Here is a 104338-nt window from a genome sequence, read left to right as displayed (position 1 = left end):
GACCAGAGTTAGCGCTTCAGCGCTTACTCTGGTCCGATCCCCGCAGGGGATGCGTGCCAAGCACCAGACGGTGTTAGCAGGACGCACAGGTTGAGTGATCAGTGTTGTGCCAGAAACAACACAACCCCCGAATCTCCCTCTGGTGAGCATCACCAGAAACTACTTCTTCCCGATTGGTTGTGCTGTCCCCACAGACAGCACGACAACAAGTCATGCCTGATGACCATAGCGTGTCGGTACCACCCCTTCCCATCCCGAACAGGACCGTGAAACGACTCCACGCCGATGATAGTGCGGATTGCCCGTGTGAAAGTAGGTAATCGTCAGGCTCCCCAGCAGCAACAGAAACCCCACCCCACAAAGGTGGGGTTTCTGCGTTTACCGCCCTCGAAACTACTGGTCCGTTGTCAGTCTCACGCCCTGGATCCGCGGGCGTGCACCCACACCAACCGCCTACACTTTCAGTCCGATTCGTGCCGTAGTTAGAAACGGCATCTGCCTCCCGGATCCGCGGCCAGCAACAGGCGTCGACATATCATTCGCGTCACACGGTCCGGGGCATGTTAAAGACGCAGCGGCCGAGTGCACCCGCATGCGGCCGCGCGTACCTCACCGAGACAGATATCGCAGCGCCAGTCGCACCCAGTACGTCGCGCCTACCGGCAGCAGATCGTCGTTAAAATCGTAGCTCGCGTTGTGCAGCATGCACGGACCAGCCCCGTGGCCCGCTTCGCGATGGCCTCCGTCGCCATTGCCCAAAAATGCGTAGCATCCTGGCTTCGTCAGTAACATGAACGAAAAGTCTTCGGCACCCATAGTGGGTTCGACAGAGTCGTCCACGTTTTCCGTGCCAACGACCTCTCTCATCACATCGGCTGCGAATCGCGTTTCCTCGGCGCTGTTGATCGTTGGGGGGTAGTTTCGGTGGAACGTGATGTCGACCGTGCAGTCGTAAGCCTCTGCCGTACTCCCTGCTATTTTGCGCAGTCGCGCCTCGATCAGGTCGAGTGTCCCGGCCGTAAAGGTGCGAACCGTACCGCCAATCCAGGCGACGTCGGGTACCACGTTGACCGCATCGCCAGCATGGATCTGCGTGATCGATAGCACTGCCGTGTCGAGCGGCTTTTTGTTCCGCGTGATGATGCCCTGCAGTCCATTGGCAATCTGGACGGCAGTGAACACCGGATCACGTCCATTGTGCGGGAGCGCCGCGTGTGATCCTACGCCCTTGATTTCAATGCGGAATTCATTGCTCGACGCCATGATCGGGCCTTCGGTCACGCCGAAGTGTCCAGCCGGCATCCCCGGCCAGTTATGGATACCGAACACGGCATCGACGGGAAACCGGGTGAACAACCCGTCGTCGATCATTGCCTGCGCGCCGGCGCCGCCTTCCTCGGCGGGCTGAAAAATGAACACGATCGTGCCGTCGAACTCACCGTGCTTCGCCAGGTGCCGGGCCGCGCCCAGCAACATGGCGGTGTGGCCATCGTGACCACACGCGTGCATCTTCCCGTCGTTGCGCGACCGGTGCTCAAACGTATTGAGTTCATGCACTGGAAGTGCATCCATATCGGCACGCAGACCGATCGATCGCGAGCCGTTACCGCGTTTTAACACGCCCACTACACCCGTCTTGCCCAACCCCCGATGCACTTCGATGCCCCAATCGGTGAGACTCTTCGCCACGAGATCGGCCGTCTGGGTTTCCTCGTAGCGCAACTCAGGGTTGGCGTGGATCGTTCGTCGGAGCGTTTGAATTTCGCCGCTAGCGGCCTGGATTTCCGGGATGAGTTTCATGGTCGTTTGTGCGTCATTGGCTGCGTGTCGCTCGAGGCTCTTCGCTCGAGCCCGGGACAGATCATTCTACGCCGAACAGCCTTTTTGGCGGAACGGCACGGCCGGCGCGCGCCGGACGTAATAAAATTACGTGTTGCCCGCATTGCACCTCTCTTCCACGGATCCTCCATGAACGCTCCCGCCGCATTTGCCCGTGCAGTTTGCCCGCACGACTGCCCGGATACCTGCGCGATGCGCGTGACCGTCGAGAATGGCAGGGCGGTCAAGGTGACGGGCGATCCTGACCATCCGCCGACGCAGGGCGTGCTGTGTACGAAGGTGAGTCGTTACGCGGAACGCGTGCATCATCCGAAGCGGCTGACGACGCCGATGAAACGCGCCGGAAAGAAGGGGGAAGGGCGGTTCGAGCCGATCAGCTGGGACGAAGCCTTCCAGCTGGCGGCTACGCGCCTGTCGGAAATCGCGCAACGGGCACCCGAGGCGATCGTTCCGTACAGCTACGCTGGCACGATGGGACTTGTGCAGGGCGACAGCATTGCGCAGCGATTTTTCTACAAACTGGGTGCGTCGCAACTCGACCGTACGATCTGCGCGGCGGCCGGTGCAGCGGGACTCAAATATACGTACGGCGCGAGCGTCGGCATGCTCACGGAATTCTTCGAAGAGAGCGAGCTGATTCTGATCTGGGGCTCGAATCCGATCGCGTCGAATCTTCATTTCTGGACTCGCGCGCAGGAAGCGAAGCGCCGCGGCGCTCGCCTCGTCGCGATCGACCCTTACCGGTCGCTCACCGCGGAAAAGTGTCATCAGCACATTGCGCTGAAGCCCGGCACCGACGCGGCTTTGGCTCTCGGCATGATCCACGTGCTGATCAGCGAAAACCTGCTGGACCGCGATTATATCGACGCTCATACACTCGGTTTCGATGAGTTGGCGGAACGCGCCATGACGTATCCGCCGGCGCGCGCCGCACAGATCTGCGGTATCGATGAGCAGGTCGTTGTCGAGTTGGCGCGTCTTTACGGGCGCACAAAAAAGACGGCGATCCGTCTCAACTACGGTATGCAGCGGGTGCGCGGCGGCGGCAACGCGGTGCGCGCGATCGCCTGTCTGCCGTCGCTGACCGGCGCGTGGCGTGATCGCGCGGGTGGATTGCTGCTGTCGTCGTCGGGCTGGACGCCCGTCGATTCGCACGCGCTCGAGCGGCCGGATCTGATGCCCGGCTCGCCTGCAAAGCAGCCGCGTGTGATCAATATGAATGCGATCGGCGACGCGCTCACGCATCCGGGCGACGCTGTGTTCGGCCCGAAAGTCGAGGCGATCGTCGTCTATAACTCGAATCCGGTCGCGGTCGCGCCGGATTCCGAGCAGGTTGCTGCGGGTTTCGCGCGCGAGGATCTGTTCACGATCGTGCTCGAGCATTTTCAGACCGATACGGCCGATTACGCCGACCTGCTTCTGCCGGCCACGACCCAGCTCGAGCATCTCGACGTCCACAAGTCATACGGGCACACGCACGTGATGGTCAACCTGCCTGCAATCGCGCCCGTCGGCGATGCGCGTCCGAACACGGACATCTTTCGCGGCATTGCACGCGCAATGGCGCTCGACGAACCGGCGCTTTACGAAAGCGACGAAGCGGTCGCGGCTGGGGCGTTCCGCTGGAACGACGCTGCGCTCAAAGGTTTCGACTGGGAGTCGCTCAAGAAGGTCGGCTGGGCGAAGCTGAATCTGCCGGATGCTCCGCTCGCCGATGGTGCGTTTCGTACCCCGTCTGGCAAGTGCGAGTTCTTTAGTGCGCGGCTCGCGCAGCAGGGGCTCGATCCGTTGCCCGATTATTTGCCGCCGTACGAATCGGCTGACGGCGCGCCCGAACTCGCGGCGCGCTTTCCGCTGGCGATGATCTCGCCGCCGTCACGCAATTTCCTGAACAGCACGTTTGTGAACGTGGAAAGCCTTCGTGCAACCGAGGGTGAGCCGCATCTCGACATTCACCCGTCCGATGCACTTGGTCGCGGCGTCAACGATGGCGATCTGGTGCGCATCTTCAACGACCGCGGCTCGATGCAGGCTCGTGCCCGCGTGACGGAGCGGGCACGGGAGGGCCTCGTCGTCGGCCTGTCGATCTGGTGGAAAAAGCTCGCTCCAGACGGGCACAACGCCAATCAGGTCACGAGCCAGGCGCTGACGGATCTCGGTGGCTCGGCCACCTTCTACGACTGTCTCGTCGAAGTCGAGCGCGTTTGAGCACGGCGCCCTGAAGCGCCGAAAACGTCACCGGCACGTCGATCTGCGGTTCGAGGGTCACGTCTAACCCGGGTTTCTTTCGAGAAGAACGCCGGGGCACGCATGCTACGATGCGTGTTTTAGCACGACCATTCGAAAATATAAGGAGGAGACGCCGCATGGACAAAATCTGGCTGAAATCATATCCGCCCGGCGTTCCAGCTGAGATCGATCCGACGCAGTACGCATCCGTTGCCGACCTGCTCGAAGAAAGCTTCCGCGAGCATCGGGCAAAACCTGCCTTCGTCTGCATGGGCAAGGCCATCAGCTACGGCGAACTCGACGCACTGTCGCGCAAACTCGGCGCGTGGTTTCAGTCGAAGGGCATTGTGCGCGGCGCACGCATCGCGATCATGATGCCGAACGTGCTGCAATATCCGGTCGCCATCGCGGCGATCCTGCGTGCGGGCTATGTCGTCGTGAACGTGAACCCGTTGTACACGCCACGCGAACTCGAGCATCAACTCAAGGACAGCGGCGCCGAAGCCATCATCATTCTCGAAAACTTCGCGAACACCTTGCAGGCGGTCGTCGGCAATACGTCGGTGAAGCATGTGATTGTGGCTGCGATGGGCGATCTGATGGGCGCGAAGGGCATGATCGTCAACTTCGTCGTGCGTCGTGTGAAGAAGATGGTGCCGCCTTGGAGTCTACCTGGGCATGTCCGTTTCAACGATGCAATCGCTGAAGGCGGCCGGCAGACGTTCAAGGCTGTGCAGCAAGGCCCGAACGATATCGCTTTTTTGCAGTACACCGGTGGCACGACCGGCGTCGCGAAAGGCGCGACGCTGACGCACCGGAATCTGGTCGCGAATGTCCTGCAATCGCACGAGTGGATGGACCCGGTGCGTCACGGCCGGGGTGAAATCGAACAGTTCGTGACGGTCGTTGCGCTGCCGCTGTATCACGTGTTCGCGCTGACGGTCTGCGGGCTGCTGACGATCCGTACCGGCGGCCTCGGCGTGCTCATTCCAAATCCGCGCGATATCGGCGGCATGATCAAGGCGCTGCGCGGTTACGCGATCACGACGATCCCGGCCGTGAACACGCTGTATAACGCGTTGCTGAATCATCCGGATTTCTCGCAGCTCGATTTCTCGAAACTGATCACCGCGAACGGCGGCGGCATGGCTGTTCAGGAGGCGGTCGCGAAACGCTGGTACGAGAAGACGAACACGCCGATCGTCGAAGGTTATGGCCTCTCGGAAACTTCCCCGTGTGTCACGTGCAATCCCGTGACCGTGACCGAATACAGCGGCACGATCGGGTTGCCGTTGCCGTCGACGGAAGTGTCCATCCGCGACGACGAAGGCAACGAAGTGCCGCTCGGCCAGCCCGGTGAAATCTGCATTCGTGGGCCGCAGGTGATGGCCGGCTACTGGAACCGGCCGGACGAAACGGCCAAGGTGATGACCGATGACGGTTTCTTCAAATCCGGCGACGTGGGCGTCATGAGCGAGAAGGGGTTCGTGAAGATTGTCGACCGCAAGAAGGACATGATTCTGGTGTCGGGCTTCAATGTGTATCCGAATGAGATCGAAGATGTCGTTGCAAAGCATCCGGGCGTGTTTGAGGTCGCCGCGGTTGGCATGCCGGACGAGCGCTCGGGCGAGGCGGTCAAGCTGTTCATCGTGAAGAAAGATCCGGCGCTCACTGACGAAGACCTGTTCTCGTTCTGCAAGACACAGCTGACTGGATATAAGCGCCCGAAGATCATCGAGTTCCGCACGGAGTTGCCAAAAAGCAATGTCGGCAAGATTCTGCGACGTGAACTGCGCGATGGGCGGGCTTGAAACGGAGAGGTAAAGGTGTCGGTCGCGGCGTGTCAGTGTGTGCGATGGCTCGTCTCGATAGGTCGCTCCACGATTGCTCCAAAACGACGCGCCAAAGCAGAACTTGACGGCTTAACAGGCTCACGCCCGTTGAGCCGTTTTTTGTTGCGGTGAGATCAGCGGATGTCCGCGGACGGGGCGTTGCAGAAGTCGGCACTTTTCAGCACACAGCAAAAACAGCGGGCGTAAAAAAAGGCGCCCGAAGGCGCCTTTGAGGCAAACAGCTTTGTTTACGACTTATTAGAACTTGTGACGGATACCGACGCGGGCCGTTACCTGGGTGTTGCTCTTCGACGGGGTCAGGTTGTTGATCGCGGCGACTGCTGCACCACCGTTCGAGTCCGTACCCGAAGCCTTCTGATACACGCCGACGATGTAGACGTCGGTACGCTTCGACAGGAAGTAGTCCGAGCCCAGCGCGTACTGGAAGTACTTCGCGCCACCGGTGTTCGTACCGTTGTTGCGGTCGACGCTGCTGGCGTCCGTATAATCGAATGCCGCGCCAACCAGCAGAGCCGGCGTCAACTGATACTTGAAGTTGATTTCGCCGTTGTTGAACTTGGCGGAATTCTTGAAGCCACCCGGGTTCGGGCCCGACGACGCGTTGCCCAGACCCAGGAACTGCACGTTCGAGTACGTTGCACCGATCGTTGCTGCGCCGAACGTGTAAGCACCGCCCGCGCCGATGACCTGATACGTGTTAGCCGAAGCGTAGCCCGAGTAGACCGGCGACGAGATGAAGTTCGTCGTCGTTGCTGGCGTGCTCTGGCCGTTGTCGCCGAAGAAGCCATTGTTCGGATTACGTGCATTCAGGTAAGCCACGCCCAACACCAGCGGACCGTTGTTGTAGCCTGCGCCAACCGAGAAGAGCTGGTTGCGCGAGTAGGCGCCAGCGATGCCGCCGAGGCTATACACGCCGCCGAACGTGAAGCCGGCGTAGTTCGCGCTCGTGAACTTGATTGCATTGTTCACGCGGTATGCGTTGTTGAAGTTGTCCAGGTCGCCCGGGTGAGCAACGATGTAGCCGCCCCACTGGTCACCTGCTTCGAGCGGACCGACGTAGTCGACCACTGAGTCATACTGGCGACCGAGCGTCACGGTACCGAACTGGCTCGACAGGCCAACATATGCCTGACGGCCGAACATCAGACCTTGCGACGAACCCTTGTTTGCCTGGCCCAGTGCACCGTTGCTCAGGTTGAAGCCGTTTTCCAGAACGAAGATAGCCTTCAGACCGCCACCCAGATCTTCCGTACCACGCAGACCGAAACGGCTACCTTGCAGAACGCCGCTCGTCAGGTTGTACAGATGGCTGCCGCCCGAGTTTTGCGTCCAGTTGAAGCCTTCGTCAATAATGCCGTACAGGGTCACGCTGCTCTGTGCATGAGCGACGCCCGCAAACGTGCCCAATGCTGCCAGAGCGAGAAGCGACTTTTTCATCGAAATGATCTCCAAGGAATTACGAATCTTTTCTACAAGGCGAATATTTGTCATGCGTTGCTGCCTTGAATGTAACTTCGCGAGAAGTTGCACGTAATGTAACAAAACGACCTACCCGCACAAAGGAAAAGCCGACCACCCGGTAACCTCCTGTTTCGTTTACGCAACATGGGCTAAAATCATGGGTTATTCCCGCTCGCGGGGATTCTGCAAAAGCATGTTTTGTCGTGCAAAGACAAAGCCTTACGGAGCCTGACGCACATCGGGCAGCGCCGAAAATCGAGGGAGGCCTGGATGACGCTTGATGAACTGATTACCGAGCTGGATCGGGGTTTGCGTTCGATGACAGGGGTGTCACGGATGTCGCGCCCTGTTCCACTTCCACCGGTTGCAACCGACGCGTCGCAAGCGGTCGAAATGTCGCCAGCGGAACGTGCGCACGCCGCGGGTCTGATGCGCGTCAATCACGTTGGTGAGGTGTGCGCCCAGGCCTTGTACCAGGCGCAGAAGCTGGCCACCCGATCGCCCGCGTTAAAGGAAGCGTTCGAGCACGCCGCCCGCGAAGAGGAAGATCACCTCGCGTGGACGTCGCGTCGTCTCGAGGCGCTCGACTCGCGTCCGAGTCTGCTCAATCCCCTCTGGTATGCAGGCGCGCTCGCACTCGGTCTCGTAGCGGGCCGTTTTGGCGATCGCGTGAGCCTTGGCTTCATGGCCGAAACCGAAAAGCAGGTCGAGCATCATCTCGACGGCCATCTGGAAAAGCTGCCGGAAGCCGATCGTGAATCGCGCGCGATCGTCGAGCAGATGCGCATTGATGAAGCGGCGCATGGCAAGGCAGCGAAGGACGCCGGTGGTATCGATCTGCCGTTTCCAGTACGTGCGCTGATGCGTGCTGCGTCAAAGGTCATGACACGGACGGCGTATTACGTATAGTTGTACCGGTGGGACGGCGCGCAAGGCGCCGTCCTGCATCAGCATGGATTATCTGCCGCGTTTCTCCCTCTCTGTTCGCTTACGCGCTGCGCCTTTCCCCCGCACTTTTCACGTATCACCTTCACAAGTCGCAGTAGCTCATTCATTTATAACGATTTTCCGTTTTACATGCGACGTGAAGGAGTCGCGCTAAGTCCTTGTTCTAGCAAACAAAATTCCTCGAAAAAGCGTGTTTCTCCCTTGACCCGTGTTTAGCGTTCCTCTAAAGTGGGAGACAGTGTGAGAAAGTGTACATTTGTGTGATTTACCGGGTCATTTCAGGTAAATTTTCGAGATCGCGCGGGCGTCGTTCAACGTCCGGCAGCAATCATCTTGCGTGGGAGAGCAGAAGTGTTCCAAGGGGCGTCGGCGCTCACACTTGATGCGAAAGGACGGATGTCGGTTCCGTCCCGCTATCGGGATGCGCTGCAAGGACAGGCAGAAGGCCGGGTGACGATCACCAAGCACCCGGACGGCTGCCTGTTGCTCTTTCCGCGCCCGGAATGGGAGGTCTTCCGCGCGAAGATCGCCGCGCTGCCGATGGACGCCCACTGGTGGCGCCGGATTTTCCTCGGCAACGCGTCGGACGTCGATCTCGATGGCGCGGGCCGCGTGCTGGTTTCACCTGAGTTGCGGATGGCAGCGATGCTGGAAAAAGAAGTGATGCTGCTCGGTATGGGCAGCCACTTCGAGTTATGGGATGCGCAAACCTACGCCGCCAAGGAACAGGCGGCGATGGCGCAGGGCATGCCCGATGCGTTGAAGAATTTCACGTTCTGATCGCGGTTTACATATATGGCACCTGCGATGGGAAACGAACTGCAGCATCGCACGGTGCTGCTGGAAGAAGCGGTCGATGCGCTCGTCACGCGCACGGACGGCGTCTATGTGGACGGCACGTTCGGGCGCGGCGGTCATAGCCGTCTGGTGTTGAGCAGGCTGGGGGAAAGCGGGCGCCTGATCGCGTTCGACAAAGACCCGCTTGCGATCGCCACAGCACAGCAGATCGCCGATCCGCGCTTCGAAATCGTGCATGAGAGTTTTGCTTCACTGCGTGACGCGATCGCGGAGCGCGGGGTAGGGCGGGTATCGGGCGTGTTGCTGGATCTGGGTGTGTCGTCGCCGCAAATCGACGATCCGGAGCGGGGTTTCAGTTTCCGCGCCGAAGGCCCGCTCGATATGCGGATGGACCCGACGCGCGGCGAGTCTGCTGCTGACTGGCTCGCGCGGGCCACGGTGCAGGAACTGACGGAGGTGATACGAGATTATGGGGAAGAACGGTTTGCTTTTCAGATTGCAAAGGCGCTTGTTGCTCGCCGGGCAGAGTCCGACCGTCTTGGGCCTCTCGTCAGCACGGGCGAGCTTGCCCAAATCGTGGCTAACGTCGTCAAAACCCGTGAGAAGGGCAAGGATCCGGCAACCCGCACCTTTCAGGCTATACGGATTCACGTCAATCAAGAGCTTGCGGAGCTGCAAGTCGTTTTAGACGCAGCGCTGTCGTTGCTGGAGCAAGGGGGGCGGCTGGTGGTCATCAGCTTTCATTCGCTCGAGGACCGGATCGTCAAACGATTCATGCAGGCGCACGCGAGCGCGCCTGCGGTCGACCGCCGCCTGCCGATTCGTGCCGTCGATCTGCCCAGCCCGCCGCTCAGGATCATCGGCCGTGTGTTCGCCAGTGACGCCGAAGTCGCCGCGAACCCGCGTGCCCGTTCGGCTGTGATGCGCGTTGCGGAGCGTATCGCGCCATGAATCGCCTCAATATCTTCCTTCTGATCGTCGTGATGGGCTGCGCGCTTTCCGTTGTCAACGCGACCAATCAGCAACGCCAGATCTTCATCCAGCTGCAGCGGGCGCAGTCGCAGGAGCGACAGCTGCAGCAGGACTACTCGCAGCTTCAATACCAGCAGAGCGCGATGTCCAAGACGTCGCGCATCGAGCAGATCGCTACTACGTCCCTGAAGATGCAGTCGGCGACAACCGGCCGCACGCAATATCTGACGCTCGACCCGGGCGCAGTGAAAGCCGAGGACGCGCCGATGCCGGCGTCTGATGCTTTGGCATCGACCGCTTCCGCAGCCCGCCTGCGAGGTGTGCGATGAAAAAATCGACCAGCCGGAACGGCGGCAAGAGCGTCGCGTTCTCGTCGAACCCGATCCTCTCGGTGCGCCTGCCGATGTGGCGCTCGAAGCTCGTCGTGTTCCTGCTCTTCATGGCGTTCGTCGCGCTAACCGCTCGCGCATTCTGGATTCAGGGTCCGGGTAACGCGTTCTATCAGAAGCAGGGTGAAAGCCGCTATCAGCGCACGCTTGAACTGCCGGCCACGCGCGGCAAGATTCTCGATCGCAACGGCCTCGTGCTCGCGACCAGCCTGCCCGTGCGCGCAATCTGGGCGATTCCGGAATCCGTGCCCGACAATCTCGGCGCCGACAAGCTCGCCGCGCTCAGCAAACTGCTCGACATGACGCAGAAGGAACTGCGCGCGAAGCTCTCGGAAGACAAAACGTTCGTCTACGTGAAGCGTCAGGTGCCGGTCGACGTCGCGCAGAAAGTCGCCGACCTCGACATTCCCGGTATCTATCAGCGCGGTGAATACAAGCGCTTCTATCCGGAAGGCGAGATCACCGCTCACCTGATCGGTTTCACGAACGTCGAAGACGAAGGCCAGGAAGGCGTCGAACTCGGCGACCAGAAGCTGCTCGCCGGCATTTCGGGCAGCCGTCGCGTGATCAAGGACCGGATGGGCCGCGTGATCGAGGACGTCGACGAGCAGGTTGTGCCGCACAACGGCGCCGACGTCGATCTGTCGATCGACAGCAAGATCCAGTACATCGCGTACACGAACCTGAAAGCGGCCGTCGAGAAGTTCAAGGCGAAGGCCGGCACGGCGATGGTGATCGATGTACGCACGGGCGAAGTGCTGGCGCTCGTCAACTATCCGACGTACAACCCGAATGACCGCTCGCACCTGACCGGCGAACAGCTGCGCAATCGCATGCTGACGGACGTGTTCGAGCCGGGCTCGATCATGAAGCCGTTCACCGTATCGCTGGCGCTCGATCTGCATCGCGTCACGCCGACTACACTGGTAGATACGGGTCCGGGCCGTTTCATGCTGGACGGCGCGCAGATCACCGACGACAGCGCGTTTGGCGTGCTGACGGTCGGCGGGGTGATCCAGAAGTCGAGCAACATTGGCGCAACCAAAATCGCCATGACGCTCAAGCCGGAAGAGATGTGGAATATGTATACCAGCATCGGTCTCGGCCAGGCGCCGAAGGTCGGGTTCCCCGGCGCGGCGGTGGGACGTCTGCGCCCGTGGCACAGCTGGCGGCGCATCGAGCAGGCGACGATGTCGTACGGCTATGGCCTGTCGGCGTCGCTGTTCCAGCTGGCGCGCGCGTACACCGCGATTGCGCACGATGGCCAGATCGTGCCGGTGACGATTTTCCGCACCCCCGGCGACCAGCCGGCGCCCGGCACGCAGGTCTTCTCGCCGACTACCGCGCGTGAAGTCCGCGCGATGCTCGAAACCGTGACGGCGCCTGGCGGCACGTCGCCGGATGCGGCGGTGCCGGGCTATCGCGTCGGCGGCAAGAGCGGCACGGCGTACAAGCACGGCGGCCACGGCTACGACAAATCGAAGTACCGCGCGTCGTTCGTCGGCATGGCGCCGATGCCGAATCCGCGCATCGTCGTCGCCGTTTCGGTCGATGAACCGACCGCGGGCAGCCACTTTGGCGGTCAGGTGTCGGGCCCGGTGTTCTCGTCGATTGTCGGCGATACGCTGCGCACGCTGAATGTGCCGCCGGATATGCCGGTCAAGCAGATGGTCGTGTCCGACGATACGGCGCCGCCTGCCACACCGGCTGCGCCGCCCGCCGCGGCGGCTGCCGCGAAAAAACTGGCCACGGGCGCTGGCGGTGCGAAGAAACTCACCATCGCGGATAACGCGAAGACCCGTCCCGGAGTCGTTCGATGAGCGCGCTGCGTTCTGCGCATCCGGCGCACCGGCAGATCGCCGACGCGCTCACCTGGCTGCACGCCCGCGTGCAGCCAGCGGCGCATCTGCACGCCGATACGCGCTCGATCGCGGCCGGCGACGTGTTTCTCGCGTACGCCGTCGACGGCGCGGACAACCGCCCGTTCATCGACAACGCGATCGAACGCGGCGCGACGGCCGTGCTGGTCCAGCCCGAAAACTTCACCGCCGCGATCGATCCTGCGACGACGCTCGCCGTCCCCGCGCTGAACGAGCTCGCCGGCTCCATTGCCAGCGCCTGGTACAGCGATCCGAGCGACGCGATGCTCGTCGTCGGCGTGACGGGCACGAATGGCAAGACGTCGTGCAGCCAGTGGATTTCGTCGGCGCTGACGGCGGTTGGCACGCGCTGCGCGATCATCGGCACGCTCGGCAGTGGCATGCCGGGTCAACTTGTCCACACCGGTTTCACCACGCCGGATGCGCCGCAACTCCAGCGCAGTCTCGCGCAGTTGCGCGACGCGGGCGCGCAGGCGGTCGCGATGGAAGTGTCGTCGCACGCGCTGCATCAGGGGCGCGTGAACGGCACGTCGTTCGACATCGCCGTGTTCACGAATCTCACACAGGATCACCTCGATTATCACGGCACGTTTGCCGCGTACGAAGCTGCGAAGGTGCGTCTGTTCGACTGGCCCGGCCTGCGCTGCGCGGTGATCAATCGCGACGATGAAGCCGGTCGCCGTCTGCTGGCCAACGCGAAAGGCAAAATCCGCACGATTGGGTATGGCATCGAAAAAACGCATGAAAACGCGCTAGCCGATGCGTCGCTCGTCGCCTCGAACGTCCGCGCGACCGCAACCGGCACGGCCTTTCATCTGACGACTTCCGAATGGGGCGATGCCGACATCGAAGTCGCGACGCTCGGCGCGTTCAACGTAAGCAATCTGCTCGGCGTGCTGGGCGCGCTGCTCGCCGCCGACGTGCGGTTCGACGCCGCGCTGAAGGAACTGGAAAAGCTGGAGCCGGTGAACGGCCGCATGCAGCGCCTCGGCGGCCGCTTGCAGAATGACGAGCCACTCGTCGTGATCGACTACGCGCACACACCCGACGCGCTCGAAAAGACGCTCGACGCACTGCGCCCGATCGCGGTCGCGCGCGGTGGCGAACTCGTCTGCATGTTCGGCTGCGGCGGCGATCGCGATGCGACGAAGCGTCCGTTGATGGGCGCAATCGCCGAAAAGTTCGCAGACGCGGTCGTTGTGACGAGCGATAACCCGCGCAGCGAAGATCCGGCGTCGATTATCGACCAGATTGTCGCCGGCATGAAGGACGCGTCGAAAGCACGCCGCATCGACGACCGCGCGAGCGCGATCCTGCATGCGATCCGCCACGCCGCGCGTGAGGACGTGATCGTGCTGGCCGGCAAAGGGCACGAAGCCACACAGGAAATCATGGGCAGGAAACGCGCTTTCTCCGATCAGGACCACGCACGCCTCGCGCTCGCCGCGCGTGCGACGCAGGCTCGCGGAGGTGGCGAATGACGATGTATTCGCTACGCGAAGCCGCGGCGCTGATTCCGGGCGCGACCGTTCTCGGCGACGAATCGGTCACGTTCGATCGCGTGTCGACCGACAGCCGCACCGCTGGCCCCGGCGATCTGTTTGTCGCGCTTAAAGGCGACCGTTTCGACGCACACGACTTTCTGTCCGAAGTCGCTGAGCGTCACGTGAGCGCCGCACTCGTTACCCGCAGTCCGGGCGACTGGCGCGTGCCGGCGTTGCGCGTCGCAGATACGCGGGTCGCGCTCGGTGCGCTCGCGCGCGGCTGGCGTCGCAGGTTTTCGATGCCGCTCGTCGCCGTCACCGGCAGCAACGGCAAGACAACGGTCAAGGAAATGATCGCGTCGATTTTCGCTGCAGCTGTCGGCGAACAGGCACGGCTCGCTACGGCTGGCAATTTCAACAATGAAATCGGTCTGCCGCTCACGTTGTTCCGTCTCACTGAAGCGCATCAGCTTGCAGTCGTCGAACTCGGGATGAATCATCCGGGTGAGACCGACCTGCTCGCGAAGATCGCCGAGCCGACCGTCGCGGTGGTCAACAACGCGCAGCGCGAGCATCAGGAATTCATGGCGACTGTCGAAGCCGTCGCGCTCGAACATGCGAGCGTGATCCATGCGCTGAAGCCGGAAGGTGTGGCCGTGTTCCCCGCCGACGACACGTACGCGAGCATCTGGCGCGTTGCGGCCACGGGCAGCCAGATCATCGACTTCGCGCTCAATACAGCGGAGCGCACCACCGAAGCGGCGGTAACCGGCACGTTCGACGGCAACCGTCTGAGCGTCGATACGCCGAAGGGCCACATCGAAGTCGCGTTGCAGGTGCTTGGCGATCACAACGCGCGCAATGCGCTCGCGTCGACGGCCGCGGCGCTCGCGTCGAACGTATCGCTCGATGCGATCAAGCGCGGTCTCGAAGCATTCGGCGCCGTGAAGGGCCGCCTGCAGGTGAAGCGCGCTGCGTCCGGTTCGTTCGCCGGCGCAACGGTGATCGACGACACCTACAACGCCAATCCCGATTCGATGCGCGCCGCGATCGATGTGCTCGCATCGCGGCCGTCGCCGCGCGTGCTGGTGATGGGCGACATGGGTGAAGTCGGTGATAGCGGCCCGGCGTTTCATCGCGAAGTTGGCGCGTATGCAAAGGAACGCGGTATCGAAACGCTGCTCACCACCGGCGACGCCACGCGTGACGCATGCAGCGCGTACGGCGCACAGGCGCGTCATTTCGATGACGCCGCCGCGCTGGTCGCGCATCTGCAACAGGCTGGCTTCGGGCCGGCAACAACGATTCTCGTAAAAGGCTCGCGCTTCATGAAAATGGAACGCGTGGTGGACGCCGTGACGAGTCCACAACCCTCCGCACCGGGCACGACGCCCGGCGCACACTGAAATAGAAGGACCGAGGCATGCTTCTGGCGCTGGCGCAATGGCTGCAGAATGACGCAAGCTTTTTGCGCGTGTTCAGTTATCTGACTTTTCGTGCCGTCGCGGCGACTATCACCGCGCTGGTGATCGGGCTCGTCTGTGGCCCGGCCGTGATCCGCAAGCTGACGGCGATGAAGGTCGGCCAGGCTGTCCGCATGGACGGCCCGCAGACTCACCTCGTCAAATCCGGTACGCCGACGATGGGCGGCGTGCTGATCCTGCTCGGCATCGCAGTCGCGACGTTGCTGTGGGCCGACCTGACCAACCGCTTTATCTGGATCGTGATCCTCGTCACGTTCGGCTTCGGCGTGATTGGCTGGGTCGACGATTACCGCAAGGTCGTCTATAAGGATCCGCGCGGCATGTCGTCGCGTGAAAAGTATTTCTGGCAGTCGGTGATTGGTCTGTTTGCGGCTGTGTATCTCGCGTTCAGCGTGTCGGAAGCGAGCAACGTGCGGGTGTTCGACCTGTTCATGGCGTGGGTGAGGAGCGGTCTGTCGATGGGCCTGCCCGCGCGCGCCGACCTGTTGCTGCCGTTCGTGAAGTCGATCAGCTATCCGCTTGGCGTGTGGGGTTTCATCGTGCTGACGTATCTCGTGATCGTCGGCGCGAGCAATGCCGTGAATCTCACCGATGGCCTCGACGGTCTCGTGATCATGCCAGTCGTGCTGGTCGGTGCGTCGCTTGGCGTGTTCGCTTACGTGATGGGCAGCTCCGTCTACTCGAAATACCTGCTGTTCCCGCATATTCCCGGTGCGGGCGAACTGCTGATCTTCTGCTCTGCAATGGGCGGCGCCGGGCTCGCATTTCTCTGGTACAACACGCACCCCGCGCAGATGTTCATGGGCGACGTCGGCGCACTTGCGCTCGGCGGCGCGCTCGGCACGGTTGCCGTGATCGTGCGCCAGGAAATCGTGCTCTTCATCATGGGCGGCATCTTCGTCGCCGAAACGCTGTCGGTGATGTTGCAGGTCACGTGGTTCAAATACACCAAGCGCCGTTTTGGCGAAGGGCGACGCCTCTTCAAGATGGCGCCGCTGCATCACCACTTCGAATTGTCAGGCTGGAAGGAGACGCAGGTTGTCGTGCGTTTCTGGATCATCACGCTGATGCTGTGCCTGTTCGGTTTGTCCACGCTGAAGCTGCGTTGATCTGATCGACGCTGTTCGGCCATTGCAGTGAAATAAAGGGAAGCAAGCGATGTTTGGCGAGAAGTTTCGGGATCGGCAAAAGCCGATGGTGCTCGTGCTGGGACTCGGCGAATCGGGTCTCGCGATGGCGCGCTGGTGCGCGCGCCACGGGTGCCGGCTGCGCGTTGCCGATACGCGCGAAGTGCCGCCGAACCTGTCCGGGCTCGAAGCGCACGGCGTCGATGCCGACTTTGTCGGCGGCCCGTTTTCGCCTGTGCTCCTTGAAGGCGTGGAACTGGTTGCGATCAGTCCGGGCCTGTCGCCGCTGGCTGCTGATCTGCTGCCGCTGATCGCCGAAGCGCGCAAAAAAGACATCCCCGTGTGGGGCGAACTCGAATTCTTCGCACAGGCGCTGAAGACGCTCGACGAAAACGGCTACGCGCCGAAGGTGATCGCGATCACCGGCACGAACGGCAAGACCACGACGACGAGTCTCACCGGCCTGCTGTGCGAACGCGCGGGCAAGAAGGTCGCGGTGGCGGGCAACATCAGCCCGGCCGCGCTCGACAAACTGACCGAAGCAATCGACAACACGGCGCTGCCGGACGTCTGGGTGCTTGAACTGTCGAGCTTCCAGCTGGAAACCGCGCATACGTTTGCTCCCGATGCGGCGGTCGTGCTGAACATCACGCAGGATCACCTCGACTGGCACGGCGGGCTGGACGCGTATGCCGCTGCGAAGGGCCGCATCTTCGGACCGGAAACCGTCCGCGTGCTGAATCGCGACGACGCACGTGTCATGGCGCTTGCGCCCGCAGGGGGCGCCGCGAAGGAAGTTTCCCTGGGGGACGCGGCCGCGCCGATGGTCACGTTCGGCCTGGACGAACCTACGCGCGCCGGCGACTACGGTTTGCTACGCGACAACGCGATGAACTGGCTCGTCGAAGCGCACGACCGCGACGCCAGCGACGAACCGCAACCGACGCGCCGTCGCAAGCACGAAACCACGACGCCGCCGAACATCGCCTTGAAGCGCCTGATGCCCGCCGACGCGCTGCGCATCCGCGGTCTGCACAACGCAGCGAATGCACTGGCGGCGTTTGCACTCGCCCGCGCGATCGGCCTGCCCGGCGCGCCGCTGTTGCACGGCCTGCGCGAGTACCGTGGCGAGCCGCATCGCGTGGAACTGATCGCATCGATTGAAGGCGTCGATTACGTCGACGACAGCAAGGGCACGAACGTCGGCGCGACGGTCGCCGCGCTCGACGGTCTCGCGCAACGTGCAGTGCTGATCGCCGGTGGCGACGGCAAGGGCCAGGATTTCGAGCCGCTCGCCGCGCCCGTGATGCGCTGGTGTCGCGGCGTGATGCTGATTGGCCGCGACGCGCCGCTGATCCGCGCGGCGCTCGGGGAAACCGGCATCGCACTCACCGATCACGCCACACTGGAAGACGCCACACGCGCCGCGAGCGCGCTTGCGCAACCGGGCGATGCGGTACTGCTTTCGCCGGCCTGCGCAAGCTTCGACATGTTCAAGGGTTATGCGCATCGTGCCGCGGTGTTCCGCAGCACGGTCGAAGAAATCGCTGCTGAACGGGGGACGATGATATGAGCTGGTCCGAACGTTTCGGCTCACGCCTCGAAAAACAGCGCGGCTCCGCGGGTGGCGAGAGCGTGTCCGCGCGCTCGACGGTCAGCGGCCTCGCCAGCGCCGTCAACGGCGTGCGGCCGCTGCGCTCGCGCATGCTCGACTACGATCACTCGCTGTTGTGGGTGGTGATCGCGCTGCTCGGCCTCGGCGTGGTGATGGTGTATTCGGCGTCGATCGCGATGCCCGATTCGCCGAAGTACGCGGCGTATCGCGACTACGCGTTCCTCGTGCGCCATCTGGTGTCGCTCGGTGTAGCGGTGGTCGCGGCGGTCATTACGTTCCGGATTCCGATCTCCGTGTGGGACAAATACGCGCCGAAGTTCTTCCTGATCGCGCTGCTCACGCTCGTGGTCGTGCTGATTCCGCACATCGGCAAGGGCGTGAACGGCGCGCGCCGCTGGATTCCGCTTGGCATCACGAACATGCAGCCGTCGGAAATCATGAAGCTCGCCGTGACGATCTACGCGGCGAACTACACGGTGCGCAAACAGGAATACATGCACAGCTTCGCGAAGGGCTTCCTGCCGATGGCGGTTGCCGTCGGTCTGGTCGGCGCGCTGCTGCTGCTCGAGCCGGACATGGGTGCGTTCATGGTGATCGCGGCGATCGCGATGGGCGTGCTGTTCCTCGGCGGTGTGAACGGCAAGCTGTTCGGCGGGCTGGTCGCCACTGCAGTGGGCACGTTCAGTCTGCTGGTGTGGGCGTCGCCGTGGCGTCGTGAACGGATTTTCGCGTACCTCGATCCGTGGGACGACCGCTATGCGCAGGGCAAGGCGTATCAGCTGACGCACTCGCTGATCGCGTTCGGACGCGGCGAGTGGTTCGGCGTCGGCCTCGGTGGCAGTGTCGAGAAGCTCAACTATCTGCCGGAAGCGCATACCGACTTCATCCTCGCGGTGATCGGTGAAGAACTCGGTTTCGTCGGCGTGCTCGTCGTGATCCTGATGTTCTACTGGATCGTGCGTCGCTCGTTCGAGATCGGCCGTCAGGCGCTCGCGCTCGACCGCACGTTTGCGGGGCTCGTTGCGAAAGGCGTCGGCATCTGGTTTGGCGCGCAGACCTTCATCAACATGGGCGTGAACCTCGGTCTTTTGCCGACCAAAGGTTTGACGTTGCCGCTCGTGAGCTACGGCGGCTCGGGCATTTTGCTGAACTGCGTCGCGCTGGCGGTGCTGATGCGCGTCGATTACGAGAATCGTGTGCTGATGCGTGGGGGAAAGGTATGACCACGACGCAACAGCACACGCTGATGGTGATGGCCGGCGGCACCGGGGGACACGTGTTCCCGGGGCTCGCGGTCGCGCACCGGATGCAGGCGTGGGGCTGGCGCGTCGTCTGGCTCGGCAATCCGGCGGGCATGGAAGCGACGCTCGTCCCGAAGCACGGCATTCCGATGGAATTCGTGCGCTTCGGCGGCCTGCGCGGCAAGGGGCTCAAGACGAAACTGATGCTGCCGCTGAACCTGCTGCGCGCGTGTGTGCAAAGTTTGAGCGTGCTGCGTCGTGTGAAGCCGGACGTCGTGCTCGGCATGGGCGGATACATCACGTTCCCCGCCGGTTTGATGACTGCATTGAGCGGCCGTCCGCTCGTTCTGCATGAACAGAATTCGATCGCGGGCCTGACGAACAAGGTGCTCGCGAAAGTCGCAAAACGCGTGCTGGTCGCGTTTCCGGATGCGTTGCCGCATGCCGAATGGACAGGTAATCCGATTCGCGAGGAACTTGCGCTCACATTGGCACCCAAAGCACGCTACGCACAACGTAGTGGCCCGCTGAATCTGCTGGTCGTTGGCGGCAGTCTTGGGGCGGCGGCGCTGAACGAAGTCGTGCCGCGCGCGCTTGCGCTGCTCGCGCCGGAGCAACGTCCGCGCATCGTGCATCAGGCGGGCGCGAAGCATATCGACGCATTGAAAGCGAACTACGCGGAAGCCGGTTTGCAGACCGGAGAAGACCTGCAACTCGCGCCGTTTATCGACGATATGGCTTCCGCCTATGCGAAAGCCGATCTCGTGATCTGCCGTTCAGGCGCGATGACGGTCGCCGAAATTGCAGCAGTGGGCGTGGCGGCGTTTTTCGTGCCGTTCCCGCACGCAGTAGATGATCACCAGACAACCAATGCAGCGTTTCTCGCCGACCACGGTGCGGCGCTGCTCGTGCAGCAACGCGACCTGTCGGCGGACAACCTCGCCGACTGGTTGCGCAGCCAGACGCGGGAAACCCTCGCGGACATGGCGGAGCGTTCGCGCTCGCTCGCGAAACCCGATGCCACCGAGCAGGTCGCGCAGATCTGCGCAGCCGTGGCGGGTGTAATCCCGAGCTTGAGCCCGGAAGGAAGGCAACAATGAAACACATCGTTAAACATATTCACTTTGTCGGTATCGGCGGCGCCGGGATGAGCGGCATCGCCGAGGTGCTCGTCAATCTCGGCTACCAGGTGAGCGGCTCCGACCTGTCGCGTAACGCGGTCACCGACCGTCTTGCTGCTCTCGGCGCCCGCATTGCAATCGGCCACGACGAGGCGAACATCGAAGGCGCGAACGCAGTCGTCGTGTCGACGGCTGTGCGCAGCGACAACCCGGAAGTGCTCGCTGCACGTCACCGGCGCATTCCGATCGTGCCGCGCGCGGTGATGCTCGCGGAACTGATGCGCCTGAAGCAGGGCATTGCGATTGCCGGCACGCACGGCAAGACGACGACCACGTCGCTCGTCGCGAGCGTGCTGGCTGCGGGCGGTCTCGATCCGACGTTCGTGATCGGCGGACGCCTGATCAGCGCGGGCGCGAATGCGCGGCTCGGCACGGGCGATTTCATCGTCGCTGAAGCAGACGAATCGGATGCGTCGTTCCTGAATCTGTTTCCGGTGATCGAAGTCATCACGAACATCGACGCCGATCACATGGACACCTACGGCCACGACTTCGCGCGGCTCAAGCAGGCGTTCATCGAGTTCACGCATCGGCTGCCGTTCTATGGCATCGCGGTGCTGTGCGTCGACGATCCGAACGTGAAGGAGATCCTGCCGTTCGTCTCGAAGCCGATCATCCGTTACGGTTTTGCACCCGACGCGCAGGTGCGCGCGGTCAACGCCGTAGCGAAAGATGGCCGCATGCATTTCACCGCGATGCGTGAAGACGCAGCGCCGATCGACATCGTTTTGAACCTGCCAGGCACGCACAACGTGCAGAACGCACTGGCCGCAATCGCAATTGCGACTGAACTTGAAGTAAAAGATGCCGATATCCAGCGAGCACTCGCGGATTTCAACGGCGTCGGCCGACGCTTCCAGCGTTACGGCGAAGTGCCGGCATCGGATGGCGGCACGTACACGCTCGTCGACGACTACGGGCATCACCCGGTTGAAATGGCCGCGACGGTCGCGGCGGCGCGCGGTGCATTCCCCGATCGCAGGCTGGTGCTGGCGTTTCAGCCGCACCGCTTCACGCGCACGCGCGACTGCTTCGAAGATTTTGTGAAGGTGCTCTCGACGGTCGACGCCTTGGTGTTGACCGAAGTCTACGCGGCCGGTGAAGCGCCGATCATCGCCGCCGACGGCCGGGCGCTCGCGCGTGCGCTGCGCGTGACGGGCAAGGTCGAGCCGGTATTTGTCGAGACGGTGGATGAAGTGCCGGATGCGCTCGCAGCATTGGTGCGCAGCGGCGACGTAGTGATCACGATGGGCGCGGGTTCGATCGGCGGTGTGCCAGGTCGGATCGCCCAGGAACAGAAGGCTTGAGATGAGCAGCAATATCGATCCGAAAACATTCGGTAAGGTGGCCGTGCTCCTCGGCGGAAATTCCGCTGAGCGCGAGGTGTCGCTGAAATCCGGCCGCCTCGTGCTGCAAGGTCTGCGCGATGCCGGCGTGGACGCGCATCCGTTCGATCCGGCCGAGCGTCCGCTCGCCGCGTTGAAGGACGAAGGTTTTGTGCGCGCGTTCAATGCGCTGCACGGCGGCTATGGTGAGAACGGCCAGATTCAGGGCGCGCTCGATTTCTACGGCATTCGTTACACGGGCAGCGGCGTGCTCGGCTCGGCGCTCGGTCTCGACAAGTTCCGCACGAAGCTCGTGTGGCAGCAGCTCGGCGTCCCGACGCCGCCGTTCGAAGCCGTGCTGCGCGGCGACGACTACGCAGCGCGCGCCAATGACATCGTCGCGAAGCTCGGCTTGCCGCTCTTCGTGAAGCCGGCGAGCGAAGGTTCGAGCGTCGCGGTCATCAAGGTGAAGCGCGCCGGCGCATTGCCCGCCGCGCTCGCCGAAGCCGCGAAGTTCGACAGGATCGTCGTGGTGGAGAAGAGCATCGAAGGCGGCGGCGAATACACCGCGTGTATCGCAGGCGATCTCGATCTGCCGGTGATCCGCATCATTCCGGCGGGCGAGTTTTACGACTATCACGCGAAGTACGTCGCCGACGACACGCAGTATCTGATTCCGTGCGGTCTGACGCCCGACGAAGAAACGCGTCTGAAAGTGCTCGCGCGCCGCGCGTTCGACGTGCTCGGCTGCACCGACTGGGGCCGCGCCGATTTCATGCTCGACGCGAGCGGCAACCCGTACTTCCTCGAAGTGAACACGGCGCCTGGCATGACCGATCACTCGCTGCCGCCGAAGGCGGCGCGCGCGGTCGGCATCAGCTACCAGGAACTGGTGGTGAAAGTGCTGTCGCTGACACTGAAGGACTGACGGTTAGACATGTGGAACAACGTTCGCCAGCTCAATTTCGCCTCCAACGCGTTGCATGCGTTGCTGGTGCTCGTGCTGCTGGCGGCAGGCGGTTACTGGATGATCCAGCGCCCGAGCTTCGCGCTGCGCGAGATCCGTATCGACGGCGACACCGAGCACATCAATTCGCCGACGGTGCGTGCCGGTGTGGTCGGGCGGTTGAAGGGCAATTACTTCACCGTCGACCTGGATCTGGCGCGTCAGGCGTTCGAGCAGATGCCGTGGGTGCGTCACGCGAGCGTGCGCCGCGTGTGGCCGAATGCACTGGCTGTCACGCTGGAGGAGTACAAACCGCTCGGAACGTGGGGCAGCGATCAGCTGGTCAGCGTCGACGGCGACCTGTTTACCGCGAACCAGGGCGAACTGGAGCAGGAGCTGCCCGCCTTCGATGGACCGGAAGGTACGGCGAAGGAAGTCGTCGCGCGCTATCGCGACTTCACGAAGTGGTTTGCGCCGCTCGGAGCGACGCCGGAAGAAGTGACGCTGTCGCCGCGTTACGCATGGACGGTGAAGCTGTCGAACGGCATGCAGGTGGAGCTGGGCCGCGAACGCAATCAGGACACGCTCCTCGATCGTTCGCACCGGTTGACCGCGGCGTGGGGCGCGGTGACGCAACGTTGGGGGACAGATATTGAGTATGCGGACTTGCGCTATCCGAACGGTTTCGCGATTCGCGCGGCAGGCATGCGCTTTATCAGCGAACCCGACAAGGGCAAGAAGTAAACGGACATCACACGCAATGAGCACGCTATGAGTAAAGACTATAAAGATCTGCTGGTCTCCCTCGACATCGGGACAGCGAAGGTCGTGGCCATCGTCGCCGAGCTGAAAGGCGAAGGTCACTACGAGGTGATCGGCCTCGGCCAGAGCGAATCGAAGGGGCTCAAGAAGGGCGTCGTGGTGAACATCGAGGCCACGGTGCAATCGATTCAGCGCGCGCTCGAAGAAGCTGAACTGATGGCCGATTGCAAGATCACAAACGTATTCACCGGAATCGCCGGCAGCCATATCCGCAGCTTCAATTCGAGCGGCATGGTGGCGATCAAGGAAAAGGAAGTCACGCAGACGGACGTCGCGCGCGTGATCGAGACGGCGAAGGCGATCAACATCCCGACCGATCAGCAGGTGCTGCACATCCTGACGCAGGAATTCATCATCGACGGCCAGGAAGATGTGCGCGAGCCGATCGGCATGAGCGGCATCCGGCTCGAGGTGAAGGTGCACATCGTGACGGGCGCAGTGAGCGCGGCGCAGAACATCGTGAAGTGCGTGCGCCGCTGCGGCCTCGAAGTGAACGATCTGATCCTGCAGCCGCTTGCTTCGTCGCTGGCGGTGCTGACGGAAGACGAAAAAGAGCTGGGTGTGGTGCTCGTCGATATCGGCGGCGGCACGACGGATATCGCGATTTTCAGCGAAGGCGCGATCCGTCATACCGCGGTGATTCCGATCGCCGGCGACCAGATCACGAGCGACATCGCGATGGCGCTGCGCACGCCGACGCCGGATGCGGAAGACATCAAGGTCGGCTACGGCATCGCGAAGCAGGCACTGGCCGATCCGGACGAGATGATCGAAGTGCCGGGGCTGGGCGAGCGCGGTCCGCGCACGCTGTCGCGCCAGGCGCTGGCGGCCGTGGTCGAGCCGCGCGTCGAGGAACTGTTTTCGCTCGTGCAGCAGGTGGTGCGCGAGTCGGGTTACGAAGAGTTGCTGAGTTCCGGCGTGGTGCTGACGGGCGGCGCGGCGATGATGCCGGGCATGGTCGAACTCGGCGAAGACATTTTCCTGAAGCCGGTGCGCATCGGTGCGCCGGAATACGCGGGCGGTCTTGCAGACGTGGTGCGCAATCCGCGCTATTCGACGGCGATGGGTCTGCTCGTCGAAGGCCGGGCGCAACGGATGCGCGGTCGCAAGGTCGCGGTGCAGTCAGGTTCGATGGGCCAGGTCCTGGGACGCATGAAAGACTGGTTCCTCGGCAATTTTTGAGGCTTTACAGCAGTTCCAGAAGCACAGCTTGAGTTGCAGGTTTCAGAAGCAGGTTTCAGAAGCAGGTTTCAGAAATACGCGCCGGTGCCGGCGGCTGGCGCGCGACAGGAGGTTGCCCGATCTCCTGCCGGATAACGGCCGAGTAGCTGCTTAGCGGCAGTACATTTTTTCTTGACGGAGGCAACATGGAATTCCAGATGCTGGAAACCGAAACCAACGGCACCATCATCAAGGTGGTTGGGGTAGGTGGCGCTGGCGGCAATGCCGTTCAGCACATGATCAACCGCGGCGTGCAAGGCGTCGACTTCATCGTGATGAACACGGATGCGCAGGCCCTGTCGCGTTCGCGCGCCACAGCTGTGATCCAGCTCGGCAACACCGGTCTCGGCGCTGGCGCCAAGCCGGAAATGGGCCGTTCGGCAGCAGAAGAAGCCCGTGAGCGCATCGCCGACGCACTGCGCGGCGCGCACATGGTGTTCATCACCGCAGGCATGGGCGGCGGCACCGGCACGGGCGCAGCACCGGTCGTGGCGCAGATCGCCAAAGAGATGGGCATTTTGACTGTTGGCGTCGTCAGCAAGCCGTTCGAATTCGAAGGCGGCAAGCGGATGCGTGTGGCAGAAGCTGGTTCGCAGCAACTGGAGGATCACGTCGACTCGCTGATCGTCGTCCTGAACGACAAGCTGTTCGAGGTGATGGGCGATGACGCCGAGATGGATAAATGCTTCCAGTGCGCAGACGACGTTCTGAACAACGCAGTCGCCGGTATCGCGGAAATAATCAATGTTGACGGTCTGGTGAACGTCGACTTTGAAGACGTGAAAACGGTGATGGGCGAGCAGGGCAAGGCGATGATGGGCACGGCGACGGTTGCCGGCGTCGATCGCGCGCGTCTCGCGGCTGAGCAGGCTGTTGCCAGCCCGCTGCTGGAAGGGGTGGACCTGTCGGGTGCGCGTGGCGTGCTCGTGAACATCACGTCGAGCCGTTCGCTGCGTCTGTCGGAAACGCGCGAAGTGATGAACACGATCAAGAGTTATGCTGCGGAAGACGCGACCGTGATTTTTGGCGCGGTCTACGATGATGCAATGGGCGACGCGCTGCGCGTGACGGTCGTGGCAACGGGTCTGGGCCGTGCGGCGAAGAAGCAGCAGTCGGCACCGATGACGCTTCTGCGCACCGGCACCGACAACCAGCCGATCGGCGGCCATCAGCACGCATACGCGCCGCAGCAGCATCACACGAGCGCAGCGGACTACGGTTCGCTGGATACGCCCGCTGTATGGCGTACGTCGCGTGATACGGCGGCTTCGCATGTGCAGGCGCTGCAGGAAAAGGGCGTCGACACGTACGATATCCCGGCGTTCCTGCGCAAGCAGGCGGACTAACCGCGGGCAGGCCTTCGCTGCGGCACGGTTGATGCGTGCCAGCAGTCGGATGCACGGGCGTGGCGAGTGAACTGCCAGCAAGGCCGCGTTTCGTCGGATGCGCGGCGGGGACAGATGCCCTCTTCGTATTCGCGAAGCGGATCGGGCGGCTGTCGGCGAAAGATGGGTTCACTGCGACACGAAAACGTGCGGGTGTACGCTGCATCGATGTAAAGGACTGAGCATGATTCAGGTGGGTGAAAAGCTGCCGGAAGCAGTCGTCTACGAATTGATCGAAGACGGGCGCGAAGGCTGCACGATCGGGCCCAACAGCTTCGACGTGCGCGAACAGACCGCGGGAAAGCGCGTGGTGATCTTCGGATTGCCGGGCGCATTCACGCCGACCTGTTCGGCGAAACATGTGCCGGGCTATGTCGAACAGGCCGCCGCGTTGCGCGCGGCCGGTGTCGACGAGATCTGGTGCGTGTCCGTCAACGACGCGTTCGTCATGGGCGCGTGGGCACGTGATCAGCACACCTCGGGCAAGGTGCGCATGATGGCGGACGGTAGTGCGGCTTTCACGCGGGCGCTTGGTCTGGAGCAGGATCTGTCGGCGCGCGGCATGGGAATCCGTTCCCAGCGCTACGCGATGGTGGTCGACAACGGCGTGGTCAAGACGCTGAACGTCGAAGCACCCGGCAAATTCGAAGTCAGCGATGCTGCGAGTATTCTCGCCACGTTGAGCTAGCTGCGAGGCGCTGTTTTGCCGCCTGGTTCCTGCGAGTGTGGCAGGCAGGCAACGGTGAAATGACGCTTTTGTGACTGGCCGTTACGCGGGCCGATGTCCGGAAACGCCTCCGTTCCGGGCGTCGGCCCGTCACGCTTTCCGCAAAGTTTCCGTGAAGTAATGATGGGAAACAGATTGATACGTTCGGTGAAAACCCGATGTGAGGTTGATGGAGTATAATTCGCGCTATGGAATAAAAAGTCCCGATTGGGATTTTCAATCGAATAGAAGACCATCATGTTGAAGCAGCGCACTATCAAATCGATCGTCAAGACGGTCGGCATCGGCTTGCATTCGGGCCGGAAGGTCGACCTGACGCTCCGTCCGGCCGGACCGGACACGGGCATCGTGTTCACGCGTGTGGATCTGGCCACGCCAGTGGAGATTCCTGCGCAGGCCATGGCGATCGGCGATACGCGGCTGGCTTCGGTGCTGCAGAAAGACGGTGCCCGGGTGTCGACGATCGAGCATCTGATGTCCGCCTGTGCGGGCCTCGGCATCGACAATCTGTACGTCGACGTCACCGCTGAAGAGATCCCGATCATGGACGGCAGCGCGGCTTCGTTCGTGTTTCTGATCCAGTCGGCCGGCGTCGAAGAGCAGAATGCCGCGAAGAAATTCATCAAGGTTACGAAGCCGGTTGAAATTCGCGACGGCGACAAATTTGCGCGTCTCGAGCCGTTTTTCGGCTTCAAACTGAAGTTCACGATCGATTTTCGCCATCCTGCTGTCGACAAGACGGGGCAGGCGCTGGAAGTCGATTTCGCGAATACGTCGTACGTGCGGGAAATCGCGCGGGCGCGTACGTTCGGCTTTGCGCACGAAGTGGAAATGATGCGCGAGCTGGGTCTGGCGCGCGGCGGCAGCATGGATAACGCGATCGTGCTCGACGAGTACCGCATCCTGAACAACGACGGCCTGCGTTATGACGACGAATTCGTGAAGCACAAGATGCTCGACGCGATCGGCGACCTTTACGTGGTCGGTCATCCGTTGCTGGCTTCGTACAACGCGTACAAGTCGGGACACGGCCTGAACAACCAGCTGTTGCGCGAACTGTTGGCGCACGAGGATGCGTATGAAATTGTCACGTTCGACGATCCGCAAAAGGCGCCGCGCGGCTTTGCCTACGATACGCAGACGGCGTTTGCCTGATTGCTACCGGGCGGCTTGATCCGCGATCTGTGGAAAACGAGTTGCACAAGACGAGTTGTACAAAAAATAAGCGGCCTTCCGGGCCGCTTATTTTTTTGGCTCGCGACTGATGCGATGGCGGGCAGCCATTCTGGCCAGTGCTTCACGTAACGGCGAAGGCGCGAGCGTCTCGCTCAGTTCGTACAGCGCTTCGGCGCCACGCGCTGTCATACGTGCCTGTTTGGGCTGCGGCGGCTCCTTTACCGCCTGCGGACGCACGCGGATTCTCAGCGAGTTGACTGCCCACCCGCGCTGCTGAAGATCTGACACCAGACGGGGTTCAAGATGTCGCAGGCGCGCCGCGAGCGCGTTATGTGCGGCGAAAAGTGCCAGTACGCCATCCTTGATGAAACCGGGCTCGACGCTCGTCGCCAGATAGTCGGGCAGCAGCTGCTTCAGATCGCGTTCCAGCGCGGCAATCTGCTCGACGCCGGCACGCAGCGCCGCGAACGCGTCGGTGCGATTCAGCACTTCGGCGACCGGCTGCGGGCGGCGCGCAGCGTTCTGGTTTGAAAACGGCCTTGAAAACGACGAGAAACGGCTCATATTTTCTGCAGGCTTTCGGGATGAGGACGGGCCAGCTGGCGGCAGCGCGGGCATCATCGCGCGCCACGTACTGTGATGCCTGGATTGTACCCCGTGGCTCGCGCGCCAGGCCGCCGTCAAGGCCAGCCGGGGCGCGGCTGGAGCAGACCTCAGCCATTCCGCCATGGACACAGGCGCAGCCGGGGCTGCGTGCTAAAATCCCCGATTCGAATTCACTCTTGGACCTAAGCCGCCGAGGCCCCCCGATTCCGGGCTCACACGCCGTGTGACCGGGCCGAAGCCGCGACGCAGACACCGATCCGATGACCACCGGTTTTCTACAAAAGATTTTTGGCAGTCGCAACCAGCGGCTCGTCAAGCAATATCAAAAGACCGTCGCGTCGATCAATGCGCTCGAGCCGCAGATCGAGCAGTTGACGGATGACCAACTGCGCGCCAAAACCGGTGAATTCCGACAGCGTGTCGCGAGCGGCGAATCGCTCGACAAGCTGCTGCCCGAAGCCTTCGCCGTCTGCCGCGAGGCGAGCAGGCGCATGCTGCACATGCGCCACTTCGACGTGCAGCTGGTCGGCGGCATGGTCCTGCATTACGGCAAGATCGCGGAAATGCGCACTGGCGAAGGCAAGACGCTCGTCGCTACGCTGCCGGTCTACCTGAACGCGCTGTCCGGCCGCGGCGTGCACGTCGTGACCGTCAACGATTACCTCGCGCAGCGCGACGCCGAATGGATGGCGCGTCTGTACAACTTCCTCGGTCTGACGGTGGGTATCAACCTGTCGCAGATGGATCACGCCGCCAAGCAGGAAGCCTACGCCGCGGACATCACGTACGGCACGAACAACGAATTCGGCTTCGACTACCTGCGCGACAACATGGTCTACGAGACCGACGCGCGCGTGCAGCGAGCCCTGAATTTCGCGGTCGTCGACGAAGTGGACTCGATCCTGATCGACGAAGCGCGTACGCCGCTGATCATCTCCGGCCAGGCCGAAGATCACACCGAACTCTACGTGCGCATGAACGCGCTGCCGCCGCTGCTCGAACGCCAGATCGGCGAAGAGAAAGCCGACGGCACGGGCGTCGAAAAGCCGGGCGACTACACGCTGGATGAAAAAGCACGTCAGGTGTTTCTCACCGAATCGGGCCACGAAAAGGCTGAGCGTCTGCTTGCCGAGTGGGGCCTGATCGGCGACGGCGAAAGCCTGTACGCGCCGCAGAACATCACGCTGATGCACCATGTGTACGCCGCGTTGCGCGCTCACACGCTGTTCTTCAAGGATCAGCACTACGTCGTGCAGAACAACGAAGTCGTAATCGTCGACGAATTCACCGGTCGTCTGATGTCGGGTCGCCGCTGGTCGGACGGGTTGCACCAGGCGGTCGAGGCGAAGGAACACGTCAAGATCCAGAGCGAAAACCAGACGCTCGCTTCGATCACGTTCCAGAACTACTTCCGCATGTACTCGAAGCTGTCCGGCATGACCGGCACGGCCGATACCGAAGCGTACGAATTCAACGAAATTTACGGGCTGGAAACGGTCGTCATTCCGACGAACCGTCCGCCGAAGCGGAGCGACAGGCAGGATCAGATTTACAAGACGGCGAAGGAGCGTTACGACGCCGTCATCCGCGATATCCAGGATTGCTACGAGCGCGGTCAGCCGGTGCTGGTCGGCACGACGTCGATCGAGAACTCCGAACTGCTGTCGGGCCTCCTGACCAAAGCCGGTCTGCCGCACGAGGTGCTGAACGCGAAGCAGCACGCGCGCGAAGCGGCGATCGTCGCGGAAGCTGGCCGTCCGAAGCGTGTGACGATCGCGACCAACATGGCCGGTCGCGGTACCGACATCGTGCTCGGCGGCAACGCCGAAAAGCAGGCAACGTTCCTCGAACTCGACGAATCGATTCCCGCCGACGAAAAGGCGCGCCGTATCAAGCAACTGCACGACGAATGGCAGACGCTACACGACGAGGTGAAGGCCGCGGGCGGTTTGCACATCGTCGGCACCGAGCGTCACGAATCGCGCCGGATCGATAACCAGTTGCGTGGCCGCGCGGGCCGTCAGGGCGATCCGGGCTCGTCGCGTTTCTATCTGTCGCTGGACGATCCGCTTCTGCGCATTTTCGCGGGCGACCGCGTGCGCTCGATCATGGATCGCCTGAAGATGCCGGAAGGCGAGGCGATCGAAGCGGGCATCGTCACGCGTTCGATCGAATCGGCGCAGCGCAAGGTCGAAGCGCGCAACTTCGATATCCGCAAGCAGCTGCTCGAATACGACGACGTGTCGAACGATCAGCGCAAGGTGATCTATCAGCAGCGCAATGAACTGCTGGAAGCGCACGACATCACCGAAACCATCGGCGCGATGCGCCATGGCGTGATCGCCGATATCGTCCATCAGTTCGTGCCGGCGGGCAGCATCGAAGAACAATGGGACGTGCCCGAGCTGGAAGAAGTGCTGCGCAACGAATGGCAGCTCGATCTCGCCATTCAGGAAATGATCAACGAGTCGAAGTCGATCGACGCCGATGAAATTCTCGAAGCCGTCACCGCGGCTGCCGACGAAGCGTACGAAGGCAAGGTCGAACTGGTCGGTCGCGAATCGTTCAGCGCGTTCGAGCGCTCGATCATGCTGCAGACGCTCGACCGTAGCTGGCGCGAACATCTGGCTGCGCTCGATCACCTGCGTCAGGGTATCCATCTGCGCGGCTATGCGCAGAAGAACCCGAAGCAGGAATACAAGCGCGAAGCGTTCGAACTGTTCGCCGCAATGCTCGATGCCGTGAAGCTCGAAGTGACGCGCGTTGTGATGAACGTGCAGATCCAGTCGCCGGAACAGCTGGAGCAGGCCGCTGAGCAGTATGAAGAGCAGGGCAGCCATCTCGAGAACGTCGAGTTCCGCCACGCCGAATTCGCGGAAGCTGCAGCGGCAGCGCCGGTTGCGGCCGACGCGGCAGCGGCCATGATCGGTGACGCGATGAGTCACGCGCAGCATGCTGCCGGATCGCAGCACCTGGCGGCGGATGGTGTGCCGAAGGTCGGGCGCAACGATCCGTGCCCATGCGGCAGCGGCAAGAAGTACAAGCAGTGCCACGGCAAGATTGCCTGAGTTAGACGGCGCGCGCATCGTGACTGGGGCGCGCGCCGGGTTGTGTTTGCCAGGCCGTTTTTACAGCGCCTGCTGATTCTCTGGTGGTCCGGCATCCGTCTGGTCCGCTCATGTTGATCCCCGATGCCGGTTCTGCACCGGCACGCTCATCTCCGACAGGTCGCCAACATGGCTGTCAATTTCCCCTCGATCGATCCCGCTCAACTTCATCCTGTCGCCGGCGTCACGCTGGGTTGGGCCGAAGCGAACATCCGCAAGCCGAACCGCAAGGACGTGCTCGTCATTTCCGTCGACGAAGGCGCGACTGTCGCAGGCGTGTTCACGCAGAACCGTTTTTGCGCCGCGCCGGTCACCGTGTGTCGTGAGCATCTGGAGCGCGTGCGTGCGGGCGGGAAGGGCATTCGTGCGCTGGTTGTGAATACGGGCAATGCGAACGCCGGCACGGGCGAACCGGGTCTCGCGCATGCGCGCGAAACCTGCGTCGAACTCGCGCGCCTCGCCGACATTGCACCCGGGCAGGTGTTGCCGTTTTCGACGGGCGTGATTCTGGAGCCGCTGCCGATCGATCGTCTGAAGGCCGGTTTGCCTGCAGCGCTGGCTAACCGCAAAGCCGGACACTGGTACGACGCCGCGCAGGCGATCATGACGACCGATACCCTGGCGAAGGCGACGTCGCGTCAGGTGGCGATCGATGGTCATACGGTCACGTTCACCGGCATCAGCAAGGGCGCGGGCATGATCAAGCCGAACATGGCGACGATGCTTGGCTTCCTCGCGTTCGACGCCAACGTTGCGCAGCCGGTACTCGACGCGCTCGTGAAGCATGTCGCGGATCGCTCGTTCAACTGCATCACGATCGACGGTGATACGTCGACGAACGACTCGTTCATTCTCATTGCTTCGGGCAAGTCGAGCCTGCCGGCGATCACGTCGACGGACTCGGCCGCCTACGGCGCGCTTCGCGATGCCGTGACTGAAGTCGCACAGACGCTCGCGCAACTTATCGTGCGTGATGGCGAAGGCGCGACGAAGTTCATGACGGTCAATGTCGAGGGTGGCAGGGATACCGCCGAATGCCGCCAGATCGCATACGCAATCGGCCATTCGCCGCTCGTGAAGACAGCGTTCTATGCGTCGGACCCGAACCTTGGCCGCATTCTGGCCGCGATCGGCTATGCGGGCGTGAACGACCTCGATGTCGACAAAATCGACCTGTACCTCGACGACGTGCTGGTCGCGAAAGCGGGTGGACGCAACCCGGCCTATCGCGAAGAAGACGGCCAGCGCGTGATGAAAAAAAGCGAGATCGCGATTCGCGTGGTGCTCGGGCGTGGCGACGCGCAGGCCACCATCTGGACCTGCGATCTCTCGCACGACTACGTCAGCATCAACGCCGACTACCGTTCCTGACACCGGGGCCGCTTAGAAGATGGACAAACTCGAAAAGTTTCTGACCCGCGCCGAAGCCGTGCTCGGCCGACTGGAAGCGATGCTTCCGCCCGCCGCAGCCGACGCGGACTGGTCCGCCGCCGTTGCGTTTCGCTGGCGCAAGCGGCAAGGGCGCGGCTATCTGCAACCGGTGCCGTCGATTTCGACGATCTCACTCGACGACCTCCAGCACATCGACCGGCAGAAGTCCCTGATTGAGCAGAACACGCGTCAGTTCGTGCGCCAGCAGCCGGCCAACAATGTGTTGCTGACGGGCGCGCGCGGCACGGGCAAATCGTCGCTGATCAAGGCCTGCCTGAACGCGCACGCAAAAGACGGTCTGCGTCTGATCGAAGTCGACAAGGACGACCTGCATGATCTCGGCGACATCGTCGATCTGATCGCGCAGCGTCCGGAGCGCTTCATCGTGTTCTGCGACGATCTCTCATTCGAGGAAGGCGAGTCGGGCTACAAGGCGCTGAAGGTGGCGCTCGATGGCTCGGTGGCCGCGCAGTCCGACAACGTGCTGATCTACGCGACATCGAACCGTCGCCATCTGTTGCCTGAATACATGAGCGACAACGAGACGTACAAACACACGTCCGATGGCGAGATTCATCCGGGCGAAGTGGTCGAAGAAAAGATTTCGCTGTCCGAGCGCTTCGGGCTGTGGGTGAGTTTCTATCCGTTCAAGCAGGACGATTACCTGGCGATTGTCGGCCACTGGCTGCGTCATTTTGGTTGCGCCGACGCGGAAGTCGAGGCGGCGCGTGGCGACGCACTCGTCTGGGCACTGGAACGCGGTTCGCGTTCGGGACGGGTAGCGTGGCAGTTTGCGCGTGACTGGTCGGGGCGTAAGTCCCAGGCGCCGCAGTCGTCTGCAGAGGGCGCATGACCGGCGCCACGGAAGTCGCCGATAACACTGCCCGCGCGCGGCCGGTCACAGACGTAGCTGTCGGCGTGCTGGTGCAGCCGGACGGGCGATATCTGCTGGCGCAACGGCCCGCAGGCAAGCCGTACGAAGGCTACTGGGAGTTTCCGGGCGGAAAGCTGGAGCCGGGCGAATCAGTTGAGGCGGCGCTCGCCCGCGAACTGCACGAGGAACTCGGGATCGACGTGAAGGCGAGCCATCGCTGGCACACGCTTGAGCATGACTATCCGCACGCGTATGTCAGGCTCTATTTCTGCAAGGTGACGGAGTGGAGCGGCGAGCCCCACGGACGCGAAGGTCAGGCCTTCGTCTGGCAGGCGCTGCCCGCCGAGGTATCGCCCTTGCTGCCGGCCACCATTCCGGTGCTGGAATGGCTGGCGGCGGAGAAGTAGCGCTGGCCTGATTGTTCAGGTTGTAGCGTCAAACAGCGTTTCAGTGCGGGTTGTAACCGCCGGAAGGCGTCTCGTCTGAAGGCGGTTCCTCGTCGGTGCCGCCGATCTTGTACTTTTCGGCGGCCCATGCTCCGAGATCGATCTGCTTGCAGCGGTCGGAACAGAAGGGGCGGAAGCGGTTTTCAGGTGTCCAGCGGACGTCCTTTCCGCAAGTTGGGCATTTGACGACAGTGGGCATACGGTCAGGCGATCAATCGCAAACGGGAACAGGAAGCTTCAAACATGGGGTGGATCGGGCCGGTTTCAAAGGCCGGTTTCTGACTGACCTCTCCTAAACGAGCCTTTCCGGGCTTGTACCACACCAGTAACGATATTACAGACTGCACAGCGTGAGCTGAAACGGAACGTCGACGTCGACGGATCTGGGTCTCAGGTCACCATCCTGCACTGTGAAACGCACCCACAGCATGTACTTGTTGGCGCTGGCCTCAGGGATCACCCGCAATTCCGGTGCCACCCTTACCTGCATCAACTGATACGAGCGCCCGGATAGCATCTGTTGATAGCTCCCCTGCGTTGCCATGACCTTCGACGCCTGCCCTGATTCACGCGCGAGCCGCAACACGATGGTAGCGGCGTCGCGAAGCGGCAGTAGCGGCGTGACCCATTTAGCGATGTCCTGACGGCGCTGGTCGGGGTGCGTCTGCTGCCACGCGTAGTAAGACGGCAGATCGAATTTGCAGGTGCCACCGGGAATGATCGCGCGACTGCGGATGCTTGCGAGCCATTCGTTGTCTGCAAGATGCTGGCCCGTTTTGCCCTGCATCTGCGTGAGGCCGGCGAGGGTCTGCTCGATCTCACCCAAAACCGCTTCGAGCGCGTTCTGCTCGATGCCGGGGTTGCCGCGAAACGGCGCCAGTGTCTGACGCTGCCGTTCGAGTTCTTTCATCAGGTCCGACTTCAGATCCGCGCGGCCCGCGACCTCGGCGATTTCGAAGAGGGTCGTCAGCGCAACGTGGTGTTCCCTGGCGTCTTCCTGGGTCAGAAAGAACGTGAAGCGCTCGAACAGATCTTCGAGGCGCAACAGCGTACGGATTCGCTCGTTGAAGGGATACTCGTAAAGGATCAAGCGCGCTCGCCTCTGGCGTGGTCGGTGACGGGATTGCAGGACATTCTAATGCCGTGAGACTACCCTAGCAATCACGCACTTTTTCTGCGCGTTCCAGCGCATTTTCTGCGCCTGAATCATGATGGCTGTGTGACTGGGTGGATGGGTGACCTTGTTGCTGTGTTGCTGACCGATCGTGAAGCTGGATGTGCAGTGCGGACTGCGTGGAACACGAGGGCGTGTGCGGGTTATACGAAGATTGCGCCTCGATCGTCCGAGACTAGCTGCATGACGCTCCAGCCAGCAAAACGTATTGACGATGTAACAGGTCCACGTCTTTGGCAAGCGCCTCGACAGCGGCGGCATCATTGAGGATGACGTCGTCCGCTGCGGCGCGTCGCGCGTCGCGGGTGGCCTGGCGGGCGATGATCGCGAGCACCTGTTCGCGTGTGAACGCGTTGCGACGCATAACCCGCGCGATCTGCGTCTCGACCGTGCAGTCGACGACGAGTACGCGGTCCACCCGTGTCTTCCAGCTACCCGATTCGACGAGCAGCGGTACGACAATTATCAGGTAAGGGCCGCTCGCTTCGGCTCGCTCGCGCTCGGTCTCCGCACGGATCAAGGGATGGGTGATCGCTTCGAGCCGTGAGCGTGCGGTGTCGTCGCTAAAGACGAGTGCGCGCATCTGTGCGCGGTCGAGTGAACCATCCGGTGCAACGAACGATGGACCGAATTCCCTCGCGATTGAGGACATCGCGATTCCGCCAGGCGCGGTGATGCGATGGGCGATCACGTCGGTGTCGATGATCGGCACGCCGTGCGTGGTAAAGAGATCGGCGACGGTCGACTTGCCGCTGCCGATTCCTCCCGTTAACCCGACAGAAAACATGTGTCAGCCCCCCAACGCCCGATACAGCGGCGTGCCGAGAAACAGCGTGATGGCGCCTCCGGCGGCGAGAAACGGACCGAACGGCAATGGCTCTTCGAAGCGCATCCGGCCGAACCACGTCGCGAGCAATCCAGTCACCGCGCCGGCCACTGCCGAGATCACGACGATCTGCGGCAACGCGGCCCAGCCAAGCCATGCGCCGAGTGCGGCAAGCAGCTTGAAGTCGCCGTAGCCCATTCCCTCGATGCCACGCACCAGCTTGAAAAGCCAGTGCACGCACCACAGCGTGAGGTATCCCGCGATCGCGCCGAGTACGGCGTCGTGCAGCGTCGCGAACGTGCCTTCGAAATTGATGATCAGGCCAGCCCACAACAGCGGCAGCGTCATCGAGTCCGGCAGCAGATGCGTGTCGATGTCGATGGCGCTCATCGTGAGCAGCGTCGCGCACAGGCCGAAAGCGGCGAGTGCGGTGCCTGTCGCGCCGAACGTCACGAGCGATCCGGCGGCCAGCGCTGCGCTCGCGAGTTCGATCACAGGATAGCGCAGGCTCACTCGCGCGTGGCAATGCGAGCAACGTCCGCGCAGTAGCAGATAGCTCAGCACCGGAATGTTTTCCCACGCCTTCAGCGTATGCCCGCAATGCGGACATGCGCTGCGGGGCAACAAAAGGTCATAGCGTGCGGGGAGGCTGTCGCCTTCGAACGGCTGGCCGGTCGTTTCGCTGACCTCGCTGCGCCAGGCGCGTTCGAGCATGATCGGTAGCCGGTGCGCCACCACGTTCACAAAGCTGCCGATGACGAGGCCGAGCACGACCGCGAACGCAATCTGGGCACTTACGGGCAGAGCGCCGAACGCTGCGGTGAGGCTGGCTGTGTAATAGCCGAGCGGGCCGCTGAAAGGGGAGTCGGTCAGGGACTGTATCGCGCGCATGGTTGAATGATTGGATTCGGCTGCGATGCTACACCACGTTGCCGAGTTGAATAATGGGAAGATACATCGCGATCACAAGACCACCGACGAGCACGCCCAGCACCATGATGACGAGCGGCTCGCAAAGGCTGGCAAGCGTGCCGATTTTTTCGTCGACCTGACGGTCACAGAGCGACGCGACGTCGATCAGCATCGCGTCCAGCGCGCCGGATTCTTCAGCGACGGCGACCGGTTGAACGATCTCCGGCGGAAAGCAGCGCACCGTATGCATTGCTGCGGCAAGCCGTTCTCCGCGACGCAGACGCGCGGCGATGTCGACAGTCGCACGGTCGAAGTACGCGTTGCCGGTGGCGTGCGTCAATGAATCGAAGGCGTCTGATAACGGGGTGCCTGCGGAGAGTAACGTGCCGAGCGCGCGACTCCAGCGGGCGGAGCAGAGCGTCGTGAGCAGCCCGCCGGCGATCGGCAATCCTAGCGAGAAGCGTGCGAATGCGACGCGCGCCTTGTCCGAGCGGCGCAGCACGCGCCCGATGGCGACGCCTGCAACGACGACGCATGCGAACGCAGGCACGCTCCATCGCGCGGCTGCGGATGACAGCGCGATCACGATCTGCGTTGGCACGGGTAGCTTTGCGCCGAAGCCATCGAAGATCTGCTGGAACGTCGGTACGACCCACACCAGCAGTGCTGCGGTAATGGCGAGCGCGAGCAGCAGGATCGCGACCGGATACGTGAGCGCCGCGCGTACCTTCGCGCGTTGCGCGGCTGCGCGCTCACGATCATCGGCGACGCGCGCGAGTACGGTGGCCAGCGCGCCGGTTGCCTCGCCGACGGCAACGAGCTGGCAATACAGCGCGTTGAACTGCACTGGATGCTGTTCGAGCGCGGCGGAGAAACGCAGGCCGGCAGTGATGTCGCGCGCCAGGGTGCCGATGATGCGCGGCATGCCCTCCCGGCCGCGACGTGCCGGGGATTGCGCGAGCAGGTCGAGTGCGGGCGCGAGTGGCAGACCGGCGCGTAGCAGACTGGCAAGCTGCCGGGTAAAGAGCGTGACCTCGGCGGCGCGCGCCTTCGGCCGTGATGCCGGTCCGCGTGCAGCAAGCTCATACACGTACAGGCTGTCACGCTTGAGCATCGCGCGCGCGACGGCCGCATCGGGTGCAATCACTGTGCCGTGACGCCGGGCGCCATTCGAATCGACCGCGCGCCAGGTAAAGCGCAGATCTCGCGATGACACACTCGAAGGTTGGGTGACGTTCATGCGACCTCGGTGGCGGCCAGCGCCTCGGCAAGACTTGTCGTGCCATCGCGCACGCGGGCGAGTGCGGATTCGCGCAACGTGCCGACGTGTTCCGCCTGTGCCTGTCTGGCAATCGCATGCGTGCCGGCGCGGGTGACGATCAGTTCGCGCGTGGCGTCGGATACCGGCATCACCTGATGCACGCCGATGCGTCCGCGATAACCCACGCCGTGGCACGCAGCGCAGCCTTTTGCCGCGTACGGTTTCCATCCTTCGAGTTGCGCGTCGGAAAAGCCCGCCGCGCGAAGCGCCGCCGGCGATTCCTTCACCGGCGTGCAGCACGCCGGGCACAGGCGTCGCACGAGACGTTGCGCCGTAACCATGCGCAGTGCCGCGGCCAGGTTGTAGGGCGCGACGCCGATGTCGATCAGCCGGGCGACGGCGGCGGGCGCGTCGTTGGTATGCAGTGTCGAGAGCACGAGGTGGCCCGTCTGCGCGGCCTTGACGGCGACGTCGGCCGTTTCCTCGTCGCGGATTTCCCCGACCATGATTACGTCGGGATCCTGCCGCAGGAACGCACGCAGGGCGACCGCAAACGTGAGGCCGGCCTTCTCGCGAACACTGACCTGGTTGATTCCGGCCATCTGGATTTCCGCGGGGTCTTCGACCGAGCATACATTGCGTGATTCGGCATTGAGCATCTGCAGGAAGCAGTACAACGACAGTGTCTTGCCGCTGCCGGTCGGCCCGGTGACGAGCATCAGCCCGTGCGGCGCGCGAATCGCCGCTTCGACCGCGTGTCGTTGCACACTGTCGAGCCCGAGCGCATCGAGCGAAAGATCGGCGGGCAGCGCCTCCAGACGGCGCAGTACGAGCTTCTCGCCGTGCAGCGCAGGTAGCGAATTGACGCGGTAGTCCTCGATCCGGCCCGCGGTGGCGGCAAGCCGCAGACGCCCGTCCTGCGGGATACGGCGCTCCGCGATGTCCATCCGGGCGAGCACCTTGACCCGGGTGATGAACGCATCGCGCAGATGCGCAGGCGGCTGTGCGATCTCATGCAGCACGCCGTCGACGCGAAGACGTATTCGCCAGCCGTGTTCCGCAGGTTCGATATGCACGTCGGACGCGTTACGACTGGCGGCTTCATGCAGCGTGCTGGTCAGGAGGCGGACGGCAGGTGTGCTGTCAGCGTCTAAGCTGGACGCGCCAGCATCGTGTCGGGACGGTTCGACGGTTGGTGTTGAAGCAAACGTGCGAGGAGCCGAAGACGTACCGGCGCGCGATGCCCCGGCGCTCTGTGTGGCGGACCGCCCGCGAGCCGGGGCGGCGGCATCGACGGGGTTGGCGTGCGCGGCAAAAGAAGATGCGACGCGGGGATCGGGAGAGTGCATCGGAAACCGGCCAGGGGCCGCCTGTAGAACGCGATAACTTCATCATCGTTCCTGCCGGCTCGACACACCACTCGGCCGGATGGCTAATCGCGCGTGGCTTTCTTGCCCTTCGCACCCCCGCGCGTGGCGGGACGGAAAACCTTGACCGTGCGAATCGCCTGATCGTCGCTGCGCATCACCTCGAGTTTCACTTCGCCGATTCGAACGCACACGTCGCCTTCGGGAATCTCTTCGAGCATTTCGAGGATCAGACCGTTGAGCGTTTTCGGCCCGTCGGTTGGCAGCGTGAGTTGCAGCCAGCGATTCAGCTCGCGCAGCGGCATGCTGCCCGCGACGATGCACTCGCCTTTCTCGTCCCAACCGCCGCGCGAACTGGCGCTGCGTGGAATGGATGTCGTGAACTCACCGATCAGTTCTTCGATGATGTCTTCCGGCGTCACCAGCCCTTCGAGTTCGCCGTACTCATTGACGACGAGCGCGGTGCGCTGGCGGCTCTCCTGAAAATACTGGAGTTGCTGGAACACCGGCGTGCCGGTCGGCACGAAGTACGGCTCGGCGAGTAGTTCACGCAGCGTTTCGCGCTCCAGCTCCTGGTTGTGAAGCGCGGAGAGTGTCTTTCTCACATGCAGCACGCCCAGCACGCGATCGATGTCGCCTTGATAGACGATCAGCTTGTTGTGATAGCACGTCTCAAGCTGATGCAGGATCTGTTCGAACGGCGCGTCGAAGTCGAGCGCCTCGATCCGGCGGCGCGGGATCATCACGTCATCGACGGAAATGTTTTCGAGATCGAACAGGTTGAGCAGGATGCTACGGTGCTTGGTCGGCATGAAGCTGCCTGATTCGAGCACGATGGTGCGCAGTTCCTCGGTAGACAGCCGCTGGTCGCGTCCGCCTTTGGTGTTGATGTGCAGCAGACGCAGGATGCCGTTCGCGAACAGGTTGACGAACCACACCAGCGGTCGCGCGACACGCATCATCGGCGCGATCAGCAGGCTGGCGGGCAGCGCGATTTTTTCCGGGAACGTTGCGCCCACAATTTTCGGCGTTATTTCCGCGAACACGATGATCAGAAACGCGACGATGCCGGTTGCTACCGACAGCACCACGTTGTCATGCCCGAACGTATGCAGCGCGATCGACGTGGTCAAGACAGGGATGATCGTGTTCAGCAGGTTGTTGCCGATCAGGATCACGCTCAGCAGCTGATCCGTGTGCGCGAGAAGCGTCTGCGTGGTCTTCGCGCCGAGCGTGCCCTGAGTCGCGAGATGCTTCAGGCGATGCCGGTTCAGGGCCATCATCGCCGTTTCGGAAATCGAAAAGAAACTGGAGCAGATGAGCAGCACAAAGACGGCGCTGATTTGCGCCCATAAGGGAATTTGGTCCACGCGGCGTGAAATAGAGGAAAAGGGGGATGGAGAGAAATATAGCAGAGGGTGTCACGGATGCCCGCCTGGCCGGACGGCATAGATACCCGGGCATCGCGGGCTGAAAACCTTCAGGCGAAAAAAAACCGCGCAAATTGCACGGTTTTTTCAGATTCTGGTCGGGGTGAGAGGATTCGAACCTCCGGCCTCTACGTCCCGAACGTAGCGCTCTACCAGGCTAAGCTACACCCCGAAATGACTTACTTGGACTACAACCGCATTTCAGTCTTGTTCAAGACTGTCTTGCCGTCGAGTAAGAACATAATTCTAGCAGGCTTTCTTTGTAAATGGAATCCGGGAACGAAGAAATTGCTGCGGCGGCCGCCTGTGCTTCCTGTTTTGCGCATTCGAGCGTGTGGTCCAGCGCGCCCGAGCGGGTGATGGCTTCGAAAATGGTCTCGAACCGGTCCGTGCCGCCCTGTTCGATCGCTTCGCGCGCGAGCGCCGACTGCTCCGGCGTGCCGCGCTCGATCAGGTAGATGAGCGGCAGCGTCGGCTTGCCTTCGCGCAGGTCGTCGCCAGCGTTCTTGCCCATCGATTCGGCGGTACCTGTGTAATCGAGCCAGTCGTCCATGATCTGGAACGCAGTGCCGATGCGACGGCCGAATTCCGCCGCCGCCGATTCGATTGTCGCGTCCGCACCAGCGAGCACCGCCCCGAGTTGCGCGGCAGCCTCGAACAGCTTCGCCGTCTTGTAGCGGATCACCTGCATGTAGCGGGCTTCGTCCACGTCGGCGTCGTGCATGTTCAGAAGCTGGAGCACTTCGCCTTCGGAGATGATGTTGGTCGCCTCCGACAGGATCTCCATCACGCGCATCTTGCCCACGCCGACCATCATCTGGAACGAGCGCGAATACAGGAAGTCGCCGACCAGCACGCTCGCCGCGTTGCCGAACAGCGCGTTCGCAGTCTGGCGGCCGCGCCGCAGATCGGATTCATCAACGACGTCGTCATGCAGCAGCGTGGCCGTGTGGATGAACTCGACGACCGCCGCCAGTTCGTGCCGGTGCCCCGTCGTCTCGCCCAGCGCGCCGGCCACGAGTAGCAGCAGCGCGGGGCGCAGACGCTTGCCACCGGCGCTGATGATGTACTCCGAGATCTGGTTGATCAGCATCACCTCGGACGCCAGACGGTGCCGGATAACGCGATTCACCTGCTGCATGTCTTCGGCAATCGGAGCGAGGAGGCTGGCGGCGTTGGGGGAGGGGGTGGCAGTCGACGACATGATGGCGAAAAGGGGTAGTGCCGCGAATTATAAGGCGAATCGCGGTCATTCCGCGCCGCAGCCTGCGAGATCGCTGCAGGAATTGCCGTCCGGCCAGGGCGGGCGGCCTTCCCCGAGGATGTCAACTGCTTTTGACCGCGCAGCTAACTCTATGTATAATCACGGGTTTCCGCGCGTGGTGCGTGGGGAAAATGAATACAGAGTGAGGTTCTCAATGTACGCGGTCATAAAAACCGGCGGCAAGCAGTATAAGGTTGCTGTTGGCGAAAAACTTAAAGTAGAACAGATACCGGCAGACATTGACGCTGAAATCACGCTCGACCAGGTTCTCGCAGTGGGCGAAGGCGAATCGATTAAGTTCGGTACGCCGCTGGTCAGTGGGGCTTCCGTCAAGGCTACCGTCGTGTCCCAGGGTCGTCACGCAAAAGTGACCATCTTCAAGATGCGTCGCCGGAAGCACTACCAGAAGCATGGCGGCCACCGCCAGAACTACACCGAACTGCGCATCGACGCTATCAACGCGTAAGCGCACCGGTCAAGGAGCTAACAAATGGCACACAAAAAGGCAGGCGGATCGTCCCGGAACGGCCGCGACTCCGAGTCGAAACGACTTGGCGTGAAAGTGTACGGCGGTCAGGCGATCAACGCTGGCGGCATCATCGTGCGTCAACGCGGTACGCGTATGCACCCGGGTGAGAATGTCGGCATCGGCAAGGATCACACCCTGTTCGCGCTGACGGACGGCCACGTCAAGTTCACGACGAAAGGCGCCGACAAGAAGCATCTGGTCAACGTAGTCCCGGCAGCAGCCTGAGTTTAATCAGGCACGGGCTTCAGGACCGGAACAAAGGCCCCGCGAAGTTAGCGGGGCCTTTTTCATTGCCGCTCATCGATGCAAGGGGCGGCGACTGGCCATTCGGATGATTGGTCAACGCGCGACAGTCGCGGCAAAATAGCATTAAACACGGGACGGAGTTACTCATGAAGTTCATTGACGAAGCGAGGATTGAAGTCATCGCCGGCGACGGAGGGGATGGCAGCGCGTCGATGCGCCGCGAGAAGTTCGTCCCATTCGGTGGTCCGGACGGCGGCGATGGCGGCCGTGGCGGCAGCGTGTATGCGGTTGCGGACCGCAACATCAACACGCTGATCGACTACCGCTATGCGAAGAAGCACCAGGCGCGCAACGGCGAAAACGGCCGCGGCGCGGATTGCTACGGCAAGGGCGGTGACGATATCACGCTGCGCATGCCGGTCGGCACGACCATCCTGGATATGGAAACGGGCGAGCTGATCGCCGACCTCACAGAGCACAACCAGTCGATCCAGATCGCAGCGGGCGGTTCGGGTGGGCTTGGCAACCTCCACTTCAAGTCGAGCACGAACCGCGCTCCGCGTCAGAAGACGGACGGCAAGCCGGGCGAGCGTCGTATGGTGCGCCTCGAGCTGAAGGTGCTGGCGGACGTCGGTTTGCTCGGCATGCCGAACGCCGGCAAGTCGACGTTCATCTCGTCGGTGTCGAATGCGAAGCCGAAGATCGCCGACTATCCGTTCACTACGCTGGCGCCGAATCTGGGCGTCGTTCGGGTCGGGCCGAGCCGTAGTTTTGTCATCGCAGATATTCCCGGCCTGATCGAAGGGGCAGCGGAAGGCGCCGGTCTCGGGCACCAGTTCCTGCGACATCTCCAGCGCACGGGGCTGCTCCTGCACATCGTTGACCTCGCGCCGTTCGATGACGCGGTCGATCCCGTTGCTGAAGCCCGAGCGATCGTCAATGAACTGCGCAAATACGATGAGTTGCTCTACGATAAACCGCGCTGGCTCGTGCTGAACAAGCTCGACATGGTGCCGGACGACGAGCGCGCGGAGCGGGTGGCGGATTTCCTGAAGCGGTACGAATGGAATGGCCCGGTCTATGAGATTTCGGCTCTCACGGGCCAAGGCTGCGAAGGTCTGATTTACGCCATCTACGATCACATTGCGGCGCATTCTGACGCACAGCGCGCTGCCGAAGCGGAGGATCTGGCCGCTGACGTCCGCTTCCGCGAAAAGCCCGCAGCGGACGCGGGCGGCGAGGCCGTGCAGCCGCAGGAATAACACCCCTCGCTTGAAGGCCAGCACGCTCGCGCAACCGGGCGTGTCGGCAGGCATCACGTATCCTCTTGGGAGACCGCGCACAATGCGTTCCGTCATCGCCGATTCCAGGCGCCTGGTAGTGAAAGTCGGTTCGAGTCTTGTTACGAATGACGGACGCGGGCTCGATCATGCTGCGATCGGCCGCTGGGCTGCACAGATCGCCGCGCTGCGCGGGCAGGGCAAGGAAGTCGTCCTCGTCAGTTCAGGCGCCATCGCCGAGGGCATGCAGCGGCTCGGCTGGACGAAGCGTCCACGCGAGATCGACGAATTGCAGGCCGCGGCCGCTGTCGGACAAATGGGGCTCGCGCAGGTGTACGAGAGCCGTTTTGCCGAGCACTCGATCCGTACCGCGCAGATTCTCCTCACGCATGCTGACCTGGCCGATCGCGAACGCTATCTGAACGCGCGCTCGACGCTGCTGACGCTCCTGCGGCTCGGCGTGGTGCCGATCATCAACGAGAACGACACCGTCATTACCGACGAAATCAAATTCGGTGATAACGACACCCTTGGCGCGCTGGTTGCGAATCTCATTGAAGGCGATGCACTGATTATTCTCACCGACCAGCAGGGCCTTTACACGGCGGATCCTCGTAAGGATCCGGCTGCGAAGCTCGTTGAGCAGGCCGACGCGGGTGCGCCGGACCTCGAGGCAATGGCAGGTGGAGCGGGTTCGAGCATTGGCCGCGGGGGCATGCTCACCAAGATTCTCGCCGCGAAGCGCGCGGCGCACAGCGGCGCGAATACGGTCATTGCGAGCGGGCGCGAGCCGGACGTCCTCGTGCGGCTGGCTTCCGGCGAGGCAATCGGCACGCAGCTGATCGCGCGCACGGCGCGAATCGCCGCACGCAAGCAGTGGATGGCAGACCATTTGCAGGTCCGCGGTCACGTCGTGATCGATGACGGCGCGGTCGAGAAGTTGACGGCGGGCGGTAAGAGCCTGTTGCCGATTGGTGTCGTCGGCGTGCAGGGCGCTTTCGCGCGAGGTGAAGTGATCGCCTGCCTGAATGCGTCCGGGCTTGAGGTCGCGCGCGGTCTTACGAATTACAGCAGCGCAGAAGCCAGGCTGATCCAGCGGCGCGCAAGCGGTGATATTGAGGCGGTGCTCGGCTACATGCTCGAGCCGGAGTTGATCCATCGCGATAACCTGGTGCTCGTTTAAAACACCGGGCCGGGAAGAGAAAGCTCGCCGCTCCCCACGCCCCGATCGCGATTGGACCCTGGTGTACAGCAGCACACGCTCCGTCAGCCTGTCGGCGGAAAGGCACGCATGCAAAAAAGGCGCTTCAGATCGAAGCGCCTTTTTTTGACCGTACAGCCGTTCCGTCCGGATCCCCGTCAGGCGTTCGAGCAGTCAGCCCGCAGGCCTCACCCACGGTTGCAGCTTTTAGGATCCGGCCCTCCGTTCACAACCGCCGCCCGACGTAGCGCCCAGCAAACCTTACCGAACCAGGACGCTCTGCGTTCGATGAAACTGAACGTTTTCCACGATCGTCTTCGCGTTGGCGATTGGAATCTTGTTGGCGCAGAAGTAATCCTGATAAAGCGCCGCGTGATAGGCGTTTAACGCGCCATTTTCGATACGCGAAAAGTCGTTGGCGACGGTGCGGTCCCAGCCGCTATGATCAGCGTCGAGGCCGGCGTACAGGCGCCATTCGTACGTGTCGCAGCGAATTCCCTCGTAGTTCACGTTACGCGCGCCACTCGGGCTCGTGATCACAACCGTGTACCGCACGACGCCATCGGAACCGACGCTCACCGATTTCGAGTCGAGGAAGAACTGCAGCGGTGTGTTCTGCGAGACGTCGAAAGGCAGAAGGTTGCCCTGCTGAGGCAGCGGCGGCAATTCGTCGACCTTGTTTTCAACCCAGTTGCTCGGCCTGTCCAGCAAATAGGTAAACGCGCTGTCGTCCTTATTGGAGGGATTGGAGGGAGCGCCTGAGCAGCCGGCCAGCAAGGCAGCCGTGGCGACACACGCCACGGTAAGAAAAGATGCTTTCAATATGATTTCCTGGAAACGCCGGCGCAGCAGCTAACATGCCGCACCGGCAGATGCGGCGTGAACAGCCGCACAGGGTTCAATCGCGCACGAGCGTCGACGAATGGGCAACGGAGGTTTCGATGTCCCCGCAATCCGTTTCGATCGTCGTGCGAATCGACGTCTCGACCGTCATCAGCGACCCTGACGATTCTAACGACGCGCTTTCCGCCGCCATCGTGCTCACCACCCGGGGATAGCGCGGCCCATGATGTCCGGCCAGTTTTTCCCCACGCGGCGCCGTACGACGCAGAAAACGCGACAGCTCCGTCAACGCCAACTGATACACATCCCGCTTGAACTCGATCACACAGTCGAGGGGCACCCAGTACTCGTTCCAGCGCCAGGCATCGAACTCCGGATGATCGCAGGCGCGCAGGCAAATATCGCAATCGCGCCCCACCATCCGAAGCAGGAACCAGATCTGCTTCTGGCCGCGGTAATGACCGCGGACTTCACGCTTGATGAACTTGTCCGGCACCTCATAACGCAACCAGTCGCGCGTGCGACCGATAATCTTGACGTGTTCCGGAAGCAGGCCGGTTTCTTCGTGTAACTCCCGATACATCGCTTGCACGGGGGTTTCACCATACTTGATGCCCCCCTGCGGAAACTGCCAGGAATGTTCACGGAGCCGCTTGCCCCAAAACACCTCGTTGTGCGCGTTCAAGAGGATGATGCCGACGTTCGGGCGAAAGCCTTCACGATCCAGCATACAACCACCTTCGAATCCTTTAAAATTGCCTTGATTATAAACAGATAACGGACCTGACGCACCGGATCGCACCAGAATGGAACGATTCGCCGCAAAAGGGCGTCGTCGAGGTAGTCTCCCGGATCAGACACAGCGGAGGCCCGGCCATCCGCGCAAGCCGCCGCCGCGTCGGCTTGAGGTCATGAAAGGTCCGCGAATCCCCCGTTTTATCTTTTGGACGGCTCAGATTGTGCCGCCGCTTTTGGAAAATTCTGAATGAAAGCCTCCCGTTTCTTTATCGGCACCCTGAAGGAAGCTCCCGCTGACGCCGAAATCGTCAGCCACAAGCTGATGGTGCGCGCCGGCATGATCCGTCGCGTCGCTGGCGGCATTTACAACTATCTGCCGATCGGCCTGCGTTCGATCCGCAAGGTAGAAGCGATCGTGCGCGAGGAAATGAACCGGGCAGGCGCCATCGAGCTGCTAATGCCGGCTGTGCAGCCGGCCGAACTCTGGCAGGAATCGGGCCGCTGGGAAAAATACGGTCCGGAACTGCTGCGCTTCAAGGATCGCAGGCAGAGCGATTTCGTGATGGGACCGACGCATGAAGAAGTCGTCACCGACATCGCGCGCAACCAGATCAAGAGCTACCGTCAACTGCCGGTGAATTTCTACCAGGTGCAGACGAAGTTCCGCGACGAGATCCGTCCGCGTTTCGGCGTGATGCGCGGCCGCGAATTCATCATGAAGGACGCGTACTCGTTCGATAAGGACGCAGAAGGCCTGCGCGAGTCCTATCGCAAGATGTACGACGCGTACATGCGCATTTTCACGCGCCTTGGTCTCGATTTCCGTGCGGTCGCGGCGGATAACGGCTCGATCGGCGGCAGCGGCTCGCACGAATTCCATGTGATCGCAGACACCGGCGAAGACGACATCGCCTACTGTCCGACGTCGGACTTTGCCGCGAACGTCGAAGCAGCAGACGCGCTGCCGCTGATCGCGCAACGCGCGGCGCCCGCCGAGGAAATGAAGAAGACCTTGACGCCCGGCAAGGCGAAGTGCGAGTCGGTCGCTGAGTTCCTCGGCATTCCGCTGCAACGTACGATCAAGTCGATCATCCTCGCCACCGAAAACGAAGGCGCTGAACCGACGCTGTGGCTGCTGATGCTGCGCGGCGATCACGAGATGAACGAGATCAAGGTCAACAAGATCCCGGGTCTCGGTGATTTCCGTTTCGCGACGGAAGCCGAAATCGTCGACTGGTTCGGTACGCCGCCGGGCTACCTCGGGCCGATCGGAACAAAGAAGCCGGTCAAGATCATCGCGGACAGCACGGTCGCGAACATGAGCGACTTCGTTGTCGGCTCGAATGAAGTTGACTTCCACACGACGGGCGTGAACTGGGGCCGCGATCTGCCGGAGCCGGTCGTCGCCGACATCCGCAACGTGCAAAAGGGCGATCCGTCGCCGGATGGCAAGGGCGTCATCGACATCTGCCGCGGCATCGAAGTCGGCCACGTGTTCCAGCTCGGCAAGAAATATTCGGAAGCGATGAACGCCACGTTCCTCGACGAAAACGGCAAGCCGCAGCAGATGGAAATGGGCTGCTACGGCATCGGCGTCACGCGTATCCTGGGCGCGGCGATCGAACAGAATTTCGACGACAAGGGCATCATCTGGCCGGAATCGATCGCGCCGTTCGAAGTCGTGTTGTGCCCGATGGGTTACGACCGCAGCGAAGCCGTGCGCGAACACGCCGACCGTCTGTATGCGGAACTGGTCGCGGCGGGCGTCGATGTGATTCTTGACGATCGCGGTGAACGTCCGGGCGTGATGTTCGCTGACTGGGAACTGATTGGCGTGCCGCATCGACTCGTGATCGGCGATCGCGGCCTGAAGGAAGGCAAGGTCGAATATCAGGGCCGACGCGACACGGAAGCGACGCTGTTGCCGGCTGAAAGCGCCGCGCTCACGGTGATGGAGAAGATTCGCACTGCGCTCGCCGGCTAACCGGAGCGGACGGTGGAGTACAACTTCCTGTCCGCGACGGTTCTGCTGATTCTGATCACGGACCCGCTCGGCAATATTCCTCTTTTCATCGGTTGCCTGCGGGGCGTCGCGCCGCATCGGCGGATCGCGGTGATCCTGCGCGAAGTGGCGATCGCATTTGTGATCCTGCTGGTATTCATGGTCGTCGGCGACCGCTTTCTGCGGATGATGAGTCTCACCGACCTGTCATTGCGGATCGGCGGCGGGATCGTACTGTTCCTGATCGCGCTGCGGATGATCTTCCCGCATCCGGACGGCCCGTTCGGCGGCGATGTGCGCGGCGGCGAACCGCTGATTGTGCCGCTCGCGATTCCGGCGCTGGCGGGTCCGTCGGCGCTCGCGACGGTGATGCTGCTGGCGTCTCAAGCGCCGGGCAAGACGGTCGAATGGATCGGCGCGCTGACGGTCACGATGATCGTCTGCGCGATCGTGCTGGTGCTGGCCGAGCGGATTCAGGCGTGGCTCGGCGAGCGCACCGTGATGGCCTTCGAGCGGCTGATGGGGCTCGTGCTGGTGGCGATTTCGGTGGAGATGATTCTCGCGGGCATTCGCGCGTTCGTGCATCAGCTGTGACACAAGCACGCGTTGGCGCGAGCAGGCAATAAAAAAGCGACCCGAGGGTCGCTTTTTTCATCGAGACGCAAGCGAAAATCCGAAGCTCAAGCGCCTTCAGTCAACGCCCGAATGGTGGGCAGATTGCGCCAGTAACCCTTCGCATCCATCCCGCAACCAAACACATAACGGTCAGGCACTTCGAAGCCGCAGAAGTCCGGACGCAGCGGCTTTGCCTTCGGAATGATCTTCTCGCACAGCACCGCGCTCATGAAGCGCTTCGCGCCCATCGCGAGAATACGGTCGCGGATCGCGGCCATCGTCTCGCCTTCATCGAGGATGTCGTCGAGCACGAGCACGACGCGATCCTTCACCGACTCAGCCGGCGCGACGCGCCACTGCATCTCGCTCCCGCCTTTGGTCGTGTTGCGATAGCGGGTGAGGTGGATGTAGTCAAACTCGAGCGGGAAATCGAGGTGCGGCAGCAGCATGCCGGTGAACACCGCGGCGCCGCCCATCACCGACAGCACGAGCGGGAACTCTTCGCTCATCTCGGCACGGATGGCGTCGGCCATGCCGCTGATCGACGCATTGACGTCGCTGGCCGAAACGATTTCTTCGGAGTGGCTGAAAATGTGGAGCGCTTCTTCGCGGTTCATGACGTCTGGCGAGCGGTGACTGTATACATAGTGTGAGAGAGAACGACAGCGGCTGCAATCAGGGCAACCCGAGGCGCAACCCGCGCCATCAGCGCATGCCCGGCATCATGCCTTTCATGCCGCGCATCATCTTCTGCAGGTTGCCGCCCTTCAGCTTCTTCATCATCGTGCGCATCTGGTCGTACTGGTTCAGCATGCGGTTGACTTCCTGCACCTGAACGCCGGCACCGGCTGCGATGCGGCGCTTGCGCGTCGCCTTGATCAGTTCGGGCCGGGCGCGCTCTTTCGGTGTCATCGAGTTGATGATGCCTTCCATGCGACGCATCTGCTTTTCGGCCTGGCCCATGTCGGCTCCGGCTGCGGCCTGCTGAAACTGCGCGGGAAGCTTGTCCATCAGCGTGGAGAGGCCACCCATGTTTTTCATCTGCGAAAGCTGCGCGCGGAAATCGTTGAGATCGAAGTCGCCGCCTTTCTTGACCTTATCGGCGAGCTTCTGTGCGGCTTGTACATCGACGCCGCGTTGCGCTTCCTCGACGAGCGCGAGAATGTCGCCCATGCCGAGAATCCGGTTCGCCATGCGGTCCGGATAGAAGATTTCGAGGCCGTCGAGCTTTTCCGCGACGCCGACGAACTTGATCGGCTTGCCCGTCACGTGACGCACCGACAGCGCCGCGCCACCGCGCGAGTCGCCGTCGAGCTTCGTCAGCACGACGCCGGTGAGCGGCAGCGCGTCGTTGAACGCCTTCGCGGTGTTCACGGCATCCTGACCGAGCATCGCATCGACGACGAACAACGTTTCCGCCGGCTTCAGCGTCGTGTGCAGCGCGGCGATCTCCTGCATCATCAGTTCGTCGATACCAAGACGGCCAGCCGTGTCGACGATCAGCACATCGTGATAGTGACGCTTCGCCCAGTCGACGGCGGCGCGCGAGATGTCGACCGGCTTCTGGTCGGGTTCCGAGGGGAAGAAGTCCGCGCCGACCTGTTCGGTTACCGTCTTCAGCTGCGCGATAGCAGCGGGGCGGTAGACGTCACAGGAAACGGTGAGCACCTTTTTCTTGTACTTCTCGCGAAGCAGCTTGGCGAGTTTGCCGACAGTGGTCGTCTTACCGGCGCCTTGCAGACCGGCCATCAGGATGACGGCGGGCGGCGTGACGGCCAGATTCAGTTCGACGGCCTTGCCTTCGTAGTCGCCGCCGATAATCGCGGTCAGCTCGCGCTGCACCACGCCGACGAGCGCCTGACCCGGCGAGAGGCTGCTGATCACTTCTTCGCCGAGCGCCTTTTCCTTCACCTTCGAGATGAAGTCGCGCACGACGGGCAGCGCCACGTCGGCCTCCAGCAGCGCGAGACGGACTTCGCGCAGCATTTCCTGGGTGTTCGCCTCGGTAAGGCGGGCTTCGCCGCGCAGCGTCTTGACGACGCGCGCCATCCGTTGGGTCAGATTGTCGAGCATGGGGAACGATGGGCAGTGCGGCCGGTGCAGTGCGACGCCGGAGACCGGAGACGTCGTGAGGCAAGGGCCTGGTGTAAACTTCGAATATGGATATTGTACTGTATGCCCTCACTGCGCTCCTGTACGGCGGTCTCGCCGTCGCGGGCTGGCGTTCGCACCGGCACACCGCGCTGCGCCCGGTGCTGGAGAGCGTGCCGTCGATCCCGGTTCCGCCGAATGTATCGGCGGCGTCAGGCATGAGCCCTTCGGGCCGCGCGCTGCTGTTCGTCGCGCTGCTCGCGCACGGCGTGCTGCTGCATACCACCATCTTTCCGCAGAATGCGATGGTGTTCGGTTTCGCGTTCGCGCTGTCGGCGATGTTCTGGCTCGGCGCCGGCATCTACTGGATCGAAAGTTTCTTTTTCCCGCTCGACGGTCTGCGTCTGCTGGTGCTGCCGCTCGCATGCGTCGCGTCGCTCCTGCCGCTCGCGTTCAACGGCGTGCGCGTGCTGCCGTATTCCGCCGCGCCGCTCTTCAAGCTGCACTTCCTGATCGCGAACGTCGCGTATGGGCTGTTCGCGATCGCCGCGCTGCACGCTGTATTGATGCTGCTCGTCGAGCGCCGGTTGCACGCAATGCGTGGCGGCGGCGCGCTGCAGCGGCAGAACCCGGCTGCGGGCAACAGCTGGCTGTCGAGCTGGCTCGATACGCTGCCGCCGCTGCTCACGCTGGAAAAACTCCTGTTCCGTCTGATCGGTGCCGGCTTTGTGCTGCTGACACTGACGCTGATCTCCGGCATTCTCTTTAGCGAACAACTGGTGGACCGGCCGCTCAGGCTCGATCACAAAACAGTGTTCGCCATTCTTTCGTGGCTGATGTTCGGCGCGCTGCTCACCGCGCGCAGGGTTTCCGGCTGGCGCGGCCGTGCCGCATTGCGCTGGGTGCTGGCGTCATTCGCGGCGTTGCTGCTCGCGTATGTCGGCAGCCGTTTTGTTTTCGAGGTGCTGTTGCACCGTCCTGTGGTCTGAGCGTCATCATGCGACAAATTTTTCTGCTGATCCTGCTGTTCATCGTCGGTAACTGGCTCGTCAAGGCCGTGCGCCGCGCCGACGCGAAGGCGTCCGCCGCGCGAACCGGTGCTGCGTCGTCGGGCACGGCGGCGGGCGGCGCGCAGCGCGCGTCCGAAGCGCCGGAACTCGCCGAGCCGATGATCCGTTGCGCCGAGTGCGGCGTCCACGCGCCGAAGAGCGACTCCGTTGTCGTCGCGGGTCAGCCGTTCTGCAGCGCCGATCACGCGCATCGGCACGCCTCGCGCCCGACCGGGCGTGACGCACGATGAGCGTCGACTTCACCGTCGATGCCGACGGTTGGGTCCCCGCTGCACGCAAACTGCCCTCGCCGAATTTCGAAGCGCGCCCCGACGGCGTGCGGCCGACGCTCGTCGTCGTCCACAACATCAGCCTGCCGCCCAATGAGTTCGGCGGCACGGCGATCACCGAACTGTTCCAGAACCGCCTCGACTGCGACGCGCATCCTTATTACGACTCGCATCTGCGTGGTGTGAAGGTGTCGGCGCACTTCGTGATCCCTCGCGACGGCGCGCTCGAGCAATATGTATCGTGCGACGCGCGCGCGTGGCACGCGGGCGCGTCGAACTTCTTCGGCCGCGAGCGCTGCAACGACTTCTCGATCGGCGTTGAACTCGAAGGCAGCGACGCCACTGCATTCGAACCGGCGCAATACCGGACGTTGAGCGCGCTCGTGAAGGCGCTCGTCGCGCACTATCCGGTCGAAGCACTGGCCGGTCACTCGGACATCGCGCCGGGTCGCAAGACCGATCCTGGTCCTCACTTCGAGTGGCAACGCCTTCAACACGATTGCGCGTTGCCCGCTCGGTATTTCCCCTATCTCTCTCTTTCCTCCGCGTCATAAAGCCATCGTCCGATGCTTCCCGCGCGCATCGCAAAACGTTGCGGAGCCTTGCTGTCCGCGCGGTCCCGTCCGGCTTGGAGGCATCAAAAGTCAAGCGCCTGCAGCCAAATAAAATAATTTGAGATGCCGGGAAGTTCCACTATACTTTGTGTAAGGAATCGGTTTCCGAACTAGATGTTGTGGTGGTCTGGCGGCGCCCCGCTTTACAAGCATGGCGCCGCATGCATTCCAGGCGTTGAAAAAAACATTCGACTGGTGTCGGCCGATGAGAGCGGCTGCACCGGCAACCTCGGGGAAAGGGCACAGCCAGTGATCGCGACTCGCATGATGAAGACCGTTGTCCAGTCCGCCGCGTCGCATCCGGTCAGCAGACCTCGCCGGCCCACTCTCCACACCCTTACGCTCGCGCCAGTCTTATGCGCGGCGCAGCGATCGTACTAATCCGCGGTTTCTCCGCACCATTCCAGACCAGGAGCTTTGCACATGCAAACGACCGACAACGTGACGACCCGGTATGAGGGCGCACCAACTGGCCAACCGTTCGGTGGACAGGCACAGGGTGGCCAGGCGCTCGCGCCGCAGGCAACCTTCGCCGACTACAAGGTGATCCGTCGTAACGGCAGCGTCGTGTCGTTCGAGCCTTCGAAGATCGCGATCGCGGTCACGAAGGCGTTCCTCGCCGTCAACGGTGGTCAGGGCGCGGCGTCGGCGCGTGTGCGCGAGCTGGTGGAGCAGCTCACGCAAAGCGTCGTGCGCGCGCTGCTGCGCAGCCGTCCGAACGGCGGCACGTTCCATATTGAAGACATCCAGGATCAGGTCGAACTCGCGCTGATGCGTGGCGGCGAGCATAACGTCGCGCGTGCTTACGTGCTGTATCGCGAGAAGCGCACGCAGGAACGCAGCCACGAGCCGGAAGCGGCTGCAGGCGCGTCGGGTCTGAATGTGGTCGACGGCGGCGTGACGCGCCCGCTGGATATGGCTGCGCTGCGCGGCATCATCGAATCCGCCTGCGCGAACCTGGGCGACGCCGTGAGCGCCGAGCCGATCGTCGCTGAAACGGTGAAGAACCTGTACGACGGCGTACCGATGAGCCAGGTCTACGACTCGGCCATCCTGGCGGCACGCACGATGATCGAAAAGGATCCGGCATACAGCCAGGTCACGGCCCGCATCCTGCTGCACACGATCCGCCGCGAGATCCTCGAAGAGGAAGTCACGCAGAGCGAAATGGCCGACCGTTACGCCGAATACTTCCCGCAGTTCATCAAGCGCGGCGTGCAGGCTGAACTGCTCGACGACAAACTGATGCAGTACGACCTGAAGCGTCTGGGCGCCGCGCTCGACAACAGCCGCGACCTGCAGTTCGGCTACCTCGGCCTGCAAACGCTGTACGACCGCTACTTCCTGCATAGCGACGGCGTGCGTATCGAGATGCCCCAGGCATTCTTTATGCGTGTCGCGATGGGTCTCGCCCTGAACGAAGTCGACCGCGAAGCACGTGCGATCGAGTTCTACAACGTGCTGTCGAGCTTCGACTTCATGTCGTCCACGCCGACGTTGTTCAACTCGGGCACGCGTCGCTCGCAACTGTCGTCGTGCTACCTGACAACGGTCGATGACGACCTCGACGGCATCTACGAAGCGCTGAAGGAAAATGCGCTGCTGTCGAAGTTCGCCGGCGGTCTCGGCAACGACTGGACGCGCGTGCGTGCACTCGGCTCGCACATCAAGGGCACCAATGGCAAGTCGCAAGGCGTCGTGCCGTTCCTGAAGGTGGTGAACGACACGGCTGTGGCCGTGAACCAGGGCGGCAAGCGCAAGGGCGCGGTGTGTGCGTACCTGGAATCGTGGCACCTCGACATCGAAGAATTCCTGGAGCTGCGCAAGAACACCGGTGACGACCGTCGCCGTACGCACGACATGAACACGGCGAACTGGATTCCCGACCTGTTCATGAAGCGCGTGCACGAAGGCGGCGACTGGACGCTGTTCTCGCCGTCCACCTGCCCGGACCTGCACGACAAGTTCGGCGCTGAGTTCGAAGCAGCTTACACAGCTTACGAAGACAAGGTCGCCCGCGGCGAGATCAAGCTGTTCAAGAAGGTCCCGGCGGCGCAACTCTGGCGCAAGATGCTCGGCATGCTGTTCGAAACCGGCCATCCGTGGATCACGTTCAAGGATCCGTGCAACATCCGTTCGCCGCAGCAACATGTGGGCGTCGTGCACTCGTCGAACCTGTGCACGGAAATCACGCTGAACACCAGCGACACCGAAATCGCCGTCTGCAACCTCGGCTCGGTGAACCTCGTCGCCCACCTGAAGGAACAGGCCGACGGCACGCTGGTGCTCGACCACGACAAGCTGAAGCGCACCGTCAGCGTCGCGATGCGCATGCTCGACAACGTGATCGACATCAACTACTACGCGGTCGCCAAGGCACGTAACTCGAACCTGAAGCACCGTCCGGTCGGCATGGGCATCATGGGCTTCCAGGACTGCCTGCACCTGCTGCGCACGCCGTACGCATCGGAAGAAGCGGTCAGGTTCGCCGATACGTCGATGGAAGCGGTCTGCTACTACGCGTACTACGCGTCGACGGAACTGGCCGAAGAGCGTGGCCGTTATTCGAGCTACCGCGGCTCGCTGTGGGATCGCGGCATCCTCCCGCAGGACACGCTGAAGCTGCTCGCCGAAGCGCGTGGCGGGTATGTGGAAGTCGATTCGAGCGAATCGATGGACTGGACCGAACTGCGTTCCCGCATTGCAACGTACGGCATGCGCAACTCGAACTGCGTCGCGATCGCGCCGACGGCGACGATCTCGAACATCATCGGCGTCTCCGCCTGTATCGAGCCGACGTTCCAGAACCTGTATGTGAAGTCGAACCTGTCGGGCGAATTCACGGTGGTCAACGACTACCTGGTTCGCGATCTGAAGGCGCGCGGCCTGTGGGACGAAGTGATGGTCGCCGACCTGAAGTACTTCGACGGCACGCTGTCGCGCATCGACCGCATCCCGGCCGACCTCCGCGCGATCTACGCAACGGCGTTCGAAGTCGATCCGAAGTGGCTGGTCGAGGCGGCATCGCGTCGCCAGAAGTGGATCGACCAGGCGCAGTCGCTGAACATCTATATGGGTGGCGCGTCGGGCAAGAAGCTCGACGAGGTCTACAAGCTCGCATGGCTGCGCGGTCTCAAGACCACGTACTACCTCCGCACGATGGCGGCGACGCACGTCGAGAAGTCGACGGTGGCGCACGGCGCGCTGAACGCGGTGTCGTCGGGCGGCGGCGAAGGTTCGGGCGGTGCTGCAGGTGGCGCGGCTGGCGGCTTCGGCGCGAGCGGCGGCGCTTCGTCGGGTGGTCTGCAGGCGGCGGCCCATGCAGCACCCGCAGCAATCGAACTCGAAGCAGCGCCGGAAGCGGACGGCCCCGTGTGCATGATGCGTCCGGGCGATCCGGGCTTCGAAGAGTGCGAGGCTTGCCAGTAATACAGAGGTGACGGCCGGCGTGAGCCGGTCGTGAAGCAGAAAGTGAGCGGTGGCGGCGAGTGCCGTTGCCGCTCACAAATAGATGCACTCAAGAAAAGTGGCCGCGCAGTAACACACCGCACTTCGCGTCTCGCGCAGGGCGCTACGTGCATCGCAACATCGTCGGCGCGGATCGACGCCTGCGAGGAAACCCTGAACTTTGTACGCAATGCGTAGCCGGACAGAGAAGGCAACGCAGCAAGGCAAGCCAGGCGACACAGATTAGAAGTGCCTCGATGATCAACTCGATGTTCAGTTTGAGATCGACTCGCGGTCTCTTCGAAGTCACTTCGAACGACGTCGAAGCGACGTTGAGGCGACATCAAAACGAGGCACTTTCGATGAAGCAAAGACCTTCAGCATCACATGCTTCGATCGCTTCACATGAAGCGACAGACTCACTCTGTTGAACAAAGTGTTGTATGCAGGTCGCAACGCGAATCGAAAACAGGATTTTTCGTGAGCGAACTCTTTTATCGCTAACGAAAAGATGGTACAAACCGTTCTAAATTGATGGTGACATTTATGCTCAACTGGGATGACGAGATTACTGCCGTAACTCCCGCGAGTGCTTCGCAACAGAATGCGTTGCGCAACGCTTCGGAACCGGCTGTCGGAACGCAGGCTGCAACGCGTGCCGCTCATCAGGCTCCCTCGGCTCAGGACATCTTCGCGAACGACATCGCTGTCGCTCCGTATGCTGCTACTGCTGCTGCTCAGGCAACCTCGCCGGCAACCGCGCCGGCCGCCGCTTCGGAAGCGCGCGTGAATGTCGCCGACAAGCGCATCATCAACGGCCAGACTGACGTCAACCAGCTGGTGCCGTTCAAATACAAGTGGGCGTGGGAAAAGTATCTGGCTGGTTGCGCAAACCACTGGATGCCGCAGGAAATCAACATGTCCCGCGACATCGCGCTCTGGAAAGACCCGAACGGTCTGACTGAAGACGAGCGCCGCGTCGTCAAACGCAACCTCGGTTTCTTCGTGACGGCGGATTCGCTGGCCGCGAACAACATCGTGCTGGGCACCTACCGCCACATCACGGCGCCCGAATGCCGCCAGTTCCTGCTGCGCCAGGCGTTCGAAGAGGCGATCCACACGCACGCTTACCAGTACATCGTCGAATCGCTCGGCCTGGACGAAGGCGAGATCTTCAATGCGTATCACGAAGTCTCCTCGATCCGTGCGAAAGACGAGTTCCTTATTCCGTTCATCCACACGCTGACCGATCCGGCCTTCAAGACCGGGACGCTCGAAGCCGACCAGACGCTGCTCCGGTCGCTGATCGTGTTCGCCTGTGTGATGGAAGGCCTCTTCTTCTATGTCGGCTTCACGCAGATTCTTGCACTAGGCCGCCAGAACAAGATGACCGGCGCAGCGGAACAGTATCAATACATCCTGCGCGATGAATCGATGCACTGCAATTTCGGCATCGACCTCATCAACCAGATCAAACTCGAAAACCCGCATCTGTGGACGGCTGAGTTCCGCGCGGAAATCCGCGAAATCTTCAAGCAGGCTGTCGATCTCGAATATCGCTACGCAGAAGACACGATGCCGCGCGGGGTGCTCGGCCTCAATGCGTCGATGTTCAAGAGCTATCTGCGCTTCATCTGCAACCGCCGTTGCCAGCAGATCGGTCTCGATCCGCTGTTCCCGAACGAGGAAAACCCGTTCCCGTGGATGAGCGAGATGATCGACTTGAAGAAGGAACGCAACTTCTTCGAAACGCGGGTCATTGAATATCAGACAGGCGGCGCTCTCTCCTGGGAATAAGCCGGGAACGCGTCGTAGACGAAATTGATGGGGATGCCGCTGGCCGCTCGATGTGGTCGGTGGCACATAAGGTTAGGAGCAGGAACGCCTGATGCAAAGCACGCCCGGTGCGCCATGTGCCTCGATGGCAATGGCCCACAACGATGACAGGCACTTTGCGAACCCTTCAGTGGGATGGGCAAACTTCCCCCCGGAAAAAGCTGCTGGCCTCGAGGCCTGCGGTTCGATCAAGCAATTGCCGGCGTCGGAATCCGACGCCGACCAGATCTGGCGCGCGGTGCTGTATGGCACCGCGCGCCTTACCGCATTCATTAGCGTAAGCGCGCTGCACCTGCGTACGCCGATGAATAGCCCGCTTCGTAGCGCGCGCCCTGAGAAGCGTCCGCGGGAAGCGGGTTTTGACGAAGGGTGTTGTTTGAACTGACTCTCATCTGAAAACCTGAAGGAGAAAATGATGGCAACTGCAAAAAAAGCCGCCGCCAAGAAGGCCCCGGCAAAGAAAGTCGCTGCAAAGAAAGCTGCACCGGCAAAGAAAGCAGCCGTTAAGAAAGTCGCAGTGAAGAAGGTTGCAGCGAAGAAAGTGGCAGTGAAGAAGGTCGCAGCGAAGAAGGCAGCGCCGGCGAAGAAGGTTGCAGCGAAGAAGGTTGCTGCCAAGAAAGTCGCTGTGAAGAAGGTTGCAGCGAAGAAGGCAGCACCGGCGAAGAAGGCCGCTGCGAAGAAGGCGCCTGCGAAGAAGGTTGCAGCGAAGAAGGTTGCCAAGAAGGCAGCACCGGCCAAGAAGGCTGCAGCGAAGAAGGCTGCGCCTGCGAAAAAGGCTGCTGCTAAAAAGGCGCCTGCTAAAAAGGCTGCTGCCAAGAAGGCTGCCCCTGCCAAGAAGGCTGCCGCCAAGAAGGCTGCCCCTGCCAAGAAGGCTGCCCCTGCGAAGAAGGCTGCCCCTGCGAAGAAGGCTGTCGCGAAGAAGGCTGCGCCTGCTCCCGCTGCGCCTGCTGCATCGAGCGCGCCGGCTGCGACGGTGAAGACCGCGTTGAATCCGGCTGCTGCATGGCCGTTTCCGACTGGCAGCCGTCCGTAAGACGCTGAAGCAGTAATCAGGCACATCACGATGTGTCCGATGATTGGGTAGAACAGGACCCAATCACCGTCCCGTCACCGGTTTACCGGTGGCGGGATTTTTTTCGTCTGTGGGTTCTGGATTGCCGGGTTCGCCGCGCTCAACCGGCGCGATCGATGCGTGTGCGTCCCAAGGGACGAAAAAAAGCGCATGCACAGGGGAGGGCATGCGCGTGAGATCGCCGCATCGACACACGTGCCGACGCGACTCAGGGGACATTGCTCAGAGCAAACGGATCATCGGGATCAGTTAGTGCGTCACTCGCGTCACGCCGCCGCTCGAGAGCAGACGCACGCGTTCGCCCGCGCGGAAGATCTCGCCCGTGGCGCTCTGTGTGATCGCACGCAGGTCGCCATTGTCGAGTCGCACGGTAATTTCGACGCCGTCACGCACCGCCGTGCCGTTTTCTACCGCATTGCCGGCCACCGCGCCGACCAGACCGCCGACGATGCCCGTCAGGATCGAGCCCTTGCCGCCGCCGATCGTGCTGCCTGCCACCGCACCCAGCGCGCCACCGCCAATCGCGCCGAGGCCGCTCGGCTGCCCGTTGTTCGTACTGATCTTCACCGCGCGCACGCTGTCGACGGTGCCCATGCGCACCGTTTCTTCACGTTGCGCCTGCGACGCCGTGTAGACGTCGGCCGAACTGCTGTTGTACGCGCAGCCTGTCATGATCAGCGAACCTGCGATCATCACCGCTACTACCAGGCGACTCGTTTTCATTCCCCACACTCCACTCATTTACGGCAGGTCGTATCCAAACGCCTGCTTGAATCGTTCGTTGATCTCTGAGCGCGACGGCGCATAGTTCTGCGGCCCTTGCTGTTCGATCTTGAGCGCGCCCATCAGGCTCGCGAGGCGGCCGGTCGTAGCCCAGCCGAGGTTGTTCTCGATGCCGTAGAGCAGGCCGCCGCGGAACGCGTCGCCGCAGCCGGTTGGATCGAGCACCTGTTTCGCGGTGACAGCCGGGATGTCTTCGATCTTGCCTGCGTGATGAATCTGCGCACCCTGTTCGCCGCGCGTGACGATCAGTGCGTCGACGCGGCTCGCGATCTCGCCGATCGACCAGCCCGTCTTGTCGCTGACGAGCGCGGCTTCGTAATCATTGACTGCTACGTAAGTGGCAAGTTCAATCATGCGGCGCAGCGACGCGCCGTCGAAAAGCGGCAGTCCCTGGCCCGGATCGAAGATGAACGGCACGCCGGCCGCAGCGAGCTCTTCCGAATGCTGGATCATGCCGTCGAAGCCGTCCGGCGCAACGATACCGAGCGTGATGCCCTTCGCTTCGCCCGCGTGGTTCACGTGCGATTGCATCATCGCGCCCGGGTGGAACGCGGTGATCTGGTTGTTTTCCAGGTCGGTCGTGATCATCGCCTGCGCGGAATACGTGTCGGGCAGCACGCGCACGTGTTCCGTCGACAGACCGAGGCTCGCGAAGCGATCCATGTACAGCTGCGCGTCGACGGCGCCCATCGTCGCCATGATGCGCGCGTCGCCGCCGAGCAGTTTCAGCGAGTACGCGATGTTGCCGGCGCAGCCGCCGAACTCGCGGCGCATCGTCGGGACGAGGAAGCTCACGTTCAGGATGTGGACCTGCTCAGGCAGGATGTGCTCCCGAAAGCGACCTTCGAAGGTCATGATGTTGTCGTAGGCGAGCGAACCGCAAATGAGCGTGGCCAAGGCAAACGTTCCTGTAAATAGCGTGGGTAAAGAGCGCCGCGCGAAAGTCCGTGGTTGCAGCCGGATACGAGCCCGGATGCGAAAGCGCCGCGCAGTTGCGCGGCGCGAACCCACGTGCGGCAAGGTTTTATTTCAGCGCGCCGAGCGCGGCGTCGTAGTTCGGCTCGTTCTTGATCTCGCTGACGAGTTCCGCATGCACGACGTTGTCGTTTTCATCGATCACGACGACTGCGCGTGCCGTCAGGCCCGTCAGCGGGCCGCTCGTCACATCGACGCCGTACGCCTTCGCGAAGTCATGGCCACGGAACGTCGATGCCGTGACGACGTTCTCGATGCCTTCCGTCGTGCAGAAGCGCGATGCGGCGAACGGCAGGTCGCCCGACACGACGATCACGGTCGTGTTCGACAGCTTGCCCGCGGCCTCGTTGAACTTGCGCGTCGACGTGGCGCAGGTCGGCGTGTCGAGGCTCGGGACGATGTTCAGCACCTTGCGCTTGCCGGCGAAATCGGTGAGCGCGACCGGCTTCAGATCCTTGCCGACGAGCGAGAACGCAGGCGCCTTCTGGCCCACGGACGGAAACGTGCCGGCTACTTCGATCGGGTTGCCACCCAGCGTGACTTGACTCATGTTGTGCTCCGGAAATACGTCAGAGTTGACAGTAAACGCGCCCGGTCCGGCTGGGCGCGCGAGGGATGCGTAACTGCTGCCTTCACGGCGTCGAGGACGTCAGCGGCGTCGCGATTGCCGCGAGCGCCGGCGACGTCGGGAACGTCAGGGGTAAAAAATCTGCACGCGGAAATTCGATGCGACGGCATCGCCGGTATCGAGACGCACGACCATCGTCTGTGTCGTACGCGCCGGAAGCCCTGCGGCAATCTGCGTGCCAGCCGGCACGTAGTCCTGCGGCCACAGCACACGACGGATCGCGATGTTGTTCTGTGCGTCGAGCAGCGTGAGCTCGATCGCCGGATAGGCCAGCGCGACGTTGAAACGGTTCCGCAACGGCATCTTCAGTTCGAGCTTATGCGGGCCGTCCACCTGACGCAGATCAGACGGCTCGACCTGCAGGCCGTCGATATCGCGTGGCGGCGCGACCGTGCAGCCGAACTGCTCGCAAGCCTTCGCGAACAGCGGCTGCGTACCCGGCCAGTAGACCATCACCGTCTCGCGTTGCCACCAGGCGAGCTGCGCAATCAGCGCGACAAACAGGATCAGTGCGACGAGCGTGCCGAAAATGAGCCAGCCGAGCCGGCGCGGCTCGGTCTCGCGCGTCTCGCGAACGACGGCGAATGGTTCGGCATCGTGTTCATCGAGCGACGTGGCGAACGGTTCGCGTGCCGCGGGGTTGAAGCGCGGCTCGCTGTCATGCGTCGCCGAATTGAATGCGCCGACAGGAGGGACGGTCGCGAAAGTCGGCTCGGCCTGTTCCTCGATCGCGGGTTCCGTTGCACGCCAGTTCGTCGTCTCGCGTTCTTCCGCTGCGTGATGGCCGTTGACGTACTCATGCACCGGCTCGTGCATCGTCGGGAAATCGTGCGCGGGCGTCGCGGCCGATCCTTCGTGGGCGGCCCGCCCGGCCGCCTCGCGTTCGATGGCGGATTTCAGCTTCGCCATCGCGGATTCGGAAAGCGGACGATACGGAAGATTCTTCGTGCTGTGACGCAGACGGTCGTCGATCAGCGCGTCCGGCGCGGGTGCCCACGGGTTCCAGGCCTCAGTGCGGAAGTTGGGCGCAACGCCGGCCTGGCGGTGTGCGTCTTCGAACGTGGGCGAGGGCGCGTGCGGTTCGGCGGGCGCGGATGTTTCGAACGGCGTGTGGGGTTCGGCGGCCGCAGGTGTTTCGAACGATGCGTGCGGTTCGACAGGCGCGGGCGTTTCAGCAGGTGCGGGCGTTTCGGCGGCTGCGGGTGGTTCGACGGACGCGGGAGATGACAGGTGTACGGGCGTCTCCGCTGGCATCTCGACAGGCGGGAAGGCGTGCGTTTCGTCAGAAGCGGGAGGCGGCGTGAACGAAGCGTGCGCGGGTGTCTCAACCGGCGCCTCAACGGGCTTCTCTGCTGGCGCCTCGACCGGCTTGCCAAACGTCGGCTCCGCGCGTTTCTCGGCAAGCGCCGCTTCGCCGGCCGCCGCGCCATGCCGCTCATCGGGCGTCGGCGTAGCTGCGGGAGCCGGAGCCGCAACCGGGACCGGACCCGTTTCCCGCTTCAGGTCCGCGCCCGCAATCAACGCCGAGGCGACATCTGCACTGACCGGTTTGGCGTTGGAAAAATCACCGTCGCTGGTTTCGTAGAGACTGCTGGATGCGTCGAAGACTTCGTGACAGTGTCCGCAACGCACGAGCCCGCGCCGCAGCGAAAGATGCGCCGGCTGGAGTCGGAAAACTGTTTCGCAGAAGGGACAGCGCGTCGCCAGGAGCATATTGAGCCGGGAACCCTGAGGGCGTTGAAGTGGACGATAGGCCTATTCTAATGGCTTTCGCGTCGCGTTCCCGTGAGGCAGACCCAGCCCTCGTGTTCACGCCAGACGGAGATGTCGATCCAGCGCTCGTAGACGCGTGCAACCTCGTCCGCCTGCCGCGCGAGAATGCCCGACAGCGCGATGCGGCCGCCCGGTTTCACCTTCGACGCAAGCATCGACGCCATCAGCTTCAGCGGATTCGACAGAATGTTCGCGACGACGATATCGAACTCGCCGGCCGGGCACGCGTCGGGCAGGCCGTACGTCACTTCCGCCCGATTGCGCTCACTGTTCTGACGGGCCGATTCGACCGCCTGCGGATCGATATCGATGCCGATTACCGGGTTCGCGCCGCACTTCTTCGCGAGAATGGCAAGAATGCCGGAGCCGCAGCCATAATCGAGCACCGATTGATCTTTCTCAACATTCTGCTCGAGCCATTCCATGCAAAGACGCGTCGTCGGATGGCTGCCGGTGCCGAATGCGAGGCCCGGATCAAGTTCGAGCACGAGCGCGTCGGGATCCGGCGCGTCGTGCCATGACGGCACGACCCAGATCCGCTCGCCGATCGAAATCGGATCGAACTGCGACTGCGTGAGGCGCACCCAGTCCTGATCTTCGACTTCGCGCACGGTGAACGACGGCGTTGCAGCAAGGCCAAGCTGGTTCGACGCGGCGGCCAGCAGCACCGCCGGATCATGTTCCGCGGCAAGCAGCGCGATCACGCGCGAGCGCTGCCACGCGGTGCGTTCGGGCGTGAGACCGGGCTCGCCGAAAAGCGGCTGCTCGTCGGGCGTGTCGGCGTCCGCATCTTCAACCGATACGGACAGCGCGCCCAGGTCGAGCAGCGCATCGGAGAGATCCTCCGCGTGCTCGCGTTCCAGCTCGACGATCAGTTCCCGGTAGCTCATTGCTTACGCTTCTTCCGGTGCGGCCTGCAGCTTCGCGGCCAGCCGGTTTTCGAGGTAATGAATGCTCGTGCCGCCCTCGACGAACTTTGCGTCGAGCATCAGCTCGCGATGCAGCGGGATGTTGGTCTGGATGCCTTCGACCACCATTTCCGACAGCGCGATGCGCATCCGCCGGATCGCCTGCTCGCGCGTCGCGCCGTAAGCGATCAGCTTGCCGATCATCGAATCATAGTTCGGCGGCACGAAATAGCCGTTATACGCATGCGAGTCGACGCGGATGCCGGGGCCGCCCGGCATGTGCCACGACGTCAAACGTCCAGGCGACGGAATGAACTTGAACGGATCTTCAGCGTTGATACGGCATTCGATCGCGTGGCCGCGGAACTGGACGTCGCGCTGACGCAGCGCCAGCTTCTCGCCAGCGGCGATACGGATCTGTTCCTGCACGATGTCGACGCCGGTAATCAGTTCGGTCACCGGATGCTCGACCTGCACGCGCGTGTTCATTTCGATGAAGTAGAACTCGCCGTTTTCGTACAGGAATTCGAACGTGCCCGCGCCGAGGTAGCCCATCTTCTTGCAGGCGTCCGCGCAACGGTCGCCGATGCGCTCGATCAGGCGGCGCGCGATGCCCGGCGCCGGCGCTTCTTCGATCACCTTCTGGTGACGACGCTGCATCGAGCAGTCGCGCTCGCCGAGCCAGATCGCGTTCTTGAACGAGTCGGACAGAATCTGGATTTCGATGTGCCGCGGGTTCTCCAGGAATTTCTCCATGTAGACCTGCGGATTGCCGAACGCACGGCCCGCTTCTTCGCGCGTCATGTTGACCGCGTTCACGAGCGCTGCTTCGGTGTGGACGACGCGCATGCCGCGCCCGCCGCCGCCGCCCGCCGCCTTGATGATCACCGGATAGCCGACCGCGCGTGCAATTTTCACGATCTCCTTCGGATCTTCCGGCAACGCGCCCTCAGAACCGGGGACGCACGGCACGCCGGTCTTGATCATCGTCTGCTTGGCCGACACCTTGTCGCCCATCAGCCGGATTGTTTCCGGACGCGGGCCGATGAACACGAAGCCCGACTGCTCGACGCGTTCCGCGAAATCCGCGTTTTCCGACAGGAAGCCGTAGCCGGGGTGAATCGCTTCGGCGTCGGTGACTTCGGCCGCGCTGATCAGCGCCGGCATGTTCAGATAGCTCAGGTTCGAAGGCGCCGGGCCGATACAGACCGCCTCGTCGGCGAGCTTCACGTACTTGGCTTCCTTGTCGGCTTCCGAATAGACGACGACCGTCTTGACGCCGAGTTCGCGGCACGCGCGCTGGATACGGAGCGCGATTTCGCCGCGATTGGCAATGAGGATTTTTTCAAACATAGCGGATTTTCGACTCATCAATGGGCGCCGCGGCGGGGGTGACCACGACACTGCGGCTGCCTCAGAGGATCGGTTGCGCGCGCCGGTCAGGGCGCACGCCAGCGGCTGATACGGAATGCGCCGGTTTAGCCGACCACGAAGAGCGGCTGGCCGTATTCGACCGCCTGGCCGTTCTCGACGAGGATTTCCTTGATCACGCCCGACTGGTCGGATTCGATTTCATTCAGCAGCTTCATCGCTTCGATGATGCAGATCGTCTGGCCTTCCTTGACCGTGTCGCCCACCTGGACGAACGGATCGGCGCCCGGCGACGGCGCGCGGTAGAACGTGCCGACCATCGGCGACGTCACCACGTGGCCTTGCGGAGCGGCGGGCGCCGGCACAGCCGGTACGCCTGCAGCGGGTGCTTCGAGTGGCGCGCCGTGCATCGGCATCGGGCCGGAGTACTGCGGCGCGTACGAGGCGGACGGCTGCACGTAAACCGGCGGCGCATTCTTGACGATGCGAACCTTGCCTTCGCCCTCGGTGACTTCGAGTTCAGAAATACCGGACTCGGAGACGAGGTCGATCAGAGTCTTGAGCTTACGTAGATCCATTAGGCATCCCCTTTCAATGCGTGAAGTGCCGGCGTTCGATGACGTCCGGCGCTGAATTAGTGTATTGGAGTCAGCCGCGCGCGGCGCCCGCCTGTCCTGCGGACAGCCGGTCGAGTGCGAATTCGAGTGCGTACAGATATCCCTTCCAGCCAAGGCCGCAGATGACGCCTTCGGCCTGGTCGGAGAAATACGAGTGATGCCGGAACGGTTCGCGACGATGCACGTTCGACAGATGAATCTCGACGAACGGAATGTCGACCCCCGCCAGTGCGTCCCGAATCGCCACGCTGGTATGCGTGTACGCGGCGGGATTGATCAGGATGAAATCGGTTTTTTCGGTTCGCGCGGCCTGGATCCGGTCGACGATCGCCCCTTCATGATTGCTCTGGAAGGACGCGATTTCGACGCTGGCGTCGGCGGCACGGTCAGCGAGCGCCTGATCGATCTGCGGCAAGGTCACGCGCCCATAGACCTCGGGTTCCCGTGTGCCGAGAAGGTTGAGGTTGGGGCCGTGCAGAACCAGCAGTCGCGTCATGGTCGCTTCTATTTCCGTGGAATTGCGCGAACTTTAGCGCTGATTAGAGAAACTTGTCTAGTTTCGCAGGGTCTTCGCGCTGTCCTGGATGCGGGGCGCAAGCGGCGTGCGTCCCGAATTTTTGTCAATTTCGCCTAATTTACGCGTAAAAAGAGGCGTTCGGCGAAGAATTCGGCGCGTTCCGGAATAATGGGCTTAAAGCGCGTCGAGCGTGCGTTTCAGCTCGGCCGGCTGGATTTCGCCCAATTTTGTCGAAAGAACGTTGCCTTTGGCGTCAATAACGACCGTATAGGGAAGGGCGCCCGCGTTGTTCCCAAACGCGCGTGCGAGGTCCGCGCCGCCGAAGCCGGTGACGAAAACCGGATAGTCGACCTTCACCTTTTGCAGGAAAGTCTTCACGTTCTTTTCGGAATCGACGCCGAGCCCGATGAACTGGATGCCCTTCTTCGCGTAGTCGCGATGGAGTTGTGAGAGCGCCGGCATTTCCTCGACGCAGGGTCCGCACCAGGACGCCCAGAAATTCACAACGACCGGATGGCCTTTGAACATCGCAAGCGATTGCGGCTTGCCGTCGGCGTTGGTCACATTCTGCAGCCACAACTGGTTCACGGCGTTCTGCGGGTTGGGTGCCGCCCCGCCAGCCTGTACTGTCTGCGCGGCCTGCGTCGAACCGCTGTTGAGAAACCAGTAGCCGGCAGCGGCCCCGCCGCCCGCTGCCAGAATTGCTACCGCCAGTGCTGCCAGAATCCGCTTCATCTTCGTTGGTCTGCTCAGTTGGTGGATGAGGTCGTGGATGAGGTCGTAGAAGAGGCCGTCGAAGCAGCGCTGCTCTCAGCGACCAGCGCCTGCACGACCTGCCGGTTCGCGCGTGCGGTCCGGCCGCGTGCGTCGGCGCGCACGGCGCCACGCAGGTCGTCCGAATCATAGAGCGCGACGTGGATGCCGACCGGCTCCGCGTCGCGGCCCTCGTTCGCCGGACGCCACAGGAAACTCAGCGTCTCGACATAGCCGCGCCCGGCAAAGTGTCGCGTCTCCGACACGTCATACTGGATGTTGGCATTCAGCAGGTAGATGGCGACTTCCTTCGGGTTGTCGCAGAACGCCTGCAGATGCACGTCCGAATGCTCGCCCGCCGTGCCGCCGAGCACGGCGCCCGTCAGATACGGATTGAACGGCGCGAGACGCTGCATCCAGTCGAGCGCGACTTCGCGCAGACGCCGCAACACGGCCGGCTGGCTGTCACCCTGAAAAAGCGACTGGTACTCGCGGATTTCTTCTTCTATCTGGTCGTTATCCGGAAGCCATTCGCCGGCGACACGCGTCTCCCCGACGACCTGCCGCGCAGCCTTGCGTTTGGCCGTCGAGTAGTCCAGCCCGTCTTCGGCGATCATTCTCGCAGCCGCCATGGCGATTTCCTCGCGCACGCGATGCGGATCGAAATGTGATTTGCGAACCATCTCACAATCATACTAGAGAATATATGACGGCCTTTCTGGCCACCCTGAGCGACGACGCGGCGCGGCTGTAACAGGGGCGTCGGTTACAATAGCGTCCCTTGCAGACGATCCTGAAAGACCGGTCCTGCGCACTCCTTTCTCTCGCAAAAGTACGCCCGCGCGGCACGACAGGCTTATGCACATCCACATCCTCGGCATCTGCGGCACGTTCATGGGCGGTCTCGCCGCGCTCGCACGCGGCGCGGGTCACAAGGTGACCGGCTGCGACGCCGGCGTCTACCCACCGATGAGCACGCAGCTCGAAGCGCTGGGCATCGATCTGATCGAAGGCTATGGCGCGGAGCAGGTTGACCTGAAGCCGGACCTTTTTGTCATCGGCAATGTCGTTTCGCGCGGCAATCCGCTAATGGAAGCGATCCTCGATCGCGGCCTGCCGTACACGTCCGGCCCGCAGTGGCTGGGTGAGCACGTGCTGAACGGCAAATGGGTGCTGGCCGTGGCCGGGACCCATGGCAAGACGACAACTTCTTCGATGCTGACGTGGCTGCTCGAAGATGCCGGTATGAACCCCGGCTTCCTGATTGGCGGTGTGCCGCTGAACTTCGGCGTGTCGGCGCGGCTGACCGATTCGAGCTTCTTCGTGATCGAAGCTGACGAATACGACACCGCGTTCTTCGACAAGCGTTCGAAGTTCGTCCACTACCGGCCGAAAACGGCGATCCTGAACAACCTCGAATTCGATCACGCGGACATCTTCCCGGATCTCGCCGCGATCGAAACGCAGTTTCACCATCTCGTTCGCACGGTGCCGGGCATCGGCCGCATTATCACGAACGGTCGTGAAGACGCGCTCGAACGTGTGCTCACGCGCGGTTGCTGGAGCGAAGTGGAGCGGTTTGGCGTCGAGGGTGGCTGGCAGGCGCTGCCCGCGGAAGATGGCGTGCCCGTCGACGAACGCTTTGCCGTGTATCACGACGGTGAGCGCGCGGGCGTCGTCGACTGGATGGTTCAGGGCGATCACAACCGGATGAACGCGATCGCCGCGATTGCCGCCGCGCGCCACGTCGGCGTGCCGCCGGCGCAGGCCGCGCATTCGCTCGCGACGTTCCGCAACGTGAAGCGGCGCATGGAAGTGCGGGGCAGCGTCGATGGCGTGACCGTCTACGACGACTTCGCGCATCATCCCACGGCGATCGAGACCACGCTCGCCGGGCTGCGCACGCGTGTTGGCCGGGAGCGCACGCGGATTCTCGCGGTGCTCGAACCGCGCTCGAACACGATGAAGCTCGGCGTCATGAAGGCGCAACTGCCGGCAAGTCTCGCCAATGCAGATCTTGTTTTCGGGTACGGCGCGCCGTCTGGCCGCGACGCGCTCGGCTGGGATCTCGCCGAAGCGCTGGCGCCGCTTGGCGACAAGGCACAGGCGTTCAACAATATTGACGCGCTGGTCAAAGCGGTTGCCGCGGCGGCGCAGCCGGGCGATCAGGTGCTGGTGATGAGTAATGGCGGCTTTGGCGGTGTGCATCAAAAGCTGCTCGACGCGTTGTCGGCGCGATCTTCGTCGGATGTGGTGGCCGAGGGCCGGCGGGGCGCAGCGTGATTCTCTATCTGCACGGTTTCCGTTCGTCGCCGAATTCGTTCAAGGCGCGCGTGATGGCGGCGCGGCTCGCCGAACTGGGCCGCAGCGACGAATGGTGCTGTCCGATGCTGCCCGTCTCGCCGCTTGAAACCGTGGCGCTGGCTGAATCGGTCGTACGGGGCGCGCAGGACGTCACCGTGATTGGCAGTTCGCTGGGTGGCTATTTCGCGACGTATCTCGCTGAAAAGCACGGCTGGCCGGCGGTGCTGCTGAATCCGGCGGTCGTGCCGCAACGTGATCTGGGCCAGTATCTCGGCGAACAGCCACTGTGGCACGGCGGAGGCAGTATCGTCGTCGAGCCGCGCCATCTGGACGAATTGCGGGCGCTCAGCGTCGCGTCGATCACACGGCCTGAACGCTATTATCTGATTGCCGCGACGGGCGACGAAGTGCTGGATTACCGGGAAATGCTTGCGCACTATCCTGGCGCAAGGACGACACTGATAGAAGGCAGTGACCACGCAATCAGCGAATTTCCCCACTATGTCGACGACGTGCTCGCATTTTGCGATGCACAGCCGCCAGCGCCGCGCGAGGCGGCATGATTTCCTGATCCGCGGGCGCTTCGGCAAAAGGAGCGTCGGCTGCGGACCACCACCACGAACATGAAGCTGGACGCGCGAGCGATTCGCGTCGGCCGGTTGAAGTCTGAACGAGAGTACTGAGTGAACGTTTTCTTTGAGGAATCGGGCAGTTTCAAGGCGGGCAGCGTGCTGTCGCGTCAGGGCGACGCGTTTCAGGTCGAATTGCCGGGCGGGCGGCGCGCGAAGGTGCGCGCGAAGGATGTCCTGATCGAATTCGAAAAGCCCGCCGCCGGCGAACTGATGCAGCAGGCCGACGCCGCCGCACAGGAAATCGACCTCGATTTCCTGTGGGAATGCGCGCCGGAAGACGAGTTCGCCTTCGCGACGCTCGCGAAGGAGTATTACGGCGAGTCGTTCGGCGCGGTCGAACGCGCGGCGCTCGTGTTGCGCATGCACGGCGCGCCGGTGTATTTCCGCCGCAAGGGTCGCGGGCAGTATCAGCGCGCGCCGCAGGAACAGCTGCAGATGGCGCTCGCCGGTCTGGAGCGCAAGCGCCAGCAGGCGCTGGTGCAGGCCGGTCTCGAGGACGAACTGAAGGCGGGGCGTCTGCCGGAATCGCTCGCGGGCAAGGCGCTGGGTCTCTTGACGAAGCCTGACAAGAACACGATCGAATATAAGGCGCTCGAAGCAGCTGCGGCGGCGCGCGGCATTTCGATGGCGCGTCTGATGCTCGACTGCGGCGGCATTCCGTCGGCGCGCGCGCTGCATGAAGCGCGCTTTCTCTCCGAGTTTTTCCCGCATGGCACCGGTTTCCCGCCGGTCACCGTCGGTGCGTTGCCGGACGATCTGCCGGAAGCCGAAGTCGAAGCCTTCTCGATCGACGACATCACCACCACCGAAATCGACGACGCATTTTCCGTCGAGCATCTGTCGGATGGCCGCGTCCGGATCGGTGTGCACATCGCGGCGCCGGCGCTCGGGATCGGGCGCGGCGATGCGGTCGATGCGATCGCTCGCGGGCGTCTGTCGACGGTCTACATGCCGGGCGACAAGATCACGATGCTGCCCGACGACGTTGTCGACGCGTTCACGCTGAAGGAAGGCGGTTTGCGTCCGGCGTTGTCGCTGTATGTGATCGTGAATCGCGAGACGCTGGATATTGTCGCGAGCGAGACGCGCGCCGAGCGCGTGTTCGTGAAGAACAACCTGCGACACAACACGCTCGATGAACTGGTGACCGAAGAATCGCTCGCCGCAGGCACGGGCGAGTATCCACACAAGGACGACATCGCGGTGTTGTGGCCGTTCGCGCAGGCGCTCTTCGAAAAGCGTCAGCAGGCGCGGGCCGGGTATGGTCTGAAGCGTGAAGTGCAGCGCAATACCGACTTCAACTTCTATGTTGAAGGCGAGCACGTGACGATCACGCCGCGCCGTCGCGGTTCACCGCTCGATACGATCGTCGCCGAACTGGCGATTCTCGCGAACTCGTCGTGGGGCGCCTTTTTGCACGACCACGGCGTGCCGGGCATCTATCGCTCGCAGCGCGCCTTTGGTGCGCCGACGGGCCCGAAGCGCACGCGTATGCAGACGTCCGCCGCGCCGCACGAAGGCCTTGGCGTCGCGCAATATGCGTGGAGCACGTCGCCGCTGCGCCGGTATGTCGATCTCGTCAATCAGTGGCAGTTGCTCGCATGCGTGCAGCACGGCGTGACGGCGAAGCTCGCAGCGCCATTCAAGCCGAAGGACGCGGATCTGTTCGCCGTCGTTCAGGGCTTCGACGACACCTATACGGCGTATGCCGATCACCAGCGCCGGATGGAGTACTTCTGGTGTCTGCGCTGGCTGCGTCAGGAAGAGAAGAAGCAGGTGGTGGCTTCGGTGGTGAAGGGCGATCTGGTGCGCCTCGACGAGATCCCGCTGCTGCTGCATGTGCCGGGACTCGGCGTGCATGCACGCGGTACGAAACTGCTGATGGAAGTGATGTCGCTGGATGAACTGACGGTGGAAGCGTCGGTGCGTCTGCTGCACGTGCTGGATGCGCCGCAGGTCACGAGCGGCACCGGCGCCGCCGAAGCGGAAGAGGTTGACGAAGCCGACGAAGGCGAAGAAGAACTGATCGACGCCGCCGACGATTCCGCCGAAAGCGAAGCCGAAGCGCAGGCCGAGGCCGATGGTTCGACTGACGCGGATGGCGAGGACAGCCTCGAAGGTGACGGCCAGGTCGCGGGCGATGCGGCATCGTCGGAACAGCACGTGACGGAACCCGGACGATGAATACCGACGTCAAATCGGGCGAGGGCACACCGCGCGATCGCTACGCGGTGATCGGCAATCCGGTCGCGCACAGCAAGTCGCCGTTCATTCACGCGCGATTCGCCGAGCAGACGGGCGAGCCTGTCGACTACACGCGCCTGCTCGCACCGGTCGATGCGTTCGTGCCGCACGTGCGTGCGTTCATCGAAGCCGGTGGTCGCGGCATGAACGTGACGGTGCCGTTCAAGCTCGAGGCGCACGCGCTTGCGGACACATTGTCGCCGCGCGCGGCTGCGGCGGGCGCGGTGAACACGCTGAGCTTTCGCGAAGACGGCATTCACGGCGACAACACCGATGGCATCGGGCTCGTGCGCGACATCGAGGTGAATCTGGGCGTCGTGCTGAAGGGCGCGCGCATCCTGCTGCTGGGCGCGGGCGGCGCGGCGCGCGGCGTCGTGCTGCCGATGCTCGATCGTTTGCCGCAGACGCTGACGATCGTGAACCGTACGTCGGCGAAGGCTGACGAACTCGTTGCGCAGTTCGCCGCGGCGGCGCGTGAAGCCGGCTGTCGTCTGACGGGTGGCGGCGCGGGGGCAATCGAACCTCATACGTACGACGTGATCGTCAACGCGACGGCAAGCAGCCTCGACGCAGCGCTTCCCGAGTGCGACGCCGCCGCATTCGGCGCGGACACGCTCGCTTACGACATGATGTACGGCGCGCAGCCGACGGTGTTCATGCGCCACGCGCAGGCACTCGGCGCGCGGGCGGCGGACGGGCTCGGCATGCTCGTCGAGCAGGCGGCCGAGTCGTTCTACATCTGGCGCGGCGTGCGACCGGACGGCGCGCCGGTGCTGGCCGCGTTGCGCGCGATGATGAAAACGCCGGCGGCCTGATTCCGGCGGAGTGCGTTTCGGTATCAATCGGACGGGGGACATCGACGATGACAGGAGCGAGGCGCGCGAGCCAGCCGGGGATTATCCGATGGGTGTTCTACGTGCTGGCGGTATTCGTGTGTGCGTGGCTTGCGACCCAGGTTTATTACTTTGCGCAGATCGCGATCTGGAACGTGGTGAATCCGCAGTCAACGGCGTTCATGCGCTCGGATGCGTGGCGTCTTTCGCAGGACCGTCCGGACCTGTCCATTCAACATACGTGGGTGCCGTACGGGCAGATTTCGCGGAATCTGAAGCGGGCGATCATTGCTTCCGAGGATGCGAACTTCGTCAATAACAACGGTTACGAGACGGACGCGATTCTTCAGGCGTGGGAGAAGAACAAGGCGCGCGGGAAGATCGTCGCGGGCGGCTCGACGATTACGCAGCAGCTGGCGCGCAATCTGTTCCTGTCGCGGGAGAAGAGTTATATCCGCAAGGGGCAGGAACTGATCATCACGTGGATGCTTGAGACGTTGATGGACAAGGAACGGATCTTTGAGATTTATCTCAACTCCGTTGAGTGGGGGAATGGGGTTTATGGCGCTGAAGCCGCTGCTCGCTATTACTACAGGACTTCGGCCATGAAGTTGTCGGGTGGGCAGTCGGCGCGGCTGGCGGTGATGCTGCCGCGGCCTAAATATTTCGACGAACATCGCGGGTCGGGGTATCTGGCCCAGCGGGCCGGGGTGATTGCCAGGCGTATGGGAGCGGCTGAACTGCCGCAGTGAGTTTTTTTTGTTGGTCTAGCCTGGTTTTTCGTTGCTCTGGGTTTGTTGGCCTTTCCTTGTTTTCATGTCGGTCTATTGGCGTCGCCCCTGTGCGGGGCGGCACCTACTTTTCTTTGTCCTTGCCAAAGAAAAGTAGGCAAAAGAAAGGCGCCGAAAAGCCTGCGCTTCCGGGCTGTGTGACACACGGGGAATGGCACCCCATGAGGTGTCGCCCCCGCATTTCACCCGGCATCGGCCCGCGCACGATCGGATCCCCCGCGCAGCACACTTCGTGACAAAGGGCTCATCCACCCGGCTCCGCGTTGCGTCGCCGAGCGGCATAACCTTCACGTCACGTCACGTCACGTCACGTCACATCACATCGCCGACGGCATAGCTTCCGCGTGGGCGCTTGCGTACGTGCCTTCCTGACCGATTCCGCCGCCGACGGCTTGCGCCGTCATTGCTGCGCCGTGCTGCGCGCGTGCGGCGCAGTGAGCTAACGCAACCATGCCGCCGTCTGGCGAATCCGTCCGCGACGCACGCAGTGCGGAGTGGGGTGGATGAGCCCTGTGTCACGAGCGGTACTGCGCGGGGGATCAGATCGTGTGCGGACCCATGCCGTGTGAAGCGCGGGGGCGACACTTCATGGGGTGCCATTCCCCGGCAGCGACACACCCCGGAACGGACGAGTTTTCGGCGCCTTTCTTTTGCCTACTTTTCTTTGGCAAGGACAAAGAAAAGTAGGTGCCGCCCCGCACAGGGGCGACGCCAATAGACCGACATGAATACAAGGAAAGGCCAACAAAAGGCTCAAGACGCGCAGGAAGAAGCGCCGGTCGGCAAGGACGCCCCGAAGAAAATCCGCTTGGGGAACAAAGAAAAGCAGGTGCAGCCCAGCACAGGGGCAACGCCAATAGACCGATATGGCTACAAGGAAAGCCCAACGAAAGTCAGAACAAGAAAAAAAACAAAACCGCGCCGCAAGAAGCAAAATCCCATTATATGACCACAACACTCACATATTGGATAACAAGAAAAACCGCCCTACAATCCAGACCAACGAGTCGCGAGAGCGGCCAAAAGCGCCAGCACTGCTGCATCGCAGCAAAAAAGCAGACGCAAAAGACAAACATCGGAGACGAGCAAACCTATGTCCGAGATACACCGGCGAGAAGAGGCGCGCGAGGCCGACGCGCCTAAACCACAGGCGCCACAAACAGCTCAGCCAGCATCCCGTTCCAACGGCGCAGCGAGCGCATCGACCCCATCGACCTCATCGGCCGCCGCGCAGACGGACTCCTTTGCCGTCCCCAGCACGCTGCTCGACGTCACGCCGCAACAGGCCGGCACGCAAACGCTCCTGCGCGGTCTCGCCATCCTCGAAGCCGCCGCCGCTGGCGTGCGCGATCTGCGCACCTTCGGCGCCGCGCTCGGCACGACCCGCAGCACCACCCACCGCCTCGTCAGCAGCCTCGTCCAGGCGCGTTATCTGCGTCAGGTTCAGGGCGGCTACCTGCTCGGTCCGAAGCTGATCGAACTCGGCACCATCGCCCTCGAACAGATGCCGCTCACGGCCGTCGCGCGTCCGCATCTGGAAGCGCTCGCCGAACAGACGCTCGACACCATCCACCTCGGCGTACGCGACGGCGACGACGTCCTCTACATCGACAAGATTCCCGGTACCCGTGGCCTCGAAATGCGTTCGCGCGTGGGTCACCGGATGCCGCTCGCGTCGACCGGTATCGGCAAGGCGATGATGCTCGACCTGCCGCCCGACGCCTGGCGCTCGCTCTTCGAAGCGTCGCGCCGCGCGCTCGCCGGTGTCAGCTTCAAACCGGACAACCGCCCGGATGCGCTGACCTTCATGCAGCGCATGACCAACTACTCGACGGGCGGCTACACGTTCGACCTCGAAGAAAACGAAGCCTCCATCCGCTGTGTCGCGGCGCCCGTACGCGATGCGTCGGGCGCGGTCGTCGCGGCGCTGTCGGTGGCGAGCACGATTCCCTATATGTCGCTTGAACGCATGGATGAACTGATCCCGGTCGTGCAGCGCGAAGCGCGCGCGATCTCGGAAGAACTGGGCTGGCGTGTGCCGCAACCGACCACGCGCAGGATCAAACGATGAGCCAGTCGAGCACCTCGACCGCGGCGCGCACCGCAAATGCGCCCGCATCGGATGCAAGCGCCGGCCATCACACCGATGTCGCCGAAGTCGCGAATCTGAACGCCGCCGCGCTGATCGCCCTCGACTGGGGCACAACGTCGCTGCGCGCCTATCTCCTCGATACAGCCGGCAATGTGCTGGCGACGTGCGCTTCGTCGGCCGGCATCATGAACCTGCCGCGTCCGGCCGTCGATGGCGGCTTCGATGCCGCGTTCGACGCCGCCTGCGGTGCCTGGCTCGACCAGTGTCCAGATCTGCCGGTCGTCGCGGCGGGCATGGTCGGCAGCGCGCAGGGCTGGACCGAAGCGCCGTACGTCGATGCGCCCGCCGACGCGGATTCGCTCGTCGCCGGCATCGTGCGCGTCAAGACCGCCCGCGGTCTCACGATCCATATCGTGCCGGGTGTCCTGCAACGCGGCGAGTTGCCGAACGTCATGCGCGGCGAAGAAACGCAGATTTTCGGCGCGCTCGCCGGAAAGACTGCTGCTTCTGGCGAAGCAGGCAAAGCGAACGGCGCGATCGACGCAGGCGAACTGATCGGCCTGCCCGGCACGCACGCGAAATGGGCCGTCGTGCGCGGCGGTCGTATCGAACGCTTTCACACCTTCATGACGGGTGAAGTATTCGCCGCGCTGCGCGACCACACGATCCTCGGCCGCACGATGACCGCGCCGGAATCGCCCGACACCGAGGCATTTCTGCGCGGCGTCAGCGTCGCGCGCAACAGCGGCACCGCCGGCGTACTCGCGACGATCTTCAGCACGCGCACGCTCGGCCTGACCGGACAACTCGCATCGATCGAACAGCCCGACTATCTGTCGGGTCTCCTGATCGGCCACGAACTCGCCGGTCTCGAAGCGGTACTCATGCAGCAGCAGAATTCGCTCGCCGGCAAGTCGCTACTGCTCATCGGCAACGAGGCGCTGTGCGAACGCTACCGGCTCGCACTCGCGCAATTCGGCTGCACCCAGGCCACACTCGTGCAGCACGCAACGGAACATGGTCTGTGGCGCATCGCGACGCAGGCAGGCCTCGTCGCTGCCGCCGGAACGAAGGCCAGCACCGGCACGACCACCCGCTCTGCCGGCTGACGACCGCCCACGAACGCACAAGGAATCGACATGCAACCTCACATCAACCTGCCCGCACCGTACATGCCGCATGCGAGGCTGATCGCCGCATTCGAGGCGTGTCCGTTGATCGCGATCATGCGCGGCATCACGCCCGTCGATGCCGCCGACCACGGCCGCGCACTGTACGAAGCGGGTTTCCGCATTGTCGAAGTGCCGCTGAATTCGCCACAGCCGTTCGACAGTATCGCTGCGATCCGTCAGGCACTGCCGGCCGACGCCATCGTCGGCGCGGGCACCGTGCTGCATCCGAGCTTCGTCAACGACGTGAAAGCGGCCGGCGGCGAACTGATCGTGATGCCGCATAGCGATTCCGAAGTTGTCATCGCCGCCAAGGCGCTGGGCCTGGCCTGCTCGCCGGGCGTCGCGACGCCGAACGAAGCGTTCCTTGCGCTGAAGAATGGCGCCGACGTACTCAAGATGTTCCCGGCCGAACAGCTCGGTGCGCACGTCGTAAAGGCGTGGCGCGCGGTGATCGCGGCTGAAGTGCCGCTCGTGCCGGTCGGCGGTATCACGCCGGACAACATGGGTCCGTTCCTCACGGCGGGCGCGAACGGCTTCGGTCTGGGTTCCGCGCTGTACAAGCCAGGTCAGAGCGCGGCGGTCACGGCATCGCACGCGAAGGCGTACGTCAACGGCCTGCGCATCGCGAAGGCAGGTGCACAGAAATGAACCGTCTGGCCGACAAGGTCGCATTGATCACCGGCGCCGGTCGTGGCATCGGTGCGGCGATCGCACATGCCTTCGTGCGCGAAGGCGCGGCCGTCGTGCTGGCTGAGCTGGATATCGAAACGGCGCAGCACACTGCCCGCGAAATCGAAGCGCAATACGGCCTGCAGCCCGGCGCGAAAGTGCTGGCGGTGCAAACCGATGTGACGCAACCGGCGTCGGTGCAACACGCCGTGAGCGAAGCGGAAAAGGCATTCGGACCGCTCAACGTGCTCATCAACAATGCGGGTATCAACGTATTCTGCGACCCGCTAACGATGACCGATGATGACTGGCGCCGTTGTTTCGCGGTCGATCTCGACGGCGTGTGGAACGGTTGTCGCGCCGTGTTGCCGGGCATGGTCGAACGTGGCGCCGGCAGCATCGTGAACATTGCGTCGACACATGCATTCAAGATCATTCCGGGTTGCTTTCCGTACCCCGTTGCGAAACACGGCGTGCTGGGTCTGACGCGCGCGCTCGGCATCGAATACGCGCCGCGCAACGTGCGGGTGAACGCGATTGCGCCGGGTTACGTCGAGACGCAGTTGACGCGCGACTGGTGGGACGGTCAGCCGGACCCGGCTGCAGCGCAAAAGGCAACCCTGGATCTGCAGCCGATGAAGCGTATCGGCCGCCCGGAAGAAGTGGCGATGACAGCAGTCTTTCTCGCATCGGATGAAGCGCCGTTCATCAATGCGAGCTGTATCACGGTCGATGGCGGGCGCTCGGCGCTGTATCACGACTAGCACTGGCAAAAAGGCAGGGCAGGAACACGGTTTTCAGTCGGGCGACGCACTGGCCGCGTGTGTCGCGACAACCGGCAAAAGAAGACGCGGCCAACCACCTTCTCGTTACCAATCAGTCAGGAGACACGCATTATGAAACGTAGAATTTTCCTCACGCTGGCAGCTGCAGCGGCGGGTGTGCTCTTCAGCGCGACGGCCGCTCAGGCAGCCGATCCGGTGAAGATCGGTTTTCTGGTGAAGCAGCCGGAAGAACCGTGGTTCCAGGACGAGTGGAAGTTCGCGGAAATCGCCGCTAAGGAGAAAGGTTTCACGCTGGTGAAGATCGGTGCACCGTCGGGCGAAAAGGTGATGAGCGCGATCGACAACCTCTCGGCACAAAAGGCGCAAGGCTTCATCATCTGCACGCCGGACGTGAAGCTCGGACCGGGCATCGTCGCGAAGGCGAAGGCTGACGGCCTGAAGATGATGACGGTCGATGACCGCCTCGTCGACGGCGCAGGCAAGCCGATCGACGCCGTGCCGCACATGGGCATCTCGGCGTACAACATCGGCAAGCAGGTCGGCGACGGTCTGGCTGCGGAAATCAAGAAGCGCGGCTGGAACATGGCTGAAGTCGGCGCCATCGACGTGACCTACGAACAGCTGCCGACCGCACACGACCGCACGACGGGCGCAACCGATGCACTGGTTGCTGCAGGCTTCCCGAAGGCAAACGTGATCGCAGCGCCGCAGGCGAAGACCGACACGGAAAACGCCTTCAACGCAGCAAACATCGCACTCACGAAGAACCCGCAGTTCAAGCACTGGATTGCCTACGCGCTGAACGACGAAGGCGTGCTCGGCGCAGTGCGCGCAGCAGAAGGCCGCGGCTTCAAGGCGGACAGCATGATCGGTATCGGTATCGGCGGCTCGGAATCGGCATTGAACGAGTTCAAGAAGCCGAACCCGACGGGCTTCTTCGGCACCGTGATCATCAGCCCGAAGCGCCACGGCGAAGAAACGTCGACGCTGATGTACACGTGGATCACGCAAGGCAAGGAACCGCCGCTGTTGACGCTGACGAGCGGCATGCTCGCCACGCGTGACAACGTCGGTGAAGTGCGTGAAAAGATGGGTCTCGCATCGAAGTAAGCAATAGCAGGCGGTAAGCGGCCGGGCGCCGGATGCATGACGCATCCAGTTGCCTGGCCGGGCATCAGATGGCGCCCGGCGAACACGACGTGTCGACGGGTGCCCACAAAACAGGGATGACAGGGCTTTTCGCGTGAACGTGACGTCTGATTGCGTGTGCGCGCGAGACGTCCGCAATGTGAGGGGAAGCGAAGTGTCAGCGACGCTGCGTTTTGACAATATCGGCAAGGTGTTTCCAGGCGTGCGCGCGCTCGATGGGGTGTCCTTCGAGGTGAACGTCGGCCAGGTGCACGGCCTGATGGGCGAGAACGGCGCGGGGAAATCGACCCTGCTCAAGATTCTCGGTGGTGAGTATCAACCGGATTCCGGCCACATCCTGATCGACGGCAACGACGTGCACTTTTCGAGCGCGGCCGCATCGATCGGCGCGGGCATCGCGGTGATTCACCAGGAACTGCAATATGTGCCCGATCTGACCGTCGCAGAAAATCTGCTGCTTGGCCAGTTGCCGAATTCGCTCGGCTGGGTGAACAAGCGCGAAGCGAAACGCTTCGTGCGCGAGCGGCTCGCCGCGATGGGCGTCGATCTCGACCCGAACGCGAAGCTGGGCAAGCTGTCGATCGCGCAACGGCAGATGGTCGAAATCTGCAAGGCGCTGATGCGCAATGCGCGCGTCATTGCGCTGGACGAACCGACGAGTTCGCTGTCGCACCGCGAAACCGAAGTGCTGTTCAAACTCGTGCGCGATCTGCGCGCCGACAACCGCGCGCTGATCTACATCTCGCACCGCATGGACGAGATCTATCAGCTGTGCGACGCCTGCACGATTTTCCGTGACGGCCGCAAGGTCGCCTCACATCCGACGCTCGAAGGCGTCAGCCGCGACACGCTCGTGAGCGAGATGGTCGGTCGCGAAATCTCGGACATCTGGAATTACAAGCCGCGCCCGCTCGGCGAAGTGCGCTTTGCGGCGAAGGCAATCGAAAGTCACGCGCTCAAAGAGCCGGCGAACTTCGAGGTGCGCCGCGGCGAGATCGTCGGTTTCTTCGGTCTTGTGGGTGCGGGCCGCAGCGAACTGATGCACCTCGTCTACGGCGCGGATCACAAGAAGGCCGGTGAGATCATGCTCGACGGCAAGACGATCAGGATTCGCAGCGCGGGTGAAGCGATCAGGCATGGCATCGTGCTGTGCCCGGAAGACCGCAAGGAAGAAGGCATCGTCGCGATGGCGACCGTATCGGAGAACATCAACATCAGCTGCCGCCGGCACTATCTGCGCGCGGGGTTGTTCCTCGATCGCAGGAAAGAAGCCGAGACGGCTGACCGCTTCATCAAGCTGCTGAAGATCAAGACGCCGAGCCGTCGGCAGAAGATCCGTTTCCTGTCGGGCGGCAACCAGCAGAAGACGATCCTGTCGCGCTGGCTGGCCGAACCGGACCTGAAAGTGGTGATTCTCGACGAACCGACGCGCGGGATCGACGTCGGCGCGAAGCACGAGATCTATAACGTGATCTATCAGCTTGCCGAGCGCGGCTGCGCGATCGTGATGATTTCGTCGGAACTGCCGGAAGTGCTGGGCGTGTCCGACCGCATCGTCGTGATGCGACAGGGCCGGATCTCCGGCGAGCTGAAGCGCGGCGAAGCAACCGAACAGACCGTCCTGAGCCTTGCACTGCCGCAAAGCTCGACAGAACCCGCCGCGCAGGCGGCCTGAATTTCACCGGACACGATCGCCTGTCACGATCGCTTCATTACCTGTCCGACAACCCGTGGGGAACGGGAGGAGTTATCAAATGCAAGCCAGAGAAAACCTCGCGCAACAGGCCGCGAAGAGCGCCGCCGATGCGTTGATTCCGCAAGCCAGCGACAAGCAGAAGTGGTGGCAACACGTCACCGAATACAGCCTGATCGTGATTTTCGTGGTGATGTTCCTGACGATGTCGCTGACCGTCGACCACTTCTTCTCGATCGACAACATGCTCGGCCTCGCGCTGTCGATTTCGCAGATTGGCATGGTCGCGTGCACGATGATGTTCTGTCTCGCGTCGCGTGACTTCGACCTTTCGGTCGGCTCGATCGTCGCGTTCGCCGGCGTGCTCTGCGCGATGGTGCTGAACGCAACCGGCAACACGTTCATCGCGATCATCGCAGCGGTCGCGGCTGGCGGCGTGATCGGCTTCGTAAACGGCGCGGTCATCGCGTACCTGCGCATCAATGCGCTGATCACGACGCTCGCGACGATGGAAATCGTCCGTGGCCTCGGCTTCATCGTGTCGCACGGTCAGGCGGTGGGTGTCTCGTCGGATTCGTTTATCGCGCTGGGCGGCCTGTCGTTCTTCGGCGTATCGCTGCCGATCTGGGTGACGCTCCTGTGCTTTATCGTGTTCGGCGTGATGCTGAACCAGACCGTCTACGGCCGTAACACGCTGGCTATCGGTGGCAATCCGGAAGCGTCGCGTCTCGCCGGTATCAATGTGGAACGCACGCGCGTCTACATCTTCCTGATCCAGGGCGCAGTGACGGCGCTGGCAGGTGTGATTCTCGCGTCGCGTATTACGTCCGGTCAGCCGAATGCGGCTGAAGGCTTCGAGCTGAACGTGATTTCGGCGTGCGTGCTGGGCGGCGTGTCGCTGCTGGGCGGCCGCGCGACGATCTCGGGTGTCGTGATCGGCGTGCTCATCATGGGCACGGTCGAAAACGTGATGAACCTGCTCAACATCGACGCGTTCTACCAGTACCTCGTGCGTGGCGCGATCCTGCTCGCCGCCGTGCTGCTGGACCAGCTCAAGAACCGCGGTTCGCGTGATTAATGTTTGCTTTTGAGAAGGAATCGAACGATGTCGTCTCCGGCCAATGCGAATGAACGTCAGGCGGATAGCAGGTACGCGCGCTATCCGAGTCTTACCGACCGCACGGTGTTGATCACCGGCGGCGCAACCGGGATCGGCGCATCGTTCGTCGAACACTTCGCGGCGCAGGGTGCGCGCGTCGCGTTCTTCGATATCGATGCGAGCGCCGGTGAAGCACACGCCGACGAACTCGGCGACTCGCGTCACAAGCCGCTGTTTTTGCCATGCGATCTGACGGATATCGATGCGCTGCGCAAGGCCATTGCCGACGTGCGCGCGGAGCTCGGCCCGATCACCGTGCTCGTCAACAACGCGGCGAACGACAAGCGTCACCAGATCGCGGAAGTCACGCCCGGGTTTTTCGACGCGGGCATCGCGGTCAACATCCGTCACCAGTTTTTCGCGGCGCAGGCCGTGGTCGACGACATGAAGGCGGCGGGCGGCGGCTCGATCATCAATCTCGGCTCGATCAGCTGGATGCTGAAAAACGGTGGTTATCCCGTGTACGTAACGTCGAAAGCGGCGGTGCAGGGGCTCACGCGCGGTCTCGCGCGCGACCTCGGGCCGTTCAATATTCGCGTCAATACGCTGGTGCCGGGCTGGGTGATGACTGAAAAGCAGAAGCGCCTGTGGCTCGACGATGCTGGCCGCGAAGCGATCAAGCAAGGCCAGTGCATCGACAGCGAACTGCTGCCTGAAGATCTGGCACGCATGGCGCTCTTCCTCGCCGCCGATGACAGCCGCATGATGACCGCGCAGGACGTGGTCGTCGACGGAGGCTGGGCATGAGCGTGGCGGTGCGCGAACAGCAGGCTGCGCTTCTCGTCGACGCAAAATGCAAGCTCGGCGAAGGCGCGACGTGGTGCGCACGCAGCGGACGCCTTTACTGGACGGACATCGAAGGCGCGCGTCTGTGGCGCTACGACCCGCGCGACGGCCGCAGCACGTTCTGGCCGATGCCCGAGCGGCTCGCCACGTTCGCGCTGTGCGCCGATCCGCATTACCTGCTCCTTGGTCTTGCGTCGCACCTCGCATTCTTCGATCTCGCTACCGGTGAGACTCAGCGGATCGTCGACGTCGAGCCGGGTTTGAATACGCGCGTCAACGACGGCCGATGCGACCGTCAGGGGCGTTTTGTATTCGGAACGAAAGACGAGGCGTCGCCGGTGAAGACGGTCGGCGGCTTCTATCGCCTGAATCATGATCTGACGCTTGAACGTTTGCCATTGCCATCGCCGGCAATTGCGAACAGTATTGCGTTCAGCCCGGACGGCGCGACGATGTATTACTGCGATTCGCCGACCCGCACGATCCGCACCTGTGCATACGGCAGCGACGGCCGCATTTCCGGTGACCGCGTTTTCACGACGCTCACAGATGCGACCGGCGAACCCGACGGCTCGACCGTCGATCGCGACGGCGGCCTGTGGAACGCGCAGTGGGGTGGCTCGCGCGTCGTGCGATATGGCGCTGACGGTGTCGAAACGGCGCGCGTGACGGTGCCGACCGCGCAACCGAGTTGCGTCGCGCTGGGCGGGGCGCAACTGGGCACGCTGTACATCACGAGCGCGCGCGTGGATCTCGACGCAGCGGCGCTTGTCAAAGACACGCGCGCAGGTGGCGTTTTTATCGCGACGCCTGATGCGCGCGGCCTGCCGGAACCGCTTTTTCAGGGTGTGCCGGCGCGGCGATGATGAGGGCTTTGTGTCGATCGTTTCAGGTAATAACGAAGGGCAGTACACATTGATTGATCAGGCAGCATGCAGTACGACGCCATAGAGGCGACCGGCTTGCCGAGTCGCCCGCAGCAGAACTTCCCGTCGATGACGACGGCAATGTTTGACGCCTCTCCAGGAGACTGACATGACTGTCACGAATTCCGTTGGCTCGTCTTCATCGCAGTCGCGCCGCGCGAGACTCGCCACGGCTGCCAACCCCGTGCTGCCCGGACCGAGTACTTCGGCCGTCGCAACTGGCACGACGGTCGCGGGCGATATCGCGTCCGTCACCCTTTCCAACGCACAACTCCGGCTCGACGTCGCGCCGCTGCTCGGCGGCGGCGTTACGCGTTTCGACTATCGCAGCGACGGCGGCCTCGTGCCGATTTTCCGTCGCTGCCGTCACGTCGCCTGCGATACCGATCCGAACGAACTCGCGTGCTATCCGCTGCTGCCGTATTCAAACCGGATCGGCGGCGGACAATTCAGTTTTTCCGGGCGCTCGATCGATGTGCCGCTCAATCGCGACGGCGAATCGCTGCCGATTCACGGCGATGGCTGGCTCGCGCCGTGGCAGGTCGCGGACACCGATCATCAGAGCGTGCGTCTGACGCTCGATCGCAGTCGTGGCAAGCCATACGCCTATCGCGCGATGCAGATGTACACGCTCGACGGCCCGACGCTGATCGTGACGCTTGAGATTGAGAACTCGGGGCGTGAAGCGCTGCCGTTCGGCCTCGGGATTCATCCGTTTCTGCCGCGCGATACAGGCACGGAGCTGTCGGCAGCGGCTGGCGGCCTGTGGCTCGCCGACGACGACTGGCTGCCGATGCGGCACGTGCCGGCACCGCCGGCGTGGCAGTTCGGCGTCGCGTATCCGCTGCCCGAGACGATCGTGAACCATGCGTTCACCGGCTGGAGTGGACGCACGGCGGTTGTGTGGCCGAAGCGGCGTCTGTCGCTCACCATAGCCGCCGATACTGACTACTACGTGCTGTACACGCCGCCGTCGAAAGATTTCTTCTGCTTCGAGCCGGTCGATCATCCGATCAACGCGATGAACCTGCCGGGCGGCGCCGCGGCGAATGGCATGACGGTGCTTGCGCGCGGCGAGCGTCTGACGCGACAGTTTACATTCACGGTCGAGCGGACAGGCATGCGGTCGACGGCCGGTGCGCGGGGGCATGGAAAGCAGTAATTCCGGGTTTGCTGGCGGTGTCGGGGCGACGACCGGCTGGCGATTTACGCCGCGTTACGTGGCGTTACGTAGGGATGTCGTGGTGATCGCCGGGCGATGACGGTGCGCCGGCGGGAACGCGCGACGCCACTTGTGCGACCGTCCGGCCCGGAACATGCGCTGCCGGTTAAAATACGCGCCTCATCCGTCAATGGCTCGTCGCGAGTTTTCACCATGTCCTCATTCATCCAGACACTCAACGACGCGTGGCAGCGCACGAACTCGCTGCTGTGCGTCGGCCTCGACCCCGAGCCCACGAAGTTTCCCGGCGCGCTCGCGAACCGGCCCGATGCCATTTTCGAATTCTGCCGCGCCATCGTCGACGCGACCGCGCCGTACGCGTCATCGTTCAAGCCGCAGATCGCGTACTTCGCCGCCCATCGCGCCGAAGACCAGCTGGAACAACTGATCGCACACATTCACGAGCATCATCCAGCGCTGCCGGTGATTCTCGACGCGAAACGCGGCGATATCGGCAGCACCGCCGGGCAATACGCGCGCGAAGCCTTCGAACGCTATCGCGCGGATGCTGTAACGGTGAATCCGTACATGGGCTTCGATTCGATCGAGCCGTATCTCGAACACAAAGGCAAGGGCGTGATCGTGCTGTGCCGCACGTCGAATGCGGGTGGCTCGGATCTGCAGTTTCTGGAGACGGGCGGGCGTCCGCTGTACCAGGTCGTTGCGAGCCTGGCGGCGGAGAAATGGAACGCGAGCGGCCAGCTCGGCCTTGTGGTCGGCGCGACGTTCCCGAAGGAAATCGAAGTGGTGCGCGGGATCGTCGGCGACATGCCGCTGCTGATTCCCGGCATCGGCGCCCAGGGCGGCGACGTCGAGGCGACGGTGCGCGCGGGTCGCACGGCCGCGAACACCGGGATGCTGATCAACTCGTCACGCGCGATCATCTATGCGGGCAAGGGTGACGATTTCGCTGAAGCTGCGGCTAAGGCGGCGCGGGAGACGCGGGACCGGATTAATCAGTATCGGTGAGAGGGTTAGCTATCCAACGCGAGCGTCGGGTCCGAGCCGTGCGATGACGTCCCGATGCGCCGGATATGCCTCCAGCAGCACGTCCACGCTGGCCAGTTCGAATTCGCTGAATTCGAACCCCGGCGCCACCGTGCAACCGACCAGCGCGTAACCCGCCGGATCGGCGCATTCCGCCGCAAACCACTGCCCAGCCGGCACAACCATCTGAAATACGGCATCCGGATGCGTGAGCGCATTGCCGAGCCGGTGCGACGTCAGGTGCCCGGCTTCGTCGAGCACGTGAACGTACATCGGCTCACCGGCATAAAAATGCCAGACTTCGTCGGACTTGATCCGGTGCCATGCCGAATGGGCACCATCAGCGAGCAGATAGTAGATTGCGGTCGACGCTGATCGCGTCTCGTCCGAACCCTGCCTCGCGACCCCCGCTTTCGAGCGATACGTCTCGCGGAAAAACCCGCCTTCAGGATGAGGCTGAAGCCCGAAACGGCGGATCAGTTCGTCTTTATCGGTAGCGGGAGGCGTCATCTGGATCGTGTGGGTCGTATCGTTTGTGGAGAAAAGAAAGGCTAACGTTCCTGCTCATCGAGCAGCAGGAGCACACCACGCAATGCGTGCGCAGCCGCCTGCACGCGGATCCTGTCGCGGTCACCCTTGAACACGACCGTCTCGACCTTCGTATGCAGGCGGTTCGTCCAGCTGAACGAGACCATCCCGACTGGTTTCGTTTCCGTGCCGCCGCCAGGCCCCGCGACCCCGGTGATTGCCAGCGACACCTGCGCGCGACTATTGCGCAACGCGCCTTCCGCCATCGCGCGTGCGACGGGTTCACTCACCGCGCCGTGCTTGTCGATCAGGTCGGCGGGCACGCCGATCATTTCGCTCTTCGCCTGGTTGGAATATGTGACAAAGCCCCGTTCGAACCAGCCGCTGCTGCCGGAGATGTCCGTCATGGCTGTCGCGACCATGCCGCCTGTGCAGGATTCGGCCGTCGCGAGCATCAGCCGTTCGTCGCGCAAACGGTTGCCCACGCGGATCGCAAGTTGATGGACGACGGAATCGGTAGCCATACGTGTGTCCGGTAACGTGCGTCGGTCAGACCGACATGCGCCACAGCGCGATCACGAGCAGCGTGAAGAACGCAGCGACGAGGTCATCGAACATGATGCCGAAACCACCTTTCAGTTTGCGATCGAAATAGCGGATGGGCGGCGGCTTCACCATGTCGAAAAAGCGGAACACGATGAACGCCCACAACTGCCCGGTGAACGTGACCGGCGTGACCATCAGCAGCACGAGCCAGAACGCGACGATCTCGTCCCACACAACGGGCGACGGATCTTCAATGCCAAGCCGTTTTGCGGTGAAACCCGTAATGCCGATGCCGGCGAAAAAGCCGACCGCGATCAGGATGCCCCACTCGATCACAGTCAGATAGTGATTGAACGCCGCGAACGACGCCCACGCGAACAGCGTGCCGAACGTGCCCGGTGCAATCGGCGACAGTCCGCTGCCGAAGCCCAGCGAGATCAGATGCAAGGGATGCGACAGCATGAAGCGTGCAGTCGCGCGGCGCGGCCGGGGGGCGCGCGGATCGGGAGTGGGCGTGAGGTCGTCGACGGGGCCGAGCGGCGGTTCAGTCTGCATGGAAATGATCGAAGCCTTGCAACGTCAAAGTGAGCGGCGTACCCGCTGCGTCGTGCCACGTGATCGCAGGTTCGCCGGTCCGGAGAGCGCTTATTGTACCGATGCGCGTCACGGGCACATCAACGGTTTTACCCGCAGCTTCAATTGCAGTGCGCGCGGACCGCGGTGCGGTGAAGCACAGTTCGTAGTCGTCGCCGCCGGCAAGCGTGCAGCGGCGCTGCGCGTCGGCGGTTAGCCGGCGAAGCGCGGCTGAGCGCGGCACAGCGTCGATGTCGACGCTCGCGTTCACGCGCGAGCGCTCGAGGATGTGCAGCAGATCGCCCGCGAGCCCGTCCGATATGTCGAGCGCAGCCCGCGCGTGGCCGCGCAGCGCGAGGCCGAGCGCGACGCGCGGTTCCGGGCGCTCAAGCGCCCGGCGAAATGCCGCGGCGTCATCGTTTTCAACTGACCATTCGCCACGCGATACGCCGAGCCCGGCACGCGCGTCGCCGAGCGTTCCGGAGATCCAGATGTCGTCGCCGGGCTGCGCCGCGTCGCGGCGCAGCGCGTGCTGGTGCGGCACTTCGCCAAACACCGTGATGCAGATGTTGAGCGGTCCGCTCGTCGTGTCGCCGCCGACCAGTTCGCAGTCGAAGCGCTCCGCGAGCTCGAACATGCCTTCGCTGAACGCGCTGAGCCAGCTTTCGCGCGCTTCGGGCAACGCGAGCGCCAGCGTGAACGCCTGCGGTTTCGCCCCCATCGCGGCGAGATCGGACAGGTTGACGGCCAGCGCCTTGTGACCTAGCGCGTGAGGATCGACGTCAGGAAGAAAGTGGCGACCTTCGACCAGCATATCCGTCGAAATCGCCAGCATCTCGCCGGCGCGCGGCAAGAGCAGCGCGCAGTCGTCACCGATGCCGAGCGGTGCACGTGGCGTGGCGCGCGCGCGGCGCGCAAAAAAACGGTCGATCAGCGAAAACTCGGAAAGCATGGCGTAAATCCGAAAAGCGGGAACGTGCCCTGAAGTCCATCTGCGAACGCGAAGCGCGGTTTCGAAGCTCGACGATCGCGACGGCAGAATGGGAGCCGAAGGCCTTTGAAGCGCGACGGGAATGCATGGATTGTACGGTCCGGTTTTCCGCCCGGCGACTCGGCCGTCCGGCTGGTAAAACCCGGCCAGACGGCCGATAGCGAATCGTTTGCTGCACCGCACAGCGGGCGTTTGCGCTGTTTCAGTCGCGGCAGTTGTACCCTTTTTGAAGGAAACGGCTTTGGGATTGGCGCTACAATGCGTCGAACTTCTATTCTAATCTGCACTTCCAAGCCCGCCTTATGTCGACTCCCGCCAATACCAAACTTCGCGAAGCTGCCCTCGATTACCACGAGTTCCCGACTCCCGGGAAGATCGCGATCGCACCGACCAAACAGATGATCAACCAGCGCGACCTCGCGCTGGCGTACTCGCCCGGCGTTGCCTTCGCGTGCGAGGAGATCGTCGAGAATCCGCTGAACGCGGCGCGGTTCACGGCGCGCAGCAACCTCGTCGGCGTGGTGACGAACGGCACCGCGGTGCTCGGTCTCGGCAACATCGGGCCGCTCGCGTCGAAGCCGGTGATGGAAGGCAAGGCCGTGCTGTTCAAGAAGTTCGCCGGCATCGACGTGTTCGACATCGAACTTAACGAGTCCGACCCGCACAAGCTCGTCGAGGTGATCTGCGCGCTCGAACCGACGTTCGGCGGCATCAACCTCGAAGACATCAAGGCGCCGGACTGCTTTATCGTCGAGCGCGAATGCCGCAAGCGCATGAAGATTCCGGTGTTCCACGATGACCAGCACGGTACGGCGATCGTCGTCGCGGCGGCCGTCACGAACGGGCTGAAGGTCGTCGGCAAGGACATTTCGAAGGTGAAGCTGGTGGCGTCAGGCGCGGGCGCAGCGTCGCTGGCGTGTCTGGATCTGCTCGTCGATCTCGGCCTGCCGCTCGAAAACATTCTCGTGACCGATCTTGCCGGCGTGGTCTATAAGGGTCGCGTCGAACTGATGGATCCGGACAAGGAACGCTTTGCGCGCGAAACCAGCGCGCGCACGCTGGGTGAGGCGATTGACGGCGCGGACATTTTCCTGGGGCTTTCGGCCGGTGGCGTGCTGAAGCAGGACATGGTCAAACGCATGGGCGACAAGCCGCTGATTCTCGCGCTTGCCAACCCGACGCCGGAAATCCTGCCGGAACTCGCGCTCGAAGTGCGTCCGGACGCCGTGCTCTGCACGGGCCGCACCGATTACCCGAATCAGGTCAACAACGTCCTGTGCTTCCCGTTCATCTTCCGCGGCGCGCTCGATGCGGGCGCGACGACGGTCACGCGTGAAATGGAAATCGCCGCGGTGAATGCGATTGCCGAACTCGCGCGCCAGGAGCAGAGCGACATCGTCGCCACGGCCTATGGTATTCAGGATCTGTCGTTTGGTCCGGAGTACCTCATTCCGAAGCCGTTCGATCCGCGCCTGATCGTCAAGATCGCGCCGGCAGTGGCGAAGGCGGCGATGGATTCGGGCGTCGCGACCCGTCCGATCGAGGACATGGACGCGTACGAACAGCATCTGCAGCAGTTCGTCTATCACAGCGGCACGACGATGAAGCCGATCTTCCAGCTCGCGCGCAGCGTCGAGCCGGAGAAGAAGCGCATCGTGTTCGCGGAAGGCGAAGAAGAGCGCGTGCTGCGCGCGCTCCAGATCGTCGTCGATGAAAAGCTGGCGAAGCCGATCCTGATTGGCCGTCCGGCGGTGATCGAGCAGCGTATCGCGCGCTACGGCCTGCGCCTCGTTGCTGGCCAGGATTACACGGTCGTCAACAACGACCACGACGTGCGCTTTCGCGACTTCTGGCAAACCTATTACAAGATGATGGTGCGTAAGGGCATCAGCGAGCAGATGGCGAAGCTCGAAATGCGCCGTCGCACGACGCTGATCGGCTCGATGCTGGTGAAGAAGGGCGAGGCCGACGGCATGATCTGCGGCACGATCAGCACGACGCACCGCCATCTGCACTTCATCGATCAGGTGATCGGCAAGCGTGAAGGCTGCAGCGTCTACGCCGCGATGAACGCGCTGGTGCTGCCGGGCCGGCAGATTTTCATCGTCGATACGCACGTGAACGTCGATCCGACGCCCGAGCAGCTCGCCGAGATCACGGTCATGGCCGCTGAGGAAGTGCGTCGTTTCGGCATCGAGCCGAAAATCGCGTTGGTGTCGCATTCGAACTTCGGCACGAGCCACGCGCCGAGCGCCCAGAAGATGCGCGACGTGCTGGCGCTGGTGCGGGAGCGCGCGCCCGACCTGCAGATCGACGGCGAAATGCACGGCGACGTCGCGCTCGACGCGAACCTGCGTCGCGAAGTGCTGCCCGAGTCGACCCTTGAGGGCGACGCGAACCTGTTGATCCTGCCGAATATCGACGCCGCCAACATCTCGTACAACCTGCTCAAGACGGCTGCCGGCAACAACATCGCGATTGGCCCGATGCTGCTGGGTGCGGCGCAGCCGGTCCACGTGCTGACCGCTTCGGCGACGGTGCGACGGATCGTCAACATGACGGCGTTGCTGGTCGCTGATGTGATCGCTTCCCGGTAATTTTTGCCGCATGAAACGGCGCGTCCGCGATGGTCGCGCCGTGCCGTGTCCTGCGGTCCGGGCAAGCCGACCGGCTGTGCCCTCGAACGAACTGGCGTCAAGCCCGCGCCATTTCCGTTCGATGTCCTCGCCGGTCGCGCCCTGATTGTTCCGGATTCGAGCCAGGATTAATTTGGCTGCGGCAAAAGCCGCCGGAAGGCGCGCCAGTGGGGCGTTTGCGCTTCAGTGGAGCCTTCGGCTGGTCGATCGCGCATTGATTCCACGGACCATTAGAGATACCCTTACACCTTTCATGGTCGTCGAACTCGTGATCTAACAGCGGGAATTCTGGTTCATGGCGCGCAAGTGGCTCCGCAACGGCGTGCTCTCAGCCGCCCTGATCGTCGTCAGCCTGTGCGGGAGTGTCGTTTCTGGCGCCTTCGCGCGCGATACCCCGACGCCGTCCACCGATCAGGCGCAGGGCACTATCGCGGTGGCGCAATTGCCGCGGGAAGCAGTCAATACTTTGAACTTGATTGCAGCAGGCGGGCCTTACCCGTATGAGAAGGACGGCATCGTATTCGGCAATCGCGAGCGGTTGCTGTCGCCGCACAAACGCGGTTATTACCACGAATACACCGTCCCCACGCCTCGCGCCCGCAATCGGGGCGCGCGTCGCATTGTCTGCGGTGGTCCGCTACAGCAAACCGACAACTGTTATTACTCCGACGACCACTACACGAGTTTTAAACGTATTGTTGAATGACATCGGGATGAACAGCATGAGCGACAACGTCTACGCGCACGACTCGGCAGTCGCGACGGATCTTTTCGCGGCCGGTAACGGCAATCTGTTCCAGCGCGTCATGCAGATGCGCAGCGCCGGCCCCGGCCAGGATACCCAGAGCGAAGCCAGCACTGTGCTTTCATCGAACGAGGGCCCCATGAGTCTTTTCAAGACCGTACGACCGAACATCGTACAGTCGATCCGCGCGTTTCGCGTGCAGGATCTTGCTGACGAGGCGAACCAGCTCGAGCAGCATTTTCTCTACGCCTGTTGCGGCAACGCGCAAAGCAAGCAGGAAGTGATGGAAACGATTGCGACGTCGTTCATGTTTCCCAAGCACTTCGGCAAGAATTACGACGCGCTGTACGATTGCCTGACCGATCTGGTCGCGAAGGCCGGTCCGCAACCTGGCTTCGTGATCGTGCTCGAAGCGCTGCCGGTGGCACAAAAATTCGATAAGGAAGGCCGCGAAACGCTGCTCGATGTGTTCCGCGAAGCCGCCGAGTTCTGGGCCGAGCGCAAGGTGGCGTTCCGCGTGTTTTACTCGTTCGCGTGACGTCGTCGCGGCGGCTTGAGTCGCCGTCCGTCCGTTGAGGATATAAAGACAAAGCCCGCCATCTGGCGGGCTTTGTCTTTTGTGCCGCGATATCTTCGCGTATCGATTCGGCATCAGGAAACGGACACCCTGAACAAAAGGCCGCGCGGAACAACGATTTACCAGCCGCCCCAGCGCGCGGCCAGCGCAGCCAGCATGGCGATGCCAGCGGTTTCCGTGCGCAGCACGCGCGGCCCGAGCCCGACCGGCGTGAAGCCCTGATTCGTCGCCGCCGTCTCTTCATCGGCTGACAATCCGCCCTCCGGTCCGATCAACACCGTGACGCGACCCCGCGGCGGCTCAACCGGCAGCGCGGAAAACGCGATGCTGCCGCGCGGCGAAAGCAGCAGTCGCAGTTCGCCTTCCGCAGGCGCGTCCGATAACGTCCCGAGCCACGCGCCGAACTCGCTCACGGGCACGACGTCGGGTAGACGATTACGTCCACATTGCTCGCACGACGCGCGAACGACGCCTTGCCAGTGCACATTCCGTCGTTGCGCCCGCTCGCCGGAAAGGCGCACGACGCTGCGTGTGGTGGTCAGCGGTATGAAACCCGATGCGCCCAGTTCGACAGCCTTTTCGATCAGCCAGTCCATCTTGTCGCCGCCGGCGATGCCTTGCGCGAGCGTCAGCTGATAGGGCGGCTCGAGGTCGATATCACGGAAGTCGGCAATTTCGACCGTGGCAGCGCGACGTTCCACGTCGACGAGGCCGGCGCTGTATTCGCCGCCTTCGCCGTTGAAAAGCGCGATCGAGTCGCCTGTCTGCAGGCGCAGAACCTGGACATGGCGAACGACGTCGTCCGGAAGTTGCACGACGTTGCCGGATTGAAGCGGCATGTCGACGAAAAAACGGGGCATCAGGGCAAGACTCTCTGGTTCATGAAAGGTGACGGGCGAGCGCCCATCGGTATCCGTCCGGGTCCTCGATCTGGGCGAAGCGGTCGCCCCAGAACTGGTCTTCGGGCGCGCTCAACGATTTCGCGCCAGCAGCGAGGGCGCGGGCATACACAGCGTCGACGTCGTCGACATAGAGATAGAACGATTGCGGCGCAATCGCGCCCGCGCTTTTGGGCGTCTTTGCCGTCGAGCCGAATCCGCCTTCCGGCGCGAACATCACGATCAACTGGCCTTGATAGGTCATTTCGACGTGCATGACGGCACCGTCATCATTCACGCTGTCTCGCACGGCGAATCCAAAAGCAGCTTCGAAAAACGCGATCGTGACGCGGGCATCACGCACCGTCAGATAGGGGGTCAACCAGGGCACACCGGCTGGGCGAGGGGCGGTCAAGGAATTCTCCGGATCGACGGGTCGTCGGGGCGAACGCGGTGATGCCGCAAGACACGTGCGAGTTGCTGCGACCCGCGCCGGCCTGACTCCGCATTGCGCTCGGGCATCACGACGACTTTAAAAATGGACTTAGTTTATCGCGCGCCGCATCCGCCGCGGCGAAGAGGCTGGCGTGCACCGTTGCGTCGTAGCAGCGCAAACCGTCGATCTGGCGGTCCGCGAGCCGCGCGGCGATGTCCACGCGGTCAGGCGCGGCGGGATCGAGCGTGTCGCTGGCGACTGCCATCAGCCACTGCGATCCATAAAGCGGCACGAACGTGCTCAGCGTCCGTACCACGGCAAATGTCGCGCCCAGATCGCGCAGCAAACCGACGATGCGCGGCGCATGAAAATACGGCGAGCCGAGATGGAGCGACAACACGGCGTCAGGTGTCATCACGCGCTTTAACTGTGCGTAGAACGCCGTCGTATAGAGGCCGGCCGCGGGCGAATCGGGCGGCGTCAGATCGAAGACGACCAGATCGAAGTGTTCACCGCTCGTTTCGACATAGCGCGCAGCGTCGCCGATCACGAGTTCGACGCGGGCGTCGTCGAATGCGCCACCGTGCACTTCGGGCAGATGCTCGCGCGTGAGTCGCACCACTTCGGCATCCAGTTCGGCGACCACGATCCGCCCGATTCCCGGATGCCGCAACAGCTGACGCGCCGCGCCACCATCACCGCCGCCCAGCACCAGCGCGGCGCGCGGCGCCGGGTGCGCGAGCGCGGCCGGATGGACCATGCATTCGTGATAGATGAACTCGTCACCGGTCGACGTCATCGGGCGGCCGTCGAGCGTGAAGAGCCGGCCGAGTTGCGGCGTGTCCCACACCTCGATGTGCTGGAACGGCGAATCCACGCTCGCGAGACGGCGAGCGCCGGGAAAGCCGTAGATCGTGTCGGGTGAAGGGTGGAAGAGAAGTGGGGCGCTCACGGATGGCAGGTGCGCATGCGGCGCGATAGTTCTCGATGGGGCGATTATAGAGGGGCGCATGCGGGAGCCAGTCCGACGTTCAAGCCAGCGGCCAACCCGAACGCCAACCCGGTGGCCAACCCAGGCGACCACTCAAGCGCCACTCCGCAAGCCGCTTTCCAGCCTCCAGCAGACGCCAGTTCCGTCCGCAAACCCCGGCGAACCCTAAGCGATCCCTATAGTCGAACCCAAGGCGAAACTTGGCTCGCCAGGCCGTCTGCGGCCGGGTAAACGGTGACGATCTGCTAGAATGTCCCGCTTTGCTGCCTTGTCCGTTTGCTCTGCCCGTTTCGCGTCTCCCGGCGCCGCATCGTGCGCCGGAGCCCTCTGGCCGCCGAGCTTCCGGACCGCTGCCTGCGCTCCCGCTTTTTTGGACTCGTTCTCCGGACTCGACATGACGACCTCGTCTCCCGCACCCACCTCCCTGATGGCCAATGCGATTCGCGCACTGGCTATGGATGCCGTTCAGAAAGCCAATTCCGGTCACCCGGGCATGCCGATGGGCATGGCCGAGATCGGCGTTGCGCTGTGGTCGCGCCATCTGCGCCACAACCCGAAAAATCCGCAGTGGGCCGATCGCGACCGCTTCGTGCTGTCGAACGGTCACGGCTCGATGCTGCTGTATTCGCTGCTGCATCTGACCGGCTACGATCTGCCGATGGAAGAGCTGAAGAACTTCCGTCAGCTGCATTCGAAGACGCCGGGTCACCCGGAATACGGCATCACGCCGGGCGTCGAGACCACGACGGGCCCGCTCGGCCAGGGCCTCGCGAATGCAGTCGGCATGGCGCTCGCCGAATCGCTGCTTGCCAACGAATTCAACAGGCCGGACGCGAAGATCGTCGATCACCACACGTATGTGTTCGTCGGCGACGGCTGCCTGATGGAAGGCATCTCGCACGAAGCGTGCTCGCTCGCGGGCGTGCTGAAGCTGAACAAGCTGATCGCGTTCTATGACGACAACGGCATTTCGATCGATGGCGAAGTCATCCACTGGTTCCACGATGACACGCCAAAGCGCTTCGAAGCCTACGGCTGGAACGTGATCCCGGGCGTCATCGGTCACGACGTCGAAGCGGTCGACGCAGCGATCAGGAAGGCGAAGCTGTCGGACAGGCCGACCATGATCTGCTGCAAGACGGTGATCGGCGAAGGCGCGCCGACCAAGGCTGGCAGCCACGACGCGCACGGCGCGCCGCTCGGCGACAAGGAAATCGCGGCCACGCGCGCGAAGATCGGCTGGAACTACGAGCCGTTCGTGATCCCGCCGGAAGTCTACGCAGCGTGGGACGCGAAGGAATCGGGCGCGAAGGTCGAAGGCGAATGGGACAAGGCGTTCGCCGCGTACCGTGCGAAGTATCCGCAGGAAGCCGCCGAATTCGAACGCCGCACGTCGAAGCATCTGCCGGCTGACTGGGCCGAAAAGGCGAAGGCAATCATCGCCGGCGCCAACGAGCGCGCTGAAACCGTCGCGACCCGCAAGGCTTCGCAGCAGACCATCGAAGGGTTGTCGGTCGTGCTGCCGGAACTGCTCGGCGGCTCGGCTGACCTGACCGGTTCGAACCTGACCAACTGGAAGGCGGCGAAGTACGTGCGCGTCGGCGAAAATGGCGCCGCCGGCAACTACGTGAACTATGGCGTGCGCGAATTCGGCATGAGCGCGGCGATCAACGGCATCGCTGCACACGGTGGCTTCAAGGTGTTCGGCGGCACGTTCCTCACGTTCTCCGATTACAGCCGCAACGCGCTGCGCGTCGCCTCGCTGATGAAAGCGCCGTCGATCTTCGTGTTCACGCACGATTCGATCGGCCTCGGCGAAGACGGTCCGACGCATCAGTCGATCGAGCACGTGTCGAGCCTGCGTCTGATTCCGCATATGGAAGTGTGGCGTCCGGCGGATACCGTCGAAACGGCAGTGTCGTGGACGCAGGCAGTCGAGCACCACGGTCCGTCGTGCCTGATCTTCACCCGCCAGAACCTCGCGTTCTCGGAACGTACGGATGCGCAGATCGCGAACATCGCGAAGGGCGGCTACGTGCTGCGCGACTGGAACGACGACATCCCCGCGCGCAAGATCATCCTGATCGCGACCGGCTCGGAAGTCGAACTGGCGATGAAGGCCGTCGAGCCGCTGGCGCAAGCCGGCATTGCGGCACGCGTCGTGTCGATGCCGTCCACCACGGTGTTCGACAAGCAGGACGCTGCGTACCGTGAGCGCGTGCTGCCGCAGGGCGTGCGCCGCGTCGCGATCGAAGCGGGCGTGACCGATTTCTGGCGCAAGTATGTCGGCCTCGAAGGCGGCGTGGTTGGCATCGACGTGTTCGGCGAGTCCGCACCGGCCAACGTGCTGTTCCCGTTCTTCGGCTTTACGGTCGACCACGTCGTGGAAACGGCGAAGAAGACGCTCGGCTGACGCTGGCATTTCGTTCTGTCGCACGCGTGCAGGGTGGGCGCGGCGGCGGAACCCCCTGCATCGAACGTATTTTTTTAGCCATCAGGAATCAGGAGATAGAACATGACGATTCGCGTCGCAATCAACGGCTACGGCCGGATCGGCCGCAACACGCTGCGCGCCTTCTATGAAAACGGCAAGAAGCACGATATCGAAATCGTCGCCATCAACGATCTCGGCGATGCCAACACCAACGCCCACCTGACGCAGTACGACACGGCGCACGGCAAGTTCCCGGGCGAAGTGAAGGTGGACGGCGAGAACCTCGTCGTGAACGGCGACAAGATCCGCGTGCTGGCTGTCCGTAACCCGGCTGAACTGCCGTGGGCCGAACTCAAGGTCGACGTCGTGATGGAATGCACGGGCTTTTTCACGACCAAGGAAAAGGCGGGCGCGCACATCAAGGCTGGCGCGAAGAAGGTGATCATCTCGGCGCCGGGCGGCAAGGATGTCGACGCGACGATCGTCTACGGCGTGAACCATCACGTCCTGAAGGCATCGGACACGGTCATCTCGAATGCATCGTGCACGACGAACTGCCTGGCCCCGCTGGTCAAACCGCTGAATGACAGGATCGGCCTCGAAAACGGCCTGATGACGACGATTCACGCGTACACGAACGACCAGGTTCTGACGGACGTGTATCACGAAGACCTGCGCCGCGCGCGCTCGGCGACGCACAGCCAGATCCCGACGAAGACGGGCGCCGCATCGGCGGTTGGCCTCGTGCTACCGGAACTGAACGGCAAGCTGGATGGCTACGCAATCCGCGTCCCGACGATCAACGTGTCGATCGTCGACCTGTCGTTTATCGCGAAGCGCGACACGACGGTCGAAGAAGTGAACGCGATCATGAAGGAAGCATCGGAAGGCGCGCTGAAGGGCATCCTCGGCTACAACGCCGCACCGCTGGTGTCGATCGACTTCAACCACAACCCGGCTTCGTCGACGTTCGATTCGACGCTGACGAAGGTGTCGGGTCGTCTCGTGAAGGTGTCCAGCTGGTACGACAACGAATGGGGCTTCTCGAACCGCATGCTGGATACGGCTGTGGCGTTGGCAAACGCGAAGTAAGGCGCGAAGTCATTTATCGCGTGACCCGCGTCTGGCAGGAACAAAAAACCGCTCTTCGGAGCGGTTTTTTTATGGCCTTTCGCGTGGCGTCGCGGCGTGCCATGCCGCGGACGCGGTCACACCCGCAGCGGCCGTCACACTCGCGGCGTCGGAAAATACACGCCGGCGCGCTGCGCGGCGTTCGCGATATGCGTCTCGATGGCCTTGCCTGCGGCGTCGGCGTCGCGCGCCTTGAGCGCGTCGAGAATCGCACGATGCTCGTGATACGTCGTCAGCACGAGTTCGCGCCGGTAGAAGGGCATGCGCTGGCTTTCCTTCATGATGTCCGCGCTGCTGCGCAGGATCGACTCGATCGCCGCGTTGCCGGCGATGCTCACCATCCGCATATGGAACTCGAAGTCGAGCTGGGCCGCTTCGTCGAGTTCGGCTGCGGCCAGCGCGCCGTGCAACGCGGCGATGTTGTCCTCGAACCATTCGATGTCGCTGTCGCTGACCGCGAGCGCCGCCATGCGCGCGACAAAGCCTTCGAGCGCGAAACGCATCTGGTACGTGTCCGGCAACGACGATTGATCAGCAAAACGCCACGCGTGTCCGCCGGCGGTTGCCTGCGCGCTCTGGACATACACGCCCTTGCCGGGTCTGATTGTCAGCAGGCCGAGCGCCTCGAGCGTTGATAGCGCCTCGCGCAGCGAAGCGCGGCTGATGGCCAGTTCCTCCGACAACTGACGCTGCGCCGGCAAAAGACTGCTGACGGGATACGCGCCGCTTTCGATCCTTTCGCGGATCGTCGCAATCGCGGCATCAGTGACGGTATGCGGAACGTTTTTCATCTGACTTTTGAAATGGACGTGGTCTGACCGGCATTGTAGTCCTCGCTGCGAACCTGTGCATCGCGCGTTTACTAACCTGCGCAAGGCATGCCTGAACGACGGCCAGATCGCGGGGGTAAACCCCGTCGAATCTCTCCTTGACTCGACTATATCGGCTTCCTACTATTCGCCATAACAGTACTGGTCGGACCAGTATGAACAGATGAACCGGAACCAGGAGAAAGCCGTGTTGAAGTTTTTCAATTCGCTGTTTGGCCGGGTGGTGATCGCGCTGGTGGCGGGCATCGTGATCGGCGCGTTGTTTCCCCATTTCGCGCAATCGTTGAGGCCGCTCGGCGACGGCTTCCTCAAGCTCATCAAGATGGTGATCGGTCCGATCGTGTTCTGCGTCGTTGTGGGCGGGATGGCGCATGCCGGCGACCTGAAGAAAGTGGGCCGCGTGGGACTGAAGGCGGTGGTCTACTTCGAAATCATGACGACAATCGCGCTCGTGATCGGCGCGGTGCTGGCTTACGCGACGAGACCCGGCGTCGGCATGAACATCGATCTGCATTCGCTCGACGCCGCGTCGCTCTCCACGTACACGGAGCACGCGAAGAGCCTGAAGGACACGGCTGGGTTCCTGCTGAAAATCATCCCCGAAACTGCTATCGATGCCTTCGCAAAGGGCGACATCCTGCAGATTCTCGTGTTCTCGGTGCTGTTCGGCTCGGCGCTCTCGCTGCTCGGTGAGAAAGCGCAACGCGTCAGCAGCCTCGTCGACGAACTCGCGCAGGTCTTTTTCCGCGTGATGAGTTTCATCATCAAGCTCGCGCCGCTCGGCGTGCTCGGCGCGATTGCATTCACCACCGGCACGTATGGCGTTGCGTCGCTCAAACAGCTCGGCATGCTGGTGATCGTGTTCTACGCGAGCTGCATCGTATTCGTCGCGGTCGTGCTCGGCGTGGTGATGCGGCTTGCCGGCTTCAACGTGTTCAAGCTGATTCGCTATCTGCGTGAAGAACTGTCGATCGTGCTCGGCACGGCTTCGTCCGACGCAGTGCTGCCGCAGATCATGCGCAAGCTCGAATGGATGGGCGTGAAGGATTCGACCGTCGGTCTCGTGATTCCGACTGGCTATTCGTTCAATCTCGACGGCTTCTCGATCTATCTGACGCTCGCGGTGATTTTCATTGCGCAGGCCACGAATACGCCGCTGTCGATGCACGATCTGATCGTTGTGGTGCTGGTTTCGCTGGTGACGTCGAAGGGCGCACACGGCATTCCGGGTTCCGCGATCGTGATTCTCGCCGCGACGCTCTCCGCGATTCCTGCGATTCCCGTGCTCGGCCTCGTGCTGATTTTGCCGGTCGACTGGTTCGTCGGCATCGCTCGGGCGCTGACCAACCTGATCGGCAACTGCGTGGCGACGGTGGTCGTCGCCGTGTGGGAAAACGATATCGACAAGGTGCGTGCGCGCCGCGTGCTGGATCAGGATGCCGAACTGCGTTTCGTGCCGGGCGGCGATGAGAACGCCGGGTCCGCAGCCGGCGAACCGGCGCACGTAATCTGATCATTCCGGCGCGCAACGTTGCCGCCGGTTTTCACCCAACGATCCGAAGGACAGACTGACATCATGGCTACTCCAATCCTCGACCCGAACGCACCCGCCTTCACGCGCCGCTATATGAATCTCGCCGATCCGCGTCTGGGCGCGAAGGCGCTCTTCGCCAGCGACGAATTCTTCGCGCCGAAAGAACGCATGCTCGATCCGCAGCCGGCGGTGTTCATCCCCGGCAAGTACGACGAGCACGGCAAATGGATGGACGGCTGGGAAACGCGTCGCAAGCGCACCACCGGTCATGATTACTGCGTGGTCCGGCTTGCGCGTCCGGGCGTCGTGCACGGCGTCGATCTGGATACGAGCCATTTCACCGGCAATTTTCCGCCGGCGGCTTCAATCGAAGCGTGCCACGTCGATGGCGAAACGCCGCCGGATAACGCCGACTGGCAAACGCTCGTGCCTGCAACGACGTTGCAGGGCAACCAGCATCACTACGTCGAAGTGAACGACGCGCGGGCGTTCACGCACCTGCGCGTGAATCTCTATCCGGATGGCGGCCTCGCGCGTCTGCGTGTGTACGGTCAACCGAAGCGCGACTGGAGCAATATCGAACGCGGCAGCCTGATCGATCTCGCTGCGATCGAAAACGGCGCGTATCTCGTCGCCGCGAACAACCAGCATTTCGGGCCGGCGTCGACGATGCTGATGCCAGGACGCGGCGTCAACATGGGCGACGGCTGGGAGACGCGTCGGCGTCGCGAGCCGGGCAACGACTGGGCCATCGTCGCGCTTGCGCGGCCGGGCACGATCCGCCGCGTCGAAGTGGACACCGCGCATTTCAAGGGCAATTTCCCGGATCGCTGTTCGCTGCAGGCGGCGACGGTCGTGGGCGGCACCGACGATTCGCTCGTCACACAGGCGATGTTCTGGCCCGTGCTGTTGCCCGAGCAATCGCTGAAAATGGACAACGTCCACACATACAGCGAGCAGCTCGCCGCGCTCGGACCCGTGACGCACGTGCGCTTCAATATCTATCCGGACGGCGGCGTGTCGCGGCTGCGTCTCCTGGGCGAGATCGAGTAACGGAGAGGCCGTCATGAAGACACTGCGGATCG

At 62.8% G+C, this 104338-nt stretch carries 94 protein-coding genes, 1 tRNA gene, 1 rRNA gene and 2 pseudogenes (1 of these 98 cut by a window edge); 63 read left to right on the top strand and 35 right to left on the bottom strand.

The features are described from left to right. Positions 1-215: 215 nt before the first annotated feature. Positions 216-329 (top strand): 5S ribosomal RNA (gene rrf / locus P3T21_RS08955). Between the two features lie 280 nt (positions 330-609). Here the strand turns inward: rrf and P3T21_RS08950 are convergent. Then, complete coding sequence (locus P3T21_RS08950; protein ID WP_429255558.1) at positions 610-1800, bottom strand: M20 aminoacylase family protein; 1191 nt, start codon at positions 1798-1800, stop codon at positions 610-612. 168 nt (positions 1801-1968) lie between these two features. On the opposite strand from P3T21_RS08950, the gene P3T21_RS08945 reads away from it, so the two are divergent. Continuing rightward, entirely contained in the window at positions 1969-4047 is a 2079-nt protein-coding gene (locus tag P3T21_RS08945; RefSeq protein WP_429255557.1) for a molybdopterin-containing oxidoreductase family protein, read from the top strand. Between the two features lie 158 nt (positions 4048-4205). After that, entirely contained in the window at positions 4206-5879 is a 1674-nt protein-coding gene (locus P3T21_RS08940) for a long-chain fatty acid--CoA ligase (protein ID WP_429255556.1), read from the top strand. Positions 5880-6158: 279 nt separating this feature from the next. On the opposite strand, the gene P3T21_RS08935 is transcribed toward P3T21_RS08940, so the two are convergent. Then, a complete protein-coding gene (locus P3T21_RS08935; RefSeq protein ID WP_429255555.1) occupies positions 6159-7358 on the bottom strand; it encodes a porin in 1200 nt (399 codons plus the stop codon). 294 nt (positions 7359-7652) lie between these two features. Here P3T21_RS08935 and coq7 point away from each other — a divergent pair, with 294 nt between their 5' ends. The 18 genes from coq7 to lpxC all read left to right on the top strand — a co-directional run bounded on the left by coq7 (position 7653) and on the right by lpxC (position 28082). After that, positions 7653-8291: a 2-polyprenyl-3-methyl-6-methoxy-1,4-benzoquinone monooxygenase gene (gene coq7, locus P3T21_RS08930; protein ID WP_429255554.1), complete on the top strand. Its 639-nt coding sequence runs from the start codon at positions 7653-7655 to the stop codon at positions 8289-8291. Between the two features lie 390 nt (positions 8292-8681). Beyond that, on the top strand, positions 8682-9110 hold the full coding sequence (gene mraZ, locus P3T21_RS08925) for a division/cell wall cluster transcriptional repressor MraZ (RefSeq protein ID WP_429255553.1): 429 nt from the start codon (positions 8682-8684) through the stop codon (positions 9108-9110). 15 nt (positions 9111-9125) lie between these two features. Then, on the top strand, positions 9126-10079 hold the full coding sequence (gene rsmH, locus P3T21_RS08920) for a 16S rRNA (cytosine(1402)-N(4))-methyltransferase RsmH (protein WP_429255552.1): 954 nt from the start codon (positions 9126-9128) through the stop codon (positions 10077-10079). Then, the gene (gene ftsL, locus P3T21_RS08915; RefSeq protein ID WP_429255551.1) at positions 10076-10429 is read left to right on the top strand and encodes a cell division protein FtsL; all 354 of its coding nucleotides are present in this window, start codon (positions 10076-10078) and stop codon (positions 10427-10429) included. Before rsmH ends, ftsL begins: the two co-directional genes overlap by 4 nt. Beyond that, a complete protein-coding gene (locus P3T21_RS08910) occupies positions 10426-12309 on the top strand; it encodes a peptidoglycan D,D-transpeptidase FtsI family protein (protein WP_429255550.1) in 1884 nt (627 codons plus the stop codon). The genes ftsL and P3T21_RS08910 overlap by 4 nt, the downstream gene beginning before the upstream one ends. Further along, positions 12306-13850, top strand: a complete 1545-nt coding sequence (locus P3T21_RS08905; RefSeq protein WP_429255549.1) for a UDP-N-acetylmuramoyl-L-alanyl-D-glutamate--2,6-diaminopimelate ligase — start codon at positions 12306-12308, stop codon at positions 13848-13850. The genes P3T21_RS08910 and P3T21_RS08905 overlap by 4 nt, the downstream gene beginning before the upstream one ends. Beyond that, positions 13847-15259 (top strand): UDP-N-acetylmuramoyl-tripeptide--D-alanyl-D-alanine ligase, encoded by a 1413-nt coding sequence (locus P3T21_RS08900; protein WP_429255548.1) that lies wholly within the window; start codon positions 13847-13849, stop codon positions 15257-15259. Before P3T21_RS08905 ends, P3T21_RS08900 begins: the two co-directional genes overlap by 4 nt. Positions 15260-15276: 17 nt before the next feature. After that, positions 15277-16446 carry a phospho-N-acetylmuramoyl-pentapeptide-transferase gene (gene mraY / locus P3T21_RS08895; RefSeq protein WP_429255547.1) on the top strand — a complete coding sequence of 390 codons (1170 nt, stop codon included), beginning with the start codon at positions 15277-15279 and terminating at the stop codon, positions 16444-16446. 49 nt (positions 16447-16495) lie between these two features. After that, positions 16496-18037 (top strand): UDP-N-acetylmuramoyl-L-alanine--D-glutamate ligase, encoded by a 1542-nt coding sequence (gene murD / locus P3T21_RS08890; RefSeq protein WP_429255546.1) that lies wholly within the window; start codon positions 16496-16498, stop codon positions 18035-18037. After that, entirely contained in the window at positions 18034-19302 is a 1269-nt protein-coding gene (gene ftsW / locus P3T21_RS08885) for a putative lipid II flippase FtsW (protein WP_429255545.1), read from the top strand. Before murD ends, ftsW begins: the two co-directional genes overlap by 4 nt. Next, a complete protein-coding gene (gene murG, locus P3T21_RS08880; protein WP_429255544.1) occupies positions 19299-20420 on the top strand; it encodes an undecaprenyldiphospho-muramoylpentapeptide beta-N-acetylglucosaminyltransferase in 1122 nt (373 codons plus the stop codon). Before ftsW ends, murG begins: the two co-directional genes overlap by 4 nt. Continuing rightward, a complete protein-coding gene (gene murC / locus P3T21_RS08875; RefSeq protein ID WP_429255543.1) occupies positions 20417-21808 on the top strand; it encodes a UDP-N-acetylmuramate--L-alanine ligase in 1392 nt (463 codons plus the stop codon). The genes murG and murC overlap by 4 nt, the downstream gene beginning before the upstream one ends. Position 21809: 1 nt before the next feature. Next, positions 21810-22754, top strand: a complete 945-nt coding sequence (locus P3T21_RS08870; protein WP_429255542.1) for a D-alanine--D-alanine ligase — start codon at positions 21810-21812, stop codon at positions 22752-22754. 9 nt (positions 22755-22763) lie between these two features. Next, positions 22764-23516 carry a cell division protein FtsQ/DivIB gene (locus tag P3T21_RS08865; RefSeq protein ID WP_429255541.1) on the top strand — a complete coding sequence of 251 codons (753 nt, stop codon included), beginning with the start codon at positions 22764-22766 and terminating at the stop codon, positions 23514-23516. 27 nt (positions 23517-23543) lie between these two features. Then, entirely contained in the window at positions 23544-24776 is a 1233-nt protein-coding gene (ftsA, locus tag P3T21_RS08860; RefSeq protein WP_429255540.1) for a cell division protein FtsA, read from the top strand. Positions 24777-24961: 185 nt separating this feature from the next. Beyond that, positions 24962-26161, top strand: coding sequence for a cell division protein FtsZ (gene ftsZ / locus P3T21_RS08855; RefSeq protein ID WP_429255539.1), 1200 nt, complete (start codon positions 24962-24964; stop codon positions 26159-26161). Positions 26162-26384: 223 nt separating this feature from the next. Continuing rightward, positions 26385-26888 (top strand): peroxiredoxin, encoded by a 504-nt coding sequence (locus P3T21_RS08850; protein ID WP_429255538.1) that lies wholly within the window; start codon positions 26385-26387, stop codon positions 26886-26888. A 276-nt stretch (positions 26889-27164) separates the two neighbouring features. Continuing rightward, entirely contained in the window at positions 27165-28082 is a 918-nt protein-coding gene (gene lpxC, locus P3T21_RS08845) for a UDP-3-O-acyl-N-acetylglucosamine deacetylase (protein ID WP_429255537.1), read from the top strand. An 87-nt stretch (positions 28083-28169) separates the two neighbouring features. On the opposite strand, the gene P3T21_RS08840 is transcribed toward lpxC, so the two are convergent. Beyond that, the gene (locus P3T21_RS08840; RefSeq protein WP_429255536.1) at positions 28170-28667 is read right to left on the bottom strand and encodes a DciA family protein; all 498 of its coding nucleotides are present in this window, start codon (positions 28665-28667) and stop codon (positions 28170-28172) included. Between the two features lie 302 nt (positions 28668-28969). On the opposite strand from P3T21_RS08840, the gene secA reads away from it, so the two are divergent. From secA to P3T21_RS08820, 4 genes are all read left to right on the top strand, one after another. Continuing rightward, positions 28970-31777, top strand: coding sequence for a preprotein translocase subunit SecA (gene secA, locus P3T21_RS08835; protein ID WP_429255535.1), 2808 nt, complete (start codon positions 28970-28972; stop codon positions 31775-31777). Positions 31778-31945: 168 nt separating this feature from the next. Beyond that, the gene (gene argJ / locus P3T21_RS08830; RefSeq protein ID WP_429255534.1) at positions 31946-33187 is read left to right on the top strand and encodes a bifunctional glutamate N-acetyltransferase/amino-acid acetyltransferase ArgJ; all 1242 of its coding nucleotides are present in this window, start codon (positions 31946-31948) and stop codon (positions 33185-33187) included. A 19-nt stretch (positions 33188-33206) separates the two neighbouring features. Further along, the gene (locus tag P3T21_RS08825; RefSeq protein WP_429255533.1) at positions 33207-34100 is read left to right on the top strand and encodes an ATP-binding protein; all 894 of its coding nucleotides are present in this window, start codon (positions 33207-33209) and stop codon (positions 34098-34100) included. Continuing rightward, positions 34097-34528: an NUDIX domain-containing protein gene (locus tag P3T21_RS08820; protein ID WP_429255532.1), complete on the top strand. Its 432-nt coding sequence runs from the start codon at positions 34097-34099 to the stop codon at positions 34526-34528. Before P3T21_RS08825 ends, P3T21_RS08820 begins: the two co-directional genes overlap by 4 nt. Positions 34529-34568: 40 nt before the next feature. On the opposite strand, the gene yacG is transcribed toward P3T21_RS08820, so the two are convergent. The 9 genes and pseudogenes from yacG to P3T21_RS08775 all read right to left on the bottom strand — a co-directional run bounded on the left by yacG (position 34569) and on the right by P3T21_RS08775 (position 42741). Next, the gene (yacG, locus tag P3T21_RS08815) at positions 34569-34766 is read right to left on the bottom strand and encodes a DNA gyrase inhibitor YacG (RefSeq protein WP_429255531.1); all 198 of its coding nucleotides are present in this window, start codon (positions 34764-34766) and stop codon (positions 34569-34571) included. Positions 34767-34901: 135 nt separating this feature from the next. Further along, positions 34902-35657 carry a cell division protein ZapD gene (gene zapD, locus P3T21_RS08810; protein WP_429255530.1) on the bottom strand — a complete coding sequence of 252 codons (756 nt, stop codon included), beginning with the start codon at positions 35655-35657 and terminating at the stop codon, positions 34902-34904. A 259-nt stretch (positions 35658-35916) separates the two neighbouring features. Continuing rightward, positions 35917-36528, bottom strand: coding sequence for a dephospho-CoA kinase (gene coaE / locus P3T21_RS08805; RefSeq protein WP_429255529.1), 612 nt, complete (start codon positions 36526-36528; stop codon positions 35917-35919). Between the two features lie 3 nt (positions 36529-36531). After that, the gene (locus P3T21_RS08800; RefSeq protein WP_429255528.1) at positions 36532-37458 is read right to left on the bottom strand and encodes a prepilin peptidase; all 927 of its coding nucleotides are present in this window, start codon (positions 37456-37458) and stop codon (positions 36532-36534) included. 28 nt (positions 37459-37486) lie between these two features. Next, a complete protein-coding gene (locus P3T21_RS08795; RefSeq protein ID WP_429255527.1) occupies positions 37487-38719 on the bottom strand; it encodes a type II secretion system F family protein in 1233 nt (410 codons plus the stop codon). After that, positions 38716-39906, bottom strand: a pseudogene (locus P3T21_RS08790) (GspE/PulE family protein); the annotation flags it as partial. The pseudogene P3T21_RS08790 and the gene P3T21_RS08795, both read right to left, overlap by 4 nt. A 266-nt stretch (positions 39907-40172) precedes the next feature. Continuing rightward, positions 40173-41477, bottom strand: coding sequence for an HlyC/CorC family transporter (locus tag P3T21_RS08785; RefSeq protein WP_429255526.1), 1305 nt, complete (start codon positions 41475-41477; stop codon positions 40173-40175). A gap of 155 nt (positions 41478-41632) precedes the next feature. Beyond that, positions 41633-41709: transfer RNA gene (locus tag P3T21_RS08780), tRNA-Pro, on the bottom strand. 39 nt (positions 41710-41748) lie between these two features. Beyond that, entirely contained in the window at positions 41749-42741 is a 993-nt protein-coding gene (locus tag P3T21_RS08775) for a polyprenyl synthetase family protein (RefSeq protein ID WP_429255525.1), read from the bottom strand. A gap of 214 nt (positions 42742-42955) precedes the next feature. Between P3T21_RS08775 and rplU the strand changes: the two genes are divergently transcribed. From rplU to proB, 4 genes are all read left to right on the top strand, one after another. Then, positions 42956-43267 (top strand): 50S ribosomal protein L21, encoded by a 312-nt coding sequence (gene rplU, locus P3T21_RS08770; RefSeq protein WP_007180329.1) that lies wholly within the window; start codon positions 42956-42958, stop codon positions 43265-43267. Positions 43268-43291: 24 nt separating this feature from the next. Beyond that, on the top strand, positions 43292-43555 hold the full coding sequence (gene rpmA / locus P3T21_RS08765; protein ID WP_090538089.1) for a 50S ribosomal protein L27: 264 nt from the start codon (positions 43292-43294) through the stop codon (positions 43553-43555). Between the two features lie 167 nt (positions 43556-43722). Next, complete coding sequence (gene cgtA / locus P3T21_RS08760) at positions 43723-44838, top strand: Obg family GTPase CgtA (RefSeq protein ID WP_429255524.1); 1116 nt, start codon at positions 43723-43725, stop codon at positions 44836-44838. An 82-nt stretch (positions 44839-44920) separates the two neighbouring features. After that, on the top strand, positions 44921-46039 hold the full coding sequence (proB, locus tag P3T21_RS08755) for a glutamate 5-kinase (protein ID WP_429255523.1): 1119 nt from the start codon (positions 44921-44923) through the stop codon (positions 46037-46039). 279 nt (positions 46040-46318) lie between these two features. Here proB and P3T21_RS08750 read toward each other — a convergent pair whose 3' ends face one another. Beyond that, the gene (locus tag P3T21_RS08750; protein WP_429255522.1) at positions 46319-46879 is read right to left on the bottom strand and encodes a CNP1-like family protein; all 561 of its coding nucleotides are present in this window, start codon (positions 46877-46879) and stop codon (positions 46319-46321) included. Positions 46880-46955: 76 nt separating this feature from the next. Continuing rightward, positions 46956-47630, bottom strand: coding sequence for an RNA pyrophosphohydrolase (locus P3T21_RS08745; protein ID WP_429255575.1), 675 nt, complete (start codon positions 47628-47630; stop codon positions 46956-46958). Between the two features lie 255 nt (positions 47631-47885). Between P3T21_RS08745 and P3T21_RS08740 the strand changes: the two genes are divergently transcribed. After that, entirely contained in the window at positions 47886-49622 is a 1737-nt protein-coding gene (locus P3T21_RS08740; protein ID WP_429255521.1) for a proline--tRNA ligase, read from the top strand. Positions 49623-49634: 12 nt separating this feature from the next. Beyond that, the gene (locus tag P3T21_RS08735; protein ID WP_429255520.1) at positions 49635-50234 is read left to right on the top strand and encodes a MarC family protein; all 600 of its coding nucleotides are present in this window, start codon (positions 49635-49637) and stop codon (positions 50232-50234) included. 86 nt (positions 50235-50320) lie between these two features. On the opposite strand, the gene P3T21_RS08730 is transcribed toward P3T21_RS08735, so the two are convergent. Together P3T21_RS08730 and ffh are read right to left on the bottom strand one after the other, a co-directional pair. Further along, complete coding sequence (locus tag P3T21_RS08730) at positions 50321-50872, bottom strand: hypoxanthine-guanine phosphoribosyltransferase (RefSeq protein ID WP_429255519.1); 552 nt, start codon at positions 50870-50872, stop codon at positions 50321-50323. An 88-nt stretch (positions 50873-50960) separates the two neighbouring features. Continuing rightward, positions 50961-52328 carry a signal recognition particle protein gene (ffh, locus tag P3T21_RS08725; RefSeq protein ID WP_429255518.1) on the bottom strand — a complete coding sequence of 456 codons (1368 nt, stop codon included), beginning with the start codon at positions 52326-52328 and terminating at the stop codon, positions 50961-50963. 86 nt (positions 52329-52414) lie between these two features. On the opposite strand from ffh, the gene P3T21_RS08720 reads away from it, so the two are divergent. The 7 genes from P3T21_RS08720 (at position 52415) to P3T21_RS08690 (ending at position 60615) form a co-directional block, all read left to right on the top strand. After that, positions 52415-53335 (top strand): cytochrome C assembly family protein, encoded by a 921-nt coding sequence (locus P3T21_RS08720; RefSeq protein WP_429255517.1) that lies wholly within the window; start codon positions 52415-52417, stop codon positions 53333-53335. 8 nt (positions 53336-53343) lie between these two features. Next, positions 53344-53646, top strand: coding sequence for a PP0621 family protein (locus P3T21_RS08715; protein ID WP_429255516.1), 303 nt, complete (start codon positions 53344-53346; stop codon positions 53644-53646). Continuing rightward, entirely contained in the window at positions 53643-54239 is a 597-nt protein-coding gene (gene ampD, locus P3T21_RS08710; protein WP_429255515.1) for a 1,6-anhydro-N-acetylmuramyl-L-alanine amidase AmpD, read from the top strand. The genes P3T21_RS08715 and ampD overlap by 4 nt, the downstream gene beginning before the upstream one ends. 483 nt (positions 54240-54722) lie before the next feature. Further along, entirely contained in the window at positions 54723-57728 is a 3006-nt protein-coding gene (locus P3T21_RS08705; RefSeq protein WP_429255514.1) for a ribonucleoside-diphosphate reductase subunit alpha, read from the top strand. Positions 57729-58292: 564 nt separating this feature from the next. Next, positions 58293-59543, top strand: coding sequence for a ribonucleotide-diphosphate reductase subunit beta (locus P3T21_RS08700; protein ID WP_429255513.1), 1251 nt, complete (start codon positions 58293-58295; stop codon positions 59541-59543). Positions 59544-59634: 91 nt separating this feature from the next. Further along, on the top strand, positions 59635-59967 hold the full coding sequence (locus P3T21_RS08695; protein WP_429255512.1) for a hypothetical protein: 333 nt from the start codon (positions 59635-59637) through the stop codon (positions 59965-59967). 30 nt (positions 59968-59997) lie between these two features. Further along, positions 59998-60615 (top strand): histone H1-like repetitive region-containing protein, encoded by a 618-nt coding sequence (locus tag P3T21_RS08690; protein ID WP_429255511.1) that lies wholly within the window; start codon positions 59998-60000, stop codon positions 60613-60615. 288 nt (positions 60616-60903) lie between these two features. Here the strand turns inward: P3T21_RS08690 and P3T21_RS08685 are convergent, their stop codons facing one another. The 11 genes and pseudogenes from P3T21_RS08685 to P3T21_RS08635 form a co-directional block, all read right to left on the bottom strand. Next, entirely contained in the window at positions 60904-61377 is a 474-nt protein-coding gene (locus P3T21_RS08685; RefSeq protein WP_429255510.1) for a glycine zipper 2TM domain-containing protein, read from the bottom strand. Positions 61378-61395: 18 nt separating this feature from the next. Then, positions 61396-62334: a carbohydrate kinase family protein gene (locus P3T21_RS08680; RefSeq protein WP_429255509.1), complete on the bottom strand. Its 939-nt coding sequence runs from the start codon at positions 62332-62334 to the stop codon at positions 61396-61398. 127 nt (positions 62335-62461) lie between these two features. Next, a complete protein-coding gene (gene tpx / locus P3T21_RS08675) occupies positions 62462-62962 on the bottom strand; it encodes a thiol peroxidase (RefSeq protein WP_429255508.1) in 501 nt (166 codons plus the stop codon). A gap of 144 nt (positions 62963-63106) precedes the next feature. Beyond that, positions 63107-64672, bottom strand: a complete 1566-nt coding sequence (locus tag P3T21_RS08670) for a DUF3426 domain-containing protein (RefSeq protein ID WP_429255574.1) — start codon at positions 64670-64672, stop codon at positions 63107-63109. A 15-nt stretch (positions 64673-64687) separates the two neighbouring features. Continuing rightward, a pseudogene (locus P3T21_RS08665) lies at positions 64688-64753 on the bottom strand (hypothetical protein); the annotation flags it as partial. A 47-nt stretch (positions 64754-64800) separates the two neighbouring features. After that, on the bottom strand, positions 64801-65703 hold the full coding sequence (prmA, locus tag P3T21_RS08660; RefSeq protein WP_429255507.1) for a 50S ribosomal protein L11 methyltransferase: 903 nt from the start codon (positions 65701-65703) through the stop codon (positions 64801-64803). A 3-nt stretch (positions 65704-65706) separates the two neighbouring features. Then, positions 65707-67074, bottom strand: a complete 1368-nt coding sequence (gene accC / locus P3T21_RS08655; protein WP_429255506.1) for an acetyl-CoA carboxylase biotin carboxylase subunit — start codon at positions 67072-67074, stop codon at positions 65707-65709. 125 nt (positions 67075-67199) lie between these two features. After that, positions 67200-67670, bottom strand: coding sequence for an acetyl-CoA carboxylase biotin carboxyl carrier protein (gene accB / locus P3T21_RS08650; RefSeq protein ID WP_429255505.1), 471 nt, complete (start codon positions 67668-67670; stop codon positions 67200-67202). 70 nt (positions 67671-67740) lie between these two features. After that, positions 67741-68205 (bottom strand): type II 3-dehydroquinate dehydratase, encoded by a 465-nt coding sequence (gene aroQ, locus P3T21_RS08645; RefSeq protein ID WP_429255504.1) that lies wholly within the window; start codon positions 68203-68205, stop codon positions 67741-67743. Between the two features lie 195 nt (positions 68206-68400). Then, entirely contained in the window at positions 68401-68961 is a 561-nt protein-coding gene (locus tag P3T21_RS08640) for a TlpA family protein disulfide reductase (RefSeq protein WP_429255503.1), read from the bottom strand. A gap of 14 nt (positions 68962-68975) precedes the next feature. Continuing rightward, positions 68976-69662: a UDP-N-acetylmuramate--alanine ligase gene (locus tag P3T21_RS08635; RefSeq protein WP_429255502.1), complete on the bottom strand. Its 687-nt coding sequence runs from the start codon at positions 69660-69662 to the stop codon at positions 68976-68978. Positions 69663-69837: 175 nt separating this feature from the next. Here P3T21_RS08635 and mpl point away from each other — a divergent pair, with 175 nt between their 5' ends. The 17 genes from mpl (at position 69838) to pyrF (ending at position 88405) form a co-directional block, all read left to right on the top strand. After that, entirely contained in the window at positions 69838-71262 is a 1425-nt protein-coding gene (mpl, locus tag P3T21_RS08630; protein WP_429255501.1) for a UDP-N-acetylmuramate:L-alanyl-gamma-D-glutamyl-meso-diaminopimelate ligase, read from the top strand. After that, a complete protein-coding gene (locus P3T21_RS08625; RefSeq protein WP_429255500.1) occupies positions 71259-71846 on the top strand; it encodes a YqiA/YcfP family alpha/beta fold hydrolase in 588 nt (195 codons plus the stop codon). The genes mpl and P3T21_RS08625 overlap by 4 nt, the downstream gene beginning before the upstream one ends. A 120-nt stretch (positions 71847-71966) precedes the next feature. Next, entirely contained in the window at positions 71967-74099 is a 2133-nt protein-coding gene (locus tag P3T21_RS08620) for a ribonuclease catalytic domain-containing protein (protein ID WP_429255499.1), read from the top strand. Then, positions 74096-74974: a shikimate dehydrogenase gene (gene aroE, locus P3T21_RS08615; protein WP_429255498.1), complete on the top strand. Its 879-nt coding sequence runs from the start codon at positions 74096-74098 to the stop codon at positions 74972-74974. Before P3T21_RS08620 ends, aroE begins: the two co-directional genes overlap by 4 nt. 47 nt (positions 74975-75021) lie before the next feature. Then, positions 75022-75744, top strand: coding sequence for a monofunctional biosynthetic peptidoglycan transglycosylase (gene mtgA, locus P3T21_RS08610; protein ID WP_429255497.1), 723 nt, complete (start codon positions 75022-75024; stop codon positions 75742-75744). Between the two features lie 763 nt (positions 75745-76507). After that, positions 76508-76732, top strand: coding sequence for a hypothetical protein (locus P3T21_RS08605; protein ID WP_429255496.1), 225 nt, complete (start codon positions 76508-76510; stop codon positions 76730-76732). A gap of 144 nt (positions 76733-76876) precedes the next feature. Next, a complete protein-coding gene (locus tag P3T21_RS08600; RefSeq protein WP_429255495.1) occupies positions 76877-77854 on the top strand; it encodes an IclR family transcriptional regulator in 978 nt (325 codons plus the stop codon). After that, complete coding sequence (locus P3T21_RS08595) at positions 77851-78984, top strand: 2-dehydro-3-deoxygalactonokinase (RefSeq protein WP_429255494.1); 1134 nt, start codon at positions 77851-77853, stop codon at positions 78982-78984. Before P3T21_RS08600 ends, P3T21_RS08595 begins: the two co-directional genes overlap by 4 nt. A gap of 30 nt (positions 78985-79014) precedes the next feature. Next, the gene (locus tag P3T21_RS08590) at positions 79015-79695 is read left to right on the top strand and encodes a 2-dehydro-3-deoxy-6-phosphogalactonate aldolase (RefSeq protein WP_429255493.1); all 681 of its coding nucleotides are present in this window, start codon (positions 79015-79017) and stop codon (positions 79693-79695) included. Then, positions 79692-80480, top strand: a complete 789-nt coding sequence (locus tag P3T21_RS08585) for an SDR family oxidoreductase (protein WP_429255492.1) — start codon at positions 79692-79694, stop codon at positions 80478-80480. The genes P3T21_RS08590 and P3T21_RS08585 overlap by 4 nt, the downstream gene beginning before the upstream one ends. A 132-nt stretch (positions 80481-80612) precedes the next feature. Continuing rightward, complete coding sequence (locus P3T21_RS08580; RefSeq protein WP_429255491.1) at positions 80613-81611, top strand: arabinose ABC transporter substrate-binding protein; 999 nt, start codon at positions 80613-80615, stop codon at positions 81609-81611. 193 nt (positions 81612-81804) lie between these two features. Beyond that, positions 81805-83325 carry an L-arabinose ABC transporter ATP-binding protein AraG gene (araG, locus tag P3T21_RS08575; protein WP_429255490.1) on the top strand — a complete coding sequence of 507 codons (1521 nt, stop codon included), beginning with the start codon at positions 81805-81807 and terminating at the stop codon, positions 83323-83325. 79 nt (positions 83326-83404) lie between these two features. Further along, a complete protein-coding gene (araH, locus tag P3T21_RS08570; RefSeq protein ID WP_429255489.1) occupies positions 83405-84421 on the top strand; it encodes an L-arabinose ABC transporter permease AraH in 1017 nt (338 codons plus the stop codon). Positions 84422-84448: 27 nt separating this feature from the next. Then, positions 84449-85249, top strand: coding sequence for an SDR family NAD(P)-dependent oxidoreductase (locus tag P3T21_RS08565; protein ID WP_429255488.1), 801 nt, complete (start codon positions 84449-84451; stop codon positions 85247-85249). Beyond that, a complete protein-coding gene (locus P3T21_RS08560; protein WP_429255487.1) occupies positions 85246-86154 on the top strand; it encodes an SMP-30/gluconolactonase/LRE family protein in 909 nt (302 codons plus the stop codon). The genes P3T21_RS08565 and P3T21_RS08560 overlap by 4 nt, the downstream gene beginning before the upstream one ends. Positions 86155-86323: 169 nt before the next feature. Beyond that, on the top strand, positions 86324-87376 hold the full coding sequence (locus P3T21_RS08555; RefSeq protein ID WP_429255486.1) for an aldose 1-epimerase: 1053 nt from the start codon (positions 86324-86326) through the stop codon (positions 87374-87376). A 213-nt stretch (positions 87377-87589) separates the two neighbouring features. After that, positions 87590-88405: an orotidine-5'-phosphate decarboxylase gene (gene pyrF / locus P3T21_RS08550; RefSeq protein WP_429255485.1), complete on the top strand. Its 816-nt coding sequence runs from the start codon at positions 87590-87592 to the stop codon at positions 88403-88405. A gap of 9 nt (positions 88406-88414) precedes the next feature. Here the strand turns inward: pyrF and P3T21_RS08545 are convergent, their stop codons facing one another. From P3T21_RS08545 to thiL, 4 genes are read right to left on the bottom strand one after another with little or no spacing between them, the layout of a single operon-like run. Then, positions 88415-88933, bottom strand: coding sequence for a cupin domain-containing protein (locus P3T21_RS08545; protein WP_429255484.1), 519 nt, complete (start codon positions 88931-88933; stop codon positions 88415-88417). 41 nt (positions 88934-88974) lie between these two features. Continuing rightward, a complete protein-coding gene (locus tag P3T21_RS08540; protein WP_429255483.1) occupies positions 88975-89475 on the bottom strand; it encodes a CinA family protein in 501 nt (166 codons plus the stop codon). 25 nt (positions 89476-89500) lie between these two features. Then, positions 89501-90052 (bottom strand): phosphatidylglycerophosphatase A family protein, encoded by a 552-nt coding sequence (locus P3T21_RS08535; protein ID WP_429255482.1) that lies wholly within the window; start codon positions 90050-90052, stop codon positions 89501-89503. Next, positions 90042-91022 carry a thiamine-phosphate kinase gene (gene thiL, locus P3T21_RS08530; protein ID WP_429255481.1) on the bottom strand — a complete coding sequence of 327 codons (981 nt, stop codon included), beginning with the start codon at positions 91020-91022 and terminating at the stop codon, positions 90042-90044. Before thiL ends, P3T21_RS08535 begins: the two co-directional genes overlap by 11 nt. Positions 91023-91363: 341 nt before the next feature. Here thiL and P3T21_RS08525 point away from each other — a divergent pair, with 341 nt between their 5' ends. From P3T21_RS08525 to P3T21_RS08515, 3 genes are all read left to right on the top strand, one after another. Further along, positions 91364-93658, top strand: coding sequence for an NADP-dependent malic enzyme (locus tag P3T21_RS08525; protein WP_429255480.1), 2295 nt, complete (start codon positions 91364-91366; stop codon positions 93656-93658). A 334-nt stretch (positions 93659-93992) separates the two neighbouring features. Then, positions 93993-94403 carry a ribonuclease gene (locus P3T21_RS08520; protein ID WP_429255479.1) on the top strand — a complete coding sequence of 137 codons (411 nt, stop codon included), beginning with the start codon at positions 93993-93995 and terminating at the stop codon, positions 94401-94403. A gap of 7 nt (positions 94404-94410) precedes the next feature. Further along, complete coding sequence (locus P3T21_RS08515; RefSeq protein ID WP_429255478.1) at positions 94411-94980, top strand: barstar family protein; 570 nt, start codon at positions 94411-94413, stop codon at positions 94978-94980. Between the two features lie 158 nt (positions 94981-95138). Here the strand turns inward: P3T21_RS08515 and P3T21_RS08510 are convergent, their stop codons facing one another. The 3 genes from P3T21_RS08510 to speE all read right to left on the bottom strand — a co-directional run bounded on the left by P3T21_RS08510 (position 95139) and on the right by speE (position 97285). Continuing rightward, positions 95139-95879 (bottom strand): 16S rRNA (uracil(1498)-N(3))-methyltransferase, encoded by a 741-nt coding sequence (locus tag P3T21_RS08510; RefSeq protein WP_429255477.1) that lies wholly within the window; start codon positions 95877-95879, stop codon positions 95139-95141. A gap of 19 nt (positions 95880-95898) precedes the next feature. Then, positions 95899-96312, bottom strand: coding sequence for a VOC family protein (locus P3T21_RS08505; RefSeq protein WP_429255476.1), 414 nt, complete (start codon positions 96310-96312; stop codon positions 95899-95901). A 106-nt stretch (positions 96313-96418) separates the two neighbouring features. Continuing rightward, positions 96419-97285 carry a polyamine aminopropyltransferase gene (speE, locus tag P3T21_RS08500; RefSeq protein ID WP_429255475.1) on the bottom strand — a complete coding sequence of 289 codons (867 nt, stop codon included), beginning with the start codon at positions 97283-97285 and terminating at the stop codon, positions 96419-96421. A gap of 433 nt (positions 97286-97718) precedes the next feature. Between speE and tkt the strand changes: the two genes are divergently transcribed. After that, positions 97719-99737 carry a transketolase gene (tkt, locus tag P3T21_RS08495; RefSeq protein WP_429255474.1) on the top strand — a complete coding sequence of 673 codons (2019 nt, stop codon included), beginning with the start codon at positions 97719-97721 and terminating at the stop codon, positions 99735-99737. Positions 99738-99839: 102 nt separating this feature from the next. Next, positions 99840-100850, top strand: a complete 1011-nt coding sequence (gene gap / locus P3T21_RS08490) for a type I glyceraldehyde-3-phosphate dehydrogenase (RefSeq protein WP_429255473.1) — start codon at positions 99840-99842, stop codon at positions 100848-100850. Between the two features lie 134 nt (positions 100851-100984). Here gap and P3T21_RS08485 read toward each other — a convergent pair whose 3' ends face one another. Next, positions 100985-101680 carry a FadR/GntR family transcriptional regulator gene (locus P3T21_RS08485; protein WP_429255472.1) on the bottom strand — a complete coding sequence of 232 codons (696 nt, stop codon included), beginning with the start codon at positions 101678-101680 and terminating at the stop codon, positions 100985-100987. Positions 101681-101906: 226 nt separating this feature from the next. On the opposite strand from P3T21_RS08485, the gene P3T21_RS08480 reads away from it, so the two are divergent. The 3 genes from P3T21_RS08480 to P3T21_RS08470 form a co-directional block, all read left to right on the top strand. Continuing rightward, complete coding sequence (locus P3T21_RS08480; RefSeq protein ID WP_429255471.1) at positions 101907-103232, top strand: C4-dicarboxylate transporter DctA; 1326 nt, start codon at positions 101907-101909, stop codon at positions 103230-103232. Between the two features lie 63 nt (positions 103233-103295). Then, positions 103296-104306: an allantoicase gene (gene alc, locus P3T21_RS08475; protein ID WP_429255470.1), complete on the top strand. Its 1011-nt coding sequence runs from the start codon at positions 103296-103298 to the stop codon at positions 104304-104306. Between the two features lie 13 nt (positions 104307-104319). Further along, positions 104320-104338 carry the 5' end (the start) of an ureidoglycolate lyase gene (locus tag P3T21_RS08470; protein WP_429255469.1) on the top strand. The gene runs 500 nt beyond the window's last position, so the window shows 19 of its 519 coding nt (coding positions 1-19); the start codon lies at positions 104320-104322; the stop codon falls past the right edge of the window.

The organism is Paraburkholderia sp. GAS334 (assembly GCF_050436625.1).
Taxonomy (GTDB): Bacteria; Pseudomonadota; Gammaproteobacteria; order Burkholderiales; family Burkholderiaceae; genus Paraburkholderia.
Note: the sequence above shows the minus strand (reverse complement) of the source record. Positions and strands in the feature narration are given on the sequence as shown.

Bases quoted from the DNA above. Each gene is read 5' to 3' on its own strand.
- P3T21_RS08950 (WP_429255558.1), bottom strand. From the start codon at position 1,800: ATGAAACTCATCCCGGAAATCCAGGCCGCTAGCGGCGAAATTCAAACG.
- P3T21_RS08945 (WP_429255557.1), top strand. From the start codon at position 1,969: ATGAACGCTCCCGCCGCATTTGCCCGTGCAGTTTGCCCGCACGACTGC.
- P3T21_RS08940 (WP_429255556.1), top strand. From the start codon at position 4,206: ATGGACAAAATCTGGCTGAAATCATATCCGCCCGGCGTTCCAGCTGAG.
- P3T21_RS08935 (WP_429255555.1), bottom strand. From the start codon at position 7,358: ATGAAAAAGTCGCTTCTCGCTCTGGCAGCATTGGGCACGTTTGCGGGC.
- coq7 (WP_429255554.1), top strand. From the start codon at position 7,653: ATGACGCTTGATGAACTGATTACCGAGCTGGATCGGGGTTTGCGTTCG.
- rsmH (WP_429255552.1), top strand. From the start codon at position 9,126: ATGGCACCTGCGATGGGAAACGAACTGCAGCATCGCACGGTGCTGCTG.
- ftsL (WP_429255551.1), top strand. From the start codon at position 10,076: ATGAATCGCCTCAATATCTTCCTTCTGATCGTCGTGATGGGCTGCGCG.
- P3T21_RS08910 (WP_429255550.1), top strand. From the start codon at position 10,426: ATGAAAAAATCGACCAGCCGGAACGGCGGCAAGAGCGTCGCGTTCTCG.
- P3T21_RS08905 (WP_429255549.1), top strand. From the start codon at position 12,306: ATGAGCGCGCTGCGTTCTGCGCATCCGGCGCACCGGCAGATCGCCGAC.
- P3T21_RS08900 (WP_429255548.1), top strand. From the start codon at position 13,847: ATGACGATGTATTCGCTACGCGAAGCCGCGGCGCTGATTCCGGGCGCG.
- mraY (WP_429255547.1), top strand. From the start codon at position 15,277: ATGCTTCTGGCGCTGGCGCAATGGCTGCAGAATGACGCAAGCTTTTTG.
- murD (WP_429255546.1), top strand. From the start codon at position 16,496: ATGTTTGGCGAGAAGTTTCGGGATCGGCAAAAGCCGATGGTGCTCGTG.
- ftsW (WP_429255545.1), top strand. From the start codon at position 18,034: ATGAGCTGGTCCGAACGTTTCGGCTCACGCCTCGAAAAACAGCGCGGC.
- murG (WP_429255544.1), top strand. From the start codon at position 19,299: ATGACCACGACGCAACAGCACACGCTGATGGTGATGGCCGGCGGCACC.
- murC (WP_429255543.1), top strand. From the start codon at position 20,417: ATGAAACACATCGTTAAACATATTCACTTTGTCGGTATCGGCGGCGCC.
- P3T21_RS08870 (WP_429255542.1), top strand. From the start codon at position 21,810: ATGAGCAGCAATATCGATCCGAAAACATTCGGTAAGGTGGCCGTGCTC.
- P3T21_RS08865 (WP_429255541.1), top strand. From the start codon at position 22,764: ATGTGGAACAACGTTCGCCAGCTCAATTTCGCCTCCAACGCGTTGCAT.
- ftsA (WP_429255540.1), top strand. From the start codon at position 23,544: ATGAGTAAAGACTATAAAGATCTGCTGGTCTCCCTCGACATCGGGACA.
- ftsZ (WP_429255539.1), top strand. From the start codon at position 24,962: ATGGAATTCCAGATGCTGGAAACCGAAACCAACGGCACCATCATCAAG.
- P3T21_RS08850 (WP_429255538.1), top strand. From the start codon at position 26,385: ATGATTCAGGTGGGTGAAAAGCTGCCGGAAGCAGTCGTCTACGAATTG.
- lpxC (WP_429255537.1), top strand. From the start codon at position 27,165: ATGTTGAAGCAGCGCACTATCAAATCGATCGTCAAGACGGTCGGCATC.
- P3T21_RS08840 (WP_429255536.1), bottom strand. From the start codon at position 28,667: ATGAGCCGTTTCTCGTCGTTTTCAAGGCCGTTTTCAAACCAGAACGCT.
- secA (WP_429255535.1), top strand. From the start codon at position 28,970: ATGACCACCGGTTTTCTACAAAAGATTTTTGGCAGTCGCAACCAGCGG.
- argJ (WP_429255534.1), top strand. From the start codon at position 31,946: ATGGCTGTCAATTTCCCCTCGATCGATCCCGCTCAACTTCATCCTGTC.
- P3T21_RS08825 (WP_429255533.1), top strand. From the start codon at position 33,207: ATGGACAAACTCGAAAAGTTTCTGACCCGCGCCGAAGCCGTGCTCGGC.
- P3T21_RS08820 (WP_429255532.1), top strand. From the start codon at position 34,097: ATGACCGGCGCCACGGAAGTCGCCGATAACACTGCCCGCGCGCGGCCG.
- yacG (WP_429255531.1), bottom strand. From the start codon at position 34,766: ATGCCCACTGTCGTCAAATGCCCAACTTGCGGAAAGGACGTCCGCTGG.
- coaE (WP_429255529.1), bottom strand. From the start codon at position 36,528: ATGTTTTCTGTCGGGTTAACGGGAGGAATCGGCAGCGGCAAGTCGACC.
- P3T21_RS08800 (WP_429255528.1), bottom strand. From the start codon at position 37,458: ATGCGCGCGATACAGTCCCTGACCGACTCCCCTTTCAGCGGCCCGCTC.
- P3T21_RS08795 (WP_429255527.1), bottom strand. From the start codon at position 38,719: ATGAACGTCACCCAACCTTCGAGTGTGTCATCGCGAGATCTGCGCTTT.
- P3T21_RS08775 (WP_429255525.1), bottom strand. From the start codon at position 42,741: ATGTCGTCGACTGCCACCCCCTCCCCCAACGCCGCCAGCCTCCTCGCT.
- rplU (WP_007180329.1), top strand. From the start codon at position 42,956: ATGTACGCGGTCATAAAAACCGGCGGCAAGCAGTATAAGGTTGCTGTT.
- rpmA (WP_090538089.1), top strand. From the start codon at position 43,292: ATGGCACACAAAAAGGCAGGCGGATCGTCCCGGAACGGCCGCGACTCC.
- cgtA (WP_429255524.1), top strand. From the start codon at position 43,723: ATGAAGTTCATTGACGAAGCGAGGATTGAAGTCATCGCCGGCGACGGA.
- proB (WP_429255523.1), top strand. From the start codon at position 44,921: ATGCGTTCCGTCATCGCCGATTCCAGGCGCCTGGTAGTGAAAGTCGGT.
- P3T21_RS08745 (WP_429255575.1), bottom strand. From the start codon at position 47,630: ATGCTGGATCGTGAAGGCTTTCGCCCGAACGTCGGCATCATCCTCTTG.
- P3T21_RS08740 (WP_429255521.1), top strand. From the start codon at position 47,886: ATGAAAGCCTCCCGTTTCTTTATCGGCACCCTGAAGGAAGCTCCCGCT.
- P3T21_RS08730 (WP_429255519.1), bottom strand. From the start codon at position 50,872: ATGAACCGCGAAGAAGCGCTCCACATTTTCAGCCACTCCGAAGAAATC.
- ffh (WP_429255518.1), bottom strand. From the start codon at position 52,328: ATGCTCGACAATCTGACCCAACGGATGGCGCGCGTCGTCAAGACGCTG.
- P3T21_RS08720 (WP_429255517.1), top strand. From the start codon at position 52,415: ATGGATATTGTACTGTATGCCCTCACTGCGCTCCTGTACGGCGGTCTC.
- P3T21_RS08715 (WP_429255516.1), top strand. From the start codon at position 53,344: ATGCGACAAATTTTTCTGCTGATCCTGCTGTTCATCGTCGGTAACTGG.
- ampD (WP_429255515.1), top strand. From the start codon at position 53,643: ATGAGCGTCGACTTCACCGTCGATGCCGACGGTTGGGTCCCCGCTGCA.
- P3T21_RS08705 (WP_429255514.1), top strand. From the start codon at position 54,723: ATGCAAACGACCGACAACGTGACGACCCGGTATGAGGGCGCACCAACT.
- P3T21_RS08700 (WP_429255513.1), top strand. From the start codon at position 58,293: ATGCTCAACTGGGATGACGAGATTACTGCCGTAACTCCCGCGAGTGCT.
- P3T21_RS08695 (WP_429255512.1), top strand. From the start codon at position 59,635: ATGCAAAGCACGCCCGGTGCGCCATGTGCCTCGATGGCAATGGCCCAC.
- P3T21_RS08690 (WP_429255511.1), top strand. From the start codon at position 59,998: ATGGCAACTGCAAAAAAAGCCGCCGCCAAGAAGGCCCCGGCAAAGAAA.
- P3T21_RS08685 (WP_429255510.1), bottom strand. From the start codon at position 61,377: ATGAAAACGAGTCGCCTGGTAGTAGCGGTGATGATCGCAGGTTCGCTG.
- tpx (WP_429255508.1), bottom strand. From the start codon at position 62,962: ATGAGTCAAGTCACGCTGGGTGGCAACCCGATCGAAGTAGCCGGCACG.
- prmA (WP_429255507.1), bottom strand. From the start codon at position 65,703: ATGAGCTACCGGGAACTGATCGTCGAGCTGGAACGCGAGCACGCGGAG.
- accC (WP_429255506.1), bottom strand. From the start codon at position 67,074: ATGTTTGAAAAAATCCTCATTGCCAATCGCGGCGAAATCGCGCTCCGT.
- accB (WP_429255505.1), bottom strand. From the start codon at position 67,670: ATGGATCTACGTAAGCTCAAGACTCTGATCGACCTCGTCTCCGAGTCC.
- aroQ (WP_429255504.1), bottom strand. From the start codon at position 68,205: ATGACGCGACTGCTGGTTCTGCACGGCCCCAACCTCAACCTTCTCGGC.
- P3T21_RS08640 (WP_429255503.1), bottom strand. From the start codon at position 68,961: ATGAAGCGGATTCTGGCAGCACTGGCGGTAGCAATTCTGGCAGCGGGC.
- P3T21_RS08635 (WP_429255502.1), bottom strand. From the start codon at position 69,662: ATGGTTCGCAAATCACATTTCGATCCGCATCGCGTGCGCGAGGAAATC.
- mpl (WP_429255501.1), top strand. From the start codon at position 69,838: ATGCACATCCACATCCTCGGCATCTGCGGCACGTTCATGGGCGGTCTC.
- aroE (WP_429255498.1), top strand. From the start codon at position 74,096: ATGAATACCGACGTCAAATCGGGCGAGGGCACACCGCGCGATCGCTAC.
- mtgA (WP_429255497.1), top strand. From the start codon at position 75,022: ATGACAGGAGCGAGGCGCGCGAGCCAGCCGGGGATTATCCGATGGGTG.
- P3T21_RS08605 (WP_429255496.1), top strand. From the start codon at position 76,508: ATGAATACAAGGAAAGGCCAACAAAAGGCTCAAGACGCGCAGGAAGAA.
- P3T21_RS08600 (WP_429255495.1), top strand. From the start codon at position 76,877: ATGTCCGAGATACACCGGCGAGAAGAGGCGCGCGAGGCCGACGCGCCT.
- P3T21_RS08595 (WP_429255494.1), top strand. From the start codon at position 77,851: ATGAGCCAGTCGAGCACCTCGACCGCGGCGCGCACCGCAAATGCGCCC.
- P3T21_RS08590 (WP_429255493.1), top strand. From the start codon at position 79,015: ATGCAACCTCACATCAACCTGCCCGCACCGTACATGCCGCATGCGAGG.
- P3T21_RS08585 (WP_429255492.1), top strand. From the start codon at position 79,692: ATGAACCGTCTGGCCGACAAGGTCGCATTGATCACCGGCGCCGGTCGT.
- P3T21_RS08580 (WP_429255491.1), top strand. From the start codon at position 80,613: ATGAAACGTAGAATTTTCCTCACGCTGGCAGCTGCAGCGGCGGGTGTG.
- araH (WP_429255489.1), top strand. From the start codon at position 83,405: ATGCAAGCCAGAGAAAACCTCGCGCAACAGGCCGCGAAGAGCGCCGCC.
- P3T21_RS08565 (WP_429255488.1), top strand. From the start codon at position 84,449: ATGTCGTCTCCGGCCAATGCGAATGAACGTCAGGCGGATAGCAGGTAC.
- P3T21_RS08560 (WP_429255487.1), top strand. From the start codon at position 85,246: ATGAGCGTGGCGGTGCGCGAACAGCAGGCTGCGCTTCTCGTCGACGCA.
- P3T21_RS08555 (WP_429255486.1), top strand. From the start codon at position 86,324: ATGACTGTCACGAATTCCGTTGGCTCGTCTTCATCGCAGTCGCGCCGC.
- pyrF (WP_429255485.1), top strand. From the start codon at position 87,590: ATGTCCTCATTCATCCAGACACTCAACGACGCGTGGCAGCGCACGAAC.
- P3T21_RS08545 (WP_429255484.1), bottom strand. From the start codon at position 88,933: ATGACGCCTCCCGCTACCGATAAAGACGAACTGATCCGCCGTTTCGGG.
- P3T21_RS08540 (WP_429255483.1), bottom strand. From the start codon at position 89,475: ATGGCTACCGATTCCGTCGTCCATCAACTTGCGATCCGCGTGGGCAAC.
- P3T21_RS08535 (WP_429255482.1), bottom strand. From the start codon at position 90,052: ATGCAGACTGAACCGCCGCTCGGCCCCGTCGACGACCTCACGCCCACT.
- thiL (WP_429255481.1), bottom strand. From the start codon at position 91,022: ATGCTTTCCGAGTTTTCGCTGATCGACCGTTTTTTTGCGCGCCGCGCG.
- P3T21_RS08525 (WP_429255480.1), top strand. From the start codon at position 91,364: ATGTCGACTCCCGCCAATACCAAACTTCGCGAAGCTGCCCTCGATTAC.
- P3T21_RS08520 (WP_429255479.1), top strand. From the start codon at position 93,993: ATGGCGCGCAAGTGGCTCCGCAACGGCGTGCTCTCAGCCGCCCTGATC.
- P3T21_RS08515 (WP_429255478.1), top strand. From the start codon at position 94,411: ATGAACAGCATGAGCGACAACGTCTACGCGCACGACTCGGCAGTCGCG.
- P3T21_RS08510 (WP_429255477.1), bottom strand. From the start codon at position 95,879: ATGCCCCGTTTTTTCGTCGACATGCCGCTTCAATCCGGCAACGTCGTG.
- tkt (WP_429255474.1), top strand. From the start codon at position 97,719: ATGACGACCTCGTCTCCCGCACCCACCTCCCTGATGGCCAATGCGATT.
- gap (WP_429255473.1), top strand. From the start codon at position 99,840: ATGACGATTCGCGTCGCAATCAACGGCTACGGCCGGATCGGCCGCAAC.
- P3T21_RS08485 (WP_429255472.1), bottom strand. From the start codon at position 101,680: ATGAAAAACGTTCCGCATACCGTCACTGATGCCGCGATTGCGACGATC.
- alc (WP_429255470.1), top strand. From the start codon at position 103,296: ATGGCTACTCCAATCCTCGACCCGAACGCACCCGCCTTCACGCGCCGC.